Origin of the sequence: Neptunomonas japonica DSM 18939, assembly GCF_000422765.1 — a bacterium.
Lineage (GTDB): Bacteria > Pseudomonadota > Gammaproteobacteria > Pseudomonadales > Balneatricaceae > Neptunomonas > Neptunomonas japonica.
In genome coordinates, this window is the sequence record NZ_KE383915.1 from 181,106 (window position 1) to 296,448 (window position 115,343).

Here is a 115,343-nt window from a genome sequence, read left to right on the forward strand (position 1 = left end):
GCCAAAAGCTCTTTTAGATAGACTTCGCGTTCTTTCCACATTTTAATGACCTCTTCTCGGCTCAGCACGCGCACAGGAGAACCAGCTGCAGACATTTTCTTCGTTGTTTTATTATCTTCAAACATCAAAGGAACACGCTGAGACAAATAACTTAGCACCTCAGGAGGCGTCCCTTTTCTTGCCATAATTCCACGAAAGTTAACACTTGAGTCATCAACATTGACGCCTTTTTCCATAAACGTGGGCACATCCGGCAAGAACTTAGTGTTACGTTGTAAGTCAGCTACAGCAAGAATTTTCACGCTATCTTTATTTCTGAAAGCGTCTGACAGATTATTAAAACCAGCCTTAACCTGGCCACCCATCACACTTTTCATTGCAGGCGTTCCACCTTTGTGCGGGATATACGTCATCTTTAGGCCGCTTTCCTTGGCGAATTGTAAGAAAGCGATATGATGCCCCACATATAAACCAGCACCGGAGAAAGTTACTTTCTTAGGGTTCTCCTTAGCAAAGCTCATTAAGTCTTCCAGTGTATTAAAAGGGCTGTCTTTACCTACCACCAGTACTGCTGGATCTGCTCCCCAATTAGCAATCGGCTCTAAATTGTCGATGTTGTATTTAGTCTTAAAAACAATCGACTGTGCGATAAAATGTGGCACGTTATAGGCCGCTAATTCATAGCCATTTTTCTTCGCTTTAGATGCATAGAAATCCCAACCAATTTTACCACCGGCTCCTGGTTTATTAAGAATAACCATGGGCTGCCCCAAGTAACTCTCATTACCAGCAAGCATGGTGACAATGCGGGCCTGAAAATCAGTTGCTCCACCTGGCGAATATGAAACCACCATGCTGACAGGCCTTTCAGGAAAGGCATCGGCCTGTACCATTTGAGGTAGAGATAATACACTCGCAACACCCAGTGCTGTCAGGGTTTTAGTGGCCAGTTTTCTGGACATTTTAGAACTAAACATAGCTAACTCCTCGTCAAGATTGACGTTAATTATTTTTATTGACGCTAGTTGGTAATTCCATTTTTCTTCTGACTATATGAACCAGGCAGAAGGGGCTTGTAACTGCAATAAAACTGAGAATATAAGGTAGATGACTCCCGTGAAGATTAACGCGATTAAAGCACTTTTGAATAAGGTGCGGCTTCTTGGTCTATGGGGTGTGTAGATAACCGTAATCAGCAAAAAAGTGATGAACGATGTTGTATACAAGCCCACGATATCTGCAAAGTATAAGTAACAGAAAATAGTGATAAACATCGGTATCAGGCGTACCGTGTCAGGCCAGCGTGACGGGTTGCCCTCACCTACAATGCCAAACATCCACCGCCATAAGAAACTTGCTATCTCCTTCAGCCAATTCAGCAGGTCCCCATCAGAGATCAATAAAACAAAGGCAAAAGCTAATAGAAAATACGCCAATAAGTTAGGGAAGAAATACGCCTCTTCGCCATATTCAACATTACTTCCTAGTACAAGAAGAATCAGTGCAAGCAATACACCACCAATAGCCGTTAAACGTTTTGATAACATCATCAGACTCCTTCTTGTTCTGCACGGTAGTCAGCATCATTTTGCTGAGCGGTGCGCTGCTGTTTCTTTTGCTTAAGCTCACTGTAGGCGCTATACACAATAGACATAGCAACAACACCAACAAGAACAATATTAAGCGGACCACCAAAGAAGTAGGTAAACGAGCCTTCCCCTACCTCTGCAATCATTTGCCCCTGAAGGAAGTTACTTTCTGCAATGGGCCCCAAGATAATGCCAAGAACTACTGGTGATGGGCTAAAACCAATTTTAGAAGCAAAGTACATCACAACACCCAGAGTCATCATGACGAAAACATCTGAAAAGCTATTCTGTACACTAAAAGTACCAAATACAGCCAACACGGTAATTGCCGCGGCCATGTAGAACTCTGGAATATCCATAACAAAACGGCTATAACGTGCGATCATAATACCGAACACACACATCAGCAGCTGGCCAACTAACAAAGAGTTGATGAAGGTCCAAACCACAGGAGCGTGCTCTGTAAATAACGCAGGCCCTGGAAATAATCCATGAATCAGCAAACCACCCAACAACACAGCGGCGGTAGGCGAACCGGGAACGCTCAATGTGAGCAACGGAACCAGAGAAGGTCCAACCATGGCGTTATTCGCCGATTCTGCAGCAATCACACCCGCAGGCTCACCTTTACCAAACATCTCCTTATTACGGCTCAATTTTTTGGTTTGATCATAAGCCACAAGCCCTGCTATCTGCCCACCAGCACCCGGAATCAGGCCAACCAAAACACCGATAAAACTCCCTACAACCAAGGCTTTCCAACGCTGTAGAGTTTCTTTAACAGATGTCATAACGCTTTGTGTTTCCATCGCAAATTTCTGTACGCCACCCGGCATCATTTGCGGTGTCAGCATAGAAAGAACCTGGGGAATAGCAAACAGCCCTACTAGCGCTGCAATAATATTAATCCCACCACCTAGGTGCTCACTGTAATTAAAACGCTCTACACCTAGCACAGGGTCATAGCCAATGGTTGAGATCCACAGGCCGACAAATCCCGAGAACAACCCCTTCACAACAGAACCGCTGCCTAAGGTACCGATCACGGTAACACCCAATATAGCAACCCAGAACAAATGAGAAGGACCAAAACCCAGCGCCCATTCAGACAGCGTAGGCGTAAAGAAGATCAGAACGAACACTCCGATCACACCACCAACAAAAGAAGAGATAAAACAGTAATGCAGTGCGGAAGTCGCCTTACCTTGTTTGGCAAGCGGGTTACCATCCAGTGTCGTGGCTATATTAGCTGGGGCTCCCGGAATACTTAACAGGATAGCACTAACTGCCCCCCCTGCTACTGTAGACGTATATGCAGCGCCGAGCAGAATTAAGCCTGTAGCAGGCTCCATATGAAAGGTAAAAGGAATCAACAAGGCGACCGCCATTGTTGGGCTTAAGCCTGGTGTAGCACCTAATATCAGGCCACCTACGGTGCCTAATACAAGAATCATGAAGTTCCAGGGAGTAAATACTTCCGGGAGGTATTGCAGAAACTCTAACATCGTTGATCACCCTTGCGCTTAACTTCTACTCGAATTGAATAGGTTATCGCTGCTATTGTTATTTTCATTTATGGGCATAGGTGATGAGTATTTTTTACGTGGGTAGCAAAAACTCACACTATTAAACTCTTCTTTTTAAACACTCCTGTAAAATAATTAACAATCTCATTGTTAGCTCTGACCACCCTACTTCACTATCAATAAACTAATTTCAGAGATGTCGGTCACCTTACGTGAAATGCTGCCTATCAATGCTCCCTCGAATTTACCGAGTCCTCTCGTACCTAATACGATCAGATCTGCCGACTGCCTTTTAGCTTCTTTCACTATTGAGCTTGCCGGATCACCATTTAAGATAACCGTATCCAGACTTTCTACATCAAAGGTTTTAACAATCTCGACCGCATTAGCAACGATCTCCTGACCAACACCTTCCAGTGCGGCATATCTTACTTTGGCTAGGTCATCTTCTTTAATATAACGCTGTAGTTCTTCGGGTATTTTCATTGGCCGAATAACATGTAGTAACAGCAATTTTGCACCCAATCTACTCACTAGTTCAGCGGCAACTTTCACTGCAGCCAGAGAAGACTCAGACCCATCTACAGCAACACATATCTTTTTATACATTTGTTAAGCCCCTCGTTGTGAGGTGATGATATCGCACCCAATAATCTAACTCATATACATGTGTTATATGACATGAATGATATTAAATAATTTCCTCGTCCTGTCAAGTATAAATATTGAGCAAGCAACACTGACACCGTCATAAATTAAGAGTGCGTATGCCTGCAGATAGTTTCAGCACTTGAAAAAAGTCAACTTAAAAATGATGTTATATCTTTGATTATTAAGACATTGATCTAATAAAAAGCACACATGATAATAGACAAACCTATTATAGAATTAATGCCTAATAACGAATTTTTATGAACTTATTAGGCAGATACTAATTATGAAATGGGGAGGTTTTAGCTAAAAATCTTACTTTTACGAGAGCAAATAGGTTGAAGTTCTTACCGAAGGGGTCATAGGAATACTTTTAGAAAAGTATAAAAAAGGATCTGCATATTCTAAAAAGATAATAAAAACTAAGAATATGCAGATTAAATCTGTGACTAACGTATTTCAGCCTTATAACTAAACTTATCTGCGCGACCCACTGTTTTGCGGTATTCAATCATCTTGTTATGTCGACTATAGGTATGTCTTATCAACACAATAACAGGAGACTTTTCTGGGATACCTAACAGTTGAGCTGTTTGCTTATCTGCAATGTCAGCAGTCAACGTCTCTTCGGCACGCACCACCGGTACTGCATATTTCTCAACCACGAGAGCATACATCAAATCGGGAATATGGACGTCTTCGCTCTCCATACCTGGCACCACTTCAGGACACCACCAGCAATGCTCTATTAAAATAGGTAACTCAAGAACATAACCACAACGCTGAATATAAAGCAGCTCAGAATTCGGCTCATAACCCAGTTGATGGCAGATATTTTTAGGGCCTACTTTCAGCTCACGCTCGCTTACTTCTTTGCGTATACGCACACCTTTACCGGAAGCGTCGCCATAGGAGAAAAATCGAAATAAGCTGTTATTGAAATTGATCGTGGAAACGTATGTTCCTTTACCTTGATGACGATAAAGGCGGTTCTCGCTTACCAAGTTCTCGATCGCCTTTTTCACAGTACCCTGACTCACTCCTAGCAATAAGGCCAATTGGGGCTCTGATGGAATCAAGTCACCAGGAATTAACCGACCTTCATCAATATCATTAAGAATATGACTTTCAACACGTTTGTATAATGGGATATGTCTATTATCAAACTGATTCATTAGAATACTTTTCACTCATATCAATGATATATAGGTTAAAAACTATAAACGAACACATGAACTCCCGCAATTTACTCCGGGTTAACGCTGAGATCATACGGCGTTAACTGGTAGACATAGTAATTTAACCAGTTTGAGAACAATAAATTCCCGTGGCTACGCCATGTGTTAGCAGGCTTATTATCCGGGAGGTTCTCAGGAAAATAATTAACGGGGATTATCGTATCAATTCCCGCATCTATATCTCGCCAATACTCTTGCGCTAAAGTTTCAGCTTCATACTCTGGATGGCCTGTAACATAGACTTGGCGGCGGCACGAACTCGCCATCAGGTAAGCGCCGGCTTTATCCGAAGATGCTAGCAGGTTCAGGTCTGTATGATTAGCGATGAAATTAACAGGAAAGTCTGCATTTCGTGAATGCGGCGCTACAAATTGGTCATCAAAACCACGCGTTAACGGCTCATGCGCCGACAGGATATTATGCTGATACACACCCGATAACTTTTCTGATCGTGTTTGCTTTGGTAGATCATAAAGCACTTTCAGAGCGGCCTGAGCGGCCCAACATAAAAACAGTGTTGAGGTTACATGTTGCTGCGACCACTTAATGACTTCCTGAATTTGATCCCAGTAATGTATATCTTCAAAATCGACCAAGCCTAATGGAGCACCGGTAATAATCAACCCGTCGTAGTTTTTATCTTGAACATCTTCAAAGTCACGATAAAAACTATCTAAATGCTGACGCGGGGTATTCTTACTTTCATGATTGTCGATACGCAACAACTCAACATCCACTTGCAACGGCGTATTGGATAATAACCGGATGAGCTGATTCTCCGTCTCGATCTTTTTAGGCATCAAGTTAAGGATCATCACTTTAAGCGGTCTTACATGCTGATGTGTAGCCCGAGTTTCGGTCATCACAAAGATGTTTTCAGCCCCCAATACATCGACTGCTGGTAACAGATCAGGGATTTTTATGGGCATTACATATTACCTCACAAATTAATCTGTCATTAGAAGTGTTCTTGTCGACAGTAACTTAAGTTTTTTTATAGGGCTGTAAGTGATAATTATAACCCCAAATTGATACATATGAGTTATTTGACACATATCTTTTTTAACATTAACATCCGCTGCAAATCTCCACCAAATAAAAACAAAAATAGTGGTAACAACAACCGTATGAGCGGTTACACACTTTTTTAACATTTATTTATGAGGGGATCCAACATGCAGAGCTCACCTGTACACCTAATTGCCAATGGCATGCGCCAAGATGCTAGTTACAAACTATTTAACACAATAATCAATTTTACCTTTTCGCTATCGAGTAAAATTGCACGCATTTTTTGTCGCAAATCTAAGGTTTAGATCAAACGGCTAGCATAAAAAAACCGGCATTTCTAAGCCGGTTTTATTGTAAGGATGAAAAAGCTATTTAAGAGGCACTACCAACACAGGAATAGTTGAGTCCTGTAGTACTTTTTGTGCGGTTGAGCCCATAAGCAGCTTCCCTATTGAAGAATGCGTTCGTGTACCCATAACAATAAGGTCAGCGTTGATTTCTTTTGCCACTTTTAAGATAACTTTAGAAGGCTTACCTGGTTCAATCTTATGCAGTAGCTCGCCTTGAGGAAGCGTTATACCGACAAGCTCCTCACGAACCACATCCTCGATGCGCTTTGTCATTTTCGTTTTAAGCGACTCGACACCTTTATCACGCAGTGACTCCAAAACATCCTCAGAAAGATAACTCTCAATCATCGTTTCAGTGGACTGATTCATTGGCTCCATTACATGCAAGTATGTTATCTGTGCATTATGTTGAAGCGCCTCACTTACTGCCCTGAAGAATGCTGGCCGCGAGGCCTTTCCCATATCAGAAGCATACAAAATATTGTTAATTTCTGGCAGCATATTCTCACCTGTCTTTAATCAATAAAATAACTATCTCAAGCTTTCACTATTACGCTGTACACCTAAGAAACGGGTGCCGAATACTTTCGGCACCCAAACACTTTAGAAAGAAAGCATGAATAGACTCAACTGCGGTATGAATGCGACCAAAGCCCATGTTGCCATCAAGGCGTATAGGTACGGTAGCACCGCTTTCACTATCTGTAGATAAGGTATACCGGTCATACTGCTAGCGACATATAGATTCAAACCGTATGGCGGTGTGATAAATCCAATAGCATCACCAATCAGGAATAACACAGCAAAGTGAATTGGATCGACACCAATACTCATTGCTATAGGTGCTAAAATGGGGGCTAGTATTATTGTATTAGGTAAGCTTTCTAAAACAGTACCCGCAAGCAATACAATAAGTAAGCAAGCGAACAGTATTGGATAGTAGCCACCCAAAAGCCCAAGCAATTCTGTTAGGAATTCTTTGGCGCCCAATAATGACAATACCTGCTGCATAACAACCGATACCGCAATAAGTGGAGCTAACATTCCTGTGATTTGTCCAGAACGCATCAAGATGGTGGGTATTTGAGAGAACTTAAGCTCACGCGTTACCAACACACCTGCCAACAAGCAGAAACCGGTTGTCATACCCGCCGCTTCAGTCGGCGAGAATGCCCCTGAATAGATACCCCACAGTACGATACCAATGGCCAGAAAACCTAACCAAGCACGCATACCCATTTTAACCGCATGCTTAAAGCGAAACGCCTTAAGTACTCCGTAGCCATTTTTACGGGCAATGAAATAACAAACTAGCTGCATGGCGACAACCATCAATATGCCGGGAATAAGACCCGCCATAAATAGGTCACCAATCGGCAGGTTCATCATGAAGCCATATACGATGAATATGATACTTGGTGGGATGATAATCCCTACCGTACCACCCGCAGCAACTGTTGCAGCAGCAAACTTAGAGTCATAGTTACCCTTCGTCATTTCTGGGTGCATGATGCCACCAATGGTTGCTGTTGTGGCTGAGTTAGACCCAGAGATTGCAGCAAACAAACCACACGCACCCAAAGAAGCCATCCCTAAACCGCCATGAAGCCAGCTTAAGCAAGAGTAAGCAAAATCCGATAACCGCTTAGCAATACCCGCAGCATTGATCAGGTCTCCTGTCAAAATAAACAGCGGTAACGCCAACAAGCCGTAGAAATTAAGCCCTTCATAAAGTGTCACACCCACATTAGCCAGTGTGAAATCAATGACTAAACTAACGCCAATGACCCATAACGAAATGACTAGAAAAATAGGTATTCCCAGAATGAAGAGTCCCGTTACACCGAGGCTGATCAGGGTAATTAATATTCCATCCATCTCAACTCTCCTCAGTCAAACATTTTGGCTTGGGTAGTCAAAGGACGCCCAGCAATAAAGGAACGAATGTCTTGTCTCAGATTCTGTATGACGCGAAACAGCAATAGAATCCACGCAAGCGGCGTAGCCATATAAAACCACCACTGCATCACATTATCGGTACCTTGCACGATGGCAAAGTTGTCATAGGCGATATATACCTGCTCAATTGAGTAATAAATAACAACAACGCCCATAGCGAACCAACATAAAGCGTCCAGCAGTAAACAGTAGAATTGTCCTTTATACGGAAGACGCTCTCTCACCTCAGTAAAGCGCAAGTGAGAACGGCGCATAGTGTTGTAAGAAGCCCCCATCCAAGCAAGCCATAGAAACATGTAAATGGGGATAGTCGTACTCCAAGGAGCTTGCTCATTGAAGAAAAAGCGACGAATAACTTCGACAAAAATAATGCCCGCCATCGAGGCATAAGAAACCAGAATAACGCTCTTCTCTATATTGCGTTCAACCGCACCAAACACAGATCCAATAGTCATCTTGTTAGCCCTCTAACCGAGCGGACGAACGCTGCCCAGTCTTTTTTTGGCTGAAGGTTATCAACCAAAATTGTATTTGAAGTATGTACACCAGCGTTCACAGCAACGCTCCATTCTTATTATTTAGTTTGCAGGGGTTCTCTTATTAGCCTGCTTTGCAGAAGCTAATGAGTATTTCTTGAATAGGAAAAACCCGATCAACAGAAGGTCTGAACGGGCTTATTAAGCGCCAGCTTAACTTTTCCACCAACGGCGAGGCGCAACGTTTTCTGCCAACGTATCGCGAGAGATTTCACGAGCGATCTTATGGATAGAACCATAAGTGTCCTGACCACCAGACCATTTATCCAGACGCTCACGCCATTGTGTCCACGGTTCAGGATTGAACTCTGGTGCACAAATACGCTCTGCTTTAGCACGTTCTTCGTCAGACAAATTAGCCATACGAACGCCATGCTTATGGAATAAAGTACCTGGGAGAGATGGTGAAGTAGCACCAACAGTGTTAACCAATGCAGCTTCTTGAGCCGCCTGAATTTTCACCTGTGTTAAGTATGAAGACTCCATAACGGCATCTTGCAAATCACCGCTGAAGCTATCAAACATGCTAGCACTCATCATGGTTGCTTCAGTACCACAGAAGAAGCGCAGATCAACAGATTGTGAAACAACAGGAGACATGTTGGCGTAACCTACCGCACCAGCCCATGTTTCAGCACCATCAATCAGACCTTGTTTCAGGCCGTCAAGTGTTTCAGACCAAGCAATAGGCACTGGGTTTAATTCCAGAAGCTGCATTGCAATACGTCCTAACTGCGTACCTGTCACACGGTTTTTCGTGCCACGTAGCTGCTCAATAGAAGTGATTAGAGGTTTATCTTTCCAGCCCAGCCCCATCTGCAAACCACGTAATTCACAATGTGAGAACAAGAACTGCAAACCATGCTTTTCGCGTAGAGGATCACGTAATAACTTTTGGCTGTCAGGGTGATACAAGAAGTGATATTGAGAGGCGCGCGTAGGGAACATGTACGCATAATCAAGAACGTTTAAGTACGGTGCGCCGCCCGCTGAGTTCTGCGTAGAGGCGGTAAACATGTCAACAATACCCTGCTGGGTTTTCTTAACACAGTTTAGCTGTCCACAGATCTGATTATCACCAATAAATTCGACACGAATTTCGCCATCAGTACGTTCTTCGATGTCATTAAGGAAGTCGATACAACCTGCTCGTTCAATCAGCAAGTTGTTTTCGTTGAAACCCGACGCACCAAACTTCAGTACATGCTTAGCTTCTTTTTTGTAACGGCGTTTTGCATTGCCTTCAGCAGCCTGAGCTAACTGCGGAAGAGTAAAACTCCCCAGTGCAGTCGCGGCAAGCATAGTTGAACTCATGCCATAGGTGGCGGCAACACGAAAAAAGTCGCGACGTGAAACGCTTCCTTGTTCCGGTTTTGAGGAGGTAATTATTTTGGCCATTTTTAAACACCCTTATTTATTTTTATACAGTTAGGGATTTGCTGATCTGTTTGACACAAGTCAATAACTGATCGTCTGTTCAATAAAACACATAAAAATACTTATTACAAACTTTTTTGATAAATAAAGTCTCATTTAATATATTTATTGTCATAAAATATTCATATTTTTTACTAAAAACAGAATATAAAAGTAGCAACTCAAATAAATTTACAACAAAAATAACTATTAATGAGACTTTTATAATCGTATTATCATTCTACATTATTCGTAATCAAACAGGACAATATCGATGCCAGACTCCCCTTCAAAGGAAAAAGGTTCATCAATACTACGTGCCCTACAAATTCTCGAAATCGTTGCTAATTCAACTCAGCCAATGACACCAACTGAGATAAATCGCACCCTAAAACTCCCTAAACCCAGCATTCATAGGCTATGTAGCCAACTGGAAGAGGAAGGGTTTTTACAACCTCGCTTAGATGGTCGCGGCCTACTGCCAGGGCAAAAGCTCAATACGCTTGCTATTGCCATTCTCAGTAACAATGATTTTTTACGTACACAACGCCACATTATCCTTCAGCGTTTGTCTGATACTCTCGGTGAAACCTGTAACATTTCCATCCCAAACGGTGGAGAAATGGTGTACTTCGACCGCGTTGAAACTCATTGGCCTTTGCGCGTACAGCTGCAAATTAACGACCGCGTACCTCTGCACTGTACTGCCAGTGGCAAGCTCTTCTTGAGCGAACTCAGCAGCATTCAACGCTCTCGGCTACTCGCCAAGATCCCACTCAATAGCTACACACCCAATACTCTTACCAGCGCTGCAGCGCTTAAACCCGAACTAAGTAAAATCAGCAAACAAGGTGTCGGCCTTGATAACGAAGAGTTCTTTCAAGGTATGATCGCTGTGTCTGTTCCCATTCGGGATAAAGAGGGCCGTATGTATGCAGCACTTGCCATGCATGCTCCAACAGCAAGATTGTCAATTGAACAAGCGCTTCAAAGCGTTCCTGATATGCGTAAAGCCGCTGCTGAACTGTCTGCCCTGATGGAAGACGATATGGCAGACTTCCAAACAGAGCCAAATGAAAATGAGTAGCCATAATATTTATGGCTCTGCCCTTCTCTCGCTGCTCTCTACTTTTGCTCATCTTCTTTAATCATGTCAGATGCTTTCTCTGCAATCATGATTGTCGGTGCATTGGTATTACCCGATACAATAATGGGCATAATCGATGCATCGACCACGCGTAAACCGTCAACGCCATAAACCTGCAAACGATCATTAACAACGGCCATTTCATCACTCCCCATTTTGCATGTACCTGTTGGGTGATAAATGGTTGTGGCTCGATTGCGAGCATATTCAAGCAGTTCTTCATCTGTTTGATATTGCAGACCAGGCTCATGCTCTTCTTTAATCAAAGGCGCTAGAGCGGGAGCATAAATAATACGGCGCGTGGTCTTAATGGCTTCAATTGCTGCTTTTTGATCCTCTTCTGTTGCTAGATAGTTCGGATGTATCGCAGGGTATTCTTCAGGGTTAGCGCTCTTAAGCTCAATAGTCCCGGTACTGGTTGGGCGCAACTGGCACACAGAGGCTGTAAATGCAGAAAACCGATGCGTACCATCAGCCGGCTTATCAGCACTGAGCGGCTGCAAATGATATTGAATATCAGGTCGCTCCATCTGCTCATCTGTTTTCGTAAAGATACAGACTTGGCTGGCCGCCATGGTCAAAGGACCGGTGCGAAACAATGCGTATTCCATTCCCATCAACATTTTACGAATAGGATTATTAACTTCGTCGTTTAAGGTAATAGGTTTATTAACCTTATAGATCGTTCTGATCTGCAGGTGATCCTGTAGGTTTTTTCCTACACCAGGAAGATGCTGAACCATAGGGATATTATGTTTGGCTAACTCTTCTTTCTCACCAATGCCCGAAAGCATCAGGATTTGTGGAGAGTTAATAGCGCCTGCCGACAATACCACTTCCTTATTACAGCGAATGGTTTGCTTTTCACCTTTAATAGTAACGGTCACACCAACAGCACGATTACCCTCAAATTCTATGCAGTGCACTAAGGCATTAGTGGCAGCATCAAGATTAGGCCTCTTTAACGCCGGGCGTAAAAAGCCTACCGCAGTGCTACAACGAGTACCGTTTTGATTAATGGTCAGCTGGAAGTAACCAACACCTTCCTGTGTTTCACCATTGCTGTCATCATTGCGAGGAATGCCCACTTGCTCAGCGGCATCAATAAACTTGTCACAAATCTCACGGTGTATACGGATATTAGAAACGGCAAGAGGCCCCCCCACTCCATGGTATTTACTGGCGCCACGTTCCTGATTTTCAGATTTTTTGAAGTAAGGCAGTATCTCATCATAAGACCAGCCACTGTTGCCCAGAGCAGCCCAATCGTCGTAATCTTCTTTTTGGCCACGTACGTATAGCAAACCATTCAATGAACTCGATCCACCTAATACCTTTCCACGGGGCCACTGTAGTTGACGATTATTAATACCTGGATCTGGCTCGGTCACGTAACACCAATCGGTCTTGGGGTTATGCATGATCTTAAAATAGCCAATGGGGACATGTATCCAAGGATTACGATCCTTGTTACCTGCTTCCAAAATTAGTACACGGTGATTTGGGTTTTCAGATAAACGGTTTGCCATCACACACCCGGCAGAGCCCGCACCAATCACGATATAGTCGTAGGCATTCTCTAAAGACATAACTGACACCATCTCTTTTTATTTTTATTTGCTCGATCAGCAACGCAACAAACTCAAAACGAAGCTTATTATCCTTGCCAAACACAGTCACAAACGAACAAAGCAACATTTAAAGCAACATTCGATTCCAAAAGTATCGTTTTTATAAAAACAAAAATCAACAAAAATTAAATATTTTGATATTTAGAGTCTCATTATAATATATAAATGTCATAAATATAGGTTTTCCCAAGTGACATTTATAGAAAATAAAGGTATTACTTACATAAAGAATAAGAGTAGAGCTGTTCTATACGGCTAGTAACCACTAAAGTAAGCGATCTAAAACTATAACAATAAGAAGGCGGCACACATTATGTCTACGCTGTTCCACTTAAAAAGAGACGATAACGCAGCGACCTTACAAAGCCAGATTCGTCAGCAGCTAGTCAATGCTATTCTGGGAGGGTTCCTTCCTATAGATAAGCCACTACCTTCTAGCCGAAGTTTAGCCAAAACACTTAATGTCGCTCGCAACACTATTGTGTTGGTCTATGATGAACTCGCTGCAGACGGCTACCTTACATCAGTAGAGCGTAGCGGCTATTTTGTTGATCATCACTTTTTGCCGGACCATCTAAAAAAGAATCTGGCAAAGACACCAGAAGAGAACAAAGACACGGTTGATTGGACACAAAAACTAAAAGTCAAAGCCGGTTGCCAGTCCAACCCTAGCTTGGCGCATTCATGGCAGTCCTACCCTTATCCATTTGTGTATGGACAACTCGACTCGAAACTCTTCCCTATCGATAACTGGCGAAAATGCTGGCGTGATGCTGTCAGTGTTCAGGCGATCCGTGATTGGACCTCTGACCGCTACGACAGTGACGATCCACTGTTGATAGAGCAGATACAAAAACGCATTCTGCCTAGCCGTGGTATTCAAGCTAATGCAGATCAAATCTTAATCACCGTCGGCTCACAGCAAGCCCTTTACCTGCTCGCACAACTACTCTTGGACAAAACCTCTAACTTTGGTATTGAAGACCCGGGGTATGTAAGTGCGGCGCATATAGCGGATCTGTTTGGTGCTAATGTGATAAGCCTACCTGTCGACCAAGACGGCTTGGTGCTTGATGAGCGCTTAAAAGATTGTGATGCTATCTATATCACGCCAAGTTACCAATGCCCCACAACGGTAACGATGCCACTAGAAAGGCGACAAGCTTTACTGGATAAAGCACGCAATGACGACTTCATCATTTTTGAAGATGACTACGAAATGGAGATGAATTACGACTCCAACCCTATACCGGCACTAAAAAGTCTCGATAAACACGACCGCGTACTTTATATAGGCAGCCTATCCAAAACTCTGGCGCCCGGTTTAAGAATGGGCTTTATGGTAGGCCCCAAAGCACTCATACAAGAAGCCAGAAACCTTCGCCAGTTAATGGTGCGCCACCCCCCTCTTAACAACCAGCGAGCCGTTGCTTTGTTTCTAGCGCAGGGCTATCACGATGCTCTTTTACGCAAACTTGCCCGCAGCTTTCAGCAGCGCAGTGAGATTATGGCAGCCGCTTTAGACCAATATATGCCCGGCAGTTACACGCTCCCCTCTGGCGGCTCTTCTTTTTGGTGCCGCGTTCCCGAGCACATAGACACCGCCGAGTTAAAAGGCATAGCAGCAGAAAAAGGCTTGCTCATTATCTCTGGAGATAGCTATCACTACGGTGATAATTTACCCCATAATTACATTAAACTGGGCTTCTCAGCTATTTCACCGGAAGCCATAGAGTCTGGTATCAAGATACTTTCTGAACTCATACAGGAGATGTCTTGAACTTATGGCACCGAAACTATGACAAAGTAGTTATAAGACAACCTATTAAAAATGCCGATGAAAAGGACTTCAGGCAAGTGTATTAAAACCCGTAATATTCAGCGTAACGCTGACTTGGATAACAAAGTGAAAAGTGTAATCGGTAGCGAATTACTCGAGCAGTATGGAATTGATTATTTTAGAGGAGCATCCACATTAGGAGCGCTTACCCCTGATGCAGTCAGCTATCTATTAGATAATGGAAATATCTTCGAACTAGATAAAGGCGAAAAACTCTTTTCGTACGATGAGCCTGGCGACAGCTTCTTTGTGATTTTAAAAGGTTGTATCCAATTTTTCAAAATACGAAAAAACAAAGCCAAACACATCCGTGATTATCAATTTGGCCAAGAGATAGGATCAGTCGCGATGATCGGCCTTCACGGTCGCGTAGGTGATAGTATTGCCGGTGAAGACAGTATAATCCTTCAAGTCTCATGTAACGTATTCCATGGGCTACACGAGACATTCCCCACCGACTTTGGGATATTACTGCTTAACCTATCTAGAGAGATGGCAAGGCGCCTACGTGAATCAGACGACAAGCTAGCTGATCATAAGACAGATCAGTCATCGGGATAAATCACCAACGTACTCCACTCATTATCGGTATGCTTATCCCAGTAAGCTTGTTGGATGCGCTTACAGATAGGCCCCACTAGGCCATCACCAATATTGTTTTGGTTAACCTTAGTCACAGGCATAACACCACCCGCTGTTGAGGTAATAAAAACCTCATCAGCGTTTGTTAGCTCTTGCGGGCTCAGCGCCCTAGCCGAACACGACAGTGCTAGTTCCTGGCAAAGGTCCATAACGGTTCTGCGGGTTATACCCGGCAACACCGAATAGTCGGGGGTAGCTAACTGCCCATCTTTTACGATAAACACGTTAAACCCCGGCCCCTCAGCAATGCCGCCCTGATCATCTAACAATAAAGCAGTTTCCGCGCGCTTCTCATAAGCGTCATAAAGCCCTGCGACTAAGTCGAGCCAATGGTAGTTTTTAATTGAGGGATCAACCGAAGACGGCGGTATGCGAGTACGCTCAGCTACTGCAACATGCAAACCTCTTTGCAACTGCTCAGGGTTTGCCACAGAACTAAAAGGTACAACAAAGACCATAAATCGATTGATAGCTTCTCTAGGGTCACGGCTAAACGTAGGGGAGCAACCGCGAGTACAGATCAATTCGACATAGGCATTTTTTAATCCAGACAGCGCGACGGCGTTCATCACTATCTCTAGCACTTGCGCTCGATCATAGGGAATAGACATCTTTAGCTTGCCCATTCCTGCAAAAAATCTATCTAGATATAACTCCGGGCGAAATAAGCGCCCCTCCCATGCGTGCATCACATCATAGGTAGCGTCTGAGTGTAAAAACCCCCAGTCCAGTACTGATATTTTGGCTTGAGAAATAGGGACATATTGTGAATCTAGGTAGGCAACACCAGGAGGATATTGGTGAGGATCTTTATAAGTGGGGCTTAGCTCAGGAAAAGCCTTAGCCGTTGCGTTATTTTTATTATCTTGCATAGAGAGCCTATAAAAACAGTTATCTCAAAATTTTCATCATTACCGTACTGTAGTCCATATTTAGCGGCATATATAACTGCAAATATAATTTATGCGATTCACTAAAATAGGCATCTAGTGAATCGCACAATGTAACACCCTGCTCTTTACTTACTAAGGCGCTCTTTATTGACTAGCCAACTCTCGGCCAATCAACTCGCACTGATCTAGCAATACAGAGATATGCTGGCGAGTGACCTCACCATTAGCCAAGATCAAGCGGATACCGTAGCGTCCTTTATACTGCGCATAATCCACATACGGGCCACCATTGCGCATCATGGTTTTGCAGATCTCGATGTTCAGTTTGCGGATCTCCTGCTCATCAGTCATATGCTCAGGGCGATAGCGGAACAACACATTAAGGTACACAGAAGGCGCCAGCATCTCTAATGATTCGCTCTGCTCAACCATCTCAACGCATTCAGTTTTAATAGATTGCAGGTGATCAATCTTAGCGGCAAAGCCTTGGTTGCCGATCGCTTTCCAGCTTAGCCATACTTTTAGCGCATCCGCACGGCGGCCACATTGGATAGAGCGCTCACCTAAGTTATAAGCGGCGTTTTCATCTGCATGGAACAGGTATTCTCCGCCGCCACCAGAACAACAGGCTCTTAATGCGCCATCATGCTTGACCAGAATAACCGCAGCCGTAATCGGCACATTCATAAGCTTATGGGCATCCCACGTGAAGGAGTCTGCCAGATGGCTATCGGCCAACAGATGACGATGCTGATCTGAGAACAGAATAGGGCCGCCCCACGCACCATCAATGTGCAGCCAAATATTGTGCGCACGCGCAATCTTGCTGCAAGCGGCGACTGGGTCATAAGCACCTATTACCGTAGTACCGGCGGTTAGGCCAATATAGAAAGGTATATGCCCCTGCGCTAAGCTTTTATCGATCTCTTGTTGTAATGCCACAGGACAGATGCGCCCTGTTTCATCACTGGCAACCGCTATTAAATTGTCCGTACCTATACCAAGTACATTAGCGGCTTTTTGCCCGGAGTAATGCGCTTGGTCCGATACATAAGCGACCAATGTACGCCCACCCGCGCCCTTTGTTTTGTAGTCTGGGCACACATGGTGACGCGCTAGCATCATCCCTATTAAATTTGCTTGGCTGCCACCCGCAACCATGACGCCTTCGCCCTCATTCGTACCATCGTTAAAGCCCACCAGCTTATTCCACTGGCGAATCAACTCTAGCTCCATCAAGGTAGCAACAGGCCCTACTTGGTAGGTATGCATAGTGGCGTTGCTTAGGCTAGTAATCCAGTCGCCAAGCAATGCATGTTTGTTGCGCCCTGAGTAAAGCAGCTTAAAGAAATCAACCTGTGATGCGTCAGGGTTGTAGTGCAAATACGCTTTGATCGCGTCTTCTAGTGATTGCTGGTCGCACCCTTGCTCACCTAAAGAAACATCTAAGATTTTTTCAAGTTCTGGCGCACTAGGATTCTGAGATACCGGTCTGTTCTTAGGCATCCATTCATTGATAGCACGGGATAATAGTTCGAGGCTTTCTTGCATGTGTAGATCTCCGGTAGCATCGCGAGGTACTTGTTCAGTAACCCATTAATGCTAACCAGTATAGATTTGGCATTAATGCCACGACCAATGCTGATTTACTTTAATGCGATTACTTTTCGGCATGGCGACTAAAACCCGCTGTACTCAGTAGAGCTAATCGCCACCGCTAGTTTGCTTATATAGCTCCTGCAAATACTGCCAAAACTGCTCCGCAGCCGCACTACGCGATTGGCGAAGTCTAAAGAGTTTAATACTCAAATCAACCGTATGCAGCGGCTCTTGTAATAACTGTAATTGGCCAGAGGCAAGCTCACTACTGATCAAGCTTCTTGGCAGCCATGCCATACCATAACCTTTTAAAACCAAGGCTTTAAGTGCTTCTGATAAACCATTCTCACAGGCCAGATTGATATTCAAACCTGCAGGCAAGCGCGACATACATTCACGCTGCAACAAACGCCCAAAAAACGATTCTGCAGGATGGCTTAATAGCTTTAGTGGTTTGCCCTCTTCTAAAGCAAAAAGTGGGTTACCTGTTGCATCTACCGCCGTCACGGGTACTAGCTCATCAACACCTACTTGTAAGCTCTCTACATCATCGCGCTGTAGCTGGCAGAAGATATCGGTAGAGGAGTAACACAATAGAAAATCGCCATTGCCTGATAAAAAAGCCTCGACGTTATCGTGTAGGTTGCCTGTTTCAACTTTAATTAAAGCGCCATCGGCTAAGGCTTCTAGGGTTTGCATCCAAGAGGGAAAGAAAGACACCGCCAAGGCATGCTGGGACATTATCAATAACTGTTCGCGTGCAGCGCTAATATCACGCATTTGATTACGCACCGCATAGGTTTGGCCTATCAGCTGCCGTGCTTGTTCTGCAAACGCCTCACCTGCTGGTGTGAGCGTTGTAGGGTATTGATTACGGTCGACCAAGCTAACACCGAGCCAGTTTTCGAGTGAGCGAATACGCCGGCTAAAAGCGGGCTGTGTCACAAAACGAGACTCAGCCGCCTTCGAAAAACTGCCTTGTTCTAGCAAGGCAACATAGTCTTTCAACCACTTAAGTTCCATCAATAAACCCTTGTAATCATTATAAATAGTGCGCAGACAATCATACAGAAAATCAACCTATACCGAAAAGTAACCGGCCACTTTAAAAATAGCATTGGTCAGCCCCAGCCGACTAACCCTACTATCTAACCATCACGGTAGCGTATGCGCTAGGTCCAGTTATAACAACCTAGCGCCCCATACGAGCCACAACAATAAGAAACGTACGTAACGTACAAAACATATATAGGTGCACCAATGGAATATCTGAAAAAGTCCAATGCTCCGGTTGCTGAGAACGATGAGCGCATTCATGCCACCGTTAAAACGATGCTGGCACGTATCGATTCTGAAGGCGAAACTGCAGTACGCGAATACGCCGCACAGTTTGATAACTGGCAGGGAGACTTTATTCTTTCTGACGAAAAACGTGCAGCACTTATTGCTCAAGTACCTGAGCAAACTCGAAAGGATATTCAATTTGCCTACCAGCAAGTTAAAACATTTGCTCAAGCACAGCGTGCCAGCTTAACCGAGTTTGAAATTGAATCGGCACCGGGTGTTAAGCTTGGCCAGAAAGTTATTCCTGTTAAATGCGCGGGCTGCTACGTACCGGGTGGCCGCTACTCACATGCCGCTTCTGCACTCATGAGTATTGCGACCGCTAAAGTCGCTGGCGTAGAAACCATTGTTGCCTGCTCCCCTCCTAAAGATGGCAACATGCACCCTGCCATTGTATACGCCATGGATTTAGCCGGTGCCGATATCATTCTTGAGATGGGTGGCGTACATGCCGTTGCAACCATGGCAAAAGGCCTGTTCACCGGTGTGTGTGCAGACATTCTCGTAGGCCCGGGTAACGGCTATGTAGCCGAAGCTAAACGCCTACTGTTTGGCGAAGTGGGTATTGATGTATTTGCAGGCCCTACAGAGTCAGCCATCATCGCAGATGACAGTGCCGACCCTATGACCATTGCTGTAGATTTAGTCTCACAGGCTGAACACGGTTACGACTCCCCAGTATGGCTATTTACAACGAGCCGCCGTATCGGCGAGAAAGTGGCTGAGCTAATGCCAAAAGTAGCGGCCGACATGCCAAACCATGATGTAGTGCAATCGGCATGGGATGTACATGGCGAGATCATCTACTGCGAAACACGTGAAGAGTGCGCAAAAGTCAGTGATGAATACGCATCTGAGCATCTTCAGATACTCACAACAGACACCGACTGGTGGCGCGATCATCTTAAAAACTACGGATCACTATTTTTAGGTGAAGGCGCAACCGTCACCCACGGTGACAAATGCTCGGGGACTAACCACATACTACCAACCAAAAGAGTGGCTCGTTACAGTGGCGGTTTGAACGTCCATAAATTCCTTAAGATTCTTACTTACCAAGAGATCAGCGAAGAAGCGAATCTGGACTTTAGTGCTGTCGGCTCTCGTATCTCCCGTGTTGAAGGAATGGAAGGCCACGCGCGTGCTTGTGACTGGCGCTTACGTAAGTACTTCCCAGAAAATGAATGGGACTTCCACGTATACGACCAGAAGCGTTACGACTAAGCGTTGGGATTAAGGGCTACTATTATGGAGTGCAGGAATGAAGCAATTTACTAAATCGTTTACGCAGCAAGAATCAATCCCAGAAAGCGGTATTGATGCAGCCGTAGCGGTCATGCGCACTGGGCGCTTACACCGCTACAACACGCTGCCAGATGAAAAAAGCGAAACTGATCTTTTAGAGATAGAGTTTGCAGAATATATGGGCGTGCCCTTTGCCTTGGCATGCTCCTCTGGTGGCTATGCACTGCATATTGCCATGCGAGCTGCCGGTGTAGAGCCTGGCGACAAAGTACTGTGTAATGCGTTTACGTTAGCACCGGTACCTGGCGCGATTCACAACAGTGGCGCTATTCCCGTACTGGTAGATGTAGCAGAAGATTACTGCATCGACCTAGACGACCTAGATGCCAAAGCTGCGGCCAGTGGTGCCAAGTACTTTATGCTCTCTCATATGCGCGGCCACTTAGCTGATATGGATCGCATTATGGAGATCTGTACACGTTACGGCCTGTTTCTGATTGAAGATTGTGCTCATACCATGGGCGCAAGCTGGAACGGCGTAAAGAGCGGCACCTATGGTGATATCGCCTGCTTTAGCACACAGACGTATAAGCACATCAACTCTGGCGAAGGTGGCTTTTTAACCACCCATCACCCAGATATGATGGCCCGCGCCATTATGCATAGCGGCTCATACATGTTGTATGAACGCCATTTTGCAGCACCGGCTAAAGAGACCTTTGCCAACATCCGCTTTGACACACCCAACTATAGCGGGCGAATGGACAACCTACGTGCGGCCATCCTGCGCCCACAACTGGCTGACCTAGAAAAGCAATGCAACCGTTGGAATGCCCGTTACCGTATTTTGGAACAGACATTTAACCAGTGTGTAAGTATTAACATTCCGGCTCGCCCAGCAGCAGAACACTTTGTTGCCAGCTCGATTCAGTTCTCATTACCGCAGTTCAGCACCGAGCAGATACTAAAAGTGGTAGAGCAATGCGGGCAACAAGGCGTAGTACTTAAATGGTTTGGCGATGCCGACCCTAAAGACTACACCAGCCGCTACGACAGCTGGCGCTATATCGAAGATATGCCACAGCTACCTAAAACCGAAAAGATACTCTCCAAACTGTTAGATATGCGCATTCCCCTCACCTTCAGTGAAGATGATTGCCAGCTCATTGGAGAAGTGATTAACGAAGTGGTTACGGCGGTTCAGGGTTAAAATCATCTAGCTCACCACTAACAGCTTCACTCAACAAAAAGCAGCCCCTAAGTGGCTGCTTTTTTCTGTGCAGAATCAACCACCACTTGCCCTAGCGCAATAGATAAACCTTGCTCATATACGGGTATATAGTTATGTTTAAGTAGTAATACGCCACGCGTAACACCTAACAAGCCGTTAGGCAGGCAAACCTAAGGAATGGGGAGAATAAATCAGTGAACAGTCATCTTTTAAAAACTGCGTACTTACACAACATAGATTTCCTTGTAGCACTTCATTACCTTCCACTTATTAGTGACTGTCCAATCATTATGAATCATATAAGGGTTCTCGATAGTTGTTGTGAAAAACGGCCCAATTTAACAACTCTATAGGCTAACGATAAACCTCTCAAAATTGAATATTTATACCTAATGGATTAAGCAATATATGAATACTAGCTGTGATGATAATTTTGATGGAATGAAAAAACTCATTAGCAATGTTGATAGTAGAGATAGAAATGAAGCTGAAACTAGGCATAAAATCATTGACTTTGTTTTACATGATTTTCTTGCATGGCCTAAGAATAGAGTTACAGTTGAAGAATATGTAAAACCAGGTTTCGCAGATTATATTCTAAAAAAAGAAAATGGTGATGATCAATTATTTATAGAGGCCAAGAAAGAAGGCATATTTTTCGAATTACCTTTACCGTATAAAACAAAGGAAACACATAGTTATATATCTATCAAGAAGCTGTTAAGTGACGATAATATAAAATCAGCCATGCAGCAAGTTAGAACATACTGCTTTGATACTGGTTGTGAATTTGGTTGCATCACAAATGGACATGAATGGATTCTTTTCAAAACTTTTGAAAAAGGGAAACGTTGGGATGATCTAAAAGCATTTGTAATAAGGTCATTATCATTTTTTATTGAAGATTACACCAAAGCAATAAACACTCTATCTTTTCTAGCTATTTTTGAAAACTCATCTCTATCACCGCTACTATCAAGTTCGCAGCCTAAGGATAGAAGTATATTTTATCCAAGAGAAAAGATCCTATCATATTCACATCCAATTACAGCAAATCGCTTAGCCTCTACGTTAAGACCAATTGCAAATCATTATTTTGGGGTTATTTCCGATGATGATACAGATTTCATGGATAAATGTTATGTATCACAACGTGAATACAAGACAACTTTTGATGGCATTCATAGTTTAATACAAGACTCTTTAAGTCCTTATTTTAAGGAATACGGCGTTTTACAATTAGATGATACCGGAAAAGGTGGTAAGTTAGGTGGACGATTAACAAAAAATATAAAAAAGGGTAGAAAAGGTGAAGTTTTAGTACTTTTTGGAGGAAAAGGAGCTGGAAAATCAACATTTATAAAGCGATTATTACATCATACGCCTCCACGTTGGTTAAAGGAATATTCAGTAATTTCAATAGTTGATTTATTAAAGGTTCCTGAAAATAAAGAGGTGATACGAGCTCATATTTGGAAGAAACTAGTTGAAGCATTAGATACTGATAATATCTTAAGTTCGGATCGAAATCTTATAATTGAAAAATTATTTGGTGATCGTTATAAAATAGCACTAAAGCAAGATTTAAGCGGTTTACAGGTAAATTCTGAATCATTTAATTTAAAACTGAATGGCTTAATTTCTAATTGGAAAAGTGATCATTTGTACTGTGCTTCTAGATTAGTAAACTACTGGGCTGATAATAATAAAGGTACTATTGTCGTTGTCGATAATACTGATCAGTATTCTACCGAAATTCAAGATTTTTGCTTCACATCCGCGCAAGAAATATCGAATGAATTATCTTGCGTTTCATTAATTTCAATGCGCGAAGAAAGATTTTATGACTCAAAAATCCACGGCGTTTTAGACGCTTTTCAGAATTCCGGATTTCACATTAGTTCTCCCAGCCCAGCTGAGGTTTTTAAGAAAAGACTTTCATATACCGTTTCGTTATTAACAGATTCAAATAGACGGGAAATGGTAATTGGAGATGTAGAAGATAATTTCATTAATGATTGTAAAGTTTATTTAAATATATTAGGCACTGAGTTTGCCAACCAACAATCACCTTTAACTAACTTCATTAGTGCTTGTGCACACGGCGATATTAGATTATCACTAGACTTATTCAGAAGTTTTTTACTTTCAGGATATACTAATGTGGATGAAATGATTTCTGCAGGGAAATGGAATTTCCAAATACATCAAGTATTAAAACCTGTAATGATACCTACAAGATACTTTTATGATGAATCATTAAGCGATATACCAAATATCTACCAACTACGTTCGAATAGGCATTCATCTCATTTTACTGCTTTACGAATCTTGAGAAAACTATCCAAGGGAAGCAATAGTACATCTCCTTCTTATCATTCAATAGCTTCCCTGAAATCCTATTTTTCTGAAATTTTTAATATGATTGATGATTTCGAAAAAAATGTAGATGTTTTACTGAAGCATGGTTTTATAGAATCAAATAATCGACTAGACAAGTACTCAAATGATGTGGACAGCATTAAAATAACAAGTTACGGAATATATATGAGTAAAGAACTAGCACAATACTTTACTTACTTAGATTTAATATGCACTGACACAGGTGTTTTTTCGCAAAAGACTAGTAATTACCTTTCTGAAGCGGCAAGAAAAGAATATAGCTTATTTAATCGTGGTGAGCGAGTAGATCGCGTAAAAGTTAGATTAGAGCGTGTAGAAGAGTTCATAAACTATTTAGAACAAGAAGAATTAAAAGAAAAATCAGATTTTAACTTGGATATGCCTATTAATGAAATGTTTAGTTATAAAGCAAAACAAGAGTTTGTCATTGAAAAGCAAAGAGTCCTTAAAAGTGCTAAGAAACAACCGAATAAACCAACAAACGGTAGAAAGCGCTTTAAATAGCCCTTAATCTATTATTAATTATTTAAAGTTATCATTAAATTTGGCACGATGGTTTGTCTTCGCCTGTCGACTATAATGCGTACTCACCATGCGCATTATATACTACGTAAAAAACAAAAAAACCATGTTCATACAAGACGAATATAACAGTGATTGAAATCAAACACCCAAAAGACCTAACCCGTTTACGCCGCCTTGCCCTCTCCCCGCAAGGCTTGTTGCAAGCACAACCCTTTGGGCGAGGTTTGGCGGGAGCGCGTGCAGCAGTCAATCACTTAGGGTATGTGCAGCTCGACACCATATCGGTGGTAGAACGTGCGCACCATCATGTTCTTTATTCCAGAGTGCCTAAGTTTGAGCCGGCCATGACAAGCCAATTACTTCTCGATAAAGACGTGTTTGAGTATTGGTCGCACGCAGCGGCTCTTTTACCTATCACTGATTTTCGCTTCTCTTTACCTTATAAGCACACCATTAAAAGCGGCAAAACCCATTGGTATAAAAACCCTGATAAAAAGCTTATGGGTGAGCTGTTAGCGCGTATAAACTCAGATGGCCCTTTACGCTCACGCGATTTAGAAACCAACACCACAAAACCTGTTGGCTGGTGGGATTGGAAACCCGCTAAAAAGGCGCTTGAGCAGCTGTATATGCAAGGCGACCTGATGGTTAGTAACCGTGAGGGTTTTCAAAAAACCTACGACATGACCGAGCGTGTCCTGCCCTCTCATATTGATGAGAGCATGCCCAGCATCGAAGAGTTTGCAGCGCATATGCTTGATCAACAATTACGCTGCCATGGGTTTGCATCACTTAAAGGGCTCACTTACCTGCGCCGCAACCCAGAGCTTCGCAAAGCGGTAAAAACGTTAGTCAATGAAAGGTTAGCGCAAGGTACATTAGAGCAAGTACAAGTTAGCAGTGGTGAGGTGTTTATATTAGAAACAGGAGCGTTAGAGCGCCCTCTTCCGCGCTTAAACAACCGCATGTTGATTCTTTCACCCTTCGACAACAGCGTTATTCAACGCGACCGGCTCAGAGCAATATTTGATTATGACTACCAAATAGAATGCTATGTACCCGCCGCTAAACGCCAGTACGGCTACTTTTGCCTGCCGCTACTTTACCGGGGTGAGTTTATTGGGCGGATGGATTGTAAGGCTCATCGTAAAACCAGCCATTTAGAAATCAAATCGCTGCATTTTGAACAACATCTTTTTGAGCAAACTACTTTTAAACCTTCTATTAAGAAATCAGGCTTTGATGAAGATTCACTCATTGCGGCCTTTATAAACGCTATTACAGAATTCAGCCATTTTCAAAAGTGTGATTCAGTATCGTTAACTCAAGCTTACCCAAAACATCTGGAGCAACGCTTGCACAGCGTATTAGATGCACATTGCCTAGATTGATTATAGAACCATAGTCTTTTGTGAAGTCCCTATTTACCGAAAACACCAAGGTAATTAAGTAATACGAGTAAAGCACCAGATAACCCTGTAAGCGTTATTAACCAGTAAAAAATGAAACCAAGTATTCGATCAAATTTAGTCGTATTTTCAAATAAAACAGTCGCATTGGCATACATGAACGCAAATTTACTATTTTCTACTTTTCTAGTCCAAGATCGAGGAAGTGAAAATGCTTGGGCAACATTAATAATATCCCAACCACTCGCATACTCTAAACCAAGTGCTCCCTTTGTTTTTGGGTTCTTTCTTAACCTCCTAACAGTGACTTGACCAAAAGCGACATATAGTACGCCGCTAAGAATAGATCCAGCTACAATCAAAGCAAAGAATATCTGTTCTATATCCATTAGAAACTAATCCATTTCATGAGCTCATCATATAGGCTTCCGCTATTATTCTTTGCATAATTATTCGCTCCTATTGAGGCTACCGCTGCTGTACCGGCAATGGCTAAACCACCAACGATTAAGCCTACCCAGCCAACAGGAGTTGCTACCATTAAAAACATTAAAGCAGCCCCTCCCGCATTTACAACGCCAATGCCGGTAGCAGCACTAGCAGCAAAACTAGTAGATTCAATAAACATCTCTCGTTCCCAATTCCCACCACCTTGGTAGCTATTATGAATATTACCAACGCGACTACTAAAATCGATAACAGCAAGACCATTACCTAAAAATTTTGCGTGTTTAGCCAACTTAACAATATTGTCGGCTTGAACAGGGTTGACCAAATCCAATTTGGCAATACTGCGACTGCTTCTTGCAATATCAGTACCTCTCTTAAAGCTAGTCATAGGTGTACCACGACTAGACTTAACTTGGCTTGTTGCTTTTTTAACTTCGTGTCTAAAGTTATTTTGCATATTATCAAAAGCAACTTTAGTTTTTTGTCGAGCAACCGCTTTAGATGATGATTTTGTAGTTACTGCTTGACGGTACTCCATTAAAGCCGATTGATAGTTTTTTACCGACCCAACAAAACCGTCAATCCTATGAGCGTAAACGCTGGTTGACGCACCCATTAATCCAACATTGTATTCATGTAGTTGAGCAGAAATTGCTGAAAGTGCTACTAGGTTCGCCCCGCCAAAAGATAAGGATAAATTTGTAAGATTTTTTGTAATTGCAGGGCTTGATAGTTTGGCCAGTGTGGTAGCCCCGAAAGATGAACTGTCATTATTTAATAGATAAGGCTTATTAGCGACAATCGTATCTGGGTTAGCGCAAGTAAGAGATGAAGCCAGCTCAATTCCAATACCACACTCGTTTTTAAATGCACTTGCACTAAAAGTGCGATTACATAAAATTATTTCACTCACTTTTTAAATTCCCTTTTAAAAATTTGAATTATGCTCTAAACATTAACGTCGATGTTTGATGAAGCTTTCAGATGATACACGACTGTATAAAAACACTCATCCCCACGGCCTTCTTTGTTTAAAGCTTACTGCTTATTCGATTTCTTATGACTTGCCTTTTATCAATTCAAACAAGCTTATATTCATGTACACATGATCAAACTCTTCACCGAGCAGACATGAAAAATGGTAGAGCAATGTGGGCACTTATATAGTTTGGCGATGCCGATCCTAAAGACTACGATAGCTGGCACTATATCGAAGATATGCCACAGCTACCCAAAACCGAAAAAATACTCTCCAAGCTTAGATATGCGCATCCCACTCACCTTCAGTGGAGACGACTGCCAGCTCATTGGAGAAGTGATGAACGAAATGGGGCAGTACAAGGTTGATCAACCAACCCTCCACAAAGCAGCTCACCGTTTACAACTTTAATGGGGTCACTTCACTTGGGCTGCTTTTTGTTGTTAAGGCTTCATGAGATTAAAATCGAATAGTTGCCACAACTGACACTTACTCTAGCGCAGCAAATAAATCTTGCTCCTATGCGGGTATATAGCTATCGTCTAGCTACTATACGCCACACGTAAAACCTAACAAGCAGTTGGGCTGGCCAACCGTCCTGATGTAAATCTCGCACGAAACCAATACGTTAAACAGTTGCTTAACAGCGTACCTGTTGTCACAAAACCAACTGATAGCCTCTAAATATTATGATAAAATTGTTCATTATTACTATCATTCCTGTTTTTTTTCTTGCGTGTTCTACAAGTAACAGTGTGATTGAAACTAAGCTATACCAGCAGCATTTTCCTGGCTTTACGTTCGCAAGCCACTCGGACTCCTCCCAACCAGAACTATCCAACTATGAGTACCAACCATTAGATAATGAAAAACTTGTCGTTACTCGTTGCAAACAGGCTAGTGATTTTGATATTTCGAAAATACCTGATTACGACTACTTCCGATTTAAACTTCTTCTGGTCTCATGTAAAGCTACAGACAAGTACTTGAAAGCTAGCAATGCACACTCTACAAACTTCCCGGCCAAACTAGACGTCGAGCTCATCTCCCGATTCCCTGCGGAAGTGACCCCACTGTTGAGTAAAGCGGATCTTCTCGATAAGCAAGGCATGACTTATAAAATCTATGACGCAAGTACGCACATTACACGTGAGAAAAATAATACTTTCAAATTGCTTACAAAGGAGGACGAAGTCTATTTAACATTACTGGCTCGAGGTGATTTCACCAACGATGGTTTTGAAGACTTGCTTATCCAATCTGAATGGCATGCTCGAAACGCTCATGGAAAACATGTAGATCTACTTATTCTAAGCAAGCTAGATAAAGATGGGGAAATAGATATTATTTGGAGATTAAATAATTTGCATGGTAGTTAAATGTTAAATTATGACTACCAAACAGGATGTTATGTTCACGCCAAATGATTTATGTCTATGTTCAAAAAAAACAGTACATATTTCAAACTGTTTTATTATCCATTACACTCAAATTTAGTGGGGAATTTGAAAAATAAAATAGGAAGTTTTACCGTGATAGAGTGGTATTTTTCAACTAATAATATTCAAACGGGTCCATTAACGGACAAGTCGACAATCGCAACTTATGTCCGAGAAAACCCAGGCGCTCATTGTTGGAGCGAAGGGATGGATCAATGGCAGCCTGCCCACAAAGTGACTGCGGTGCGATTGTTAAAAAAAGATGGGGTGACCCCATTCCCTCCTCCAAGCGCTTCTATGATGTCTCCTAAGCCTGACAGCCTACCCGTGTCTCAAAAGATTCAAGAAGCTCCACAAGAAAAGATCAGCCACTCAAATGTCGCTGATGCCTTGTTGGATTCTGATTCCAATCAGAGTGAGGGGTTTGGTGGTGACTTGGTAACTGAGGGTATCGATTTTAAAATTTATGGTCATGAAATGCAGTACCTGGAGTTAGAACTGGATGAAGGAGAAAGTGCCGTCGCAGAAGCCGGTGCTATGATGTATAAAACCGAACATGTGGAAATGAAAACGGTTTTTGGGGATGACTCAAGTGACGGCGTCATGGGCAATCTACTGTCGGCGGGGCGTAGATTATTGACCAGTGAAAGCCTATTTGTAACGGTGTTTACACAGACTGTCCCAAGCAAAGGGGTTGTTGCATTTGCTGCACCGTTTCCAGGTACTATCTTAGCTTTTGATCTCAAGGAATATGATGGTCAGTTGATTTGTCAGAAAGACAGTTTCTTGGCAGGGGCAAAAGGAGTTCAAGTAGGTATCCATTTTCAAAAGAAAATACTAACAGGGCTTTTTGGGGGGGAAGGATTTATCCTGCAAAAGCTGGAAGGAAGCGGTCTGGTTTTCGTTCATATGGGAGGGGCCATCCGAAAAATAGAGCTTGAGAAAGGTGAAACCCTTCATGTAGATACGGGGTGCCTAGCGGCTATGACAAGCACTGTAGATTACGATGTAAAACAAGCGGGCGGCGTTAAAAGTATGTTGTTTGGTGGAGAAGGATTGTTTTTTGCAACGCTAAAGGGACCAGGCACCGTCTGGTTGCAAAGTTTGCCATTTTCCCGATTAGCGGGGCGTATGTTATCTGGACAAAGCCAAGGACAAGGTGAAGGATCTGTTCTAGGCAGCATTGGAGGCCTATTAGGCGGAAGATGAGCATAAGATAATAAAAACCAGGTTTTGATAACATAATTGAGATAGAAAACCCAAGGAAGACTCAATGAATAAGTATCTGTTCCTGCTTATCTGGTTGTACTCTACAGCCGTTTTTAGTGATGATTTTGACTGCGACAAGGCCATGACTACCATTGAGATTAACCATTGCGCGGGCCTTGTATTAGAAAGCGCAGAAAAAGAGATGAGCATCTATTTATTGAAGAGCAAAGCGCATCACCACTATGATCCCGAATTGATTGAGTCAATTGAGAGCGCTCAAAAAGCATGGTTGGCGTACGCAAAAGCACATTGCGATGCTATTTACACAATGTGGCGTGAAGGCTCCATTCGGGGAATGATGTATCTAAGCTGTAAAACAAACATCACCGAGCAACGCACCCATGATATTTGGTCAAGCTTTCTTACCTACATGGATAGTACGCCCCCTGTTTTGCCAGAACCCGAGTAATGTAAAGCATAAGGTATTAACGCGGCAGCCACACTATCATGATGATGCAGAACACTACCAAGACTATAAAATAGCGTATGAACTTTTTTTGTGCCGCGTTAGTTTGCAGCTCTTTTTGGGCGGCCGTTGGCGTTCTGCAATAAGGGCAATAACCCAGTTCATCAGAAAAGTTTTTACCGCAATGGCTACAGCTAATTTCACTCATGATGTTTGTATGCTCATCTACTGACTCAACCAACTTTTTCAGGGCTACTTCTTTAACGCTATTAGGGCACTAATATTCAAGCAAATAGTCCACATTAGGTGTTTCATTTACAATTGTGGATTTTAGCTTATCCGTTACGTTTTATGTAACTGTTGCAGCACTATTACAATGCTACCTGGACACAGGTCAATTTCATCTAAACGCTAGGAACCGTCATCCTATGAGTGATTTGTACACGCAAATGATCACCGTCTTTTTAGGCTTTTTTGCAATCATGAACCCTATCGCCAATACGGCAGCTTTTGCTGGCCTTGTTGGAGATAAAAGCAAAGCAGAACAGATAAAAATCGCGGCAAAAGCCCTCATTATTACCTTCTTTGTTATTCTCGCTTTCTCTTTACTGGGAAAAGCGATCTTTCATCTATTTGGTATTACTATTTCGGCATTAAGAATAACAGGAGGCATTTTGGTGTTCCTTGTCGGATATCATATGCTCAACGGACATACCTCTAAGATGCACACTGCCCAAGGCAGTGAAGAATCCGATATCGCCGTATCGCCTTTAGCCGTTCCTCTGCTTGCGGGCCCAGGCACTATTGCCACCGCAATGAACTTCTCATCTTCAGGTGGAACAACAGGGATAATTATTACCGTTTCGGTATTTGCTATTTTGTGTCTGATAACTTTTATCTGCTTTATTTTTAGCTCGAATATTATCGCGCTTATCGGTAAAAGTGGTATCAGTATTGTGACGCGTTTAATGGGCCTAATTTTAGCTGTTATAGGCACACAAATGGTGATCACCGGAGTAACAGCGGTTGTCAGCAGTATGAGCTAAGCCTAAGGTGAACTATGAATATTTCGATTACTACAGCAACACTCAATGATGTAATAGCCATTACCGCTCTCACGCAAGAGCTGGGTTATTCAGCTAATGAAGCTAAAACCCAGGAGTGGCTAAGTTATATCTTAAACTCGGCTACCCATGCGGTATTGATTGCGGTATCGGGTAAAGCGCTGTGTGGTTGGATAGTTGTCGAAAAACGCATATCACTGGAAGCTGGCTTTAAAGCAGAGATAACTGGTTTAGTTGTAAGTACTCAATACCGCCGTGTCGGAGTGGGTAACAAACTAGTCCACGCGGCACAAGTTTGGGCAACAGATTTGGGCTTAACTCGCTTAGCTGTGCATTCAAACACTACAAGAGATACCTCACATGTGTTTTATCAATCCCTTGGTTTTGGTTTGAAAAAAACATCACACAATTACGAAAAAACGATTTAAAGACTTTAATTGATTTATGCGCATTTACGCTCATAACAATTGTGTTAGTGTTCTGCGTCTTACTACAATTTAGTATCTCCAACACATAAAGGAAGCACCTCAAGCATGTACGGTTTTCTCTTGGCTATCCACATATTGTCTGCCACCATTTGGACAGGCGGTCACATCGTTTTATCGCTGGTGATTCTGCCTCGGGTACTCAAAAACCGTTCTCCTGAGGAGCTGCTTAATTTTGAGTCCGGCTTTGAAAAAATCGGTATGCCGGCGCTTATTATTCAGGTTGTGAGTGGCTTGATGTTGGCATATCAGCTGATTCCCGATGTCTCATTATGGTTTGATTTCAGCAATCCTTTGGCGCATGGCATTGCGGCAAAACTCACCTTGTTAGCGTTAACTGTTATGTTTGCGATTGATGCGCGCTTTCGTGTTATTCCTAAGTTATCAGAAGCCAACCTTGTTGATATGGCGTGGCATATCATCCCTGTTACACTATTCTCGATCCTGTTTGTTTTAGTGGGCGTGTCATTTCGCGCGGGATGGTTATTGTAATTAGGGAGCGATAATGGAGTTTTCATTTACCTTTATTCAGCTGTTTTTTTGGGGTATCTATTTAGCCTCTCCCCTACTGTTGATGCTGTGCAGTGTATTTTTATTGCTAGGGCTTATCGTCGGGCATTTAGAATCATGGAATAAGTTTGATTCTCTCTACTGGGCGTTTATTACGGCCTTTACGGTGGGTTATGGTGATATTAGGCCATTAAAAAGACGCTCTAAAGTGCTGTCTATTATGATTGCGGGCGTTGGTATTATGTTTACCGGCTTGATCGTTGCGATCACTATAGAAACATCGTCTAAAGCGTTTAATATGCATACTGACCCCGCCGTTTTTCAACAGATTGAGCAGTCGTTAAAGTAAATGAAAAAAACCGATAAGAAAACTGAGAACACGATCAGAGTAGCGCTGACCAACGTTTGTAATGTGGCGTTAGAAGAAGTATCTGGTTTTAAATGGATCACCCATTTTGTCAATTACGATAATTTTCCGGGTTCTCTCATCGTTGTTTGCGTCTTTGGCACAAAGAGTGAATTATCCAGCGCTCTTATTGCTCATCACGATGACTTTTTGCGAACACTGATCACAAGCAAGCTGCGTGCAGCTAATATTCAATGTAAAAGTGGCCTGCTGTTTGTACGTTTTGATTCAGAAGAAACCTGGGAACCCCAAAAGTATCGTCTACACTGAACGCTATGATTAAATCCAATCAGCTTTTTCAGATAATTACCGCCACACTCATTACCTTGTTGCTTAGCGGTTGTAGTGATCCAAAGCTTGAGCCTATTAAGTATGGCGGTAGTATTCTCGCCTTTGGCGACAGCCTTACGTTTGGCGTTGGCACCGCGCAAGCTAATAGCTACCCAGCTGTATTGGCTGAGCTAAGCGGGTTCAATGTTATTAATGCAGGTATCTCTGGTGAGACCACCGAAAGTGGCTTAAAAAGGCTACCGCTTGAGTTAGATCGCACCTCCCCCGATCTATTGATTCTTATCGAGGGTGGTAATGATATTTTGCAGAACAAAAGCGAGCCTACCATCAAAGCGAATCTCAAAAAGATGATTGAGCTAGCTCAAAGCAGAGATATACCGGTGGTGCTAATTGGCGTACCACAAAAGCGTTTATTCTCAGATTCTGCGCCACTTTACCAAGAGCTTGCTGAAGATTACCAACTCGTCTTTGATGGTGCCTTGATTGGTAGCTTAATACGCAGCCCATTCTTAAAATCTGACCATGTGCACTTCAACACACAAGGCTACCGTAAAATGGCCGAGTCGATCTATGAGCTATTAAGTGACAACGGCGCTATTCTTTAAACCAGTTTCAAAATTAAATCACTTCTGTGCACTAACACCCATGAGGTGATCTACTTTTTCTACTTTCTTAAAACCTGCCGATTTGAGCCTGCGGATGACACCATCAACAAAGCTGCTACCCTTTCTTAATAAGTGTGGGTTTCCGGTGTAGTGAAAAAGCCGTCCGTTACGGCGCAACACCCGATAAACCTGGCTGTAAAACTCCTCACTGTACAGCTCACCAGCAAGAGAAAAACGCGGGGGATCATGAATCACCGAATCAAAGGAGTTACTCGCCATTGTGCCTATTAGCTCATAGCTGCTGCCCTGCAACTGCGTAATGCCTTCTTTTCCTAAATCATTTGACCAAGGGTTTTGCGCGCGCAATGCCATGACTTCAGGGCTCAGTTCGATGCTTAACACCTCTATTGCACCCAGACGGTGAGCCGCGATAGCCGCATAACCCAAACCACTGCAGCAATCCAGTACCTTGTCGCCGCTGCGCACCGCTTGCTGCGCCATCTCGGATGCACTTTTAAAAGGGTCGGTGCCCTTAGATATGTGCATCTTAACGCCGCTGATCTCAAGCAGTGGTGACCCGGCCGTAGGAACGAGCTTATAGTAGCCAGAACTGCGATCTTCTAGAGGCTCAAACTCCCCATCGCAACACAGAAAGATCCTCTGTTTCTTCTTAGCCATATATTTGAGTTCATCAATAGAGAGCTTATTATCTTCATCGAGTATCAGGCCTTGGTCATTCAAGGAGAAACTCTGTTGTGAAAGATTCAGGTCAATAGAGAGCTCAACGCTGGTAAGCCCCTTAGCTAACGCCGCGAGTGCCTGTTTGGCATTTTCAGCGTGAAGATAGTAGTTGAGCATGTCGATCGCTTATCTTGTTGGATTTTATGGTCTGCACTATACCCTGTTTATACTATTTAGTAGTAGCCGATTAAAAATCGGCGCTGTAAAAAATGGCAGTACAGTCCCTTGGCTAATAAGAAGCGAGAAGCCCCACTTAAGCGAGGGCTTCTAGGCTACTAACCAAGATCTTTAGGCGCTTGCTCTCTGTCGTCCATACCGTAATCACGCAGTACTTCTGCTACCCGTAGCCTGTAGTTATCAAATAAAGAACCACGCCCTTTTGCTTGCGCTTTACGATGCATTACCTGATTGCGCCACGCTTTTACGGCAGCCTCATTCTCCCAAAAAGATAACGAAAGAAAGCGTTTAGAGTTGGCTAAACTTTGGAAGCGTTCGATTGAGATAAAGCCTTCCATTTCGGATAGTATGCTTTTTAGCTCGGCCGCTATTTCGAAGTATTCCTCTTTCCCTTCATCTTTTGGCTCTAGCTCAAAAATCACGGCAATCATATTTCTACCCTCGCTGCTCATATCATAAACATTTTACGCTAGCACAGTAGTTATTTACTGACGCCAAAACGGTTTACTCGCTTCTAACAATGCATCTACACGGCTTACACCAATACCTTCCAAAGCATCTTGATCTAAAGTTGCCAGGTCACGACGTGAACGCTGGCGCTGCCGTAACTTACGTAATCGCTGTGCAATTCTCCTAAATATTTCAATGACAACCATCGTTACACCCTCCTACCGTTGCTGGTAGATATCTTAAGTCACCAACTTATCTATTCAGAATGTATCTTTCTTGTAGCCAATAAAGCATGTTATTTTCATTAGCGACCTCCTTGTATTACAGACATTGTAATCATTGAGAACATCACTGCTTCGATGAGCATCGAAGTATTATCTCGCTATTCGTTTACTATCATTGAACTTGAATAGAGTTCTCATAGAACTGTCATAGAACAAAGGAGGCTTGCTGAAAGTGGAACCCAACATATCATTTGTAGCCAGCTTAATTGGTGATGCAGCACGGGCCAGTATGCTTACCGCCTTAATGGGCGGTAAAGCACTCACAGCTACTGAGTTAGCAATTGAAGCGGGCATTACATCGCAAACCGCCAGTAGCCACTTAAGTAAGCTAGTAGATGGCCAGCTGCTTATCGTTCGTAAGCAAGGTCGGCATAAGTACTTTCAGTTAAAAGGCAGTGATATTGCACAGCTTTTAGAAATGCTTTTAAACGTGACATCTAAAATCACACATAGCAAAACAGTAACAGGGCCGAGCGACCCTAGGCTGCGCCAAGCACGAGTTTGTTACGACCACCTGGCAGGAGAACTCAGCGTTGCGCTGTTTAACTCATTGGTTAAAAACGCATGGATAGAAGATAACGGTATAAATGATAGCGAAGCACGCTTAACGTCCACAGGTAAAGCGTGCTTCACGGAGCTAGGTGTAGATTTCAACATCCTAAATACCAGCAAACGCCCGGTATGTAAGGCTTGTTTAGATTGGAGTGAACGCCGCAGCCATTTAGCTGGTGCTTTGGGCCAGTGGATATTAAACGATCTCTTTAATAAGGGCTGGGCGTCCAAAGACCTGGATTCAAGAGCGGTTCACTTTACCCCTGCAGGGTTAAAGTTATTTGCTAAGAAGTACGACATTCCTCTCTTATTACCTACGCATAGCCATTAAAAGCTATTTATGCAGCATAGGCTCACACTGTTTTACATTAAAAAGAATTCTCAAATACCACTTCTCTTAGCGGCAGCTGCCCTGCTTTAGGCCACGGGTCTTTTATTCCTTTACCAATGGCTATCATCGGCCCCATAACGTGATCATCTGGTAAGTTAACCAGCTTCGCTACTTCATCAATATCGTAACCAATTAGCGGGCAAGACTGATAGCCCAACTCCTGCGCTGCTAGCATCATGGTTTGCATTGCCATACCAATTGAGCGGTGTGCTTCATCGCGTTGCAGCCAATCACGCCCTTCATGAAACGGCCCCATCCAACTCACTAGCATTTCTCCCACTTCTTGTGGTGCATTAGCCCAATAGCGCTCTGGTGTTTTGTTCCAAGCTTTTACATCTGCGGTAAATAACACCAACATAGATGCGTCGGTAATCTGTGCTTGGTCATTAGCGTACTGCTTGCATATCTGCGCACGTAATGCAGGATCACGCAGTATGATAAAACGCCAATGCTGGCAGTTATAGCTAGTGGGTGCCTGTATCGCTGCTTGTAGTAATGTGTTTTCTTCTTCTGCTGTTAAGTGATGTTGCGCGTCAAAATGCTTAACGGCACGACGATTATAGATAGCTTCAAGCGTATTCATGCGTGTTTCTCCACGTTTGGTAAAGGTGTAGGTGATGAGTTAGGTAACTGTGCTGTGTGTTCTTTCGCTCCGCGCTGGAACAGCACAATACCAATGGCAACCAGAACACCTGCCAAGCCAAGATTAGGCGGTGCCACTTCACCCAATACAAATACGGCCAATAGTGTGCCACTGAGCGCTGCAACCGTTCCTATTTGGCTGAGGTAAACAGGCCCGGCAAGCTGCTGAAGCAAAAAATAAAACAGATAAAGAATCGTAAAAACGGCAACTTCTAAGGTGAGCAACACAATCGCTTCGCTTGAAGTAAATAGACTTGCTGCTTGGCCTGTTTCAAGAAACAACACAAACGGTAGTAGCGTAATAGCGCCTCCCAGCAGCATGAGTGCTGCCAAAAACACAGGGGATGCCGCTGTAGGCCAACGTAATGTTCGGTAAATATTTCCGCAGGCAATTACAACCGGCATCGATAACACTAAAAGAATCCAGCCCTGCGCTTCGCCCGTGTCGCCATTCTTAGCGGCCGCAAGCACTATGCCACCGCTGAGCCCTAATAGAACGCCCACAAGACGTAATGCTCGCAGCCGCTCCATTCGTAACACAACCGCTAATAACCATGTAATGAGTATAGGAAAGGCAAAGCTTAATGAGATAAACCCTGCCCCAACATGGCGAATTGCTAAAAACCCCAGCGCATTAGGTAGCGCAAACAACACACCAGAAACCAGCCCGTATTCAAGCATGCGTTTGTTTAATACCACCGGGTGTCGTTTAAGTGCACAGATGAAACAAAGCATGATGCTAGCGCCCAGCATTGCCACCATAAGAAAAGTTAATAACGGAGCCCCCGCCGTAGAAGCAAGCTTACCCACCACTAACGATAACGATAGAAAAACACCCACCAGCAACAAACACGTAAAAGCGTAAAAACCAGTTCTATCAGTTGGTTTAGCTGAACGGTGGTTATTCGACTTTCTGCTAACCGACATCACCCTACTCCTATTGCGTGTTATTATATGCATTAACGGCAAGCTTCTTACTGGAGAGTTTCTTTATAAAAAGCTTCTTGATTAAAAGTATCTTAACATAGAGATAAATTTATAACAATGAATAAAATCAAATTAGTCACGTCTCAATGGCAGCGTGAGATGCCCCAACTCGACCTTTTACCGATGAAAGTGGTTGGAAATTTAGGTAAAGCGACCCGCTTAGTGACACGAGATTACTTAGACCCCTTCTTTAAAAGCCACGGTTTACAGCTAGGTGAGTTTGATGTGCTGGCCACGTTACGCCGCTCAGGCGCACCCTATGAATTAGCGCCCACACAGTTATTTGAAGCATTACTGATTTCATCTGGCGGAATGACTAACCGCTTAGACCGGCTCGAAAAAGCAGGGTTAATTGCACGTGCTCCCAACCCTGAAGACCGCCGCGGTACGCTGGTGCTATTAAGCGAAGAAGGACTCGCGTTAATGAACAGCATCGTCCCACTGCACGTGGAAAACGAAGCACGCTCGCTATCGAATCTCAGCAGAGAAGAGCAAGAAACACTAGATAGGTTGTTAGAAAAACTGATCGATGGACTGGAAGAAGAATAGAACTTCAAAAGGTGCTGTAAAGTTTAGCAGGCCCTTTTAGGGCCTAAAGCATCCGGTTATAAATGCGCTTTCAAATATTCGTGCAAGCACTTTGCTTTGGCATTCAGTAAACGCCCGCCCAATTGTTGTTCAAGCTTTTGTAGCTTTCGTGTCATGGTCGCGCAGGAATATTCAATTGCTGAGCGGCGGCCACTAAGCCACGATGCTGAACAATATGCACAAATAAAGCGATGTCATCATACATGTCTTATTATTCCATATTTGGAATTTAACATTCGAAATATCAGCATATATTCCATAGTTGAAAACATCTAGGATACGTTTACTTTTTGATAATACCGCCAACGTGAGAGTAAAATGAAGCAAAGAATCATATTTGCCGTGCTAATGTCCTTCCTATTATCATTGTTAATGACCTGTTGGGTTACCTGGATTAACTTAGGATGGATTGAGAGCTTTTTCACCCAGTGGTTGCACGCCTTTTCACTTGCTTGGCCTGTAGCAGGACTTATTTCATTCTTTATTGGGCCTGAAATTTATAAAATATCGGAGAAGTTCTCTCAATAATGATATTTAACTGATGCTGTAAAGATTTACCGACCTTTCGCAGCCAACCTTTACAACACCACGATTCGATATAACAGCGCGGGCCTAATTTGTTAATACAGCAAGCATTTTATGTATATTTTTTGTGGTAATTGCCCCCATCAACTCAGGGTTTGCGAGTGCGTAAATATAGCCTTCATTTTTCTCGCAATTGATATCATCTCGACACTCAATAAAGTTGGCCCACTCCTCAAGATCATCTTCTGAGATACAACCAGAGATAAATTTTTGCAATACAGCCGCTAATATTGAATCTGATATCTCAACAAAATCATCGTTGTCATCGGTAAATACAAAACCAAATTTGGCTAATTCTGTAAACGCCTGCTCCCGATACTTACCAAATGTGATGATTTGCGTTAATGACTCAACTCTATTCATTCTCTATATCTCTGGTGTTATAAGGCTCACTGCATAGCCAATACAGATTAGTAGATCATAGAAGAAACTACATTAAGTTAATCATTATTAAAAACTCAGGATAAGTAGATATCCCAGAGCCATATTAACCTTTCATTTTCCATGGTTTTTCTTTTAAAAACATACATCTATATCAAAAAACTTCAACAGAAAACCGCCAATTCTTAAATTGGCTGCTATGCTAATTAAGTCGTCACTCAATAGTAAAATCGTTATCTACATTAAAAACACGGACTTAATATCAGTGCACATAACTAAAACAACAACGATTTGCATTGCAATATTTCTGCTCGTTTCAAGCTTAGGAGCCTATTGGAGCCAAGTAGGACAATCTCTTGATCGTAATGAGCAACGCTTTTATATGAGCGAGCTGGTCAATTCACAAGCTTCTGCCATCGAGCGCCGTTTAGCACGCTCACTATCCGCCACACGAATATTAGCGCAAGGGGTACGCCAACATCATGGCGTTATTGATCAATTTGAAACCTATGCTGAGGAAGTACTAAAAGCCGTTGGCGGTGTTTCTAATCTACAGTTAGCGCCTAATGGCGTTATTAGCCACATCCATCCAATAGCAGGTAATGAGAAAGCTATTGGTCATAATATTTTAAAAGATGACAATCGTCTTAAAGAGGCAATGCTTGCTATCAATGAGCGCCGTCTCACGCTCGCAGGGCCTTTTACATTAATTCAAGGCGGTGTTGCTGTTGTTGGACGAAACCCTGTTTACTTAGCAAGCGGTAAGGGTGAAAAATTCTGGGGGTTTACTTCAGCTCTTATTTACCTGGAAGACTTACTTGAGGTAACTGAATTGGACTCATTACAAGAGCGAGGTTATAGCTATCAACTACGCCGCCCAGACCCTGATACAGGTATAGCAGAAACCTTTGCCAGCTCAGTTAGCCCGCTAACTGAAGACTCCTACTCGGTATCTATTAATGTTCCTAATGCTACTTGGCAACTGGTTATTAGTCGAGCTGAAAAAATATCAAAATGGTATTCATCTATTGGTTACATTGTTAGCATTTTTACTGCACTACTAATTGCCTGGATTACTCGTTATATACTGCTGCAACCAGAAAAATTAAAAAAAGAAGTAAAAGAAAAAACTCAGGAGTTACAGCAACTTGCCTACTATGACCACCTCACAGGGCTCGCTAACCGCCGATACTTAAATGAGCAACTCAATATAGTGTTTAAAGAGTACAGCCGAAATCAAAAACCAGCTGTATTGATGTACCTTGATCTAGATGATTTTAAAAAAATAAATGACTCCATGGGCCACGGTGCTGGTGATGCGTTATTACAGCAAATTGCGATACGTTTAAAAGAGTGTGTGCGCTCCAGCGACCTCGTCACAAGACTAGGAGGTGACGAGTTCAGTATTTTACTTTTAGACACACACTCAACAAGAGACGTGAGCCGCATTGCCGAAAAGCTTATAGCAACCGTTGAGCAGCCAGTCACTTTAGAAGGTAAATCGTTTGCCGTCTCAACCTCTGTCGGCATCACTATGATCCCTGCCGATGGGCACGATGCAAACTCTATTCTTAGAAATGCAGACATGGCTATGTATGCAGCGAAAACAGCTGGCAAAAAAAGATTCAGTTTTTATGATCAATCACTACAAACTATCGCCATGGCTAAGCTACAACTAGAAGATGATCTAGCCATTGCCATTAAAGACCAACAGTTTGTTCTGCACTACCAACCGATTCTTACGCAACTAACCGATGAAGTGGATGGATATGAAGCACTAATACGCTGGAAACATCCTGAGCAAGGGTTGATGTACCCTGACAAGTTTATTGGTATCGCAGAAGAAACGGGAAAAATTATTGATATTGGTTATTGGGTCATTAAAGAGGTATGTAACCAAATAATGCTACGCACATCAAACCGACAACCCCACCATCGGTTTTCAATCAACTTGTCCCCAAAACAGTTTAAAGACTCTAACTTACTAGAAAACATCCGCCATATTATGCAAGAGACAGGTGTAGATGGACGATCATTGGAATTTGAAGTAACCGAGTCATCCATCATGGAAGATATCGAGCATACTAACAGCACTCTCTTACAACTTAAGAAAATGGGAGTATCCATCGCCATTGATGACTTCGGTACGGGATACTCCTCTTTCGCTTTATTAAAGCATCTTCCCGTGGATAAGCTGAAAATTGATAAAAGCTTCGTTACGGATTTAGAAACAGACATTAGTGATCAGAAAATTGTTCAGGGGCTAATCTCAATGGCACACAAACTACATTTAGAAGTAGTCGCTGAGGGCATAGAAACAGAAGAACAGCATCGACTACTCAAACAATATGAATGCGATCTTGGGCAGGGCTACTTATTTAGCAAGCCAGTTCCTATGGACCACCTACAAAACTTTGTATATAAGCCATTGTAAACCCTGCCCTAAACACATCTTTTATAAGGGCTTATAGGACAGAAACTAGCATTTTAATGCTCAAAATAAAGAGCAATAACCCAAAGATTTTCTTTAAGTTGGCGACAGGGATACGGTAAGCCAGCTTAACGCCCAATGGTGCAGTAAAAAAGCTGACAGCTGAAATAAGCAGGACGGCAGGCCAATAGATATAGCCAACAACAAAAGCTTCTTCATGAGTGCTTTCCCAACCGCTGATCAAATAGCCGATGGTACCTGCCATCGAAATGAAAAAACCAACGGCCGAAGATGAACCTATCGCCTGCTTGATATCGACATTGCGCCACACAAAATAAGGCACCATTAGTGAGCCGCCACCAATAGAAACCAATGACGATATACTCCCTATGCCCCCGCCAACAAAAAATAAACGAGCATTACTAGGTAACCCTTTATCAGATTTTGGCTTTTTATTTGAAAACATCTGGATCGAAACAAACAACATAAACGCAGCAAAAAACACTGCAAGAAATGCGGTACTAAGTAAGGATGCTACAAACGCTGCTGCAAATGCACCAAGCAGTACACCAGGCAGCATAGCTTTAACCACACTCCACAACACACCTCGTTTGGCATGATGTGATCGTAAACTCGATAAAGCTGTCACCACCATAGACGCCATCGATGTACCTAGGGCCAAGTGAACTACCATATCGTTACTAACGCCATGATAGATAAAAAGTGACGTTAGTACTGGCACCATAATTCCACCACCGCCAATGCCTAATAAGCCAGCCATAACACCAACAAATCCGCCCAGTAATAGAAAGGCTAATATCATTTCATACGCTAACATCATGATTCCATCTGTTGATCAAAAAACCTATTGTAGATACTTATTGAGAGTCTTATTATCTACAAACTGACAATTTATTAATAGAATATGACATGTTAAAAACCATTCCTCCCTCGGCATTGGGCCAGCAAGCATTACAGCGCCCTATTACTGTTTTAAACCGTAGCCTCTTAGGTAAGAGAGCGGTTAAAAAACACCAGCATGAGTGGGGACAACTAATCTATGCAACTCAAGGTATCTTGTCAGTTATTACTTCATCAGGGCGCTTTATCGTGCCTCCCGAACAAGCCGTTTGGGTACCTCCGCTAACTGACCATGAAATCATCACAGTGAACGATGTCACATTGGCCAGCTTTTATATTAGTGTCGATGAAATCTTACAATTACCGCAACACTGTACGGTGCTTAATATTTCACATCTGCTAAAAGCACTCATAAGTGAAGCAAGTACACTTTCACAAACTTATGACTGGTCAGGAAAAGATGGGCGCTTATTACGGCTTATCAGAGACTATCTCATCGAGGCTGATAATATCGCCTTGCAACTCCCCTACCCCAAGGATCCACGCTTAATCCAAATAACAATGCGCCTACAAGATGAGCCTTGTAATAACAACACACTAGAGGATTGGGGAAAGCAGATCGGTGCATCCTCACGAACGCTCACGCGGCTTTTCATTAAAGAAACAGGTTTATCGTACCGTGAGTGGAAACAACGCTTAAAACTGCAAATTGCGATAAGTATGTTAAGTGAGCAACATGAAATCAGTGCTATTTCTGATCACTTGGGTTACGAATCGGTTTCGGCTTTCACTTACATGTTTCGTAAAGAACTCGGCCTTGCACCCAGTTTTTACGCAGCTCAATACAAGTAGTTTCAAACCCAACTAAGGCAGTGTTTGAACACAGTTAACCGATAAATCAACAGCGTTATTTTGGCTGATAAAACTTATTAAGTCAGGCTTTTTCAAAGGATATGAAAGCAGGTAGCCTTGCACCCAATCACAATCAATTTCTTGTAAGTATTCTAACTGCATCTGGTTTTCTACACCTTTTGCGGCGATTCTAAGGTCGTAAAGTTTTCCAAGATTATTAACAATTTTTACCATCTTAGTTTTATCAGCATGCTCTGAAAAAAGCTCTTTCACAAAAGAGCTATCAATTTTTAAGCAATCAAGTGGGTAGTGATTGAGTTGGCCAAACGCCGTACTCCCTGTACCGAAATCATCTAGGGTAATGGACACACCTAGTGCTTTTATTTTCTCAAACGCTAATGCAATTTTTTCATCACTCAATAAAAGAGCTGTTTCGGAAATTTCTAACTCGACTGTTGAAGGGACCACTCGGTGCTTCTCTAATAATCCTTTAACTGCACGTGAAAACGACTCATTTTGAAGCTCAGCTCCAGATATATTGATGCAGACTTTGCCCGTAAAACCTTGTTTGTGTTGCAACTCAGCTAGGTTAGCTAAGCTATTATCAATGACCCACAAATCTAGCTCTTTTATTAAATTCGTTTTTTCAGCAACCGAAATAAACTGCTCAGGAGTAATACCTTCTTCTGCTAAATTCTGACATCGCAAAAGAGCCTCTATTCCCACAATTTCCAGTGTCCGGCAGCTAAATACCGGCATATATACTAGTGAAAGCTGGTTTTGCTCAAGCGCTATCTTTAATTGCTCTTCTATGTAGTTTCGTTCACGCAATAATTCTGCAATATCTTTTGTATAATACTCAAAACGATTCCGACCATTGCGTTTTGCTTCATACATCGCCAAATCAGCATGGTGTAGTAGTTCATCTGGCGTCGCTGCATCATCAGGGAAAGTGGCTATCCCAATACTGGCAAAAACTGAATGAGTGTTTTCAACTGTTTCAAAGCCATTTTCGAACAGCTTAAGTATGCGCTCGGCAACAACGGCACTACTTATAGGGCTACTAAGGTCGTTTAAAATCACGACAAACTCATCACCGCCTAAACGCGCAAGCTCATCAAATTTATCATCCATAATCATATCGGTTGGACGTACCGTTTCTTTTAGCAAATCGCTAAAGCTACGCAATAATATATCGCCAACCTCATGGCCGTAGTTATCATTCACTTGTTTGAAATTATCAAGATCAATGTACAACAGACCAACACGCTTATCTTCTTTGCCTGCACGACGTAGTAAACGCGTAAGGTTCGACTTAAAGTTTCTTCGATTAGGCAAACCCGTCAACGCATCGTAATACGCTAATTTACGAATATCTTCATCGTGCAATTGAATGATCATCTCATCCGCACGCTCTTTGGAGTGCAGCACAGACAAACAAATAAGACTCAACAGAAAGAGAGTCACTTCAAACCGAATTGACTCGCTAAAAGAATAGCTGGCCATTAATAATTCGGACATCGGAGTAAATAGCAACAAACTACTAATAAATATAAAACTACCGTAGAGAGTAACCGCAGGCCACAAGCGGTTTACAAAAAGACCGACGGCCAGGGTTGGGTAGATCCATAGTATACCGGTATTTTCGTGCCCACCCGTTACGAGGAGAGTTAGAGGAAGTAGGAATAGGTTAATATTTGACAGATTAACCGCTATTTCAATTCTATTAGTACGATACAACAGATAGACAACAACCGTACAAATCAGAGCGCAAACAAAAAGTATTCCTGCCAATACAATCGATTGATTTAGATAGCTTATCCAGCTAAAAACCAGCAAAAAAAACATACCTAGAAGCGCCTGAACCTTGCACAGCCGCAAACGGGTCGCGTATTGCACATCAAGCATTTCTTGCCGGCTTTTATTGTGGTAACTCACTCATTAACCTCCCTTTAATTAAACACCGGCATGAGCGCTTTTTCTCAGAATTAAAATATAAACAAGGCTCTACTGGACTAAAAAAATAGACAACAGAAGTAACAAAAGCCCTGTTAAAAAGTAGTAATAAAGTAGTAACGAACATCAATTTCGTCAAATTATGTCCACAACCGCGACTAAAAACACATAGGATACAGTGTAGTCGAAAAAAACTATTTCCTTAGCGAAATAGCAGAATAATCATACCGATACTGCAATCTTGTATCTGACTGTCATCTTTTGTTAACAAATGACGTTTAGCCTTCCGTCCATTAGCTTTCACCTACGCCATTTTGGCATTACCTTAAAAAGTAACTGGATATATGTAATGAACAAATTCAAACTTCAAGATGACAATGACAGCCTTAACGATGGTGATTCTGATTTTTCAAAAATAGTGGATAGCGGATTAAGCCGCCGCCGTTTCATGCAAGGAGGTGCCGCGGCAATGGGGCTTTTTCTTGCCGCCAACCCATTAGCACAAGCGATTGCAGCCGCCACTCAGCCAGCAAGCCTGTTATTAGGCTTTACTGCGTTACCTATCAGCACATCAGATGAGTTTATTGTTCCTAAGGGCTACATTGCTAAACCGCTTATATCTTGGGGCGACCCTATTTTAAAAGGCGCACCGGCTTTTGATGAATCCGGTACACAAGCCAGCACTGCACAAGCAGGGCAATTTGGTGACAACACCGATGGTATGAGCTTTTTTCCTCTTTCTGCCAACCGCGCACTATTAGCTGTTAATAACGAATACACTAATTACCTACTGTTATTTGCTCATCAGGGAAAAGAGCTTACTGCCGATGACGTAAAAAAGGCCCAGGCAGCACACGGCGTATCTGTCTTTGAAATTGAGCGTAAAGCCGACGGTCATTGGCATTATTTAACAGATTCAGCCTATAACCGCCGAATTACCGCAAATACAGAGATGGAAGTTACAGGTGTGGCTGCTGGACACCCTCTGCTACAGACCAATGCAGACCCTAGTGGTAAAAAAGTATTAGGCACATTTAACAACTGCGCTAACGGTGAAACACCTTGGGGCACATACCTAACGTGTGAAGAAAACTTTAACGGCTACTTTGCAGCACCTGGTACTGAGATGGACAAGCATCAAAAACGTTACGGTCTAAAAGCCGATAAGAATAAGTACCAGTGGTACAAGTTTGATCAACGTTTTGACATGTCTCAAGAGCCTAACGAGCCGCACCGCCATGGCTGGGTAGTAGAAATTGATCCTATGGACCCTACTTCCACACCAAAAAAACGTACTGCCTTAGGCCGTTTCAAGCATGAAAATGCTGCTGTGACTCTGGCGGATAATGGTCACGTTGTTGTCTATCTTGGTGACGATGAGCGCGGTGAGCATCTGTATAAATTTGTTTCTAAAAACCGTTACAACCCAGACAACAAAGCCGCTAACCGTGACCTATTAGAAGAAGGTACTCTTTTTGTTGCTCGCTTTGATGCACAAGATGGTGAATTGAAAGGTAATGGCGAGTGGCTAGAACTTACACACGGAAAAAATGGCCTCACATCCGAAAATGGCTTTTCTGATCAAGCTACCGTTCAAATCTATGCACGTGAAGCTGCAACCATCGTTGGCGCAACAACAATGGACCGCCCAGAATGGGTTGCCGTACACCCGAACAACCAGACGGTATGTTGCACCCTAACCAACAACAAAAACCGTGGTAAAAAAGACAACCAACCGGTTACCGGACCCAATCCACGTGCTGAAAACAAATACGGGCAAATTGTTCGCTGGAAGCCTGAAAATGCAGACCACACAAGCAACACATTCAACTGGGATCTGTTTTTAGTGGCAGGTAACCCAACAGTACACAGTGACCTATACGCAGGCAGTGCTAACATCACAGATGAAAACATGTTTAACAGCCCTGACGGCTTAGGCTTTGATAAAGCGGGTCGCTTATGGGTTCTTACTGATGGGAAGTACTCAAACGAAGGTGATTATGCAGGTATGGGTAATAACCAAATGCTATGTGCTGACCCTGACACCGGTGAAGTACGCCGCTTTGCGACAGGCCCTATCGCTTGTGAGATTACCGGCTTAACATTCTCGCCAGATCAGCGCAGCATGTTTGTTGGAGTACAGCATCCTGGTGAAAAGAACGCTCCCTCCCACTTCCCAGCTGGAGGCAACAGTAAGCCTCGTTCAACAATTATGGTAGTACAGCGCGAAGATGGAGGAGTCATCGGCGCTTAACCAACTCTAGGTTACAGGTCTTGTGCCCCTCTTTGAGGGGCTTTTTTGTCTGCGCTCTGTCTGTTTGCCGTTTTACTAAGCACGCTCAAGCAGTCGTTGAATTGAATGTTTCGGTGTTTTAGCAAGTGTTTGTAGCAATTTGAAAGGCGCTTCTGATATTGCATATTGCTCATGCATAACACCGAGCATAGAAAGCCACAGTTTAGTTGTCATTTCTGAGTCATATAATGCTCTATGAAAAGTACCTTCACTGGGGATATTGGCATGCTTAATTAATGTACCTAACTTATGATCAGGCGCATTTTGGTACAACCTACGTGCCACCAGCATCGAACACACAAACTGCCCAGTATACCCCCTTGAAATCATACCCAGCTCTGCATCTAAAAAACGTTTATCAAATGATGCATTATGAGCAACCAAATTATAACCATTGATAAAGTCAGCAAACTGATGCATCACTTCGCCACATGAAGGAGCATCTTTTAACATGCTATTTGTGATACCTGTATAGTCTTCAATAAAACTACTGACTCGCACTCCGGGGTTCATTAATGCCTGAAAACGCCCTGTTACCTCACCTTGCTCAATACGTACAGCACCAATTTCAATGGCTCTATCTCCCATATCAGGCGATAACCCTGTGGTCTCAAAATCCAATACAACAACGGTATCTGCATTAGGAATAATTACCCTTTCCAATATCCACTCCTTTATAAAGAGGCTCTATTTAAGCCAGCAGTTCAAATCAAAATGAGCCACCTACAAGCACATTCACATCATTATACGATGAGAGCAAAAACTGGGTTAGGTGCTGCACCTATATCAGCCCGCTACTTGCAGGCTGATGTAACCTCAAACTTAATAACTCACTTTATATCTTCAACCGGGCTTATCAAACGCTCTATCATCTGATTAATCGCCTGCATTTGCGGTGCTGTTTTATACGCATAATCAAATGGCGGTAAATTGTTACTGGTATACCCCCAGAAATCCCAACAACCACGTGGGTTAACCGGATTAACATGTGACGCTTTCACCTGCGGGTACAAGACAATTATATTATTACTATCCGCCACTTCCATATATCCGGTTTGCTCAATATACGTGGTATTTATAGCCGATACTCCCTGTCGACACCCATGTAATGCCACGTGTACACGACATTGCTGCGTTTTGCATGACTGTGGAATATACACGTAAGCATCATCATCCATACTCGTTATATCAGATTCAATAAATGCTCTCTGGTTAAATCGTAGTAAATCTCCTTCAGTAATCGCTACAGGCTCATTGAGCTCCCCATAAATATGCTCAAGAATTTTTTGAGCTTGGGGAATATTGCAATTATTTATATAGGGAGTCTGAGTGACATTACAAGCTGAGTCTTCTGCATCGTTTGTAATAAAAGCATGGCCCGCATCAACAGATTTATTATAAATAATTTGATTATTACTAAGCCCAATTGATCGATAAAAATCAGATGTAGAATCCACTACTTTTGTGACAACGGTTTTATCACTTTGGCCAGAAAAGATATAGACCTTGTCGTCCATAAGGTTAGCTGGAGCATCTATTAATTCTGCTGCACCTGACTCTTTTGCTAAGTTAGCCAGTTCATCCCCGTCAGGAAAAAACGCCGAGGGACAAATAAACCAGGTGTACTTACAAGGATCCATGCAGGTAGTAAGAGCATTACTCAGTGGCGACATAAAAGAAAAAGTCGACGCACAGTTCCACGGCCCTCCAGCTACGAAGCCTGCTCCAACAAGTTTTTCTGAATATGCAATATGAAACTGTGCCGCCATATAAGCGCCCGAAGACAAACCAGAAACCGAGGTTTGATCAGCCAGCGCATTCATAGCAGGTAATCTTGCCTCTATTGCATGGGCATGGGTTGTTAGTAGGATTAAAAAACCGGCAAGAATGAGCGGTATTCGAGCTAACATGAGGATGAACTCCAGCATCAAATAATTAATTACGCTGGAGTTTACCTTAGCTCTTGGATTATAAATATTACAGATAGGTCAATTGAGCGGCTTCAAGCGTCTGACTGATGAGTGCATTAATAGTCATAGGACCAACGCCTCCCGGCACCGGCGTAATGGCTGAAACCCGTGTTTCTAAACCTTGCTTTTCAATATCTCCGATACCACCGGCATGGTAACCCGCATCAATAACCACAGCACCATCTTTTATCCATTGAGCTTTTATAAGCTCAGGCTGTCCTACAGCGCCGATAACAATATCAGCTTGTTGCACTTGCTGTTCCAAATCAACTGTGCGGGAATGGCATACAGTAACCGTAGCATTTGCATTTAACAGCATCGCCGCCATCGGCTTGCCTAAAATAGGGCTTCGTCCAACCACTACAGCATGCTTACCTTCCATCTGCACATCATAATGCGTTAACAAGGTCATGATTCCTGCTGGAGTGGCCGATCCAAAAGCTTTCTCCCCCATCGCCATACGACCAAACCCTTGCGTGGTGACGCCATCAACATCTTTTTCAAGTGAAATAGCATCAAAACAAACACGCTCATCGATCTGAACAGGCACAGGATGCTGAAGTAAAATACCATTGACCTCAGGGTCATTATTTAAGCGCGCAATCTCTGCTAGTAACTCTTCAGTCGTGGTCTTCGTTGGTAAGATAATACTTTTCGAACCCAACCCCACTCGCTCGCAAGCATTGATCTTCATTTGTACATAAGTTGCTGAAGAAGGATCATCACCCACAAGAATTGTCGCTAATGCGGGTTTATAGCCCCTTTGAGCAATTAACTGATCCACCGCTACTTTTAACTGCTGCTCGCGGTTTTTAGCTAAAACTTTTCCATCCAACACCTGTGCAGACATCTAAAAACGCTCCTAAATTAACAAACTGATATAGAACTAATGGCCTAACTTATATAAACGATAAGCAGTTCACACTTAATAGCTGGCACCTGCGAGGGTCCAAATAACCACAGCATCTTCATCCGAAGAGGAGTTCAACACCCAATGCGGCTCATCCCCTGTTAAAGAAAAGCTATCACCTGCCTTTAACTGAAAAACTTTGTTACCAATACCCAGCTCAAGTGATCCTGACTGTATAAAACCTGCTTCTTCACCCTTTCGCTCTCTTGACTCTCGACTACCAGCACCAGGAGAAAAACTTGTTAAGATCATCTGCAACTGGCCGCTCAACCGAGGAGAGAGCAACTCCTCACGTATACCTGTTCCCGAGAAATTAAGGCTACGTCGGGCATCATGACGAACAATATGGTTGCGCTCATCAAGTGGTGGATGCTGGTCGGTATGAAAAAACCAGCTGATCTGCACGCCTAAAACTTCACTAATTGCTTGCAGCACAGGAATAGGCAAAGAAGAAACACCCCGCTCAACCTGACTGACATAGCCAACTGAGCGTTTAATCTTTTCTGCCATAGCAATCAGAGTGATGCCCTTCGCTTTGCGTAAATCACGTATCTGACTTCCAATACGCAGGTTTTCACTTTCAGCAGTATCTTTACTTGGCTGGTGTTGCTGGTTCATGCATTACCTATTGAGTGACGTAGCTAAGATGAATAGTAACAAATAACCTTGTTATGAAGTATCGCGCAACGTTAACAATCAAAACCCATAAGGTACAAGACTGCAAGAAAGGCAAACTTCAATCGAAGGTATTAGATTATGTGCGAAATTTTGTCAAATATTTAGATTATTGAATAAAACTACAAACTTAGCTCCTCGCCACAGCCCCCATAATTACTGAACATCAAGACTGGTTCTACTATGTAGGATGAGCTGGCCCTAAAAAAAATCACCGTATAAGTTAACTATTGGGTTATTGTCACTTTAGGATTATGGAACTTATTAGATGAGTCACCAGGTTCAAAAAAATGCTTTTAAAGCGTGATAATGACTGATTAGTATTAATAAAGGGTCCATAGAAGGCCACTACTATTAAGGCTAAGACGTTAGCTTGAGTTTTTCAGGCGACCAAAACTCCCAGCTTATCTTGCAAGCTGGGAGAACATAAAAATCCAGGAGATACTTATGAAACATAAGAATAAGATCGTTAAAGTACTTTCCCTGACAGCTGGTATGGTGTTTTCTGCTAGCTCAATCGCCGCTAGCTGGAACATTGCAGTAGGTGACGGTGGCGGAAGTGCTCAGGAAGCCCTTGGTTTAAAGTTCATTGAAACTTTACAAGAAAAAACTGGTGGCAAGCACACAGCAAAATTATTCCTGAACGGTCAGTTAGGTTCTGAGCAGGACACAGTCAATGATGCTGCACTTGGCACACTAGACTTTTCCATTTTAGCAAGTAACAACCTCGCACCTTTCTCTCCTACCTTGGGTGTTCTTTCGCTTCCTTACATTTTCGAAAACCTTGAACAAGCGCAGCAAACTGTCGAAGGCCCTATCGCAAAAGAATTGATCCAAAATACAATTCGTGATTCTGGTGTTCGCATTGTAGGTTGGACTTACTCTGGTTTCCGCGTTCTTAGTAACTCTAAAAAGCCAATTCAAAAACTGGCTGATTTAGACGGCGTTATTGTCCGTGTTCCTAAAAACGAAATCATGATTGATACTTATAAGTCTTGGGGTAATAACCCAACACCTATGGCTTGGTCAGAAACTTTCACTGCACTACAGCAGGGAGTAGTTGATGGGCAAGACACGCCATACACTACAATCTATGCAATGAAGTTTGGTGAAGTTCAGAAGTACATCACTGATTTACATTACTTGTTCTTGCTTGAGCCACTGATTATTTCTGAATCTCTATACCAAGATCAGAATGCAGACACTCAGAAAGCAATCAATGAGTCAGGTCTTGCAGCAACAGCTTATAGCTTGCAGTGGCTGAAAGATCAGGAAGCGACAATCAAAGATGAGCTTGTTAACAAGTACCAAATGCAAATCGATACTCTAGCTGATGAAGCGGAGTGGGCTAAAAAAGCTCAGATGGCTGTATGGCCTAAGTACTATGAAAGTGTAGGTGGCAAAGACAAAGTTAATGCTCTACTACGCTCTTTGGGACGTGATGAAATCTAATTAAGTTGTAAGATTTCTTTATCACAATAAGTACATGCACCGCGTTTGGTGCATGTACTTTATACCGGAGGTCATATTATGGGCAGTAAAATTGTTCATTTTCTTGATAATATTGAAAGTTACATCTGTCGTACGCTGTTGGTATTATTTGTAACATTACTGTTTGCACAGATTGTATCCCGCCAGCTTTTTGGCTACTCATTCTCATGGAGTGAAGAGCTATCCGTTTACATGTTTGTCTGGTTTGTATTCTTCGGTGCTAGCTATGCCGCCAAATTGGCCGCACACAACCGAGTTACTTTTCAATACAAATTAATGCCTGCAAAGGTACCACCTGTTTTAGAAGTTATTTCTGATCTAATCTGGATTGGCTTTAACTGTTACTTCGTATATCTGTCATATGATTTTGTATTCAACAAAATGAACTTGTTCTGGAAGTCTCAGACACTCGGCATTCCAATGAAATACATCTATATGGTTCTTCCTATCGCTTTCGCTTTGATGACTTTTCGCATTATTCAGGTGAACTACTTTAAGTTAGTGAAAGGTGTTGATATTCGGGATCCAGAATCCCAGGAGCTGGATGAGCTAATCGATGACGCTCATCACATCGACGAAAACAACAATAAATAATTCGATTAATTCGGGAGTCGGCTCATGACCGAAACATCAATTGTCCTTATCTTGTTCGGGTCGTTTCTGGGCTTGCTGATCTTAGGAGCACCTGTGACTGTCTCACTGGGTGTGGCAGCATTAGCATCGTTCCTTTATCTTGACCAGAACCCAATAAAATTTGTCCAAATTGCTTTTACATCAGTAGGGTCTTTCCCGTTGATGGCTCTTCCTGCTTTTATATTGGCAGGTGCGCTCATGGAGGCCGCAGGGATATCCAAAAGGCTAGTCCATCTAGCAGAAAGTTTCGCAGGCCCAGTTACTGGCGGTATGTCTGCTGCTGCAGTGCTTGCTTGTATGTTCTTCGGTGCCATTTCTGGTTCAGGGCCTGCTACTACCGCTGCTGTAGGCATGTTGATGATTCCTGCCATGGTAAAGCGTGGCTATGATAAAGGCTATGCATCTGCTGTTACCGCATCATCAGGCGGTTTAGGCATCGTAATTCCACCTTCTATCCCTATGGTCATCTTTGGTATTTCAGCCATTGGTATGCAGGTACCGGCTGAAGCTATTGCAGTACATGGTGAGTTTCAAAGCGTTTCCATTACTAAATTGTTTGTAGCTGGCTTTATTCCAGGCATGGTACTGGCCGGCGCATTAATGACACTCAACTATTTCCGTTGTAAAAAATTAGGTTATAAAGGTACAGATGAAGGCTGGTCTCTTTCTCAGATAACTGGCGCCTTCCGCACTGGATTTTGGTCTGTAATGGCTCCACTGGTTATTTTAGGAGGCATCTACTCAGGCTTCTTCACACCGACTGAATCAGCAATTGTCGCTATTTTTTACACTCTCTTTGTAGGTTTCTTCATACATAAAGAGTTGAAATGGAAAGACTTAGCTCGTTGCCTAGAAACCACCACATGGTTGTCAGGTCGTGTTCTCTTGATCCTGTTTACAGCGACAGTTTTTGGACGCTTACTGGTTGAGAATCAAATTCCAGCAATGGTTGCTGAGTCAATGCTGAGTGTGACAGATAACCTTTACTTAATCTGGATACTGATCATTGCGTTTTTATTGTTTGTTGGCATGTTTATGGAAACATTGGCAGCCATTATGATTCTCACGCCTGTACTGCTACCTGTTACCTATAACCTAGGGATCGATCCGGTACATTTCGGTATTGTGATGGTATGTAGCTTATCTATCGGCTTCTCTACTCCCCCCTTAGGAGAGAATTTATTTGTTGCCTCGGGTATTTCAAATATTTCACTTGAAGAAGTCACTGCCAAAGCGCTTCCCTTTGCGCTGGTCTCAGCCATGGCTGTGATACTGATCGCTTTTGTACCAGACATATCACTCTTCTTGCCCAGAATGTTCGGTTACTGATATATCCGCCCTCTCACATGAGAGGGCTTTCATTTATTAGAGGGATATCATAATGCTACCTGAAATCCGAAAAATCCTTTATAGCACTGACCTTTCCGCAGGCTCCACGGCAGCATTTGAGCACGCTACCTACATTGCTAAAAAAACGGGTGCTGAAATTCATATATTGCATATTGTTGAAAAACTATCGAGCGAAGCCAAAATAACACTGCAAACTTATGTAATGGATTCATCCAGCCGACATGAACTTTTACAAGAACGTGTTCAGAACGCCAGAAAAAAACTGGACGAGCGCCAAGCAAACTTCTGGGATAACCTTCATAAAGATGATGCAGATGTTCAAAAGCAGATTAAGTCCATCAATGTTATAGAAGCCTACCCTGAAGAAACGATATTAAAGATGGCTAAAGACTTAGATATTGATCTGATCGTTATGGGAACCCATGATAAAGGCTTGCTCCACACCTTTTTAGGTAGCGTGGCAAAAAACGTACTAAGCCATACACGCACACCAGTAATGATTGTTCCTTTATCTAAAAGGTAGGCTAGCCACGAAAGTAAGTGTTTTAACTCCCACATTTCCAATAAAAAAAAGCCCTGACACTTTCGTATCAGGGCTTCATCACATAAGGGGGAACATCTGCGATAAACCAATTATGATTTCATCATTTCCTTATCAAAAACCACTTTCTAAATTTGAAATATTAGTATAAACAGAACAGCACCCCATGCGTAAACAAACATTAAAAACAAAGCTTATAACTGGAAAGAATATAAAAGATAAGCCTTTAATAAAAAAGAAAAATCAAAGAAAGGAACGTTGATAATACTATTACTACCTTGGTATTATTTATAAAAGAAAGCTCTAAAACCTCTTCAAAACCTCACCTTATAAATAATTAAATTTCTATAATCCTCATTAAAATTTAAATTAATCTTTAAGTTTAGTTGACGAATACGAACCAAACAAGCTATAGGTTAAAGGTGATTTTAAGGTTGGCAGAACTAAAAACTGCCTGTTTTAAAACTGTTCGTTTAATAAGGTGAGGACGTAGCTATGATCAACAAAGAGCATACGCAACAAATAAACATCCGAACGAGTATTAATGTCCAAGTTGAAGAACTTTTACGTTGGAGAGACCCCCACTGCCCTGATAGTTTATTGCTACAGGAAGAGTTTAGTCATGTGGATAATGAAAATGATTTTTGGATGGACTCAGAAGAAGAACTAACCCGCCATTAGAAAACTCAACTGGGCTAGCACATACAATGCGCTAGCCTAGTTTTATCACTCATTATTAATAGCGTAAACCCGAGTGTTAGGCTGCGATCTCTTTGCACATCAAGATATGAGCATTCTTAGTCAGTATTGCGTCATCAAGCCCATATAAGGTATCTAACAAATGCATATGCAAGCTACCAGGCCCCTGTGACTGTTGTGCAGCGATTTCTCCTGCGACAGACAGCGTTAGCATTGCCTGAACACTTGCATCAAATGCACGGCGATTGACAGCCAAAAACGTCGCAATGAAAGCCGTTGCTGCGCACCCCATTGCCGACACCCGGGTTTGCATTAAGTCGCCATTAGCGATCATAAGGGCTTTTTTACCATCAGTGATAATATCAGCCTCACCCGTCTGAACTACAACCGAGCCTGTTTGTGCAGCTAATAGCCAAGCAGCTTCAGCCGTATCTTTACCAACAAGCGCTTTAATTTCAGCGCTGTTACCACGAATAACAGTTGGCTTAAACACAAGTAGCTCACGGGCATAATCACAACGTTTTTGTGACGCATGTACCGATACAGGATCAAGCACCCAGGGACGGTGATAATCAAGAGCGGTTTCAATTGCCAAAGGTATGGCAGCTTTACGTGCGCCATCCAAGGTTCCTATATTGATGCTTAGGCTATCAGAACTGGCAACAAACTCCTGGATCTCTTCAACCCCCATTGTTAATGAAGGTCTCGCCCCTACGGAAAGCAAAATATCAGAGGTAAAATCCATGGCGACAGTGTTTGTGATACATTGCACCCGTGGTTTTTGGCGAGCTATAGTAGACAACATTACAGCACTAGAAGATGCATAATCAGTGCTACTTTGTGACTCGATATCAAATACATTAAATACAGAAGACATAGCTTACCTCCAAAAATCACTCAATCAGGAACGCATGTTAGGCCACTGATCTACTTTAATAGTTTGCATCGCAACTACGAGTTGTGTGCGGTTTTCAATTTCAAGCTTACGTAGAATGTTCGACATATGAGTTTTAATAGTGTGCTCAGTCAATGACATTTGATGCGCTATTTGTTTATTCCTTAAGCCGCAGCGAACCCACTTCAAAACATGATTCTCTTGGCCAGATAATCGACAAAGCGCATGCCCTAAACGTGTTTTTTGGCTATCCATTAAGTCATTTGAGACTTCATCATCATAGCGCCAGATGCAACCATCGAGCACCGTTTTGATCGCCTTACCTAACTCATCAAGTGAAGCGGTTTTAGCAATAACACCGTTAACGCCACAAAATAATACTCGGCGCATCCAAGTAATATCTTTATTATCAGTGAGCATAAGAATTTTAGTATCAGGGCGGCGTAGAACACGCTTTACATGCTCTAACTCCTCTAGCCCACTAAGGCGTGCATCAAGAATTACGATGACGGCTTCCTGCCGCTTAGATAACAAGCGAGTCAATTCACAAAAACTATCAACACAAGATGTCCTAGCCATTATGCCAGCGTGATCAAGCGCAACTTGAACGCCTAGGCGGTATAATGGAGATGCATCAGCAATGATGATTTTCATAGCGACACCTATTAGCTCAGCTCACTTTTAAGGCGGGCTCGCTCATCATCTGTATATTGAACATACCCTACTGGAATATGGTCATTAATTGCATCGCGTATTTGTTGTGCATCTTCTGCTGAAAAAGCCCCACAAAGCTCAATAAGCTGCACATCTTTAGTGATCATCTCTTGTGCTACCATTTCTGCCTGAGCAACATCAGAAACACCCGACACCATCATGCTAAAGTTTTCACTATTCAAACGCGCATGATGCTTAAACATTTCTAGGTCATTACTTTTAACAATAAAACCGTATCGTTGTAGTGCCATACCATCCTCCTGAAAAGATCTTATTATGATTGTCAGAGCATTGGCTCCGCTTTCTGAAGCTTATTCAATAAAAGCACGCTGTCGAAATATGCCTTCATCTTTGAGTACCCTCATTTAAGACTGCTTTCAGAAAACTCCTTAGTGCCAGAGCTTTTTGAAATGTGGAACCAGTCATAATCAAATACAAATTTAGTCAAAAAAGGCGTAGCTCGTATTCCCTTCAGACATCAGCAAAAAAAAGCCGCTTCATGAATATCATGAAACGGCCAACTCAGCAGCAAGCTGATAGGGACGAGCATAAAAACTAATGCGCCATAAACGCAAGTCAAACAAATAATTCTTTAAAAACAGTTATATAAAATTTCTTACGCGTGCGCTTGCACAACAGTAATCGCAATAACATTGACCACATCTTTCGCACTACAGCCTCTTGAAAGATCATTGGCGGGTTTGTTTAAACCTTGCAAAATAGGACCAATTGCATCGGCTTTACCAATTCTCTCTGCAAGCTTATAGCCAATATTTCCCGCCTCAAGGTTGGGAAAAATTAGTACATTGGCACGTCCATGCGTGGCAGAATCTGTTACTTTTCGATCAGATATTTCTGCCACAATCGCAGCATCTAACTGCACATCGCCATCAATGGCCAAATCTGGCATTTTCTCTTGTACTAAACGCGTCGCTTCTACCACTTTATCTACAGCAGCATGTTTAGCACTACCACTGGTAGAGAAAGACAACATGGCAACACGTGGCTCCTCTTCCAACAAGGTCCTAGCGCTATTAGACGCAGACATGGCAATCTGTGCGAGCTGTGAAGCGTCTGGATCAATAACCAGACCACAATCGGCAAACAACACTCCGCCTTTGAGCTCGTGAAAAGGCTCGCATAGCATCATAAGGAAAAAGCTCGATATCATCGTGCTAGAAGGCGCCATACCGATAATCTGAATCGCAGAGCGAACGGTATCACCCGTCGTATAAACAGCACCGGCTACTGAGCCATCAGCATCACCTAAACGCACCATCATCTGTGCATAATGCAGAGGGTCTTTCATACTGATAGAAGCCTGCTCAATTGTCATGCCTTTAGCTTGGCGCAACTCGAACAACGCTTGAGCATACCTCCCTGTTGCATCAGACCTCGCTGGATCAATCAGAGCTATCGAGTTAAGATCAAAACCTAATTCAGCCGCTTTACTATTAATTGAGGCCGAATTTCCTAATAGAGTGATGTCGGCGATGCCTTTTTGAGTTGCTATCACTGCCGCTTCAATAATGCGAGGATCTTCCCCTTCTGCAAGTACTACCCTTTTAGGGTCTTCACTTGCACGTTTAAAAATATTATTCAGGGCCTTCATATCTACTTATCCTCAAGGATTGCTCAGAGGGAGCCTCTGAGCAACTCACTATTAAAAATGAGTTATTCGCAGGAGCCTAAAAAGAATCAATATAAAAATGTCTAACGATAACGAAACAGCTGACAGGCATAAGTAAAGTTTAAAAGAACCGAAGGCCGGCTAGCCTTCGGTAAGGTACATCTTAGCCAGTCTACAAAGGCTTACTGGAAGTCTTTGTACTTATCCAAGTGACGAACTGGTTTAGAAAGTGCATCACGACGGAACGGATCGCCTAGCTCACGAGTACACATGATCTCGATAACAGTGGTCTTGCGATTTTCCATCTGGTCGTTAAGAGCAGCTTTCAAAGCAGCACCAACGTCTTCTAGCTTATCAACTACAACACCTTGAGCGCCCATAGAGCGTGCAATATCTGCAAAGCTTGGGTTTTCTAGCTCACCAGCAACGAAGCGGCGGTTGTAGAAATCTACCTGGTTCTTCTTCTCTGCACCCCATTGGCGGTTATGGAAAACGATTGCAGTAACAGGAATATCTTCACGTACGCATGTCATGATTTCCATCATAGACATACCCCATGCGCCGTCACCAGCGTAAGAGATACCTGGACGATCAGGAGCCGCAACTTTAGCACCGATCATTGTAGGCAATGCATAACCACAGTTACCGAAAGCCATTGCCGCGAAGAAAGAACGTGGACGTTCAAAACGCAAGTAGCTGTTAGAAACAGAGTTAATGTTACCGATATCAGTTGATACCATTACGTCAGCAGGCATCGCTTTTTCAAGCTCACGTAGGACCTGGCGTGGGTGTAGGTATTGACCTTCTTCACCATTTTGCTCTGCGATCATCTCCATAGAGTAATCGTCGCGCTCGTGGATCCACTCGTCCAGCTCCTTCTCCCAAGATGCTTTCTCAGCTGCAACTTCAGCTTCACGAGCAGCACGGTTATCAAGACACTTTGCAGGCTTGCCTTCCATAAGAGCCATGATAGATTTAGCGGCTGCTTTAGCATCACCACAAATTGCTACATCAACTTTCTTAACCAAACCTAGCATTTTAGGGTTGCAATCAATCTGGATAATTTTAGCGTTCTTCGGCCAGTAATCTAGACCGTGCTGTGGCAAGGTACCGAATGGACCTAGACGAGTACCAAGCGCTAGTACAACATCCGCTTTAGCAATCAGCTTCATCGCTGCTTTAGAACCCTGGTAACCCAGAGGACCACACCAGTTAGGGTGAGATGCAGGGAAAGAGTCATTGTGTAGGTAGCTGTTTACAACTGGCAGACCAAGCTGCTCAGAGATAGCGATAGCTTCGTTGAAAGCATCACCGATAACCACACCACCACCAGAGATCATTACTGGGAATTCAGCATTAGCTAGTAATTCAGCAGCTGCTTTAAGTGACTCTTCACCACCAGCAGCACGCTCTATACGGATAGGCTGAGGTATCTCACAGTCAATATCTCCGTAGAACAAGTCACGTGGAATGTTCAACTGAGTAGGGCCGTTTTCTAGCATAGCGCGGTCAAAACAACGCGCAGTGTATTCAGCCATACGTGCGTTGTTAGTTACTGTTACCTGGAACTTAGTAATAGTTTCGAAGAACGGTAGCTGTTGAGCTTCCTGGAATCCACCCAACCACTGAGTGTTAGTACCTGTTTCTGGTGTGATACATACAACAGGAGAGTGAGCCCAGTATGCCGCAGCAATTGCTGTAACAAAGTTTGTGATACCCGGACCATTCTGAGCAATACACACACCGTGACGACCTGATACACGAGAGTAACCGTCAGCCATGTGACCACCGCCCTGCTCATGCACTACAGGAATCAAACGAATACCTGCAGGAGTGAAGATATCCATTGCGTCCATAAAAGCTGAACCCATGATACCGAAACAATCAGTTACACCATTTGCAACAAGTGTTTCCACCATTGCTTCACTAGGAGTCATACGAGCCATAGTCATAATTCCTTATTATTAATATTGACAACAATTTCTGCTGTCGGTGAAAAAGTTAAATAATCAAGCACAGTAAGAGATGTATTCACGTCCTAGTGCATCAGCTACTTCTTTGCTAGTAATTTGCCCGTTATGGACATTCAGACCATTCGCTAGATGCTTGTCACGGCGAATTGCTTCCTGCCAGCCAAGATCAGCTAGTGAAACGATAAATGGTAGCGTTGCATTGTTTAGAGCCAATGTTGAGGTACGAGCAACCGCTCCCGGCATATTGGCAACACAATAATGAACAACACCATCCACAATATAAGTAGGGTCCTGGTGTGTTGTTGCATGAGACGTTGCAAAGCAACCTCCCTGATCAATTGCAACATCAACGACGGCTGAACCAGGCTTCATGCGAGAAACCATATCAGCAGTCACCAGTTTTGGCGCTGCAGCGCCAGGAATTAGCACACCACCAATCACTAGATCGGCTGAGAGTACGTGCTCTTCCAGCGTTGCTTTACTTGAATACACAGTTTGAATAGCCGTGCCAAATTCAGATACCAAGCGGCGCAAGACATCAACAGAACGATCTAAGATAACCACTTGGGCACCCATGCCGATAGCCATACGAGCTGCGTTAGAGCCAACGACTCCGCCACCTATAATGGTAACTTTCGCAGGCTCAACACCTGGCACGCCACCAAGAAGCATACCGCAACCTTCTTTGGATTTTTCCAAGCAAGCCGCGCCCGCTTGAATAGACATACGCCCCGCGACTTCAGACATTGGCGCTAATAAAGGCAACCCGCCTCTATCCGATGTGACTGTTTCATAAGCGATACATGTTGCACCACTAGCTTGAAGGTCATCTGTTTGATCAGGATCAGGAGCAAGATGAAGATAGGTAAATAGTAACTGGCCTGGACGAAGCATTTTACGCTCGACAGCCTGAGGCTCTTTTACTTTAACGATCATATCTGCAGCAGCAAAAATCTCTTTTGCTGTTTCAATAATCGTAGCCCCTGCTGCAAGATAATCTGCATCGGTAAAACCAATACCAACACCGCCATTGGCTTCGACCATTACTTGATGACCACGACTGGTTAGCTCCTCAACACTAGCGGGAACCATACCAATACGGTACTCATGATTTTTGATCTCTTTAGGAACGCCTATCAACATAATACCACTCCCGTTTACTATTATTATCATTCAAGGTAGTAGAGTTTTTTTCTGGGTTGGTCTGTTACAAAAACATCATCACCAACACAAATTGCATGGTTAGAAGATTAGGAGTCTGGCCCTAAAGTCAGTAGAACCAGATTTAAAGAATGGGTTGAGCCAGAGAAAGTAAAACCATGCACATATTTATAAGTTATTTAAATACAATAACTTACGGAAACGCAAAAATAAAAAAACCACTTATTAAAGTGGTTTTTTTTGGTGACCCATCAACACGGAATCAAACCATAGAGTGAATCAATTCAGCCAGTTTCTTAATTCCTGGTTCAATCCGGTCAGTAGAAATAGAGGAATATCCTAACCTGAAGTAGTTCGCAGGAGGAGCATCATCAAGAAAATGAATTGCACCTGCCTCGATCAAAATACTTTCATCTTTTGCACGCTCTTGCAAAACAGAAGCATCCAAACCTTCCGGGCCTTTAACCCAGTAACAAGATCCCCCAAATGTGGGTTGATCATGCGACTCTGGTAAGTGAGCCGTTAGGGCCTCATCCATTGCTCTCCAGCGTGTTTGATAATTGCGCATAATATTCATAATCAAAGAGTCGTGATAACCACGCTCTAAAAACAGAGCAACTGAGCGCTGATTATTAGCTGCTGGATGTCGCACCATTAAACGGCGCAAAGCTCTAGCTTCGTGAATAAGCTCAGCAGGCCCCACCAAATAACCCACCCGCAACCCCGGTGCTAATGTCTTTGATAAGCTACCGATGTAAAGCACTCGGTCGTTCTTATCCAAGCTTTTTAAAGCCGGTATTGGGTTGGTTTTAAAGTTAGTTTCACTTTCATAGTCATCTTCGATGATGATGAAATCATCTTCATTTGCGCGACGTAGCAGCTCGTACCTACGCTCGATTGGCATAGTTACGGTTGTCGGACACTGATGACTGGGTGTGGTATACACAAGATCACAGCCTTTGAGTCGGTCATCAACAATCATTCCATCCTTATCGACTGGAATAGTACGCACTTGAGAAGGGTTGAGCTTGGCTATATTGCGAATATCAACATAACCCGGATTCTCTAACCCCATCACGCTAGTCTTATCAAGGAGAAGCTTTGCCAGCATATACAGTGATTGCTGCGCGCCAACGGTAACCAAAATCTGATCAGCAGAAGCCCACACTCCACGCCTCGGCAATAAACGCGTGCGGATTTGCTCTACTAATAAAGGATCGTCATTATCAAAGCGATCCGCCGCCCACTCACTAATCGAGGGACCACTGACAGCATCTCTACAACACTCACGCCAATTCACTGTCGGAAATAGCGATGAATCAAATTGCCCATAAATAAATGGGTAATTGTATTTTTGCCAGTCACGCGGCTTGATGACATTCGTTTGTTGCGATGGTTTTAATTTAAAACGCCCTTCCCAGTACGGGCAATAAGTACCCGCAGATTCATCATCTTGCGAATCACTCGGCGGAGGCGTTTTCACCTGCCCCTGCAAGATATCAGGGTTAACGTAATATCCACTTCTCTCTCTTGCAATCAAATATCCATCATCTAACAAATGCTCATAAGTCAAAACGACCGTATTACGTGCGACATGAAGCTGTTGAGCCAGTTTTCTACTAGAAGGTAATGGAGAGTCAACAGGAATATTGCCATTCAATATAGCCGCTGCGATCTGCTCTCTCAACTGCTGCTGAAGACTACCGCCCTTACCAGGAGTTAAGTGAAAGAGATGAAACATTCATTTAGCCTTTTACAATAAATTCTTGTTTTAATTTTTGCACACTAATCTCCAACCATCAAACTAGCATGAACAGATGGCCTCAAAGCGGCAAACCTATAAGCGATGCATAAAATAAAGCACCATGACACGCAGTATAGTGTATGGCAGTCGATTACTCAGCAGACTTGTATCAAGGATAGAGAAATATAAATTTTTGGTAAGTTTCAACGAAGCAAAGCAGTTTTTGTCGTAAAGACAACTATCCAAGAATGGATAGTTGTCTATTTAACGTAGACTAAGACTTAGATAGTCGTGTCTTATGCATTAGGAGCTATTTCAGCCAATGCATTATCAATAGCATCAACGATTTTATCGATATCAGCTTGTGTAGCAATTAACGCGGGGCTCAAGCAAATAGTATTGTTGTACTCTTTGAATGAACGGTTAGTTCGACCAATAATGACACCATTTTTCATGCAGTGCGCACCAATAGCCATCGCAACACTTTCATCAACAGGCTCTTTAGTCACACGATCTTTAACCATCTCAAAACCAGCAAACAAGCCTTTACCACGTACATCACCGATGACGTCGTATTTTTCCATTAGCTGATTCAAACGGCCTTTCAAGTACTCGCCCTGCTGATTTACATTATCAAGCAGATTCTCATCTTCGATGATTTGCATGTTAACCAATGCCGCTGCAGGACCTGCAGTACAACCACCAAACGTAGAAATATCACGGAAGTAGTCCATACGTGGATCTTCAGGATCTTTAAACTGATCAAATAGATCTTCAGTCATAACGGTGCATGAAATTGCTGCATAACCAGACGCAACACCTTTAGCCATCGTTACCATATCTGGCTTAATACCGTAATGCTGGTAACCAAACCATGTTCCCGTACGGCCTAAGCCACATACAACTTCATCGATATGAAGCAGGATATCGTATTGTTTACAAATTTCTTGAACACGCTCCCAGTAACCATGAGGCGGCTCAATAACACCACCACCTGCTGTGATTGGCTCTAAGCACAATGCTCCAACAGTTTCAGGACCTTCTGCGAGAATAACTTTTTCAATCTCATTAGCAGCCCAAACGCCGTAATTTTCTTTATCTGACTCTTCTTGAGCACGATATTCACAACAATGCGGTACTTCTACGAAACCAGGTGTAAACGGACCGTACTGGTTTTTACGCTCGTACTGACCAGTCGCACTTAGCGCTGTAATAGTCGTGCCGTGATAGTCACGCTCACGGAATAAGATTTTATGCTTTTGTCCGCCATTTTTCTTAGCTGCTAGCTGGCGAACAATTTTAAATGCTTTTTCATTTGCTTCTGAACCTGAGTTTGAATAATAAACACGGCTCATGCCTGGCATTTTAGCAATTAGTTTTTCTGCAAACTGTGCAGCAGGTACGTTACCCGCAGTTTGAGCGAAATAGTTAAGGGTAACCAGCTGGTCACGCACTGCATCAGCGATTTCTGTACGACCGTAGCCAACATTGACTGTCCATACTGCGCCAGATACTGCATCCAGATATTCATTACCTTTCGCATCCCAAACACGCATGCCTTCGCCTTTAACAATAACCATCGGATCAGCTTCTTCGAATGGTTTATGTTGCGTTAGATGATGCCAGATATGTTTACGGTCGTTACCAACCACTTCTTTTGCATCAAATTCGTTAGCGTTGTAAGTCATACTCACTTCCTCTGAAATACTGTTATTTTTATACTGAGGCAGGAGCTCTGCTCCTAACTTCTGTCGTTTTTATAAAGACTGAAGCGCGTCAACGTACTTACACTTAAGGTTTAACACCTATAAAAAAGCACCCCGCTCGGCCTACCAATGACGTTTAAATTACTGTCCAAGCATGAAAGTGAGTTAGAACCAGATCTTTCACAATAATGATACCAGCGTATTAAATACACACTTTCGACCTTCATTCAGGCACAGAGGCAAGGCTCTGGACTCACGATTCAAAACACTTTGGCCCTTCTAGATTAACGGCACTTTTCCGACTATTGCAGCATAAAAATAACTGAACATATCTATTGTTCTGGTGTGAATTAGAAGGAAAATAAAATGATTCGGCTTACGGTTAACGGCGAAACAATGCAGCTCTACAGCACAGATAATTTGAAACAATTACTAGAATCACTTCACCTAGGTGAGAAGCGAGTTGCTGTTGAAGTTAATCGAGAAATCATCCCTCAAAGTTTGCATCAAACCACTCGCATTCGTGAAGGCGATCGAGTAGAAATTGTACGGGCCATCGGTGGAGGCTAGCAAAAAAACATCTTGAATTCATTAGCTTACCGACTTATAGGAAACCTGTATGACACCTGACTTCACTTTAAATGACCCACTTATTATTGCGGACCGCACCTTCACATCACGGCTTATGATTGGTACTGGCAAGTACAAAGATATGGAAGAAACACGCCAAGCAATTGAAACGAGTGGTGCCGAAATAGTTACTCTCGCTGTGCGTCGAACCAATATTGGACAGAATCCGAATGAGCCCAATTTATTAGATGTCATCTCACCAGAAAAATATTGCATACTGCCAAACACTGCCTTTTGCTATACAGCGGAAGAAGCTGTACGCACCTGCCGTTTAGCAAGAGAACTGCTCGGTGGGCACGATCTTGTGAAACTCGAAGTGCTCGGTGATGAAAAAACCTTATACCCCAACGTAACAGAAACACTCAAAGCCGCTGAAATATTAATAAATGATGGCTTCAAGGTCATGGTTTATACAAGTGATGACCCGCTAATAGCGAAGCGATTAGAAGATATGGGCTGCGTTGCTGTTATGCCACTAGGTGCGCCAATTGGCTCAGGACTTGGTATTAGCAACCCTCACAATATAAAGCTGATTCTTGAAAATGCTCAGGTGCCAATTATTGTAGATGCCGGTGTAGGAACACCTTCTGATGCAACGCTCGCCATGGAGCTTGGGTGCGCAGGAGTATTGATGAACAGCGCAGTAGCACATGCCCAACAGCCCGTATTAATGGCCCAGGCTATGCGTAAAGCGGTTGAGTGTGGCCGTGAAGGTTACTTGGCTGGGCGAATGCCTCGTAAAGCATATGCCAGCGCCTCTTCACCTATTGAAGGTACTATTTCGTAATAAAAAACCTATAAAATGACAGCAGCAACTGGCATTTATGCTCTGATGCTAGCTGTCATTTCTTCGTTGTGTACTCTTGATCACACAACTATTCTTCCTCAATCAACAGCTTACTTTTCAGCCTCTACTGTAACAACAGGAGCGCTACGATAACGACGACCTAATAGCCACAGCATCATTGCCGCCCCCATACCACTGGCTCCCAAAATCATAGTCATAATCATAATCTGATAACGCACTGCTATAAGGGGTGATACTCCCGATAAAATCTGCCCTGTCATCATACCCGGTAATGCGACTAAGCCTACCGCAAGCAAACCATTAATTTGTGGGATCATCGCCGCATGAAAGGCACTTAACCTTGCCTGCTTTTCGTCTTTTCCTTCGTGCAGCTCTGCATGATAGCGCTCTGCTGCCAAGCTGATTGCATTCATGGTATTGGCAAAGTACATACCCGCTAGCGGTATCATGACACGAGGTTCATACCAAACATCAACATCTAACACTAGCTTCAATGTTATTAACAAATGCAAAGCAACCGCCAGTCCCAAAGCAATAAAAGCAGGTTTTAAAAAGCCTTTATGGTGCCTAACCGGACGAACCGCAATCCAAGAGGCAGCACAAATCATAACGACTAATACCACTAAGGTAAGCCAAATTGATGGATTACCAAATAGTGCGACTAAAATGTAGCCCACACCTATCAACTGCAATGCCATTCTTGCACTGGATAATAATATTTCAGAGGGCTTACCCTGCCAATACAGATAAATACCGCAAACCATCAACACAGGTAGCGCACACCATGACAGTGATAACCAAGATATAGTGGGCATATTTACAGAGCTCCATTCCTTGAAAAAACAGAAATTTCAGAAAAGCTGATAGAGGTATTATGCGACATAACGTGTCACATTAAGAGGAATATACTAGGTGATAAAAATAGCGGAGATGTTACACAAAAACATGAAGTGATAATAATCACCCGCTCAGCATCACGCTGAGTGAGTGATATATTTAAGATTTTTACTTATTCAGACTATTAGAAAAATCTAACATGCGCTGCAAAGGGCGACGAGCATCCTCAATCAATGACTCATCTACTAATACTTCTCCTTCACCTGTTTCAAGTGCGGAGATAATATTTTCGAGCCCATTCATAGCCATCCAAGGGCAATGAGCACAACTACGACACATTGCACCACTTCCGCCGGTAGGCGCTTCTAAGAAAGTTTTACCGGGGGCTGCTTGACGCATTTTATAAAAAATACCGCGATCAGTTGCCACAATAAACGTTTCATTAGGTAGCTCAGATGCCGCCTTAATTAACTGTGTTGTAGAGCCGACTACATCAGCGATTTCCACAACAGCATCAGGTGATTCCGGGTGCACGAGCACTGCCGCTTCTGGATAAACGCTTTTCAGCTCAAGAATACCCTTAGCTTTAAACTCTTCATGGACAATACATGAGCCATCCCACATCAACATCTCAATGCCGGTTTGCTTTTGCACATATTCACCAAGATGCTTATCAGGCGCCCAGATAATTTTTTTACCCTGCTCTTCCAGATGCTCAGCAACATTAACAGCAATACTAGAAGTCACCACCCAGTCAGCACGCGCTTTTACCGCTGCAGAGGTATTGGCATACACAACTACTTCGTGGTCCGGGTGCTGATCACAAAATGCCGAGAACTCTTCAATTGGGCAACCAATATCCAATGAACAAGTCGCTTCCAGCGTTGGCATCAAAACACGTTTTTCTGGATTAAGAATTTTGGCTGTCTCACCCATAAAACGAACACCAGCTACCACTAATGTTTGTTCAGGGCGCTGCGTACCAAAACGTGCCATTTCAAGTGAATCAGAGATACAACCACCGGTTTCTTCAGTGATTTCCTGAACGATAGCATCGGTATAGTAATGAGCTACCAAACAGGCATTTTTCTCTTTAAGCAGTGTTTTAATACGTGATTTGTAGCGGTCGATTTCAGCCAGTTCCATCTCACTAGGCAGATGTTCCTGCGCAAAGTGTTCCTGAACCAGAATACGATCCGAAATGTCCTTCTTACTCAACATAGTCAGATATCGCCAGTAAAAAATAAATGGGAGGGATAGATTACACTATGACGCAATTATTTTCACGCCACAGTGGACACAAGAAGACTCTCAATCAAGTGAGAGAATGTCAAAATCAGGCACTAATGTAACGTGTAGGATCGATAATACCTGCGTCTTCAAAGCCCTTAGCACGTAAGCGGCAACTATCACAAACACCGCAGGCAAACCCATTATCATCAGCTTGATAACAAGAAATGGTATCTGCGTAGTTAATTCCTAACGCCAAGCCTTCTTCGATAATATCCGACTTAGACATATTCATTAGCGGCGTATTAATTGTTATGCCTTGGCCTGAAACACCGGTTTTAGTTGCCAAGTTAGCCATTTTTTCAAACGCATCAATAAACTCAGGGCGACAATCTGGATAGCCGGAGTAGTCAACAGCATTAACACCAATGAAAATAGCATCGGCTTCTAATACTTCAGCCCAGCCTAGCGCCAGCGACAAGAAAACCGTATTACGTGCAGGCACATAAGTAATAGGAATCCCGCCAGTTTCATGATCAGGCACATCGATATTATGGTCAGTTAGCGCCGAACCACCAAAGTCTTCTAGGTGAAGACGAATAATACGATGCTCAGTAATTTCTAGCTGCTCAACAATACGACGAGCCGCATTTAACTCGGTTAGCGAACGCTGCCCATAGTCAAAGCTCAAAACATAACATTGGAAACCTTGGCTCTTTGCCATGGCTAATGCCGTGGCCGAGTCAAGGCCTCCGGATAACAGCACAACAGCCTTAGGTGCAGGCTTACTCATAACAATTCTATTCCTACTTTTATTGGTTTAACGCACTTTCAGCCAACTGTGCAGCTGAAGTGTCAGGATACTCTGTGACTACTCGCGACATAAACGTCATGGATTTTTTAAGATCACCCTGCTGTTTATAAAGAATACCTAATTTATATAAAGCATCAGGCGCTTTACGAGACTGACTATATTGATCTGCTACACGCAAAAAAGCCTCTTCAGAGAGAAGGTGCTTACCTTGAGCTAGATAGATCTCACCCAACCAATAGTGAGCATTAGGTACGCGCGGGCTATCAAGGTAATCAGTCAAAAAACGAGAGAAGCTTTCTGCAGCACCATTAAAGTTGCGTTCCCGAACCAGCTTAAAAGCCGCCTGATAGTCACCTTGATCATTCAGGTTGGAAGTTTGCTCTAACTGCTTGGATTGATCTTTAACAGCAGGTTTACCCACATCGCCTGTTGCCTTAATGGGTGCTGGAGGCATCTTTTCAGAGCTGCCATCCTCTTGCACACCACCAGTAGCCATGCCAGAAGCATCTTCGTCTTGCATCTGACTTTGTAGAACAAGGCTTAACCTGCGATCAAGATCTCTATAACGTTCTTTTTGAGATGTTTCCAGACGCTTGAAACGATATTCTTGAGACTCTAGCTTACCTCGTAATTCACGTACTTCATCTTGTAACTGCTGAATAGTAATAATCAGCTGGCTATTCTGTGACAAAGCATAATTACTAGAAGATCCACTACCCTGATTGATTTCAATAACAGGGACTACCTGTGCAGCCTGCGTAGCCACCGTAAGCACAGTGGCTAACAAACCAACAGATATTCTTTTTGGGAATATCAATTTCATTAGCGCGCTTCGTATTTCAGTTCAACACGACGATTCTGTGACAACGAGCCTTCGGCAGAACCCATAACAGCCGGCTTCTCTTCACCATAGCTGATAGATTCAACCTGCACGCCATTCACTCCATTAATCGCTAAAAAACGCTCAACAGATTTAGCACGACGTTCCGCGAGCGCCATATTATATTCACGTGTTCCTCGCTCATCTGCATGGCCTTCTAAACGTACAGAAGCTGTCGGATGCGTCGCTAAATACTGAGCATGTGCTTCTAAATCAGCAATACTATCACTACGTACTGATGAAGCATCAAAGTCAAAATAGAAAACAGTTTGTAGGTTGGCTACATCGACAGAGCCACCCACTCCTGAACCATTTACGCCGGAACCTGATCCAGATCCATAAGTAGTCGCAGAACCATTATCCGTTGAAGATGAGCCGCTACCATCAGTTAGGGTACTTGGCGAACTACAACCCACAACCCAGGCAACAGATAAAGCTAAAGATATTGCTTTTGCAGCATTGGAAACGCGCATAGTAACTCCTGAAAAAGTTTAATGGCCCTGATCTGCACCAAGACCCGTAGTTTAATCACTACTAATTTATGGGTAACAAATAATTATTGCAAATAAGGAGACCAAGCAGGCTCTCTCACATCACCACGCGTATTAGGCATAGTAAAACGCACACGTCCATCTAGTGAAACGCCTGCTAACACTCCACGTCCACCTTTTTTCGTTGCATAAAGAATAATGCTTCCGTTAGGTGCAATCGTAGGAGATTCGTCCAACCCTGTGCTGGTTAAAATATCTAATCGACCTGTTTTTAAGTCTTGAACTGCAATATGAAAACCTGATGAATCCTGATGCACCATGGTTAAAAAGCGACCATCCTGTGTTAGGCGACCACGGCTATTATATCTACCCTCAAATGTTAAGCGCTTTAAATCTCTTGTAGGCAAATGCAGCGAATATATTTGAGGCATTCCACCACGGTCAGAAGTAAACAATAAGGACTCACCATCAGGTGCCCAAGTCGGTTCCGTATCAATACCATAATGGCGTGTAATACGATCCAGTTGCCCTGTTGCTAATGTCAGCACATAAACCTCAGGATTACCGTCTTTAGAGAGTACTAACGCAAGCTTATCGCCATTAGGCGACCAAGCAGGTGCTCCATTCAAGCCTTTGAATGACTGAATTCTCTGACGCTGCCCCGTAGCTAAATGCTGTACATAGATAGAAGGACGCGTACTTTCAAACGACACATACGCTAACTTGCTGCCATCTTTAGACCAAGTAGGCGACAGAATAGGTTCTTTAGATTCAAGTATAGTGCGTGGCCGGGCACCATCAGAGTCCGCCATCTGTAAACGGTAGCGATACTTATTCTTACCCAACATTTCTGCGGTTACATATACAACACGTGTTGAAAATGCCCCCTTAATACCCGTTAATTGCTGGAAAATCTGATCGGAAATATAGTGAGCTACATCTCGAAGGTTAGCAGAATTACCGTTAACGGTTTCGGACCACACCTGCTGCTCTTTAAGCACATCGTAAAGCTCAACCGTTGCTGTGATTTGGCCATCAGCTGCAGGTGAAAGGCTACCAACAACAAGGTAGTCGCTTCCTGAAACACGCCAATCACGAAAGAAAATTTGCTCCTTACTACGTGGCGTACTCAGCATGTTTTCGCGCTTCATCATCTTGAAGAAACCACTTCGACCTAAATCATCAGATACGATTTGCGCAATATCATCACCTAATAGCTCACCATCCCAACCAAAAGGAACAACGGCAACAGGTGTTGGTGCATCAACACCTTGCGTCACTTGAATGAGTAATTCTGCACGAACAACTAATGACGATAGCAGTAATACAACACCTAACAGTACTTGTTTAACCATGTTTACCACCTTAATCCTTCTGGTCGAAATTCAATAATAACTCGACGTAATTCTCTATCAAAAAAGAGCGGGTCGACTTCTCTAACACGAGGAAAATTACCGACTCTTAATACCGCTTTTTCAGCCGACTTATCAAAAGCTGCATCACCGCTGCTTTGAAGTACTTCCACACTATCTACCTCACCTGAGGGAAACAAGCGTATTAGCACTTTCGCCTTCATACCATTGCGAGTATTACTCGGATATCTCCAGTTTCGCTCTATCAGTGCTTGAATATACCCACTAATCTCAGCTCGCATTTTATTGGCTCGCTCTGCAGCAGCCGCTTTACGCTTAGCCGTGTTTTCAGCTGCCAAGCGCTCTGCTTCTTGTTGTTTTTTCTCTTCTTGGGCTTTGCGCTTAGCGTCTTCTCGCTTTAACTTATCTACTTTTCGCTTTTTCTCAGCACTGGCTTTTTTCTTGGCCTCTGCTGCTTTTCGCTTTTTCTCGGCATCCAGTTTTTTCTTTGCATCAGCGCGTTTCTTAGCTTCTAATTTTTTCTTATCTTCTTTCTTTTTCAGCTCTTTTTTCTGTTCTTTCTCAGCAGCAATTTTACGCGCAAGTTCATTGGCCTTCTGCTCTTTAAGCTTGGCTAACTTCTTGGCTTGTGTTTCTTTACGCTGCTGCTCAGCGACTGCCTTTTGCTTTTTCTCTTTCTGCAGCTTTTCAGCCTGCTGCTCAAGCTTTTGTTGTCTTTTCTGCTCTAATTCACGCTGCTGCTGTTTGAGCTCTTCTTGTCGCTCTTGCTCAATTTTTTCACGTTTTTTTTCTTGTTCAGCTTTTTTTAGCTGATCTTCTTGAAACTTCTTTTGTAAATTTTCCTGATTACTTAACGCTTTTAAGTCAATCATTTGTGCCTGAATATGGCGAGGCGTTCGATGGTAAGGGTCCTCTTGCTGGAACCAATGAGGGATCAACAGCAGCAGCAACCCACCATGTAGAATCAGCGCAAATAGTATTGGAATAATATAACTGGCTATACCCACGCGATAATCTACTCAGTCACCAAGCCAACACTACTCGCACCTGATTGCTGCATCAGGGACATCAAGGTCACGACCTTGTCGTAGTAGACGTTTTTGTCTCCCCGAACCAGCAGTAGCTGTTTTGGGTTAACACTCATGATTTTTTGAACACGTGACGACACTTCTTCGCTACTAATTGCTTCGGTTTCAGACCCGCCAATATTAATATAATAAAGGCCATCTTTATCAACAGTAACAATGACAGGCTCCTGGTCCTGAGCATCAACAGGCTCGGCCGTTGCTTGAGGGAGTTCAACACTGACACCTTGCGTTAACATAGGCGCTGTCACCATAAAAATCACTAATAGCACCATCATGACATCAATGTAAGGCACTACATTGATGTCGGCATTGAGCTTTCGCTTGTTCTTTTTCCGTCTAATCATCGGACTTAACCATTAAATAGGCGAATGAATACGACGGTGTAAAATACTAGAAAACTCATCTGCAAAGTTTTCGTAGTTATTCATCAACCATTCTGATTTAGCCGAGAAGCGGTTATAAGCAATAACAGCGGGTATCGCGGCAAATAAACCAATCGCTGTTGCGACAAGCGCTTCTGATATACCTGGAGCTACCGAGGCGAGTGTTGCTTGATGCACATTTGCAAGGCCACGAAATGAATTCATGATGCCCCAAACCGTACCAAACAGACCGATATATGGGCTAGTTGAGCCGACAGTCGCCAAAAAGGGTAAGTTCTGATCTAACTTTTCCTCTTCTCGCGCTAACGCAACACGCATACTGCGTTGAACACCGTCCATCACAGCATCAGGGTCGTAATTCTTTTGCTGTGTCATTCTTGTGTACTCTTTAATGCCTGCACAAAAAATAGTTTCAGCACCACTGATCTTAGCGGTTGAGTCCGTTATCTCTCGGTAGAGTTGCCCTAAATCTATTCCAGACCAAAAGCGATCTTCAAAACTACGTAGCGCTGAAGTTGTTTTACGAATGACAGCAAAACGCTGAAAAATCATCACCCAGGATATAAAAGAGGCAAGTACTAGAATAGCCATAACTACCTGCACTACTGTGCTAGCATTGACAACAAGACTCCAGATCGACAACTGTTCGCCCACTACATATTCTCCGAGACAAGCCTATTAACCCTTAGAGGTTAATAGGAATAATAAATGATAATTAATTGTTCAAAACAAAGCCTGATGGAAACTTGTCCATGCTGTGATAGCAGCACGTTTGAAAAGTTCACCCTAACAATCCAACAGATGCATATTAATGCAGCAGCATTGATATTTATCGCAAAAACGCAACAATAGCAGGCACGCAGATTTATACAAGAAGGGCATTCAAAATGATGGTGGTATTTCTTTAATTAAGCTGTTGATTCACACAAAGCAATTCGCGCTTACATAGAGGCAGAATGCCCTTCGTAATGATCTTGCTCTTCTTTTGACTGACAAGATAAGCACCTAGCCGATACAGGATTCGCTTTTAAACGGTTTAATTCTATCTCTTCGCCACAAACCAGGCATAACCCATAACTACCACTCGCTAAACGCTGCAGCGCATCCTGACACTCTTGAATTTCTCCAAGGTGGCGAGACATATTGGTTATATTAATAGTAGCTTCTAACTCTGCTGAGGCCTCGTCTCCCCTATCATGTGCTTCTTTCATAGCCTCATGCACTCTTTCTCCTTGCTGATCCTGCAGTTCATGACCAACATCTTCACGCAAGTGCTCCAATAGCGTTAGCAGTTCAGATTTAATCGCATCGACTTGAAATGAGCTTAATGGGGACGGCATAACGATTACTCTCTTTGTTAGTGTTATCACAGCAATAAACACTGTCGACACACTTATCTAGTTATAGAGAGAGTAAAACACACTATTTTTGTAAGGGTTATTGATCTTCGTCAGGCTTATCAATACCAAAGTGTAAATAGGCGTGATCAGTGACCACTCGTCCTCTTGATGTTCTCATGATGTAGCCTTGCTGAATAAGGTACGGCTCTAGAACATCTTCGATCGTATCCCGCTCCTCACTAATCGCAGCAGCCAGACTATCAATGCCAACAGGGCCACCAGAAAATTTTTCAATCATCACCAACAATAAGCGCCGGTCCATATGATCAAAGCCTCGCTCATCAACACTCAGCATGTTTAGTGCAAGATTTGCCACATCCTGTGTAATAACACCATCACCTTTCACTTCAGCATAATCACGGGCACGACGAAGCAAACGGTTAGCGATACGTGGGGTTCCTCTACTACGCTTGGCAACTTCTTTAGCGCCTTGCTCATCAATTTTTGATCCGGACAATTGCGCAGAACGAAGAATAATTTGCGTTAAGTCTTCAATATTATAAAACTCTAAACGTTGCACAATACCAAAGCGATCACGTAGTGGAGAGGTTAAAGAACCTGCGCGAGTAGTAGCTCCAACCAACGTAAACGGAGGTAAATCCAGCTTAATCGAGCGAGCAGATGGCCCTTCACCAATCATGATATCTAACTGGTAATCCTCCATTGCGGGGTAGAGAATTTCTTCAACATTTGAGCTGAGACGATGAATTTCATCTATAAAAAGAATATCGCCTGCTTCAAGGTTTGTAAGTAAAGCAGCCAAATCACCAGCTTTCTCAATAATAGGACCAGACGTCGTTTTAATGTCTCCGCCCATTTCATGTGCAATGATATTCGCTAGTGTTGTCTTACCAAGTCCTGGCGGGCCAAATATCAAGGTATGGTCCAGAGCCTCTTCACGCTGCCTAGCGGCGTGGATAAAGATCTCCATCTGCTCTTTTACAACGGGCTGCCCAGTGTAGTCAACCAGCGTTTTAGGACGGATTGCTCGATCATGCTGCTCTTCGACCGGAGCACTTACAGAAGAGATAAAACGATCTGCTTCGATCACGACAAACGCCTCATAGGTAGGACAAATAAAGAACAGTACGTATCAACTAACTATTCATTTAATAAAACTAAGAATATTAGCCTGATATCATCGACTTAAGCGCCAAACGAATAAGTTCTTCACTGCTAACATCTGCCCCCAATTTTTGCTCAGCTTGCGCGACCGCTTTCGTTGCTTGCACAGGCTTATACCCAAGAGAAACTAAAGCACTTTCAGCTTCTTCTCTGTAACCTGCCATATGCTGCGCAGTATCAGGCAAATCATTACCCGTAAGTTGAAAGTCAGCAGGCTCAGCTTGTTGAAGGTTTTTAAGTTTATCTTTTAACTCTACAATAAGGCGTTCTGCAGTTTTCTTACCTACGCCAGGTATACGTGTTAACGCAGCGGCGTCTTCACGCTGCAGGCAACCTATAAACTCTTGCGTAGTCATTCCAGAAAGAATAGAGATCGCCATTTTTGGCCCAACACCATTCGCCTTGATTAAAGAGCGAAACAAACTACGCTCTTGTTTATCAATAAAGCCATAAAGCAGCTGGGCATCTTCTCGCACAACAAAGTGCGTATAAAGCACAACCTGCTGCCCCATTTCTGGCAAACGGAAAAAAGTGTTCATGGAAGCTTCTACTTCGTAACCAACACCCTGCACATCAATGAGCAGTTGTGGTGGTTGCTTTTCGATTATTTCACCCTTGAGTCGCCCTATCAAAGCTATTTTCTCATCCAGTTAAAAACATGGATAAATATACAGTACATCTATATAAATACCAATACCGTTAGTCATAGTTTAATAATGAGCGACACTAAGCAAAAAGCCTCTGCTTATTCTTCAAATAGTGCAGCAACAAACTCTTCAGCTACAAAAGGACGTAAATCGTCTATCTGCTCGCCGACACCGATAAAGCGAATAGGCAACTCCAACTGCTTGGCAATAGCAAAAATGATTCCACCTTTTGCCGTCCCATCCAATTTAGTCAGCGTTATACCCGTAACACCCACGGCATCTTTGAATATGCGAGCCTGGCTCATCGCATTTTGCCCAGTCCCTGCATCTAGCACTAACATAACCTCATGCGGGGCCGTTGCATCTTTTTTACGCATAACACGCACAACCTTCTCAAGCTCTTGCATAAGATGGTCTTTATTTTGTAAACGGCCCGCTGTATCAGCAATCAATACGTCAACATTCTTTGTTTGAGCAGACTCTAAAGCATCAAATAGAACTGAAGCCGAATCTGCACCGGTATGCTGTGCAACAACGGGAACATTGTTCCGATCACCCCACACCTGTAACTGCTCAACAGCAGCTGCACGGAACGTATCACCCGCCGCCAACATGACAGACTTCCCTTGTGCTTGAAAACGCTTAGTCAGTTTTCCTATAGTGGTTGTTTTACCTACACCATTAACGCCTACCATCAGGATCACATAAGGCTTACTCTCGGTATCCACTACTAACGGCTGCTCAACCTGCCCCAACAAACCCGCTAGCTCTTGCTTCAAAGATTCATGCAACGCTTGAGCATCCGCTAGCTGGTTACGTGCGACACGCTCCGTTAAACGGCCTATAATTTCAGTGGTCGCTTCAACACCAACATCCGCCGTTAAAAGCAGCGTTTCAATATCTTCTAGTAGCTCATCATCAATCTCTTTCTTACCAAGAAACAAATTGCCTAGTTTTACTGAAAGGTTTGCTTTTGTGCGGCTTAACCCCGCCTTCATCCGAGCAAACATACCCTTTTTAGCGGGCTCTGGTTCTGGTTCTGGTTCTGGTTCTGGTTCTGGTTCTGGTTCTGGTTCTGGTTCTGGTTCTACAGCCACGCTGCTATCTTCAACGACTGGCGCAACGACTTGTTCATCAGCCTGCTGGGGGTCTTTTTGCTCATCCACTAGAGCATCTTTTTCTACTGCCTCTTGTGCAGCAACATCTGATGCCACTTCTAAGTCATCACTGGCAACGGAATCCTGTTGACTCTCAACGGTTTCAGCTACCTCTTTTTGTACCTCTTCGCTGGATGAAAATATAGATCTCAGCTTCTTAAACATGCTTGTTCCTCAAAACACTGGATATGCCAAAAACTAGTGAAAAAATGCAATAATAATATGGCGGATACGACTATGATTTAAAAAGGAATATCTTATCATAGTGCGGCGCTCCACAAACCCATTGATCAAAAAATGTAGGGAACTATGGACTTTATCTGGATTTTGTTTGCTTTTGTTTGCGGTTTAACGGTCAAACTAATCTCTCTCCCCCCTCTTATTGGCTTCCTATTTGCCGGCTTCGTGCTGCATTTTATAGGCGTCGAGCCCACTGACTCGCTTAAGACCCTCGCCGACCTAGGCATTACACTCATGCTATTTACTATAGGCCTTAAACTGCATGTTTCTGACCTATTAAAACGAGAAATATGGGCCAGCACACTCTCTCACATGGGCATTTGGACGTTGCTATTTGGCTCATCATCCCTGCTACTAGCTATTATATCCTTTCCATATTTTTCAGATATGGATTTACAAACCGCTGCAATACTCGGCTTTGCTTTAAGCTTCAGTAGTACTGTCTGCATTATTAAGCTTTTAGAAGAAAGTGGAGAGATGAAAACCCGGCACGGCCAAATCGCTATAGGCGTGCTCGTTATGCAAGATATTGCTGCCGTAATATTCTTGGTTTTCGCTACCGGAAAAACCCCTTCAGTTTGGGCTTTCGGTTTGTTTGGCTTAGTATTCATCCGCCCTTTCTTGGATGCATTACTCAACAGAGCAGGCCATGGAGAAATGCTTCCTCTGACGGGCTTCTTTCTCGCGCTGGGCGGCTATGAGCTGTTCACACTAGTCGGCGTTAAGGGTGATTTAGGTGCCCTATTATTCGGTGTTTTATTAAGCAACCACTCTAAAGCCAGCGAGCTTACAAAATCACTATTAAGCTTCAAAGATCTCTTTTTGATTGGCTTCTTTCTTTCGATTGGCTTCACGGCACTACCAAATTGGTCAATGCTGGGAATGGCGACACTCATTTCGAGTTTAATCCTGATAAAGTTTCTTATGTTTTTCTTTATCTTCTCTCGCTTACAACTGCGCGGCCGCACTTCCTTCTTATCCGCATTGGCATTGAGCAACTTTAGTGAATTTGGTCTCATAGTAGCGGCTCTCAGTGTTGATTCAGGATGGTTAAATAAAGAGTGGCTGGTTATTCTTGCGCTAGCCGTCTCTCTATCATTCATCCTTACCAGTCTGTTTTATCGCCATGCTCATCAGATTTATCGATTGTACAAAGAAACAATTAAACGCTTTGAAAGCAAAACACGTTTACAGGAGGACCTTTTCATCCAACCTCCTAACGCAGAAATTCTAGTGATCGGTTTAGGGCGTGTAGGTAAAAGTGCATTTAAAGCATTGCAGAACATGGTGGATCAACGTGTAGTTGGTATGGATGCCGACCGTAATCGCGTCAAGGAATATCAACTACGCGGAATGAATGTTTTCTTTGGCGACGGTGAAGATGCAGATCTATGGGAAAGTTTTGACACCTCAGCTATTAAATTAATATTATTAGCACTCCCTTCTATTGAAGATGACCGTAACATCACTATCCAACTGCGAAACGCCCATTACCAGGGACAAATTGCAGCCATAGCACGCTACCAAGATGAACGCGAACAACTCATCAAGGCGGGCATTAATAATGTATTCAACTTCTATACTGAGGCCGGTATCGGCTTTGCTGAAGAGAGTTTAATGCTTATTGGAGAGCAGCCTGTCGATAGACAAACTATCACTAAGCTGCTGCCTGGCCCCTCCTCTACAAGTAAAGCAAAATCCTGATCCATAAAAAAAGCCCCGTATGAAACCATACGGGGCCAAAGAAGCAGAAGCAAACCCTTCCTGATAGGCAGTCGGATCTACCACATCCCTACTTCAAACGGTAAATCAATACATACAGTGTCACACTCGTTAACACGCCCCAGCAAAGCATTCACATTAACGAAGTATCAATCTTTATGTTACACACAATGCTTAGAATGAATCTCCTGGAATACGCACCCAACCTTCCATTAATACACGCGCACTACGACTCATAATGGCTTTAGTCGCCGTCCACTCACCATCAACTTGTGCCGCTTCAGCACCCACTTTTAGGGTGCCCGATGGGTGACCAAAGGTAACCGCATTACGCTCACCACCACCCGCCGCCATATTAACTAAGGTTCCAGGAATAGCGGCAGCGGTACCTATAGCAACAGCGGCAGTTCCCATCATCGCATGGTGTAACTTACCCATAGAAAGCGCACGAACAGCTACATCAATATCATCAGTAGTTACTTGCTTACCACTAGAAGAAACATAGTTTTGAGCCGGTGCGCAAAAAGCAACTTTCGGTGTGTGTTGGCGAGCAACCGCTTCTGAAATATCTTTAATGAGGCCCATACGCACAGCACCGTATGCTCGGATAGTTTCAAAACGCTCTAACGCAACAGAGTCACCATTAATCGCTTCTTGAAGCTCAGTTCCGTTATAGCCAATTTCTTCAGCGTTCAGGAAAATAGTAGGGATACCGGCATTAATCATTGTCGCTTTAAACGTGCCAACGCCAGGAACATCCAGATCATCAACTAGGTTACCGGTAGGAAACATAGCGCCATCACCATCGGCGGGGTCCATAAACTCAACTTGAACTTCTGCTGCTGGAAAAGTCACACCATCCAGCTCAAAATCACCTGTCTCCTGGACTTCTCCATTAGTGATAGGCACATGAGCAATAATTGTTTTCTTAATATTGGCCTGCCAGATTCGCACGACACACACGCCATTATAAGGAACACGGCCAGCATCAACTAAACCACCACTGATAGCAAAAGCACCAACGGCGGCTGTTAGGTTACCGCAGTTACCACTCCAGTCCACAAAAGCTCGATCGATTGCAACTTGGCCAAATAGATAATCGACATCGTGGTCGGGCTGGCTACTTTTGTCCAAAATAACGGTTTTACTTGTGCTTGAGGTCGCACCGCCCATGCCATCGGTTTGTTTACCGTATGGGTCTGGGCTGCCAATAACACGCATCAGAATATTGTCGCGAGCAGCACCGGCTACTTGAGCACTTTCAGGAAGGTCTTGGCGACGAAAAAACACACCTTTACTGGTTCCACCGCGGATGTAAGTAGCAGGAATTTTAATCTGTGGTACTTGCGACATAATATAATTATCCTATCTTATCGGGTGCTGATAATCACTCAGCACTACGGTTCAGAAAAATTTTAATAACGTCAGCTAGGATCTAACGGCTATGCAGCCAACCGATCCAGCAGAGGTGATTAAAAACTTTCTCCGGTCTATTTAGAAACTGGTTTGTTAATACGACCGGTTTGCGTTGTCCTTCATGCAGTTGCAGCAATAGCCGCGAACCGCATGAAGCAATAACAACACTTACCGGTCGTGTACAATGCCTAATTAAGCATTAGCTTCTAGGAAGTCCTGAGCAAAACGTTGCAATACACCACCCGCGTTGTAGACATTCACTTCAGCAGCGGTATCCAAACGACAAGTCATAGGCACTTTAACGGTTTCGCCATTGGCACGATTAATAATGACAGTAAGATCAGAGCGCGGAGAAATATCACCCTCTACATCAAATGTCTCTGTGCCATCAATCGCGTAAGTTTTACGTGTTTCGCCATCTTTAAACTGCAGTGGCAATACACCCATACCAACAAGGTTTGTACGGTGAATACGCTCAAAGCCTTCTGCCATAATTGCTTCAACACCGGCTAGACGTACACCTTTCGCAGCCCAGTCACGTGATGAGCCCTGACCATAGTCAGCACCCGCAACAATAATTAACGGCTGCTTACGCTCCATGTAGGTCTCAATTGCTTCCCACATGCGGCTTTCTTGGCCTTCTGGTTCAATACGCGCCAATGATCCCTGCTTAACTTCACCTTTATCATCAAGGCACATTTCGTTGAGCAATTTAGGGTTAGCAAATGTTGCACGCTGTGCCGTTAGGTGATCACCACGGTGCGTTGCGTAAGAGTTATAATCTTCTTCTGGCAAGCCCATTTTGGCGCAATATTCACCGGCCGCACTAGACGCCTGAATTGCGTTTGATGGAGACAAGTGGTCGGTTGTGATGTTATCACCAAGCACCGCCAGTGGACGCATACCTTTCATCGTACGCTCACCTGCTAAAGCACCTTCCCAATACGGTGGACGACGGATGTAGGTAGTCTGTGGTCGCCAGTCGTAAAGAGGGCTTTCAGATTTCTCTACCGCTCCCAGATCAAACATTGGGATGTAAACTTGGCTGAACTGCTCAGGCTTAACCGCCTTAGCAACGATCGCATCGATCTCTTCATCGCTAGGCCAAATATCTTTCAGCGTTATTGGGTTACCGTCTTTATCATTGCCCAGCACATCTTTTTCGATATCAAAGCGCATCGTACCAGCAATTGCATAAGCCACAACCAACGGTGGTGATGCAAGGAATGCTTGCTTAGCATGCGGGTGGATACGACCGTCGAAGTTACGGTTACCAGAAAGCACAGCTGTAGAGTAAAGATCACGATCGATGATCTCTTTCTGAATCACAGGATCTAACGCGCCACTCATGCCATTACACGTCGTACAAGCATAACCAACGATACCGAAACCTAACTGCTCCATTTCAGACAGCAAGCCTGCTTCTTCCAGATACAACTTGGCTACTTTAGAACCTGGTGCAAATGACGACTTAACCCAAGGCTTACGGACAAGACCTAGCTCATTGGCCTTCTTAGCCACTAAACCAGCAGCCACAACGTTACGTGGATTAGAGGTGTTAGTACACGAGGTAATCGCTGCGATAATTACCGCACCATCAGGCATCAAACCTTCAGACTCTTCAGCCTTAGCTGCAGCTAACATGTCGTCGCCAGCAATGCCACGCTCGTTTAGCGCAGACGTTGGTAGACGGCGATGCGGGTTAGACGGGCCAGCCATGTTGCGCACAACAGTGGATAGATCAAACTCAAGAACACGTTCATATTCAACGTTTTCTAGGTCATCAGCCCATAGACCTGTTAACTTGGCATACTGCTCAACAAGAGCAACCTGCTCAGGCTCACGCCCCGTCAACTTCAGATAATCAATGGTCTGCTCATCGATGTAGAACATACCTGCCGATGCACCAAACTCAGGCGTCATGTTGGAGATAGTTGCACGGTCACCGATCGTAAGGTTTTTAGCACCTTCACCGAAAAATTCGAGATAAGAAGAAACAACTTTCTGATTACGCAAGAACTCAGTGATTGCCAGTACGATATCAGTCGCAGTAATACCTGGCTGACGCTTACCAATCAACTTCACACCAATAATATCGGGAAGGCGCATCATAGATGGCAGACCCAGCATAACTGTTTCGGCTTCAAGACCACCGACACCAATCGCGACAACACCTAGCGCATCAACATGCGGCGTGTGAGAGTCAGTACCGACACAGGTATCTGGATAAGCAACACCATCACGTGCTTGGATAACTGGAGACATTTTTTCCAAGTTAATCTGGTGCATAATGCCGTTACCAGCAGGAATCACATCGACATTATCAAATGCGGTCTTACACCACTCGATAAAGTGAAAACGGTCATCGTTTCGACGATCTTCAATGGCACGGTTCTTATCAAATGCGTCAGGGTCAAAACCTGGTGCTTCAACAGCCAAAGAATGGTCAACAATCAGCTGAGTAGGCACAACAGGATTAACTTTAGAAGGATCTCCACCTTGATCAGCAATCGCATCACGCAAACCTGCGAGGTCTACCAGGGCCGTTTGTCCAAGAATATCGTGACAAACAACACGTGCTGGGTACCAAGGAAAGTCGAGCTCGCGCTTAAATTCAATAAGCTGCTTCAATGAGTCAGTCAGCGTTTCAGGCTCACAACGACGCACAAGCTGTTCAGCTAACACGCGAGAGGTATAAGGTAGTTTTGCATAAGAACCGGGCTGAATCGCTTCGATGGCTTCACGCGTATCGAAGTAATCTAGATCAGTGCCTGGTAAGGATTTACGGTATTCAGTATTCATTGCGTCTGAACTCCATTGAGTATGGTTCAGAGAGACGAGGCAGGCGTATGAATGAATCGAAGCCTACTCCACCTTTTCTAAAGCAGAATTAGTTATGGCCAAGCAGATATCTGTTAGCGCATCAAAACTGTAAGGGCTGAATAATCAGCCCTTACTCGATCAATCAACCACGGTTTTCAATAGCTACCCACTGCGCAGATTCAGGACCTGTATAGTCAGCACTTGGACGAATAATACGGTTATTTGCACGCTGCTCCATTACATGAGCTGTCCAACCCGCTGCACGCGAACAAACAAAAATCGGCGTAAATAGCTTGGTAGGAATACCCATGAAGTTGTAAGCAGAGGCATGAAAGAAATCAGCATTACAGAAAAGCTTTTTCTCACGCCACATAATTGCTTCAACACGTTCAGAAACAGCATATAAGCTAGAGTCGCCTACTTGCTCAGACAATTTCTTAGACCATTCTTTAATAATGGCATTACGCGGGTCAGACTCACTGTAGATAGCGTGCCCAAAGCCCATAATTTTGTCTTTACGCTCGAGCATACCCATGATTTCTGCTTCCGCTTCATCAGGAGTTTTCCAGTTCTCGATCATATCCATAGCGGCTTCGTTAGCACCACCGTGAAGCGGCCCACGTAGAGAACCGATCGCGGCTGTTACACAGCTATGAATATCCGACAACGTAGAAGCACACACTCGTGCAGTAAACGTCGATGCATTAAACTCATGCTCAGCATACAAAATCAGAGATGCGTGCATTACATTTACATGCAAAGGCTCTGGTTTTTTATCATGAAGCGTCCACAAGAACTGCTCAGCAATAGAGTCAGCATCGGTATTTTCGTCAATACGCTTGCCGTTATGGCTGAAGTTATACCAGTAATTGATTAAGCCTGGAAATACAGCCAGCATACGATCAATGTGATCAAGCTGATCAGCAAAACTCTGTTCAGTTTCAAGATTACCCAGCATAGAGCAACCAGTACGCATGACATCCATTGGGTGCGCATCAGCAGGAATCTGTTCCAAAACAGTTTTCAGCGCAGCAGGCAATGTGCGCATGCCTTTTAGGCGAGCTTTGTATGCATCAAGTTCTGCCTGTGTTGGCAAAACCCCGTACAATAACAAATATGCGACTTCTTCAAACTGTGCTTTATCAGCCAATTCTTTAATGTCATAACCACGGTAAGTCAGCCCTGCACCGGTTTGACCCACAGTACAGAGTGCAGTTTCACCAGCAGATTGGCCACGCAGACCGGCACCACTTAGTTTTTTCGCTTCTGCCATACGGTTTCTCCTTCTGTCTTTGGGAGGCTATCCTCCCGTACCAGTTTTTCTAATTATTGGATTTAAATCTTGCGGTAAAAACGCTCAACAAGTCTTCGTTGTTAATTACTTATTTTTACCTTCAGCAAAAAGCGCATCTAGCTTCTGCTCAAAATCATGGTAGTTAAGGAAATCATACAGTTCCATACGTGTTTGCATGGTATCAACAACTGCTTTTTGATCTCCATCGCGCAATAGCGCTTCGTATACATTCAATGCAGCTTTGTTTGCAGCACGAAAAGCCGATAGTGGATACAGCACCATAGAAGCGCCATTTGCTACAAGTTCCTCTGTATTAAACAGCGGCGTAGCACCAAACTCTGTAATATTTGCTAGCAAGTGAGCACCGTTGATGCCATCTGCAAACGCTTTGTAATCTTCTAGTGTGTGAACAGCTTCTGCAAAGATACCATCTGCACCGGCTTCAAGGCAGGCTTGAGCACGATCTACAGCAGAGTTTAAACCTTCCATTTGGAAAGCATCAGTACGCGCAATAATGAAGAAGTCATCATCTGTTTTAGCATCAACAGCGGCTTTAACACGATCAACCATTTCCTGAGAAGAAACGATCTCTTTGTTTGGACGGTGTCCACAGCGCTTTTGAGCAATTTGATCTTCGATATGAACGGCGGCAGCTCCCGCTTTAGTCATCTCTTTGATAGTACGAGAAATATTAAACGCACCACCCCAACCTGTATCGATATCAACCAACAAAGGAGTTTCTACAGCGCTACTGATACGACGAACATCTTCCAAAACATCGTTCATAGAAGTCATACCCAGATCAGGCAAACCATAAGACGTATTAGCAACACCACCACCAGAAAGGTAGATAGCTTTATGGCCAACGCGCTCAGCCATCATGGCATGATAAGCGTTAGTTGTACCTACGATCTGTAGTGGTTTTGCTTCTAGTAGCGCTTTGCGGAATCGACCGCCTGCAGTTAGTTTAGCCATGTTTTTCCCCTTTGAGGTCAGTTGCTATGTTCAGCTTCTCTTCAATGTTCTTGCGTGCTGCACTAATATGCCGACGCATTAGAATCTCTGCTAACTCAGGGTCCCTCGCCTCAATAGCATCGACAATCTGACGATGCTCCTTGAGTGCACGCTTAGGACGAGAACTCGATACACTGAATTGATAGCGGTACATACGTACCAGGTGGTACAAGTCACTGCCGAGCAGTTCTAACAATGTTTCGTTTTTACTGCCCTGCACTATTCGGTAATGAAAATCCAAGTCACCTTCTTTCTGAAAGTAAGACTGGCCATCCAGCTGTGTTATAGAACGATCATGCTCATCTAACAAAATTCGTAGACTGGATATCTCGTCATCTGACATAAACTCTGCCGCCATACGACAGGCCATGCCTTCTAATGCTTCGCGTACCCGGTAGATTTCGATCAGTTCTTTTTCGTTAAGCTTTACGACTCTGGCACCAATATGAGGCTTTCGCTCGATCAAGCGTAGCGCTTCAAGTCGTCGCATTGCTTCACGTAATGGTCCTCGGCTAATGCCGTAGATACGTGCTAACTCAGGCTCACTGATCTTCTGCCCAGGAGGAATATCACCCACCACAATGGCATTAATTATTTGCTCACAAACTTTATCAGCTAGCGTTCGACTTTCTACCGGAGCTTCATTCATTATTTTTATATCTGCCATTAACAATCTGTTTTTGGGATTGTCGACAATCTTTAATTAAACTAACAGTACCGTGCGTTTTTGAGCACGTCAACCGTAAAAAAGGATAAAGTTGTCAACACAATACAAAAGTTTAAGAGTTTACCCCTACTTACAAATTTCTATAACGTAAGGTTTCTTCGTTCATTAACTTGGCGATCTGACGAGGCTTCTGAAATGGCAGGGAATGATCCGTACCCGGCACCATAAAATAATGCCAATTCGGCAAACCTTCCGCCATATCTCGATGGTATTGATGCATTAAGTCCACACTTAAGCCACCAATAAGGCTCGTAACATCACCTTGGGCAGCGACTAAGCCCTCTCTGTCTATATTATTAATGGCGTCCGTCACACAATCCAAAGCATATGCAAAACCTAGTGGGCGCCGCCCTAGACGAGAGGCTGTTAGGTCGTCAATCTGTACGGACGTTCTACGATTAGGAGAGATAGTATCCATAAAGTTACGAATACCTGTATCACGATTGTCGCTGCGCAAATGCTCTGCAGCCTCACTATAACGCTGGCGTAGCTGCACCGTAGAGTCCCAACACGGTCTATCCAACAAAGCAGACTCAAGTAGAAACTGTTTACAGACTCTATCTGGATGCTGCTGTTTAAATAGCATACTTACCATTCCACCCAGAGAATAACCGCCTAGATCAAACATCCACCAGCCTAGGTGGTCAACTACTGCATTCAGATCTGCCACTAGCATTTGCGCACTAAAAGGATAATCATACCGGTCTGGATAATGCGTATCACCCATCCCCCTCTGATCAGGTATCAACACCTCCTCCCACTGCGTCAGCATTGAAGCGATTAACACCCAAGTATCTTCACCTGCCACACCAGCCCCATGAAGTAGCACCAGTTTTTTGCCATTATTAACATTGGGGTTTTTAACGATCCGATAGGTAATAACCTGATCGGGTAAGTGCAGCTCTTTTTGACTGATATTTTGGCCGCTTCGCATAAATGACTTTATCTCCTCATAAATTGTCTACAATCCAGTATACGTTATTCACCCTACAGATAAAGATTGGAAAAGAGTAACCCTCGCTATCCATAAGTAGGATGCGTAAAATGTTCTACTTTTGCATAACAGCTATTTAGCAGCCTTCATTTAATAGCTCTCTAACTACAAGGTTTGATCGATTGCTTAAACGCATTACACTTCCGTATCAGGTCAGCACTAGCGACTACTTTGAACGCATCAGAAGCTTAGGCAACGCCATATTGCTTGATAGCGGAAAACCCAGCAGTGAACGGGGACGTTTTGATATTTTAGTTGCCGCCCCACTGTGCCAGCTAAGCTACCGAGAAGGTACACTTTCAGGTGTTAATTTACCTATTAGCATATCGCCTGATACAGACCCATTCGATGCACTCGAAAAACTCTATCAATACTCCTACATAGAGCAGGCTCAACTCCCCGAAGACATTCCTTTTAACGGCGGCTTAGTAGGGCATTTTTGTTATGATTTGGGGCGAGCAATAGAAGCCCTGCCACAGCAAGCAGTCAATGATACCTCGTTACCTGAGATGCTAGTCGGGCTATACGGCTGGGCTATCGTGATTGATCATGAGAAAAAATCAGCGAATCTTCATGGCTCCCACCTTACTAATGAGTCAACGCTAAAAGAAATTGTACTAAAAGCTTCAGCACCCGTCGTGCCGTCACAGCACTGTTTTCAGCTAACCAGTGATTTTTGCAGCAATCTTAATGAACAGGCTTACCATAGCCAGCTCTCGACTATTGACGATTACATACACGCCGGCGACTGCTACCAAGTCAATTTAGCACAGCGGTTCAGCGCTAACTGTAAGGGAGATCCGTGGGAAGCTTACAAGCACCTTCGCAACGCAGCACCGACTCACTATGCAGCCTACTTTGACACTGAGCATGGCGCTGTTTTGTCATTATCACCAGAGCGATTCTTATCAACGGATACGCAAGGTCACGTTATTACCCAACCGATAAAAGGCACGCGCCCAAGAGGGCACAACGCTAAAGCTGACCAGCAACTAGCTAATGAATTAAAGAGTTCAAGTAAAGACCGAGCTGAGAATGTCATGATTGTAGACTTGCTACGCAACGACCTCAGCAAGGTATGCCAACACCACAGCGTTAAAGTCCCTTCACTTTTTTCTATAGAAAGTTATAAAAATGTACACCATTTAGTCAGTACGGTCACCGGCACTCTTGAGCCTTACGCCTCACCTATTAGCTTACTCAAAGAGTGCTTTCCAGGCGGGTCAATCACAGGTGCTCCGAAAATAAGAGCAATGGAAATCATCGAAGAACTGGAGCCCCACCGCCGCAGTATTTATTGCGGAAGCATTGGCTATATAGGCGTCTCTGGCCAGATAGACACCAGCATTACTATTCGCACCCTGTTAGTTGAAAACAACAAGATACATTGTTGGGCAGGAGGAGGAATCGTTGCCGATTCAATAAGCGAAATGGAGTATCAAGAGACCTATGATAAGGTCAATAACTTGCTGTCGACACTAACAGCACTGTAAAAACGGAATACTTAAGCATAAAAGTGATACTTGAGCACAGTACTGTGCTACAACCCTATCGAAGCAACACAGCAAAATAATATCTCTGGTGTTATTTAGCGACCTCTTTATAGGTACTAATTAAAACTCTATACCTAGTAGTTATTCGGGTCTTAGGTTTGTGAACTCACACCTCTGAGCTTTGCGACTCAGAGCTTTCAGCTTTAGCGCGCTCTTCTTTTGAGATATAACGCGGCTTGTTACTAGGGTTGATCTTACTATTGGCTTTTTTCATTCTCTTAATAAGAATACTATTAATCTTTTTCTTTCGATTCATGATGTCACTGCAACTGTATAAATAAATATATGTATGGAGGCTATTGTAAAGCTAACGGCACGAATATGATAATTCTCTTCTATCAATGCTATGAGCTAACAAATGACTGCCACGATAATAACGCCTGCTTAAAGTCAGGCAAGCCACAACCGGCATAAGACTCCACGTCATACAAGTTAGTGTCTTCAGGTAGCTCTTCATCAATATCAAGCCCCAACACCAAAGCAACCACTTCAATTTCATTACGATTTAACCGTAATTGAAACTCTTTCCCCGATTGCTGATAATTACTTATCTCGTCACGCTCCAGTGTTTCAACAAGCTCAATTAATTGATTAATTTGCTGTAAATCATCAGATAACTCTTCAGAAAACCAACGACCTACCGCCTCAGCTCCCATCGAAAACTTGGCCCGAGGACGCCCCAATTCATCAATGCTAAACTCGTAATCCATAGCGCTCTCTGATTATTACTTAACGGACGCGCATTCTACATGACTTTACGTATAAAGCGCGCCATCTAGCTCTAGGTATGTCAGATATAAACGCATCTCGAACTCTAGCTGATGATAATCTGGAAGCATATATTGGCATAATTGATAAAACGCCTTGTTATGTTCTTTCTCTTTCAAATGGGCTAATTCATGCACCACAATCATATTCAAAAACACTTCAGGGGCTTTTTTGAATATTGCACTGATGCGAATCTCATTTTTACTCTTTAACTTAGTGCCTTGCACTCTAGATACATAGCTATGAAGCCCCAGCGCATTATTAACCACATGAATTTTACTGTCATATGCAACCTTACTCAGTGGCGCAGACTTTTTTATATAACGGTTTTTTAACGCCATGACATACTCACGCAGATATTTATCATTACTGACGTCATGCACTTTAGGGTATTTTTTCAGTAAAAAATCAGCCAACTGACGCTTATCTATCATTTGTTGCACTTGTTGCTGCAACTCGGGTGCATAAGCAGTTAAATATTTTAACGTGGACATCAAATTTCTCTTTTGTATTCCATCAGCCTTGCCAACCTATCTGGCCGCTTATCAAGCTGCTTACATGCCTGCTTATAATTACTTTTCAAATGCTTCTTTAGGCAAGAAACAGCATGTGAATCCTCTATACCTTTTAAGCGACAATACAGCGCTAACGCAAATACAATTTCATTTTCAGACAAGCTCGCCACACGATTTGCTTGAGCGTTATAGCAACTGCCACAACCGCCGCGAAATGTATAAGCGGAATTGGCAAACATGACACCAAATCCCATAAAAACCGCTAATACCTCGCTGCCCTCGGTGAGGTAATCTACACCACCTGGCGGAAGCTGATGAGATTGAAGCAACACATGTTGTGCAATCACATGAGCAAAACTGGATGACAGATCTTCTGGCTTCAACGTTTGCTGGGGATTATAGCTAAGCGCTAAAGGGTGCTGATACACAACAGGCGACATACTCACCGTTGAGTTACGCTCTACTTTAGCTAGTTCGATCTGGTGGGCAGGTAAACTTTCAAACAATTCAGGTGATTGCAGCTGAAAAGGCCAATGCGCTAGCCCCGCATACATCAGTGTATGTTTAAATATATTTTCTGCTTTAGCATGAACACTATCAACATTGCCTGGAAAAAACTCATTGGTTGGCTGCACTAACCGACTACGCTTAAAAAACTCTTCATTGTCAAAACTTTGTATCGCCCACTCAAAGGTATCGTATATCCAGTCAGCACTGGATAGATCGATAAGCGGACGAAATTTAAAAATGGATAGCATGAGAAGTATTCTTATTGAGAGGACATTAAATTTAAACAGCTAACTATTAGCATTAACTTTATAGAAACAAGCACACAATTAACACACCCTTCATAGTATATGCACTTGAAAGTCATTCCGTAAAACTAATCGTTTGATAAGTAGCAAACTTTATTGAGCTACTCCAATAGTCATCTGCAAAGCCTGCTTTACGCTTTAAGTGCAATAAAAAGTCTTGCTCTTTTGGCAATGTATTCCAAACCGAAGGTAAAAACGTCGCTCGATGATTCCCCTCTTCTAGTATTAAACCGTCAACTCCTGGCCGGATTTTATTCAACAAGTCTTGCTCGTTATCAACCGTTAACAATAATGCAGGCGTTAGGATCGAAATAGCTATTTGAACATCATCCAGTTCTTCTTGATCTAAAGGAGGAAATCGCGAATCTCTAAACGCTGCATTAAATGCATTTTGCCAGACATCTATTATTAACGGCTGCCTTACTTCAAGTGAACCAATACACCCCCGCAAACTCCCCTGCAAAGTCAGTGTAACAAAACTAGCACCTAGCCCGTTTTTATCCAAGCTAGCGGGTTCTCGCTGCCAGCTCCCCTGCAACCCTTGCTTAATTGATGCCCTAGCACAACTCAACAACTTCTTTTGCTTTTTCGGCTGCACGCTAAAACACACCATAACAAGCATACCCAACTACACGTTCTTTAGCTCCAGCTGTATCACCACTATTACACTGCGCCAATTTTTTGATTGTTAGATTCTGATGCTTAATAGCCAGCAATAAGCCATTTAGAGCATGGCAGCCACATGCCTCTGTTGGTTTGAGGTCATGATCAGCACTCATGATTTTTAGATCAGTATGCGCATCTGTTTTTTTTGCATTTTCGTAACTGTGAAAATGGCTCAAATCAGTACTGACAATGACCAGTTTATTAGAATCCAACAATAAAGGTTCAATGATCTGCGCAACATCAACAGCAGCACACTCACCAACGACAAGAGGAACGATGGGCACGTTAATTTGCAGGTACTGAAGAAAAGGCAATTGAACCTCTAAACAGTGCTCCTGTGCATGGACCTTATCGGCCTCAATCACCAGATCATTCTTGAGCAGTGCATTAATAGCCTTACGGTCGATCTGAATATCGCCCAATGGCGTAGAGAAAAAATCGCTTGTAGGAGCAGCGCAGCCTTGCAAAGGCTCACGGTGATTTGGACCAAACAGATAGATACCATTGAAACCAGTGCAGCCTCTAAGTAAGCCATACCCAAGACCAGCAACAGCGCCTGAATAAATGTAGCCTGCATGCGGAACTATCAGCGCCCTTGGCTTTTTAAGCAGTTTATTGGGTGCATTTTCAGGCACCTTTTCAGGTAATAAGTCGGCAAGCACACCGTATAAATCAGCTTTATCTTCGGGATAAAACAATCCGGCGACAGCGGCAGGTCGAATGCTCATACGCTACCCTCCCCTGCCAATATGTTTTATATTGGCATTAATGGGTACTCTTATAAGTACTCTTAAATACTAAACCTGCAGCGCTTATGAATCCAGATCAAAGAGAGATTCTTTTCTGGCATCCGCTGGGTGACAACCGTATCCAGTGCGACTTATGCCCCCACTATTGCTCATTAAAAGAAGGGCAAAGAGGAGTTTGTTATGTCCGAGGAAATACCAACGGACAAATGCAGTTATACACCTACGGTCGGTCCAGCGGCTTCTGTATAGACCCTATCGAAAAAAAACCTTTAAACCATTACTTTCCGGGCACACCTGTCCTATCTTTTGGTACGGCGGGATGCAACCTTACATGCAAATTTTGCCAAAACTGGGATATCAGCAAAGCAAGAGATATGGATCACCTGTGTAATACCGCGACGCCTGAACAAATCTCTACAACAGCCAAACAATACGCCTGTCGCGCCATCGCGTTTACTTACAATGATCCTGTTATATTTTTTGAGTACGCAGAAGATGTTGCCATCGCATGCAAAGCGGCTGGTATAAAAAGTATTGCGGTAACGGCAGGATACATAAGCGATGCAGCTCGCTCCCGTTTCTTTTCATCTTTTGATGCGGTAAATATTGATTTAAAAGCATTTACTGATCATTTCTACCGACATATTTGCGGTGGAAAACTAGCCACTGTATTAGACACATTGATCTACCTTAAACACGAAACCGCTGTTTGGTTTGAAATTACCACACTCTTAATACCAGAAAGAAATGATTCAGATGCAGAGATTGAAGCGCTCTCTAGCTGGATAAGCAAGAACTTAGGGCAAGATGTTCCACTACATTTTTCAGCATTTCATCCAGACTGGAAAATGCAAAATATTCCAAAAACGCCGCTAACAACATTACTAAGAGCACGCGATATCGCACTCAAAAATGGGGTGCGTTATGTCTACATTGGAAATGCACATCACCCACAAGCAAGCTCGACCTTTTGTCATCACTGTAAAGCATTGCTTATTGAACGCGACGGGTACCAGCTAGGCAGCTGGGATATCCATGATGCTAGATGCGGACAGTGTAATGCCTTAATCCCAGGCTATTTTGAAAACACACCTGGAAACTGGGGGCCTAAGCGCCAACCAGTAAAGATCAACTCGCGCTAAAGCTCCCGCTCCAAGCAAGCACGCAAATCACTAAGGTCATTGATCGTTTTCACGCTAAAGAAGAGCTTTTCAGCTTCTTCGCGCTGAGGCCGCATCATATGTAGCCATTGCTTTATACGCCCATGAACATATTTTGGTGGTAGTTTTTGCTCAACAAAAGAAAAGTATTCCAACAACAGTAAAACAACCTGTGACCATGCTGCACCGTCACCACTTTGGCCAAGCTGATAACTCTTAATCATTAAACCTAATTCTGGTCGGGCAATAAGACCGCGTCCAATCATCACATCATCACACCCACTAAGGTCTTTACAGCGTTGATAGTCTTCACAGTTCCAAACCTCACCATTGGCAACGACATGTAAATCTACACTCTCTTTTATCCGCCCTATCCATTCCCAATGAGCCGGTGGTTTGTACCCCTCAACTTTCGTGCGTGCATGAACTGCCAAACTATCAGCACCGGCCTCTTGGATAGCAACAGCGTTATCAATGGCCAACGATTTATCTAAATTCCCAAGTCGCATTTTAGCGGTAACAGGAATATTATCTGGCACCGCTTGGCGGACCGCTTTTACTATCTGATGAATCAATGCTGGCTCATCAAGTAACACAGCACCACCACGGTGCTTATTAACTGTTTTTGAAGGGCAACCAAAATTCAGATCAATAGCTGGTGCCCCCATTTTCGCAGCACTTATCGCATTCATGGCCAACAACTCAGGCTCACTCCCTAACAACTGTACGACAACCGGAATACCTGCGGGTGTCTTTCCTTGACGAGCTAGCTCAGGGGCTGATTTCAAAAACTCTTTTTCAGGCAAAACATAGCCAGTAATACGTATAAACTCTGTAACACACAGATCAACCCCCCCCAATTTTGTAATTAGGTGGCGCATAGTGGCATCTACAACCCCCTCCATTGGAGCAAGTATTATCTTACCGGCCTGTGTATTCACTTTATCAGCGTTCATGTTTATGCTTTATTCACTATCGTAGTTTAGGAATCTCGGATGCGCCTCTTTATTGCTATAGACATACCCGACACGGTGCAACAGCAAATCGCGCAGCTGTATTGTAACTTTCACGGCATTCAATGGACGCCACCAGAAAGGCTGCATATTACCTTGGCGTTCATAGGTAACGTAAAAAAGAGAAAACTTCCCGCTCTAGACCAACAGCTAGAAAAAATAACCTTTACACCCTTCACATTACATTGTGATCGGTTTGGTAGTTTTCGTAGCAAAGATATTTGGTTAGGAGTTAACCCTGAAGATCCAGTAGTGCAGCTTCATCAAAAAATCACTGATGCGTTACACGAAATAGATATGGGGTTTAAAGGCAGACCTTTTAAACCTCACATTACTCTGGCTTATACCCAAAAAAATGATGAGCATCTAGTCTTGAACCTACTTGAAGGCCGCCGAGTGTTTGAGGCTCTTAGCTTTACAGTAGATCACTTCAATTTAAAAAGCAGCTGGACAAAACCAGTCGGCTCTTTACATCGCATTGAAGCAATCTACAACGCTAAAGCTCAATAATTAAAGTGCATCTAAACCGAGCTGCATATCAGCCCGAATGTCTTCTATATCTTCAAGACCTACTGATAAACGAATCAAATTCGTCTTGATACCAGCGTCAGCCTTAGCTTCATCGGTCATTCGTCCATGAGTCGTTGTTGCAGGATGTGTGATGGTTGATTTTACATCGCCCAAATTACCTGTAATTGACACCATCGTGGTTGAATCAATGAAACGCCATGCAGCCTCTTGCCCACCAGCCACTTCGAATGATAGAACACCACCAAAGCCCGTCTGCTGTTTAATTGCCAACGTATGCTGAGCATGACTCTCGAGCCCGGTGTAATAAACTCGCTCTATACCCCGCTGCTGCTGTAACCAGGTTGCAAGTTCAAGCGCATTTTTTGCATGAGCTTCTAAGCGAATTTTTAAGGTTTCCAAACCTTTATGGAATACCCATGCATTAAACGGGCTCATACATGCCCCGCCCGTGCGGATAAAACCAAAGATCTCTTCCATCAGCGCATCCGAGCCAACTACAACACCACCTACACATCGCCCTTGGCCATCTAAATACTTAGTTGCCGAGTGAATAACAAGATCAGCACCTAACGTTAATGGCTGTTGGAAAACCGGTGTTAAAAAACAATTATCAACAGCGAGCATTGCATCATTCTTATGTGCTATATCAGCTACTGCTCTGATGTCTGTTAACTCACCAAGCGGGTTTGAAGGTGTTTCTAAAAACAGCAAACGCGTATTGGGTTGTATTGCAGATTCCCATGCGTTTAAGTCTTTAGGATCAACAAAGCTAGTTGTGATACCAGCACGAATTAGATACTTTTCGAACAACGAAATCGTCGAACCAAAAACACTCTGCGAACAAACGACATGATCGCCTTGCTGCAAAAGCGACAAGCCAATACTCAAAATAGCAGCCATGCCTGATGAGGTAGCTACTGCACGCTCTGCGCCTTCCAAAGCCGCCATGCGCTTTTCAAAAGCATTCACGGTTGGATTCGTAAAACGTGAGTATATATTACCTTCTTCATCACCACTAAAACGAGCAGCAGCCTCGCGCGCACTCGAATAAACAAAACTAGACGTTGGGAAGATAGCATCGCTATGCTCTCCCTCAGATGTCCGTGTTTGTCCAGCTCTAATAGCTAGCGTTGAAAGACCTGCATCAGTTTGCGTAAACTGAATACGCTCTTCGCGCTCAAAACCTGGTTTAGCCATTATCGAGTTCGCTCTTATGATATTTCAGTGTGAAGATCAGCCGGTGCTTCATCTTCATGATCAATTGTCTCAGGTACTATTTTGGCAGCATCTTTGCGCTTCTGATCCAAGCGGTCCAAGTAAGCAGTATCAATATCACCTGTCACATAATAACCATCAAATACTGATGAATCGAAATCACAGATAGTATCAGCATTACCTTCTGATACTGAGTCTTTAAGATCATCTAGTTCCTGAAAGATCATCCAATCTGCACCAATGGCTTCACCGATCTCATCAACAGAGCGGTTATGTGCGATAAATTCTTCAGGAGAAGGCATATCAATGCCATAAACATTTGGAAAACGTACAGGTGGCGCTGCTGATGCAAAGTATACTTTACGCGCACCGACATCTCTTGCCATCTGTACAATCTGTTTAGACGTAGTACCACGCACAATAGAGTCGTCTACTAACATGACAACCTTATCTTTGAACTCAAGCTCAATAGGGTTCAGCTTACGACGAACCGAGTTTTGACGCTGTGTTTGCCCTGGCATTATAAAGGTACGACCGATATAACGGTTCTTGATAAAGCCTTCGCGAAAAGTAACATTTAAATGCTTAGCCATCTCAAGTGCAGACGTGCGGCTCGTATCAGGTATTGGCATAATCACATCGATATCGTGATCAGGACGTAAACCTTTTACTTTTTCAGCCAGCTTAATACCCATGCGCATACGCGCTTGATGAACATTAACATTATCAATAATAGAGTCTGGACGTGCTAGGTATACAAATTCAAATAAGCAGGGAGTTATCTTAGTGTCTTCTGCGCACTGCTTAGTGAAAACGTTGCCATCCATATCTATGAAGATCGCCTCACCAGGTTCAATATCACGAACACGTGTAAAGCCAGCAATATCCAATGCAACGCTTTCAGAAGCCACCATGCACTCTTCGCCTTCCGGCGTTGAACGCGTTCCATAAATAAGGGGACGAATACCATTAGGGTCACGAAAAGCAACGACACCGTAGCCAGTAATAACGGCAACAACCGCATAACCACCTTTAACACGTTTATGGACCTTGGATACGGCTTCGAAGATATCTTCAGGTTCCGGTTTTAACTTTCTCTGATGCTGCAATTCATGTGCAAAAACATTCAGCAACACTTCTGAATCAGAAGTAGTGTTGATATGACGCAAATCTTCACGGAACATTTGCTCAACAAGCTCTTCAGCGTTAGTTAAATTGCCATTATGTGCTAATGCAATACCGTAAGGAGAATTCACATAAAATGGCTGTGCCTCAGCAGCACTAGAGCTACCAGCAGTTGGATAGCGAACATGCCCGATACCCACATTACCCATTAAACGCTTCATATGACGTGTACGAAACACCTCATTAACCAAGCCGTTATCTTTACGTAGGAAAAACCGATTACCCTCACAGGTCACCATGCCAGCGGCATCCTGTCCGCGGTGTTGAAGCACAGTCAGCGCATCAAAGATTGTCTGATTAACAAGGGATTTGGCTACTAGCCCAACAATACCGCACATTTAAACTACCTCAAGAGGAATCAGAAAAAGCTGTCTGGTCCGAAATCAGACCACTGTCTTACTTAACGTCCCGCGTTCCAAATCAATTGCCCTACTTCAGATGCAACTTCTCTGGACCATGTTTCCATTAAAACAAAATGAGGAATCAATTCAGATTCCTTCCACCAAGCATCAAGCACTGCGGGAGTTCCTCCCAGCAAAGCCACCAGCACGACTACGACCAAGGCGCCACGCGCTAAGCCAAAGCCCATACCTAGAATTCTATCAGTACCGCTTAACCCAGTTGCCTCGACTAACAAGCTAACGAGGTTACTTACCAATGCGCCAACGATAAGCGTTAATATAAACAGTATGCCAAACGCTGACGCGATACGAAATGAAGGGGTCTGAATATAGTCAGACAGCACAGTTGCCAAAGCATCTGTAAAAAGCCGTGCTATTACGAAAGCAGTAACCCACGTCAATAACGATAGCGCTTCTTTTACAAAACCACGCTTGATACTAAAAAGTCCTGATATCCCAACAATCCCAAGAATTGTCCAGTCGGCCCAGTTCATTTTTTCTACCACCTATCCAATTTGCGCGCATTCTAACAGAGCGTTAAGATGAACCCAATCACTGAGTAGTGAATCTGAAAATTATTCCATCCAAACCAAAATCACTTTGTAGCGCCTCTTTTAATTTCTCAAGACGTTGGCGCTTCATATCTGGCCCTACATAGACTTTAAAAAGGTTCGCATTTTTGCGTGTATACACTTTATGCCCCGCTTCAACTAACTGCTTGCGCAGCGCCCGAGCATTAGACTCATCTTTAAAGCTGGCGAGTTGTAATGTCCATGCAACCGGTACGTTTTGCTCATCTAACTGGGGTTTGTCTTTACTGGTACTTACAACGGGCCTTTTTTCTTGAATGACTGCTTTTTTCTCAGGTTTTTTTTCAACCATTACAATAACTTCTTCAGGCACTTTTTGAACAGGCGCGTACTCGGACGTATCTGGAAGTAGTTTTGTTTGCGGCTCAAAGCTTACGACATCAGGCATTGCCGGCGCCTGTGGTATACGACTTTCCAGATGCCTCTCACGATAACCGTCCCCTGTCATAAACAAAGGAAACAGAACAACAGCAGAGATAACAATTACGGACAGGCCTAATAGCCGCCTTTTTACACTATCTTCCATTAAAGCAGCTCTCTGTTAAGAACAGGGTAAGCACCACCCACTGTAAAGAAGGAACCTGCTACTACTATCGTGCCGGTTACAGCAGTATCCGTCGTAACAAGGGAGTTAATAGCATCGGCTACCGTGTCATGACATACAAGATTCGGATTATCGATACCTGATTCAAATACATACGAACTCAATTGTTCAGCAGTCTGCCCCCTAGGTACATCTAATGTTGCAAGATGCCAACACGCAACTGCCGACGATAATGCCTCTATAACAGCTGAGCAATCTTTATCTGCCAACATACCAAGAATCAACTGCACTCCATTAGGCTCAGTTTTCTTTAACTGCTGGGCCAGATAAATAGCTGACTGTGGGTTATGTGCTACATCAAGAATAAAATGGTGCCCTTGATATTCGACAATTTCCATACGTCCCGACACCTGAGCATCACGCAGGCCCTGTGCAATATTGGCAGGAGAACATACTAAATCGGATAGCAAAATTGTCTGAAGCGCAGTCGCTGCATTCTGCAAGGGTAAACGAGGCAATGGAAGACCAGCTAAAACTACGGAGGCGTCATTAAAATCACGCCCCTGCCAGATCCAGTGGGTATCATTTTGTAATCGATACTCAAAAGACTTATTGACTTGTCGTAAGTGACTACCAAGCTCTCGTGAATAGTTTTCAATGGAAACAGGAGGGTTTAGTTCACCGCATACTGCCGGCTTACCTTCCCTGAAAATACCGGCCTTCTCCCAGCCAATTTTTTCCCGATCATCACCAAGCCAGTCAACATGGTCAATATCAATCGTGGTAACCACTGCCACATCAGCATCAACTACATTAATCGCATCTAAACGCCCACCAAGACCCACTTCTAAGAGCGCTACATCAGGCTGCTGATCAGCGACAAGCCATAGCGCAGCAAGCGTTCCCATTTCAAAATAAGTTAACGATGTATCTTCTCGCGCTTGGTCAACTGCATTAAAAGCAGCAACCAAGGAGGCGTCATCAACTAACACACCATTAAGACGAACACGCTCATTGTAAACTTGTAAGTGGGGGGAGGTGTAACAGACTGTTCTATAACCTGAGCGGCGATAGATAGCATCTAAAATGGCAACGGTAGAGCCTTTACCATTCGTGCCAGCCACCGTAATAACATGCACATTGGTAAAATCTAATGACAAGCTGTTGAATACAGTTTGTACCCGCTTAAGACCAAGGTCAATGGCAACCGGATGACTTTGCTCCATCCAACCAAGCCATTGTTCAAGCGTAAATTCTGATCTATTCATTAATACAGTTTACCAAAAGAAAGGCCGGTAATAACCGGCCTCAAACCATCTAGTTTACGAGTCTGAGCTTTTTTCAGCTTGCTGCTCATCAGAGAGCTCTACTTGCTCTTCTGAAGGATCAACGGCATCAGCAGCCAGCTCCTCTTCAACAATAGGCTCTGCAAAGCGGTGCATAAACATTGAAAGTACTGAATGCAAACGCTCACGCATTTCTAAACGCGAAACGATCATATCAACCTGACCATGTTCTAATAAGAACTCAGCCCGCTGAAAGCCTTCCGGTAACTTTTCACGTACTGTTTGCTCAATAACACGGGGACCGGCAAACCCAACTAATGCTTTTGGCTCAGCAATGTTAAGGTCACCTAGCATGGCTAAACTCGCTGATACACCACCATAAACAGGATCAGTCAACACAGAGATATAAGGAATCCCAGCTTGACGCATTTTTTCAAGCGCTGCACTGGTTTTTGCCATCTGCATCAACGAGATCAAAGCTTCCTGCATGCGCGCACCACCTGATGCTGAAAAGCAGATCAGAGGAATGTTCCCTTCTAATGAAACGTTGACAGCACGAACAAAGCGCTCGCCAACGACAGCACCCATTGAGCCGCCCATAAAACGAAAATCAAAAGCCACCGCCGCAACAGGCATATTTAATAAAGTGCCACGCATGGCAACCAGAGCATCTTTTTCGCCAGTAGCTTTCTGTGCTGCTGATAAGCGGTCTTTATATTTTTTCGTATCACGGAATTTCAGGCGATCCACTGGCTCCACTTCAGCGGCCAGTTCCGTAAAGGAATCTTTATCTAAAAAAGATTCCAAACGCTGGCGTGCAGCTAAGCGCATATGATGATCACACTTTGTGCAAACGTTAAGGTTTTTTTCTAATTCTGGAAGATACAGTACTGCCTCACATTTAGGGCATTTTTTCCAGAGACCTTCAGGAACGCTCGCTCTTTTATTTTCAGAACGTACGAGCGAGGGGACAATTTTGTCTAACCAGTTACTCATTCTTATCTAAATCCAGTATGATAATTCGTTATTCTCAGGCGTCCATAGCACTGCGCATTTGTGCAATGATAGCAGCGACATCAATAGAAATCTGTTCTGGTTGAGATACTTTTTCAGCAATCGCATTAACCAAGACACTTCCTACAATTACGCCATCTGCTACTTTAGAAACAGCCGCGGCTGTTTCTCCATCGCGAATACCAAAGCCAACACCCACCGGCATATCTGTATGACGACGTATAACCTCAAGCTTTTCAGCAACTTCATCAACATCTAATGCTGCCGAACCTGTTACACCTTTAACAGAGACGTAGTAAACATAACCTGAACCAAACTCGCAAACTTGCTGAATGCGACTTTCTTCTGTTGTTGGCGCTAACAGATAGATCACATCCAAAGCATATTTTTTCATGATAGCAGCAAACTCAACAGACTCATCCGGCGGAAGGTCTACCGTCAACACGCCATCAACGCCAGCGACACTAGCTTGCTTAGCAAAGCTCTCATACCCAAGTGTTTCTATTGGGTTAAGGTAGCCCATCAAAACAACAGGTGTTTGCTTATCCACTACACGGAACTCTTTGACCATCTCCAAGATATCCAGAAGACGCGTACCGTGACGCAGTGCTCGCTCACATGCCAACTGAATCACCGGCCCATCAGCCATTGGATCCGAAAATGGCACGCCTAGCTCGATAATATCAGCACCAGCATCAACCATAGCGTGCAATAGTGGCACAGTAACTGACGGCTGAGGATCACCCGCAGTCACATACGGAATAAGCGCCTTTCGGCCATCCGCTTTAAGAGATTCGAAACATTGATTAATACGACCCATTCTCAAAATCTCCTTAACTACTAAATTTCAATACCATCAATACCGGCGACGGTATGAATATCTTTATCACCACGACCAGACAGGTTGACCACAACAATCTGGTCTTTATCCATCTCTTTGGCAACTTTAATGGCGTGAGCAACAGCATGACTAGATTCTAGGGCAGGCATAATACCTTCCACTTTTGTCAGCATACGAAATGCATCTAACGCTTCTTCATCAGTGATAGCTGCATATTCAGCACGACCGGAATCTTTTAACCATGCATGCTCCGGACCTACGCCTGGATAATCTAAGCCCGCCGATACAGAGTGCGTACCTAGAATCTGCCCTGCATCATCAGACATCAAATAACTTCTGTTTCCATGCAAGACTCCCGGACGCCCTGCACATAAAGGAGCTGCATGCTGCCCAGTTTCAACACCGTAGCCGCCAGCTTCAACGCCAATCATGCGCACATCTGCATCTTCGATAAACGGATAAAACAAACCAATCGCGTTAGAGCCACCTCCAACACAAGCAACCAAAGCATCCGGCAGACGCCCTTCATGCTCAAGACATTGCTGGCGTGCTTCACGACCAATAACACACTGAAAGTCACGCACAAGTTTAGGGTAAGGGTGCGGGCCTGCTGCCGTGCCTATAATGTAGAAAGTATCATCCACATTAGTCACCCAATCACGCATTGCTTCATTCATTGCATCTTTAAGTGTGCGAGTCCCTGACTTAACAGCAACTACTTCAGCACCTAGCAATTTCATGCGATATACGTTCAATGATTGGCGATGAACATCATCAACGCCCATATAAACTTTACACTCAAGCCCTAAGCGCGCGGCAACCGTGGCAGAAGCAACACCATGCTGCCCAGCACCTGTTTCTGCAATAATGCGAGGTTTACCCATAAACTTAGCTAGTAACGCTTGACCAATGGTATTATTAATTTTATGGGCGCCAGTGTGGTTTAAATCTTCACGCTTCAAGTAAATTTTTGCACCGCCAACTTCTTTAGTTAAGCGCTCAGCAAAATACAACGGCGATGGACGGCCAACATAATGTGCTAAATCATGATCAAATTCTTTTTGGAAGTCCGCATCAGCTGAAAGTCGCTCATAAACCTTTTCAAGGTCCTTCAGAGCTCCCATTAGCGTTTCAGATACAAAACGACCGCCGTAAGGACCAAAGTGCCCTCGCTCATCAGGCAGCTGCATGAGAGCAGCCAGATCAGTTGTTGTTGGCACGTGCCACCTCTTTAAAAAAACAATTAATTTTATTCGCGTCTTTAAGACCCGCAGATTCTTCTACCCCGCCGCTAACATCAACAGCGAAGGGTTTTACTTGTTCAATTGCCTGCGCAACATTCTGTGTAGACAAGCCACCAGCCAGAATAATACTAGAGCGCATAGACTGCGGTATTCGATCCCACTCGAAGGATTCGCCAGTCCCACCCGGCACCCCTGCTTTATATGCATCTAACAACACAGCACGTGACGAAGAGTAACTACTAGCTTCTCGCTCTAAATCAAGACCCGGCTTCATTCGTAACGCTTTAATATAGGGGCGATCAAACTGCATACAATATTCGGGGGATTCTTTACCGTGAAATTGCAGAAGATCAACCTTTGTCAGCGCCAATATCTCTTTAACAGCATCGGGGGATTCATCTACGAACAATGCAGTCGTCGTGATAAAAGGCGGAAGTACTGAGATGATATCCGCAACGATAGAGGGCTCAACGTATCGAGGACTTGGCTTATAAAATACAAAGCCAAGAGAGTGCGCCCCAGCAGCTATAGCTGTAAGCGCATCTTCTACACGAGTGATACCGCAAATTTTTACGCGTACTGCCATGATTAAGTCGATATATGATTAGGCAAAGAGGGAATTCTAACAGAAGTAACGTCTCAACGTTAGCCAGTAATATTAAGGAAATAAGGGCCTAGTTCAGATTTTGGCAACGCGTAACTCTGCGGATACTTCACATCGACAAAATATAAACCTGAAGGTGGTGCAGTTATCCCTCCAGCACAGCGGTTTCTAGCTTCTAATACTTGCTTAGCCCAGATTGGTTCAGCTTCACCTGCACCGATACTCATTAGCACGCCGGCGATATTTCTAATCATATGGTGTAGAAAAGCATTAGCTTGCACATCAATCACAATCAACTCACCCGAGCGATAAATATTTAATGCTTTGACGTCTCGTACAGGGCTTTTAGCCTGACACGCTACCGCGCGATATGAAGAGAAGTCATGCACTCCTACCAAGTGAGCACCCGCCTCACGCATCCGCTCAATATCCAGAGGCTTATAAGTCCAAGTAACGCCCTTAGAAAGTAATGCCGGTTTAATTCTAGTGCTATATATCAAATAACGATAACGACGCTCTTGGGCACTGAAACGCGCATGAAATGTATCATCTACAGGAGTAGCCCAACGTATCGCAATATCATCAGGCAAATTACTATTGCCTCCTAGCACCCATGCACGGTTTTCGCGTTTTGCATGAGTATCGAAGTGAATTATTTGATAAGTGCCATTCACTCCAGTATCGGTTCTACCCGCACATACAACAGTTATCGGCTCATTCGCAACAACTGAGAGTGCTTTATGCATATGCCCTTGAACAGTAGGGACTTCATCATTCTTCTGAATCTGCCAACCGTTATAAGCAGCCCCAGCATACTCAACACAAAGCGCATAACGATAAGAAGGGGCGACCGAAGCCGCCCCTTTCTCACTGTCCAGCTGAGTTATTTCTTGCGTCAAACAAGACCTCCTAACAACTCTGTCGCTTCATCTTTTTGTGAGTCATTACCTTCTTGGGCGATCTCTTCAAGAATATCTCTAGCACCTTCAACATCATCCATATCGATATAAGCTCGAGCAAGGTCAAGCTTAGTTTCAACTTCATCAGCCCCATCCAAGAAACCCAAAGCATCAAGAGAATGCTCCTCTTCTGAAGAAGACTCCTCTAATGCTATATCGTTATCGGTGCTGTTGAGCAGCGCTTCTAATTCATCATCAAGCTCGGCATCTAAATCATGCTCAATATTAGATGTTAGCTCGCGAGTGACTTCTTCATCTGTAGGCGTACCCGGCAATTCATCACCGGGTTCATCAAGGCTCAGGTCATCTAGATCAAAACCAGCCACATCCATTGGTGCTTCTTGCTCAGGCACACCAAGATCAAGCTCTTCAGGATCATCTAACAGCTCAGCCACTTCTGGGTGAAGGTCAGCAGCATCCGAGATGTCCCCACTTTGCTCAGGAAGAGTAACTTCTTCAGCAGTTGAGTCGTCATCATCAAGACCCAAAACATCGTCTAGATCACCAAAGTCATCTAAATCACTGTTACTTCCTAGAGCGTCTTCATCCAAGGAAGCAAGTGAGGCGCTCAGCTCGCTATCACCAAGACCTTCACGTTCAGGCACTTGTGCTTCTTCATTTTCTAGAAGTGAATCGAGATCTGCTATCAAATCCGTTTCAAAATCCAGATCGCTCTCATTAGAACTAGGCTCAACCTCTGCTTCAGGTGCAGAATCAACCATATCAAGGTCATCTAATTCAAAATCGAGTTCATCAAGCTCGTCTTCCAAATCTTTCATCGCTGAACCTGATTCAGCAGGCTCAGGTTCTGCTTCACTCAAATTAAACTCGAGCTCTTCATCATTGCTAACAATTTCATCATCAGCAGTGACAGGCTCATCATCTAACTGATCAAGACCCAAGGATGCCAACGACTCTAAGGAACCCTCTTCGTCAGCAGTGTCAGAAATAGGTTCGACCGCATCCATGCCAGAACGCACATTGCTTTGACGAGACTGCTCTAGAGCATCTAACTCATCATCATCCGCCAGTAACTCGTCTAATGCCGTATCGGCGGCTAATCCACTACCAGGAAGGTCTCCTAACTCAAACTCATCTTCTAAATCTGAAGACTCAGGCGCAGACTCAGCCAAATCTAATTCAGCTGAGTTATCCATATCAGCCAGCTCATCTAAGCCCAAATCAAACTCATCATCAGACTCATCATCTAGAATCGACCCCAACAGGTCGTCATCACCAAGACTATCTGCCACTTCTGTGTCAGGTACTTGTTGCTCAGAATCTGCCACAGCATCATCAACAGCCATAACATCCAGATCATCTTCAAATGAATCATCCAGATCTAAGTCCATATCTAAATTCAGATCATCAAGGTCGTCAAGATCAAACTCGCTAGAAGCAACGTTTTCGCTTCTCTCTTCTGATGCTTCTTCTGCAGCAGCCTCAGCAAGGTCATCAGAAACCTCTTCTAGCTCAACAAGCGAAGCTTCCTCATCAATTGCGCTATCATCTTCAATATCTACCGCATTAAAAAACTCTTCTTCCTCAATGGCTTCTCCAGCTTTTTTCTTGCGACGTAGCATTAACCACAAGCCTACCAACACTGCGATAAGCCCACCGCCAATACCTGCCAAATATTCGGGCGCTTGGAGAATTTTATCTATTAAGCTTTTTTCAGGTGGCGGGGGTGGTGCGATAACAGGCGCTGAAGGCTTGTTCACTTCCGTTTGTAACGCAGCCAACTGCTGATCTTTAAGCTCAATAAGGCGTTGTAATGAATCTAGCTGCTCCTGAATAGCATCTAATTTATCATTAAGATCTACGTTATCTCTTTCCAGACGATCTAGAGATTCCATCGAAACGGCTAACTGGTTTTCTAATGATTCATTCTTTTCAATAAGCTGCTGTTTTTCAAGATCTTTAGTTTGAACACTTTGGTCATCTACAGCCGCTTCATCTTTACCCACTGCTTCTGCAGGCGTGACAACTTTTAATTGCCCACTATTTGCCTCATCAGGCTCTTGAGAATCCGCGGCTTCACTCTTTAAACTTTTTTTTGATCCGTCAATAGGTGCTTTATCAGGCGCAGGAGCTTTGCCCTGCTTCCATAACGCTGTTTGCCTATGAACTTCTGCAGCAGCTTGCTTAGAGCTTATAGCCCGCGCTTCAGCTTCAGTTGGAAGATTAAGAACAACACCCGCTTTCAGATTGTTAATATTTCCATCAGGAAAAGCCAGCGGGTTTTTCTTATGCATTGCGACCATCATCTGATAAGACGATATATCAGGCGCAATTCGGTTATCCAGAGCTAACCCCCACAAGGTATCTTTTACATCGACATACGCTTGTGTCTTTTTATCCATCCGCGTACGAATGTTAGAAGGGTTTTTCTTAGCACGTCTCGGTACAGGCGCTTGTGCTTGAATGTTTGACCGAGTGTCTACTGACGAAGAGACTGCAGGTTCAACAAATTTTTGCGTAGGCGACGGGTCAAAAACAGGGGGATCAAGTAACAGCGTGTACTCGCGAACCAGTCGACCACTTGGCCAATTAACCTCTACTAAGAAATTTATAAAAGGTTCTTTCACGGGCTCTCTGGACGTCAGTAAAATAACACCGCTACCGTTGGGGCTAACTTTTACTTGAAAACGGATATCAGACAGCGCTCTTTGCTGGCTTAAGCCTGCCAGTGCAAACTCGTCTTGGTCTGCCATTCGAGGCCGAATCTGTAAGGGGTTTAAATCCCGTATCTGGTGCAGCTGAATTTCTGCGTTCAGAGGCTCATTTAAAGCCGATTTAATCTTAATATCACCAAGCCCTAACGCGTTCGCCTGTGTTGATACAAGAGCACCTGCAACAGCCAGACTTAAAGCAAGTTTGCGCAGCATTTTATTTTCCTTAAGTTACTTACTGATTATTTCTTGCATAATCAGCAAGTTGCCGATCCGATATGTGATCAAAGTATTGTTAATAAGTGCCAATCGGTCAAGAAACTGAGCAAATAAGAGTGTAATTTGACTAATTACACCCATATTTATCAATCAAGCGGCAGATCTAGCACTTTACAGGTAGTCATTTATAACTAACTCAGCCACCTGCACTGCGTTCAAAGCAGAACCTTTTTTTACGTTATCGGCCGTTATCCATAAACTTATACCTTGATGACCATGTAAATCTTCACGAACACGACTTACATATACAACATCACTGCCGGCAGCATCTGTAACTGGGGTTGTAAAATCCATTTCAGGATTTTTACCAATGACCTCAACACCTTCAACAGCCTGCAATATTTCCGTCACTTCATCAGCACTAATATATGCTTGGGTCTCGATGGAGACTGACTCACTGTGGCCAAAAAATACCGGCACACGAACACAGGTAGGATTAACACGCACAGAAGCATCATCCAAAATTTTCTGCGCACCTAACACCAAGTTCATCTCTTCCTGAGTATAGCCATTTTCAAGAAAGTTACCGGCATGAGGAACAACATTGAAAGCAATTTGCTTACTAAAGACGTGAGACTCGATTTCTTTTGCATTGAGCAGTTGTGTTGTCTGCTTAGCAAGCTCTCCGACACCTTTTCTGCCAACGCCTGATACAGCCTGATACGTTGATACATTAATGCTTTCAATGCCAACAGAGCGATGGATTGGCGCTAACGCCAACAACAACTGCGTGAGAGGAGCATCAGGAATACTGATCATATTTCTAATAGAGAAGTCTGCAACTCTATATGCATTAACTTCTGGGATCACCAAAGGCACATCAGGGTCATTACAAAACGCTGCACTCATATCGATAACTACACATCCAGCGTCTGCTGCGATTGGTGCATACTGAATTGCAACTTCCTCAGTGGCAGAGAAGAAAGCGACTTGTGCTTGACTGAAGTCAAAGTCAACAACACTTTGTACTGTCAACGTCTGGCCTTTAAAAGTAATTTTTGTACCTGTACTGCGCTCACTTGCCAGCAGGTATACATCCCCTACTGGAAAAGCTCTTTCTTCAAGAGCACTTAAAATACTTTCACCAACCAATCCGGTGGCGCCCACAACAACAACATCAAACACTCTATCCATTACACCCTCAAAACAAAACAGCCCGAACAATGTCGGGCTATTGAAAACTAAATGTGAATTTTATCAGGCTTGTTCAAGCAAGATTCGTAGCATACGACGCAACGGCTCAGCCGCACCCCATAACAACTGATCACCAACACTGAAAGCATTTAGGTATTGACCACCCATATTCATCTTACGCAAACGGCCTACAGGAACACTCAATGTGCCAGTAACTTTTGAAGGCGTTAACTCTGCTGCCGTAAGATCACGTGAATTAGGAACAACCTTAACCCAATCATTTGCTTCACCGATCATTGCTTCAATTTCGTCAATCGGAAGATTTTGCTTGAGCTTTATAGTGAATGCTTGGCTATGGCAACGCATAGCACCGATACGCACACACGTTCCATCAATTGGAACAGGGCTCTCAGAACGGCCAAGAATTTTGTTAGTTTCAACAAAGCCTTTCCATTCTTCTTTGCTTTGTCCATTCTCCAATGCGACATCGATCCAAGGAATAAGGCTGCCAGCTAATGGCACACCAAAGTTGTCTACTGGCATGCTTGAACCGCGAATGGTTTCCGCAACACGCTTATCAATATCTAAAATGGCGCCATTAACGTCTACTTGATCTGCAACAGAATTATGAATAACACCCATCTGGCTGATCAATTCACGCATGTGACGCGCCCCACCACCGGAAGCGGCTTGATAGGTCATCGATGTTAACCATTCAATCTGGCCAGACTTAAACAGCCCTCCCAAACCCATTAGCATTAGAGAAACAGTACAGTTACCACCGATAAAGTTCTTAACGCCTGCTGCCAGGCCTTTGTCGATCACCTGACGATTTACTGGATCCAATACAATGATACTGTCATCAGCCATACGCAATGAAGAAGCCGCATCGATCCAGTAACCTTGCCAACCAGACTCACGTAGTTTAGAGAATACCTCTTTCGTATAGTCACCGCCCTGACAGGAAATAATAGCGTCCATCGATTTTAATTCTTCAATATTGGTGGCATCTTTAAGTGCCGGAATCGACTTTCCAATATCCGGGCCAGCTCCGCCAACCTGTGAAGTAGTAAAAAAGACAGGCTCATCGATAAAATCGAAGTCGCGCTCTTCCATCATGCGTTGCATCAGCACGGAACCCACCATTCCGCGCCAACCGACAAAACCTACACGTTTCATTGGTATCCCCAATTAAATAAATTACAAAGTACATAAAAACAAAAGCCGACCTCCGAAAAAGCCGACCAATTACACATTATGCTCTAATTAAAGCTTGATTAAAATTAGCCTTTAAGTGCAGCAACGACAGCATCGCCCATCTGAGCGGTAGTAACCGCTGTCATTCCATCAGACATAATATCAACGGTACGTAAATTCTGATCCAGAACCTGGCTCACAGCAGCTTCAATTTTATCTGCTGTATCACCTTCATCTAGAGAGTAACGTAACATCATAGCGACTGAAAGAATGGTTGCCAATGGGTTTGCCTTGCCCTGACCTGCTATATCTGGTGCAGAACCATGACATGGCTCATACATCCCTTTACCGTTAACATCCAAAGATGCTGAAGGAAGCATGCCGATTGACCCCGTCAGCATTGCTGCGGCATCTGATAATATATCACCAAACATATTACCAGTAACCATAACATCAAACTGTTTTGGCGCACGAACCAGCTGCATTGCGGCATTATCAACGTACATATGACTTAACTCTACGTCTGGGTATTCCTTAGCGAGTTCTTCCATAATTTCACGCCACAGTACTGTTACTTCTAGTACGTTAGCTTTATCAACTGAGCACAGTTTTTTATCGCGCTGGCGTGCCGCTTCAAATGCTACCCGACCAATACGACGGATCTCATTTTCATCATACACATAAGTATTATAACCTTCGCGAACGCCACCCTCTTTAACACGAACACCACGAGGCTGGCCAAAATAGATGCCACCTGTCAGCTCGCGAACAATTAAAATATCTAAACCTGAAACAATTTCAGGCTTCAATGAAGAGGCATGCGCTAGTTGAGGATAAAGAATAGCTGGGCGTAGATTACCGAACAAACCCAAGCTGGAACGAATACCCAACAAGCCCTTCTCTGGGCGAATCTGGAAATCAGGAATAGTATCCCATTTAGGCCCGCCAACAGCACCAAGAAGAATAGCATCTGCTTTTTTAGCAGCTTCTAGCGTTGCTTCAGGTAACGGTACACCATCGGCATCAATGGCCGCACCACCGACTAGCGCCTCTGTAAATTCAAGCCCTAGTGAGTACTGATCATTCACTAGCGTCAAAACACGCTTAGCCTGCTCTACAATTTCGGGACCAATGCCATCACCTGGCAAAATCAGAACATTTTTACTCATTTCAAAACCCTTAACTTATCTACTTCTATTACTTGATGGCGTCAAACAACCATGGAGCTTCTTGGCGACGGCGTGTTTCATAATCTTTTATATCTGCTGAATTTTGAAGCGTCAAACCAATATCATCTAAGCCATTTAACAAGCAATGCTTACGAAAAGAATCTACTTCAAATTCCATTTCAGCTCCACTTGGCGTAACAACAACTTGCTTCTCAAGATCAATTGTTAACTGGTATCCTTCAACAGCTTCAACTTCACAAAATAATTGATCAACCTGTTCATCATTAAGAATGATGGGCAACAAACCATTTTTAAAACAATTGTTATAGAAAATATCAGCAAAGCTAGGCGCTATCACGCAACGAATACCAAAATCATCCAATGCCCATGGCGCATGCTCTCGACTTGAACCACAACCAAAATTCTTGCGTGCTAACAATACGGCAGCACCTTGATAGCGATCTTGATTTAAGACAAATTCAGTATTTAATGGGCGACCCGCACAATCCTGATCAGGCTGACCTTCATCTAAATAGCGCAATTCATCAAACAAGTTAGGACCAAAGCCTGAGCGTTTAATAGACTTCAAGAATTGCTTAGGAATGATCATATCAGTATCAACATTGGCACGATCTAACGGTGCAGCAATACCGGTTACTTTAGTAAAATTTTTCATTATATTCTTCCTTCTCAATAAGCCACGGCGGGCTTAGCTGCTCATCAATTCACGAACATCAACAAAGTGTCCGGTAACAGCTGCCGCTGCGGCCATTGCAGGGCTCACAAGATGTGTACGTCCACCAAAACCTTGACGACCTTCAAAATTACGGTTGCTGGTAGAAGCGCAATGCTCACCACTCCCCAACTTATCAGGGTTCATTGCCAGACACATAGAGCAACCTGGTTCACGCCACTCAAGGCCCGCTTCAACAAATATTTTATCTAGTCCTTCTTTTTCTGCTTGTGCTTTAACTAATCCAGATCCTGGAACGACTAATGCCTGCTTAATTGTCGAAGCAACTTGACGCCCCTTAACCACATCAGCCGCTGCTCGCAAATCCTCGATACGCGAGTTAGTACAAGAACCAATAAATACACGATCCAACTGAATGTCTGTAATCTTCTGATCAGCATTCAACCCCATATACTGCAAGGCACGACGAATACCATCAGCTTTTGTTGGGTCTGATTCTTTCTCAGGGTTAGGCACTGTAGCCGTTACATCTACCACCATTTCAGGAGATGTTCCCCACGTAACCTGAGGAATAATATCTTCAGCCTTAATAACAACAACCGTATCAAACTCAGCATCATCATCTGACACTAGACCTTTCCATGCAGTCGCTGCCGCATCCCACTGAGCTTCTGTTGGTGAGAACGGGCGCCCTTTAAAGTAGTCAATGGTTGTCTGATCAACAGCAACAAGGCCTACTCTAGCACCGGCTTCAATCGCCATATTACAAATCGTCATCCGACCTTCCATTGAGATGCTACGAATTGCTTCGCCACCAAACTCAATAGCACAGCCATTACCACCGGCTGTACCAATTACGCCAATAATATGCAATACAACATCTTTTGCGGTAACGCCAACACCTAGCAGGCCATCGACACGCACCAACATGTTTTTCATTTTCTTAGCAATCAAACACTGAGTTGCCATCACATGCTCAACTTCAGAAGTTCCGATACCATGCGCTAACGCACCAAACGCACCGTGCGTAGAAGTATGAGAGTCACCACAAACAACAGTCGACCCAGGAAGAGTCATTCCCTGCTCTGGGCCCACAACAT

At 43.5% G+C, this 115,343-nt stretch carries 113 protein-coding genes (2 of these 113 running past the window's edge); 34 read left to right on the forward strand and 79 right to left on the reverse strand.

Annotation, left to right across the window (positions count from 1 at the left end; all coding sequences use genetic code 11):
* From G511_RS0118605 to G511_RS0118655, 10 genes are all read right to left on the reverse strand, one after another.
* On the reverse strand, positions 1–977 hold the 5' portion of the coding sequence (locus G511_RS0118605; RefSeq protein WP_211224936.1) for a tripartite tricarboxylate transporter substrate binding protein. 16 nt of this gene lie to the left of the window's left edge; the window shows 977 of its 993 coding nt (coding positions 1–977); it begins with the start codon at positions 975–977; the stop codon falls past the left edge of the window.
* Positions 978–1,049: 72 nt separating this feature from the next.
* The gene (locus G511_RS0118610; RefSeq protein WP_028470979.1) at positions 1,050–1,550 is read right to left on the reverse strand and encodes a tripartite tricarboxylate transporter TctB family protein; all 501 of its coding nucleotides are present in this window, start codon (positions 1,548–1,550) and stop codon (positions 1,050–1,052) included.
* Positions 1,550–3,094: a tripartite tricarboxylate transporter permease gene (locus tag G511_RS0118615; RefSeq protein WP_028470980.1), complete on the reverse strand. Its 1,545-nt coding sequence runs from the start codon at positions 3,092–3,094 to the stop codon at positions 1,550–1,552. Before G511_RS0118615 ends, G511_RS0118610 begins: the two co-directional genes overlap by 1 nt.
* Positions 3,095–3,280: 186 nt before the next feature.
* Complete coding sequence (locus G511_RS0118620; protein WP_028470981.1) at positions 3,281–3,724, reverse strand: universal stress protein; 444 nt, start codon at positions 3,722–3,724, stop codon at positions 3,281–3,283.
* Positions 3,725–4,215: 491 nt separating this feature from the next.
* Complete coding sequence (locus G511_RS0118625; RefSeq protein WP_028470982.1) at positions 4,216–4,941, reverse strand: GntR family transcriptional regulator; 726 nt, start codon at positions 4,939–4,941, stop codon at positions 4,216–4,218.
* A 71-nt stretch (positions 4,942–5,012) separates the two neighbouring features.
* Positions 5,013–5,933: a homoserine O-acetyltransferase MetA gene (gene metA / locus G511_RS0118630; protein WP_028470983.1), complete on the reverse strand. Its 921-nt coding sequence runs from the start codon at positions 5,931–5,933 to the stop codon at positions 5,013–5,015.
* A gap of 450 nt (positions 5,934–6,383) precedes the next feature.
* Positions 6,384–6,866, reverse strand: coding sequence for a universal stress protein (locus G511_RS0118640; RefSeq protein ID WP_028470985.1), 483 nt, complete (start codon positions 6,864–6,866; stop codon positions 6,384–6,386).
* 102 nt (positions 6,867–6,968) lie between these two features.
* Positions 6,969–8,243 carry a TRAP transporter large permease gene (locus tag G511_RS0118645; RefSeq protein WP_028470986.1) on the reverse strand — a complete coding sequence of 425 codons (1,275 nt, stop codon included), beginning with the start codon at positions 8,241–8,243 and terminating at the stop codon, positions 6,969–6,971.
* Between the two features lie 11 nt (positions 8,244–8,254).
* Positions 8,255–8,779: a TRAP transporter small permease gene (locus G511_RS23415; RefSeq protein ID WP_051222233.1), complete on the reverse strand. Its 525-nt coding sequence runs from the start codon at positions 8,777–8,779 to the stop codon at positions 8,255–8,257.
* 234 nt (positions 8,780–9,013) lie between these two features.
* A complete protein-coding gene (locus tag G511_RS0118655; protein WP_036552437.1) occupies positions 9,014–10,258 on the reverse strand; it encodes a TRAP transporter substrate-binding protein in 1,245 nt (414 codons plus the stop codon).
* Between the two features lie 292 nt (positions 10,259–10,550).
* On the opposite strand from G511_RS0118655, the gene G511_RS23420 reads away from it, so the two are divergent.
* Positions 10,551–11,363: an IclR family transcriptional regulator gene (locus G511_RS23420; RefSeq protein WP_036552438.1), complete on the forward strand. Its 813-nt coding sequence runs from the start codon at positions 10,551–10,553 to the stop codon at positions 11,361–11,363.
* Between the two features lie 38 nt (positions 11,364–11,401).
* Here the strand turns inward: G511_RS23420 and G511_RS0118665 are convergent, their stop codons facing one another.
* Positions 11,402–13,012, reverse strand: a complete 1,611-nt coding sequence (locus G511_RS0118665; RefSeq protein ID WP_028470988.1) for a GMC family oxidoreductase — start codon at positions 13,010–13,012, stop codon at positions 11,402–11,404.
* A 355-nt stretch (positions 13,013–13,367) separates the two neighbouring features.
* Here G511_RS0118665 and pdxR (G511_RS0118670) point away from each other — a divergent pair, with 355 nt between their 5' ends.
* On the forward strand, positions 13,368–14,834 hold the full coding sequence (gene pdxR, locus G511_RS0118670) for a MocR-like pyridoxine biosynthesis transcription factor PdxR (RefSeq protein ID WP_028470989.1): 1,467 nt from the start codon (positions 13,368–13,370) through the stop codon (positions 14,832–14,834).
* A 126-nt stretch (positions 14,835–14,960) separates the two neighbouring features.
* Positions 14,961–15,455: a Crp/Fnr family transcriptional regulator gene (locus tag G511_RS0118675; protein WP_028470990.1), complete on the forward strand. Its 495-nt coding sequence runs from the start codon at positions 14,961–14,963 to the stop codon at positions 15,453–15,455.
* Here G511_RS0118675 and G511_RS0118680 read toward each other — a convergent pair.
* From G511_RS0118680 to G511_RS0118690, 3 genes are all read right to left on the reverse strand, one after another.
* A complete protein-coding gene (locus G511_RS0118680) occupies positions 15,440–16,408 on the reverse strand; it encodes an aminotransferase class IV (protein WP_028470991.1) in 969 nt (322 codons plus the stop codon). The two genes, G511_RS0118675 and G511_RS0118680, sit on opposite strands and share 16 nt — an antisense overlap.
* Before the next feature lie 165 nt (positions 16,409–16,573).
* The gene (locus G511_RS0118685) at positions 16,574–17,980 is read right to left on the reverse strand and encodes a pyridoxal phosphate-dependent decarboxylase family protein (protein ID WP_028470992.1); all 1,407 of its coding nucleotides are present in this window, start codon (positions 17,978–17,980) and stop codon (positions 16,574–16,576) included.
* A gap of 153 nt (positions 17,981–18,133) precedes the next feature.
* A complete protein-coding gene (locus tag G511_RS0118690; protein ID WP_028470993.1) occupies positions 18,134–19,051 on the reverse strand; it encodes a LysR substrate-binding domain-containing protein in 918 nt (305 codons plus the stop codon).
* Between the two features lie 237 nt (positions 19,052–19,288).
* Here G511_RS0118690 and hisD point away from each other — a divergent pair, with 237 nt between their 5' ends.
* The 4 genes from hisD to G511_RS0118715 all read left to right on the forward strand — a co-directional run bounded on the left by hisD (position 19,289) and on the right by G511_RS0118715 (position 26,167).
* Positions 19,289–20,596 (forward strand): histidinol dehydrogenase, encoded by a 1,308-nt coding sequence (hisD, locus tag G511_RS0118695; RefSeq protein ID WP_028470994.1) that lies wholly within the window; start codon positions 19,289–19,291, stop codon positions 20,594–20,596.
* Positions 20,597–20,633: 37 nt separating this feature from the next.
* A complete protein-coding gene (locus tag G511_RS0118700; RefSeq protein ID WP_028470995.1) occupies positions 20,634–21,827 on the forward strand; it encodes a DegT/DnrJ/EryC1/StrS family aminotransferase in 1,194 nt (397 codons plus the stop codon).
* A gap of 429 nt (positions 21,828–22,256) precedes the next feature.
* Positions 22,257–24,755 carry a hypothetical protein gene (locus tag G511_RS0118710; protein ID WP_051222237.1) on the forward strand — a complete coding sequence of 833 codons (2,499 nt, stop codon included), beginning with the start codon at positions 22,257–22,259 and terminating at the stop codon, positions 24,753–24,755.
* Positions 24,756–24,904: 149 nt separating this feature from the next.
* Positions 24,905–26,167, forward strand: a complete 1,263-nt coding sequence (locus tag G511_RS0118715; protein WP_028470997.1) for a winged helix-turn-helix domain-containing protein — start codon at positions 24,905–24,907, stop codon at positions 26,165–26,167.
* Positions 26,168–26,196: 29 nt separating this feature from the next.
* Here G511_RS0118715 and G511_RS0118720 read toward each other — a convergent pair whose 3' ends face one another.
* A complete protein-coding gene (locus G511_RS0118720; RefSeq protein ID WP_028470998.1) occupies positions 26,197–26,574 on the reverse strand; it encodes a hypothetical protein in 378 nt (125 codons plus the stop codon).
* The gene (locus G511_RS0118725; RefSeq protein WP_028470999.1) at positions 26,574–27,548 is read right to left on the reverse strand and encodes a hypothetical protein; all 975 of its coding nucleotides are present in this window, start codon (positions 27,546–27,548) and stop codon (positions 26,574–26,576) included. The genes G511_RS0118720 and G511_RS0118725 overlap by 1 nt, the downstream gene beginning before the upstream one ends.
* 225 nt (positions 27,549–27,773) lie before the next feature.
* Between G511_RS0118725 and G511_RS0118730 the strand changes: the two genes are divergently transcribed.
* From G511_RS0118730 to G511_RS0118780, 10 genes are all read left to right on the forward strand, one after another.
* Entirely contained in the window at positions 27,774–28,025 is a 252-nt protein-coding gene (locus tag G511_RS0118730) for a hypothetical protein (protein WP_028471000.1), read from the forward strand.
* 344 nt (positions 28,026–28,369) lie between these two features.
* A complete protein-coding gene (locus G511_RS0118735) occupies positions 28,370–28,993 on the forward strand; it encodes a hypothetical protein (protein ID WP_156905253.1) in 624 nt (207 codons plus the stop codon).
* Positions 28,994–29,146: 153 nt separating this feature from the next.
* Positions 29,147–30,262: a TIGR00266 family protein gene (locus tag G511_RS0118740; protein ID WP_028471002.1), complete on the forward strand. Its 1,116-nt coding sequence runs from the start codon at positions 29,147–29,149 to the stop codon at positions 30,260–30,262.
* A gap of 64 nt (positions 30,263–30,326) precedes the next feature.
* The gene (locus G511_RS0118745) at positions 30,327–30,731 is read left to right on the forward strand and encodes a lysozyme inhibitor LprI family protein (protein ID WP_028471003.1); all 405 of its coding nucleotides are present in this window, start codon (positions 30,327–30,329) and stop codon (positions 30,729–30,731) included.
* Between the two features lie 425 nt (positions 30,732–31,156).
* Positions 31,157–31,774, forward strand: a complete 618-nt coding sequence (locus G511_RS0118755) for a MarC family protein (RefSeq protein ID WP_028471005.1) — start codon at positions 31,157–31,159, stop codon at positions 31,772–31,774.
* Between the two features lie 14 nt (positions 31,775–31,788).
* Positions 31,789–32,220 carry a GNAT family N-acetyltransferase gene (locus tag G511_RS0118760; RefSeq protein WP_028471006.1) on the forward strand — a complete coding sequence of 144 codons (432 nt, stop codon included), beginning with the start codon at positions 31,789–31,791 and terminating at the stop codon, positions 32,218–32,220.
* Positions 32,221–32,325: 105 nt separating this feature from the next.
* Positions 32,326–32,769, forward strand: coding sequence for a CopD family protein (locus tag G511_RS0118765; RefSeq protein WP_028471007.1), 444 nt, complete (start codon positions 32,326–32,328; stop codon positions 32,767–32,769).
* Between the two features lie 13 nt (positions 32,770–32,782).
* On the forward strand, positions 32,783–33,136 hold the full coding sequence (locus tag G511_RS0118770) for a potassium channel family protein (RefSeq protein ID WP_028471008.1): 354 nt from the start codon (positions 32,783–32,785) through the stop codon (positions 33,134–33,136).
* Positions 33,137–33,463: a hypothetical protein gene (locus tag G511_RS0118775; protein ID WP_028471009.1), complete on the forward strand. Its 327-nt coding sequence runs from the start codon at positions 33,137–33,139 to the stop codon at positions 33,461–33,463.
* Between the two features lie 5 nt (positions 33,464–33,468).
* Positions 33,469–34,089 (forward strand): GDSL-type esterase/lipase family protein, encoded by a 621-nt coding sequence (locus G511_RS0118780; RefSeq protein ID WP_036552439.1) that lies wholly within the window; start codon positions 33,469–33,471, stop codon positions 34,087–34,089.
* 18 nt (positions 34,090–34,107) lie between these two features.
* Here the strand turns inward: G511_RS0118780 and G511_RS0118785 are convergent, their stop codons facing one another.
* The 3 genes from G511_RS0118785 to G511_RS24255 all read right to left on the reverse strand — a co-directional run bounded on the left by G511_RS0118785 (position 34,108) and on the right by G511_RS24255 (position 35,663).
* The gene (locus G511_RS0118785) at positions 34,108–34,947 is read right to left on the reverse strand and encodes a class I SAM-dependent methyltransferase (RefSeq protein WP_028471011.1); all 840 of its coding nucleotides are present in this window, start codon (positions 34,945–34,947) and stop codon (positions 34,108–34,110) included.
* 158 nt (positions 34,948–35,105) lie between these two features.
* A complete protein-coding gene (locus tag G511_RS0118790; protein ID WP_028471012.1) occupies positions 35,106–35,438 on the reverse strand; it encodes an antibiotic biosynthesis monooxygenase family protein in 333 nt (110 codons plus the stop codon).
* A gap of 54 nt (positions 35,439–35,492) precedes the next feature.
* A complete protein-coding gene (locus G511_RS24255) occupies positions 35,493–35,663 on the reverse strand; it encodes a DUF1127 domain-containing protein (protein ID WP_084629162.1) in 171 nt (56 codons plus the stop codon).
* A 250-nt stretch (positions 35,664–35,913) separates the two neighbouring features.
* On the opposite strand from G511_RS24255, the gene G511_RS0118800 reads away from it, so the two are divergent.
* Positions 35,914–36,624: an ArsR/SmtB family transcription factor gene (locus G511_RS0118800; RefSeq protein ID WP_028471013.1), complete on the forward strand. Its 711-nt coding sequence runs from the start codon at positions 35,914–35,916 to the stop codon at positions 36,622–36,624.
* A gap of 37 nt (positions 36,625–36,661) precedes the next feature.
* Here the strand turns inward: G511_RS0118800 and G511_RS0118805 are convergent, their stop codons facing one another.
* Positions 36,662–37,267: a nitroreductase family protein gene (locus tag G511_RS0118805; RefSeq protein WP_028471014.1), complete on the reverse strand. Its 606-nt coding sequence runs from the start codon at positions 37,265–37,267 to the stop codon at positions 36,662–36,664.
* Positions 37,264–38,253: a DMT family transporter gene (locus G511_RS23425; RefSeq protein WP_051222238.1), complete on the reverse strand. Its 990-nt coding sequence runs from the start codon at positions 38,251–38,253 to the stop codon at positions 37,264–37,266. The genes G511_RS0118805 and G511_RS23425 overlap by 4 nt, the downstream gene beginning before the upstream one ends.
* A 117-nt stretch (positions 38,254–38,370) precedes the next feature.
* Between G511_RS23425 and G511_RS0118815 the strand changes: the two genes are divergently transcribed.
* Complete coding sequence (locus G511_RS0118815) at positions 38,371–38,862, forward strand: MarR family winged helix-turn-helix transcriptional regulator (protein WP_028471015.1); 492 nt, start codon at positions 38,371–38,373, stop codon at positions 38,860–38,862.
* Between the two features lie 151 nt (positions 38,863–39,013).
* Here G511_RS0118815 and G511_RS24875 read toward each other — a convergent pair whose 3' ends face one another.
* On the reverse strand, positions 39,014–39,106 hold the full coding sequence (locus G511_RS24875; protein WP_169565809.1) for a helix-turn-helix domain-containing protein: 93 nt from the start codon (positions 39,104–39,106) through the stop codon (positions 39,014–39,016).
* A gap of 113 nt (positions 39,107–39,219) precedes the next feature.
* On the opposite strand from G511_RS24875, the gene G511_RS24260 reads away from it, so the two are divergent.
* Positions 39,220–39,429, forward strand: a complete 210-nt coding sequence (locus G511_RS24260; protein WP_084629163.1) for a DUF2798 domain-containing protein — start codon at positions 39,220–39,222, stop codon at positions 39,427–39,429.
* 84 nt (positions 39,430–39,513) lie between these two features.
* Here the strand turns inward: G511_RS24260 and G511_RS0118825 are convergent, their stop codons facing one another.
* The gene (locus G511_RS0118825; protein WP_028471016.1) at positions 39,514–39,849 is read right to left on the reverse strand and encodes a hypothetical protein; all 336 of its coding nucleotides are present in this window, start codon (positions 39,847–39,849) and stop codon (positions 39,514–39,516) included.
* A gap of 283 nt (positions 39,850–40,132) precedes the next feature.
* Between G511_RS0118825 and G511_RS23430 the strand changes: the two genes are divergently transcribed.
* Complete coding sequence (locus G511_RS23430; protein ID WP_051222255.1) at positions 40,133–42,301, forward strand: bifunctional diguanylate cyclase/phosphodiesterase; 2,169 nt, start codon at positions 40,133–40,135, stop codon at positions 42,299–42,301.
* A gap of 31 nt (positions 42,302–42,332) precedes the next feature.
* Here the strand turns inward: G511_RS23430 and G511_RS0118835 are convergent, their stop codons facing one another.
* Positions 42,333–43,139 carry a sulfite exporter TauE/SafE family protein gene (locus tag G511_RS0118835; RefSeq protein WP_245574158.1) on the reverse strand — a complete coding sequence of 269 codons (807 nt, stop codon included), beginning with the start codon at positions 43,137–43,139 and terminating at the stop codon, positions 42,333–42,335.
* Between the two features lie 89 nt (positions 43,140–43,228).
* Between G511_RS0118835 and G511_RS0118840 the strand changes: the two genes are divergently transcribed.
* The gene (locus tag G511_RS0118840) at positions 43,229–44,011 is read left to right on the forward strand and encodes an AraC family transcriptional regulator (protein ID WP_028471018.1); all 783 of its coding nucleotides are present in this window, start codon (positions 43,229–43,231) and stop codon (positions 44,009–44,011) included.
* Between the two features lie 12 nt (positions 44,012–44,023).
* On the opposite strand, the gene G511_RS23435 is transcribed toward G511_RS0118840, so the two are convergent.
* Positions 44,024–45,949 carry a putative bifunctional diguanylate cyclase/phosphodiesterase gene (locus G511_RS23435; RefSeq protein WP_211224937.1) on the reverse strand — a complete coding sequence of 642 codons (1,926 nt, stop codon included), beginning with the start codon at positions 45,947–45,949 and terminating at the stop codon, positions 44,024–44,026.
* A gap of 367 nt (positions 45,950–46,316) precedes the next feature.
* Here G511_RS23435 and G511_RS0118850 point away from each other — a divergent pair, with 367 nt between their 5' ends.
* On the forward strand, positions 46,317–48,221 hold the full coding sequence (locus G511_RS0118850) for a PhoX family protein (protein ID WP_028471019.1): 1,905 nt from the start codon (positions 46,317–46,319) through the stop codon (positions 48,219–48,221).
* A 75-nt stretch (positions 48,222–48,296) separates the two neighbouring features.
* Here G511_RS0118850 and G511_RS0118855 read toward each other — a convergent pair whose 3' ends face one another.
* The 4 genes from G511_RS0118855 to G511_RS0118870 all read right to left on the reverse strand — a co-directional run bounded on the left by G511_RS0118855 (position 48,297) and on the right by G511_RS0118870 (position 51,758).
* Positions 48,297–48,923 (reverse strand): 3'-5' exonuclease, encoded by a 627-nt coding sequence (locus G511_RS0118855; RefSeq protein WP_245574160.1) that lies wholly within the window; start codon positions 48,921–48,923, stop codon positions 48,297–48,299.
* Between the two features lie 167 nt (positions 48,924–49,090).
* Positions 49,091–50,170, reverse strand: coding sequence for an extracellular catalytic domain type 2 short-chain-length polyhydroxyalkanoate depolymerase (locus G511_RS0118860; protein WP_051222240.1), 1,080 nt, complete (start codon positions 50,168–50,170; stop codon positions 49,091–49,093).
* A 67-nt stretch (positions 50,171–50,237) separates the two neighbouring features.
* Positions 50,238–51,080, reverse strand: coding sequence for a tetrahydrofolate dehydrogenase/cyclohydrolase catalytic domain-containing protein (locus G511_RS0118865; protein ID WP_028471022.1), 843 nt, complete (start codon positions 51,078–51,080; stop codon positions 50,238–50,240).
* Between the two features lie 75 nt (positions 51,081–51,155).
* Positions 51,156–51,758, reverse strand: a complete 603-nt coding sequence (locus tag G511_RS0118870; protein WP_028471023.1) for a helix-turn-helix domain-containing protein — start codon at positions 51,756–51,758, stop codon at positions 51,156–51,158.
* 504 nt (positions 51,759–52,262) lie between these two features.
* Between G511_RS0118870 and G511_RS0118875 the strand changes: the two genes are divergently transcribed.
* From G511_RS0118875 to G511_RS0118895, 5 genes are all read left to right on the forward strand, one after another.
* Positions 52,263–53,267 carry a TRAP transporter substrate-binding protein gene (locus tag G511_RS0118875; protein ID WP_028471024.1) on the forward strand — a complete coding sequence of 335 codons (1,005 nt, stop codon included), beginning with the start codon at positions 52,263–52,265 and terminating at the stop codon, positions 53,265–53,267.
* 78 nt (positions 53,268–53,345) lie between these two features.
* Positions 53,346–53,900, forward strand: a complete 555-nt coding sequence (locus tag G511_RS23440) for a TRAP transporter small permease (RefSeq protein WP_036552440.1) — start codon at positions 53,346–53,348, stop codon at positions 53,898–53,900.
* A gap of 24 nt (positions 53,901–53,924) precedes the next feature.
* Complete coding sequence (locus G511_RS0118885; protein ID WP_028471025.1) at positions 53,925–55,268, forward strand: TRAP transporter large permease; 1,344 nt, start codon at positions 53,925–53,927, stop codon at positions 55,266–55,268.
* A gap of 52 nt (positions 55,269–55,320) precedes the next feature.
* The gene (locus tag G511_RS0118890) at positions 55,321–55,812 is read left to right on the forward strand and encodes a universal stress protein (RefSeq protein ID WP_028471026.1); all 492 of its coding nucleotides are present in this window, start codon (positions 55,321–55,323) and stop codon (positions 55,810–55,812) included.
* 513 nt (positions 55,813–56,325) lie between these two features.
* Positions 56,326–56,511: a hypothetical protein gene (locus G511_RS0118895; RefSeq protein ID WP_028471027.1), complete on the forward strand. Its 186-nt coding sequence runs from the start codon at positions 56,326–56,328 to the stop codon at positions 56,509–56,511.
* Between the two features lie 76 nt (positions 56,512–56,587).
* Here the strand turns inward: G511_RS0118895 and thiM are convergent, their stop codons facing one another.
* The 8 genes from thiM to G511_RS0118935 all read right to left on the reverse strand — a co-directional run bounded on the left by thiM (position 56,588) and on the right by G511_RS0118935 (position 66,334).
* Positions 56,588–57,406: a hydroxyethylthiazole kinase gene (gene thiM, locus G511_RS0118900; protein ID WP_051222241.1), complete on the reverse strand. Its 819-nt coding sequence runs from the start codon at positions 57,404–57,406 to the stop codon at positions 56,588–56,590.
* Between the two features lie 24 nt (positions 57,407–57,430).
* The gene (locus tag G511_RS0118905; RefSeq protein ID WP_028471029.1) at positions 57,431–58,078 is read right to left on the reverse strand and encodes a response regulator transcription factor; all 648 of its coding nucleotides are present in this window, start codon (positions 58,076–58,078) and stop codon (positions 57,431–57,433) included.
* Between the two features lie 11 nt (positions 58,079–58,089).
* Positions 58,090–58,389, reverse strand: coding sequence for a DUF6506 family protein (locus G511_RS0118910; protein ID WP_028471030.1), 300 nt, complete (start codon positions 58,387–58,389; stop codon positions 58,090–58,092).
* Positions 58,390–58,754: 365 nt separating this feature from the next.
* Positions 58,755–59,750: a phosphate acetyltransferase gene (gene pta, locus G511_RS0118915; protein WP_028471031.1), complete on the reverse strand. Its 996-nt coding sequence runs from the start codon at positions 59,748–59,750 to the stop codon at positions 58,755–58,757.
* A 200-nt stretch (positions 59,751–59,950) separates the two neighbouring features.
* Complete coding sequence (gene xsc, locus G511_RS0118920) at positions 59,951–61,714, reverse strand: sulfoacetaldehyde acetyltransferase (RefSeq protein WP_051222243.1); 1,764 nt, start codon at positions 61,712–61,714, stop codon at positions 59,951–59,953.
* Between the two features lie 63 nt (positions 61,715–61,777).
* Positions 61,778–62,884: an alanine dehydrogenase gene (gene ald, locus G511_RS0118925; RefSeq protein WP_028471033.1), complete on the reverse strand. Its 1,107-nt coding sequence runs from the start codon at positions 62,882–62,884 to the stop codon at positions 61,778–61,780.
* 280 nt (positions 62,885–63,164) lie between these two features.
* Positions 63,165–64,643 carry a MocR-like pyridoxine biosynthesis transcription factor PdxR gene (gene pdxR / locus G511_RS0118930; RefSeq protein ID WP_028471034.1) on the reverse strand — a complete coding sequence of 493 codons (1,479 nt, stop codon included), beginning with the start codon at positions 64,641–64,643 and terminating at the stop codon, positions 63,165–63,167.
* 299 nt (positions 64,644–64,942) lie between these two features.
* The gene (locus G511_RS0118935) at positions 64,943–66,334 is read right to left on the reverse strand and encodes an aminotransferase family protein (protein ID WP_028471035.1); all 1,392 of its coding nucleotides are present in this window, start codon (positions 66,332–66,334) and stop codon (positions 64,943–64,945) included.
* Between the two features lie 384 nt (positions 66,335–66,718).
* Here G511_RS0118935 and thiS point away from each other — a divergent pair, with 384 nt between their 5' ends.
* Positions 66,719–66,922 (forward strand): sulfur carrier protein ThiS, encoded by a 204-nt coding sequence (gene thiS / locus G511_RS0118940; RefSeq protein ID WP_156905254.1) that lies wholly within the window; start codon positions 66,719–66,721, stop codon positions 66,920–66,922.
* Positions 66,923–66,971: 49 nt separating this feature from the next.
* Positions 66,972–67,769: a thiazole synthase gene (locus G511_RS0118945; protein WP_028471037.1), complete on the forward strand. Its 798-nt coding sequence runs from the start codon at positions 66,972–66,974 to the stop codon at positions 67,767–67,769.
* Positions 67,770–67,879: 110 nt separating this feature from the next.
* On the opposite strand, the gene G511_RS0118950 is transcribed toward G511_RS0118945, so the two are convergent.
* From G511_RS0118950 to ftsY, 13 genes are all read right to left on the reverse strand, one after another.
* Positions 67,880–68,605, reverse strand: a complete 726-nt coding sequence (locus tag G511_RS0118950; RefSeq protein ID WP_028471038.1) for an ABC transporter permease — start codon at positions 68,603–68,605, stop codon at positions 67,880–67,882.
* 190 nt (positions 68,606–68,795) lie between these two features.
* Positions 68,796–69,848, reverse strand: a complete 1,053-nt coding sequence (gene nadA, locus G511_RS0118955) for a quinolinate synthase NadA (RefSeq protein ID WP_028471039.1) — start codon at positions 69,846–69,848, stop codon at positions 68,796–68,798.
* A 115-nt stretch (positions 69,849–69,963) separates the two neighbouring features.
* Entirely contained in the window at positions 69,964–70,650 is a 687-nt protein-coding gene (gene queC, locus G511_RS0118960) for a 7-cyano-7-deazaguanine synthase QueC (RefSeq protein ID WP_028471040.1), read from the reverse strand.
* A 19-nt stretch (positions 70,651–70,669) separates the two neighbouring features.
* Positions 70,670–71,494, reverse strand: coding sequence for a tol-pal system protein YbgF (gene ybgF / locus G511_RS24030; RefSeq protein ID WP_051222245.1), 825 nt, complete (start codon positions 71,492–71,494; stop codon positions 70,670–70,672).
* Complete coding sequence (gene pal / locus G511_RS0118970) at positions 71,494–72,024, reverse strand: peptidoglycan-associated lipoprotein Pal (protein WP_028471041.1); 531 nt, start codon at positions 72,022–72,024, stop codon at positions 71,494–71,496. Before pal ends, ybgF begins: the two co-directional genes overlap by 1 nt.
* Before the next feature lie 83 nt (positions 72,025–72,107).
* Positions 72,108–73,397 (reverse strand): Tol-Pal system beta propeller repeat protein TolB, encoded by a 1,290-nt coding sequence (tolB, locus tag G511_RS0118975; RefSeq protein WP_028471042.1) that lies wholly within the window; start codon positions 73,395–73,397, stop codon positions 72,108–72,110.
* Positions 73,398–73,399: 2 nt separating this feature from the next.
* Positions 73,400–74,422 carry a cell envelope integrity protein TolA gene (gene tolA / locus G511_RS0118980; protein ID WP_028471043.1) on the reverse strand — a complete coding sequence of 341 codons (1,023 nt, stop codon included), beginning with the start codon at positions 74,420–74,422 and terminating at the stop codon, positions 73,400–73,402.
* 8 nt (positions 74,423–74,430) lie between these two features.
* Positions 74,431–74,847 (reverse strand): protein TolR, encoded by a 417-nt coding sequence (gene tolR, locus G511_RS0118985; RefSeq protein WP_028471044.1) that lies wholly within the window; start codon positions 74,845–74,847, stop codon positions 74,431–74,433.
* A 12-nt stretch (positions 74,848–74,859) separates the two neighbouring features.
* Complete coding sequence (tolQ, locus tag G511_RS0118990; protein ID WP_028471045.1) at positions 74,860–75,540, reverse strand: protein TolQ; 681 nt, start codon at positions 75,538–75,540, stop codon at positions 74,860–74,862.
* A 287-nt stretch (positions 75,541–75,827) separates the two neighbouring features.
* On the reverse strand, positions 75,828–76,226 hold the full coding sequence (locus G511_RS0119000) for a TraR/DksA family transcriptional regulator (RefSeq protein ID WP_036552443.1): 399 nt from the start codon (positions 76,224–76,226) through the stop codon (positions 75,828–75,830).
* Positions 76,227–76,323: 97 nt separating this feature from the next.
* Positions 76,324–77,337 (reverse strand): Holliday junction branch migration DNA helicase RuvB, encoded by a 1,014-nt coding sequence (gene ruvB / locus G511_RS0119005; protein WP_028471047.1) that lies wholly within the window; start codon positions 77,335–77,337, stop codon positions 76,324–76,326.
* A 76-nt stretch (positions 77,338–77,413) separates the two neighbouring features.
* Positions 77,414–78,043: a Holliday junction branch migration protein RuvA gene (ruvA, locus tag G511_RS0119010; protein WP_028471048.1), complete on the reverse strand. Its 630-nt coding sequence runs from the start codon at positions 78,041–78,043 to the stop codon at positions 77,414–77,416.
* A gap of 113 nt (positions 78,044–78,156) precedes the next feature.
* On the reverse strand, positions 78,157–79,380 hold the full coding sequence (ftsY, locus tag G511_RS0119015; protein WP_028471049.1) for a signal recognition particle-docking protein FtsY: 1,224 nt from the start codon (positions 79,378–79,380) through the stop codon (positions 78,157–78,159).
* A 144-nt stretch (positions 79,381–79,524) separates the two neighbouring features.
* On the opposite strand from ftsY, the gene G511_RS23450 reads away from it, so the two are divergent.
* On the forward strand, positions 79,525–81,159 hold the full coding sequence (locus G511_RS23450; protein WP_051222247.1) for a cation:proton antiporter family protein: 1,635 nt from the start codon (positions 79,525–79,527) through the stop codon (positions 81,157–81,159).
* Between the two features lie 192 nt (positions 81,160–81,351).
* Here the strand turns inward: G511_RS23450 and prpF are convergent, their stop codons facing one another.
* The 6 genes from prpF to G511_RS0119050 all read right to left on the reverse strand — a co-directional run bounded on the left by prpF (position 81,352) and on the right by G511_RS0119050 (position 89,385).
* Positions 81,352–82,530 carry a 2-methylaconitate cis-trans isomerase PrpF gene (prpF, locus tag G511_RS0119025; RefSeq protein WP_028471050.1) on the reverse strand — a complete coding sequence of 393 codons (1,179 nt, stop codon included), beginning with the start codon at positions 82,528–82,530 and terminating at the stop codon, positions 81,352–81,354.
* Positions 82,531–82,785: 255 nt separating this feature from the next.
* On the reverse strand, positions 82,786–85,395 hold the full coding sequence (acnD, locus tag G511_RS0119030; protein WP_028471051.1) for a Fe/S-dependent 2-methylisocitrate dehydratase AcnD: 2,610 nt from the start codon (positions 85,393–85,395) through the stop codon (positions 82,786–82,788).
* Positions 85,396–85,558: 163 nt separating this feature from the next.
* Positions 85,559–86,689 (reverse strand): bifunctional 2-methylcitrate synthase/citrate synthase, encoded by a 1,131-nt coding sequence (gene prpC / locus G511_RS0119035; protein ID WP_028471052.1) that lies wholly within the window; start codon positions 86,687–86,689, stop codon positions 85,559–85,561.
* A 105-nt stretch (positions 86,690–86,794) separates the two neighbouring features.
* A complete protein-coding gene (prpB, locus tag G511_RS0119040) occupies positions 86,795–87,685 on the reverse strand; it encodes a methylisocitrate lyase (RefSeq protein WP_028471053.1) in 891 nt (296 codons plus the stop codon).
* Positions 87,678–88,391: a GntR family transcriptional regulator gene (locus G511_RS0119045; RefSeq protein WP_084629165.1), complete on the reverse strand. Its 714-nt coding sequence runs from the start codon at positions 88,389–88,391 to the stop codon at positions 87,678–87,680. Before G511_RS0119045 ends, prpB begins: the two co-directional genes overlap by 8 nt.
* A 130-nt stretch (positions 88,392–88,521) precedes the next feature.
* Positions 88,522–89,385, reverse strand: coding sequence for an alpha/beta fold hydrolase (locus G511_RS0119050; RefSeq protein ID WP_028471055.1), 864 nt, complete (start codon positions 89,383–89,385; stop codon positions 88,522–88,524).
* A 182-nt stretch (positions 89,386–89,567) separates the two neighbouring features.
* Between G511_RS0119050 and pabB the strand changes: the two genes are divergently transcribed.
* Entirely contained in the window at positions 89,568–90,938 is a 1,371-nt protein-coding gene (gene pabB / locus G511_RS0119055) for an aminodeoxychorismate synthase component I (RefSeq protein ID WP_028471056.1), read from the forward strand.
* Between the two features lie 166 nt (positions 90,939–91,104).
* On the opposite strand, the gene G511_RS24265 is transcribed toward pabB, so the two are convergent.
* From G511_RS24265 to amrB, 6 genes are all read right to left on the reverse strand, one after another.
* Entirely contained in the window at positions 91,105–91,254 is a 150-nt protein-coding gene (locus tag G511_RS24265) for a DUF2986 domain-containing protein (protein ID WP_084629166.1), read from the reverse strand.
* Positions 91,255–91,342: 88 nt separating this feature from the next.
* Entirely contained in the window at positions 91,343–91,708 is a 366-nt protein-coding gene (locus tag G511_RS0119065) for a YacL family protein (protein ID WP_028471057.1), read from the reverse strand.
* Positions 91,709–91,753: 45 nt separating this feature from the next.
* Entirely contained in the window at positions 91,754–92,260 is a 507-nt protein-coding gene (locus tag G511_RS0119070) for a M48 metallopeptidase family protein (RefSeq protein WP_028471058.1), read from the reverse strand.
* Positions 92,260–93,039: a hypothetical protein gene (locus G511_RS0119075; protein ID WP_028471059.1), complete on the reverse strand. Its 780-nt coding sequence runs from the start codon at positions 93,037–93,039 to the stop codon at positions 92,260–92,262. The genes G511_RS0119070 and G511_RS0119075 overlap by 1 nt, the downstream gene beginning before the upstream one ends.
* A 112-nt stretch (positions 93,040–93,151) precedes the next feature.
* Positions 93,152–93,694 carry an AmmeMemoRadiSam system protein A gene (gene amrA, locus G511_RS0119080; protein WP_245574163.1) on the reverse strand — a complete coding sequence of 181 codons (543 nt, stop codon included), beginning with the start codon at positions 93,692–93,694 and terminating at the stop codon, positions 93,152–93,154.
* A gap of 1 nt (position 93,695) precedes the next feature.
* The gene (amrB, locus tag G511_RS0119085; RefSeq protein ID WP_028471061.1) at positions 93,696–94,490 is read right to left on the reverse strand and encodes an AmmeMemoRadiSam system protein B; all 795 of its coding nucleotides are present in this window, start codon (positions 94,488–94,490) and stop codon (positions 93,696–93,698) included.
* A gap of 86 nt (positions 94,491–94,576) precedes the next feature.
* On the opposite strand from amrB, the gene amrS reads away from it, so the two are divergent.
* Positions 94,577–95,653: an AmmeMemoRadiSam system radical SAM enzyme gene (gene amrS, locus G511_RS0119090; protein ID WP_028471062.1), complete on the forward strand. Its 1,077-nt coding sequence runs from the start codon at positions 94,577–94,579 to the stop codon at positions 95,651–95,653.
* On the opposite strand, the gene G511_RS0119095 is transcribed toward amrS, so the two are convergent.
* Positions 95,650–96,627 carry a tRNA dihydrouridine synthase gene (locus G511_RS0119095; protein ID WP_036552446.1) on the reverse strand — a complete coding sequence of 326 codons (978 nt, stop codon included), beginning with the start codon at positions 96,625–96,627 and terminating at the stop codon, positions 95,650–95,652. The two genes, amrS and G511_RS0119095, sit on opposite strands and share 4 nt — an antisense overlap.
* Before the next feature lie 39 nt (positions 96,628–96,666).
* On the opposite strand from G511_RS0119095, the gene thpR reads away from it, so the two are divergent.
* Positions 96,667–97,194: an RNA 2',3'-cyclic phosphodiesterase gene (gene thpR / locus G511_RS0119100; protein ID WP_028471064.1), complete on the forward strand. Its 528-nt coding sequence runs from the start codon at positions 96,667–96,669 to the stop codon at positions 97,192–97,194.
* Here the strand turns inward: thpR and G511_RS0119105 are convergent, their stop codons facing one another.
* The 16 genes from G511_RS0119105 to leuC all read right to left on the reverse strand — a co-directional run.
* Positions 97,195–98,412, reverse strand: coding sequence for an O-succinylhomoserine sulfhydrylase (locus G511_RS0119105; protein WP_028471065.1), 1,218 nt, complete (start codon positions 98,410–98,412; stop codon positions 97,195–97,197).
* A 14-nt stretch (positions 98,413–98,426) separates the two neighbouring features.
* Positions 98,427–99,953 (reverse strand): amidophosphoribosyltransferase, encoded by a 1,527-nt coding sequence (purF, locus tag G511_RS0119110; protein ID WP_028471066.1) that lies wholly within the window; start codon positions 99,951–99,953, stop codon positions 98,427–98,429.
* Positions 99,954–100,015: 62 nt separating this feature from the next.
* On the reverse strand, positions 100,016–100,510 hold the full coding sequence (locus tag G511_RS0119115) for a CvpA family protein (protein WP_028471067.1): 495 nt from the start codon (positions 100,508–100,510) through the stop codon (positions 100,016–100,018).
* A 58-nt stretch (positions 100,511–100,568) separates the two neighbouring features.
* Positions 100,569–101,132, reverse strand: a complete 564-nt coding sequence (locus G511_RS0119120; RefSeq protein ID WP_028471068.1) for an SPOR domain-containing protein — start codon at positions 101,130–101,132, stop codon at positions 100,569–100,571.
* The gene (gene folC / locus G511_RS0119125) at positions 101,132–102,418 is read right to left on the reverse strand and encodes a bifunctional tetrahydrofolate synthase/dihydrofolate synthase (protein ID WP_028471069.1); all 1,287 of its coding nucleotides are present in this window, start codon (positions 102,416–102,418) and stop codon (positions 101,132–101,134) included. Before folC ends, G511_RS0119120 begins: the two co-directional genes overlap by 1 nt.
* A gap of 54 nt (positions 102,419–102,472) precedes the next feature.
* Positions 102,473–103,432, reverse strand: coding sequence for an acetyl-CoA carboxylase, carboxyltransferase subunit beta (accD, locus tag G511_RS0119130; protein ID WP_028471070.1), 960 nt, complete (start codon positions 103,430–103,432; stop codon positions 102,473–102,475).
* Positions 103,433–103,466: 34 nt separating this feature from the next.
* Positions 103,467–104,270, reverse strand: coding sequence for a tryptophan synthase subunit alpha (gene trpA, locus G511_RS0119135; protein ID WP_028471071.1), 804 nt, complete (start codon positions 104,268–104,270; stop codon positions 103,467–103,469).
* 20 nt (positions 104,271–104,290) lie between these two features.
* Positions 104,291–105,481, reverse strand: coding sequence for a tryptophan synthase subunit beta (gene trpB / locus G511_RS0119140; RefSeq protein WP_036552497.1), 1,191 nt, complete (start codon positions 105,479–105,481; stop codon positions 104,291–104,293).
* Positions 105,482–105,494: 13 nt separating this feature from the next.
* The gene (locus G511_RS0119145; RefSeq protein WP_028471073.1) at positions 105,495–106,121 is read right to left on the reverse strand and encodes a phosphoribosylanthranilate isomerase; all 627 of its coding nucleotides are present in this window, start codon (positions 106,119–106,121) and stop codon (positions 105,495–105,497) included.
* A 59-nt stretch (positions 106,122–106,180) separates the two neighbouring features.
* The gene (gene truA, locus G511_RS0119150) at positions 106,181–107,038 is read right to left on the reverse strand and encodes a tRNA pseudouridine(38-40) synthase TruA (RefSeq protein WP_028471074.1); all 858 of its coding nucleotides are present in this window, start codon (positions 107,036–107,038) and stop codon (positions 106,181–106,183) included.
* Entirely contained in the window at positions 107,035–109,986 is a 2,952-nt protein-coding gene (locus tag G511_RS0119155; protein WP_028471075.1) for a FimV/HubP family polar landmark protein, read from the reverse strand. Before G511_RS0119155 ends, truA begins: the two co-directional genes overlap by 4 nt.
* A 174-nt stretch (positions 109,987–110,160) precedes the next feature.
* Positions 110,161–111,183 (reverse strand): aspartate-semialdehyde dehydrogenase, encoded by a 1,023-nt coding sequence (locus tag G511_RS0119160; protein ID WP_028471076.1) that lies wholly within the window; start codon positions 111,181–111,183, stop codon positions 110,161–110,163.
* Between the two features lie 63 nt (positions 111,184–111,246).
* Positions 111,247–112,362 carry an aspartate-semialdehyde dehydrogenase gene (gene asd, locus G511_RS0119165; protein ID WP_028471077.1) on the reverse strand — a complete coding sequence of 372 codons (1,116 nt, stop codon included), beginning with the start codon at positions 112,360–112,362 and terminating at the stop codon, positions 111,247–111,249.
* A gap of 104 nt (positions 112,363–112,466) precedes the next feature.
* Positions 112,467–113,549 carry a 3-isopropylmalate dehydrogenase gene (gene leuB / locus G511_RS0119170; RefSeq protein ID WP_028471078.1) on the reverse strand — a complete coding sequence of 361 codons (1,083 nt, stop codon included), beginning with the start codon at positions 113,547–113,549 and terminating at the stop codon, positions 112,467–112,469.
* A gap of 28 nt (positions 113,550–113,577) precedes the next feature.
* Positions 113,578–114,225, reverse strand: coding sequence for a 3-isopropylmalate dehydratase small subunit (leuD, locus tag G511_RS0119175; RefSeq protein ID WP_028471079.1), 648 nt, complete (start codon positions 114,223–114,225; stop codon positions 113,578–113,580).
* 33 nt (positions 114,226–114,258) lie between these two features.
* Positions 114,259–115,343 carry the 3' portion of a 3-isopropylmalate dehydratase large subunit gene (gene leuC / locus G511_RS0119180; RefSeq protein WP_028471080.1) on the reverse strand. It continues 337 nt past the right edge of the window, so the window shows 1,085 of its 1,422 coding nt (coding positions 338–1,422); its start codon lies off the right edge, out of view; the stop codon is at positions 114,259–114,261.

Bases quoted from the DNA above. Each gene is read 5' to 3' on its own strand.
- G511_RS0118875 (WP_028471024.1), top strand. From the start codon at position 52,263: ATGAAACATAAGAATAAGATCGTTAAAGTACTTTCCCTGACAGCTGGT.
- G511_RS0119115 (WP_028471067.1), bottom strand. From the start codon at position 100,510: ATGAACTGGGCCGACTGGACAATTCTTGGGATTGTTGGGATATCAGGA.
- G511_RS0118640 (WP_028470985.1), bottom strand. From the start codon at position 6,866: ATGCTGCCAGAAATTAACAATATTTTGTATGCTTCTGATATGGGAAAG.
- G511_RS0118690 (WP_028470993.1), bottom strand. From the start codon at position 19,051: ATGGAACTTAAGTGGTTGAAAGACTATGTTGCCTTGCTAGAACAAGGC.
- G511_RS0118850 (WP_028471019.1), top strand. From the start codon at position 46,317: ATGAACAAATTCAAACTTCAAGATGACAATGACAGCCTTAACGATGGT.
- G511_RS0118685 (WP_028470992.1), bottom strand. From the start codon at position 17,980: ATGCAAGAAAGCCTCGAACTATTATCCCGTGCTATCAATGAATGGATG.
- G511_RS0118785 (WP_028471011.1), bottom strand. From the start codon at position 34,947: ATGCTCAACTACTATCTTCACGCTGAAAATGCCAAACAGGCACTCGCG.
- G511_RS0118840 (WP_028471018.1), top strand. From the start codon at position 43,229: ATGTTAAAAACCATTCCTCCCTCGGCATTGGGCCAGCAAGCATTACAG.
- xsc (WP_051222243.1), bottom strand. From the start codon at position 61,714: ATGGCTCGTATGACTCCTAGTGAAGCAATGGTGGAAACACTTGTTGCA.
- G511_RS0118910 (WP_028471030.1), bottom strand. From the start codon at position 58,389: ATGGCACTACAACGATACGGTTTTATTGTTAAAAGTAATGACCTAGAA.
- G511_RS23440 (WP_036552440.1), top strand. From the start codon at position 53,346: ATGGGCAGTAAAATTGTTCATTTTCTTGATAATATTGAAAGTTACATC.
- thiS (WP_156905254.1), top strand. From the start codon at position 66,719: ATGATTCGGCTTACGGTTAACGGCGAAACAATGCAGCTCTACAGCACA.
- G511_RS0118765 (WP_028471007.1), top strand. From the start codon at position 32,326: ATGTACGGTTTTCTCTTGGCTATCCACATATTGTCTGCCACCATTTGG.
- G511_RS0119095 (WP_036552446.1), bottom strand. From the start codon at position 96,627: ATGAACGCTGATAAAGTGAATACACAGGCCGGTAAGATAATACTTGCT.
- G511_RS0119065 (WP_028471057.1), bottom strand. From the start codon at position 91,708: ATGGATTACGAGTTTAGCATTGATGAATTGGGGCGTCCTCGGGCCAAG.
- ftsY (WP_028471049.1), bottom strand. From the start codon at position 79,380: ATGTTTAAGAAGCTGAGATCTATATTTTCATCCAGCGAAGAGGTACAA.
- pdxR (WP_028471034.1), bottom strand. From the start codon at position 64,643: ATGTTTCATCTCTTTCACTTAACTCCTGGTAAGGGCGGTAGTCTTCAG.
- G511_RS0118885 (WP_028471025.1), top strand. From the start codon at position 53,925: ATGACCGAAACATCAATTGTCCTTATCTTGTTCGGGTCGTTTCTGGGC.
- G511_RS0118615 (WP_028470980.1), bottom strand. From the start codon at position 3,094: ATGTTAGAGTTTCTGCAATACCTCCCGGAAGTATTTACTCCCTGGAAC.
- G511_RS0118755 (WP_028471005.1), top strand. From the start codon at position 31,157: ATGAGTGATTTGTACACGCAAATGATCACCGTCTTTTTAGGCTTTTTT.
- G511_RS0118790 (WP_028471012.1), bottom strand. From the start codon at position 35,438: ATGATTGCCGTGATTTTTGAGCTAGAGCCAAAAGATGAAGGGAAAGAG.
- G511_RS0118950 (WP_028471038.1), bottom strand. From the start codon at position 68,605: ATGCCCACTATATCTTGGTTATCACTGTCATGGTGTGCGCTACCTGTG.
- G511_RS0118825 (WP_028471016.1), bottom strand. From the start codon at position 39,849: ATGAATAGAGTTGAGTCATTAACGCAAATCATCACATTTGGTAAGTAT.
- G511_RS0119075 (WP_028471059.1), bottom strand. From the start codon at position 93,039: ATGCTATCCATTTTTAAATTTCGTCCGCTTATCGATCTATCCAGTGCT.
- G511_RS0119155 (WP_028471075.1), bottom strand. From the start codon at position 109,986: ATGCTGCGCAAACTTGCTTTAAGTCTGGCTGTTGCAGGTGCTCTTGTA.
- G511_RS0118720 (WP_028470998.1), bottom strand. From the start codon at position 26,574: ATGGATATAGAACAGATATTCTTTGCTTTGATTGTAGCTGGATCTATT.
- prpF (WP_028471050.1), bottom strand. From the start codon at position 82,530: ATGTCGCAAGTACCACAGATTAAAATTCCTGCTACTTACATCCGCGGT.
- tolB (WP_028471042.1), bottom strand. From the start codon at position 73,397: ATGGTTAAACAAGTACTGTTAGGTGTTGTATTACTGCTATCGTCATTA.
- G511_RS0119045 (WP_084629165.1), bottom strand. From the start codon at position 88,391: ATGGCAGATATAAAAATAATGAATGAAGCTCCGGTAGAAAGTCGAACG.
- G511_RS23415 (WP_051222233.1), bottom strand. From the start codon at position 8,779: ATGACTATTGGATCTGTGTTTGGTGCGGTTGAACGCAATATAGAGAAG.
- leuD (WP_028471079.1), bottom strand. From the start codon at position 114,225: ATGAAAAATTTTACTAAAGTAACCGGTATTGCTGCACCGTTAGATCGT.
- G511_RS0118745 (WP_028471003.1), top strand. From the start codon at position 30,327: ATGAATAAGTATCTGTTCCTGCTTATCTGGTTGTACTCTACAGCCGTT.
- G511_RS0118610 (WP_028470979.1), bottom strand. From the start codon at position 1,550: ATGATGTTATCAAAACGTTTAACGGCTATTGGTGGTGTATTGCTTGCA.
- trpA (WP_028471071.1), bottom strand. From the start codon at position 104,270: ATGGGTCGTATTAATCAATGTTTCGAATCTCTTAAAGCGGATGGCCGA.
- G511_RS23450 (WP_051222247.1), top strand. From the start codon at position 79,525: ATGGACTTTATCTGGATTTTGTTTGCTTTTGTTTGCGGTTTAACGGTC.
- G511_RS0118805 (WP_028471014.1), bottom strand. From the start codon at position 37,267: ATGAATACGCTTGAAGCTATCTATAATCGTCGTGCCGTTAAGCATTTT.
- G511_RS0118815 (WP_028471015.1), top strand. From the start codon at position 38,371: ATGAATAAAATCAAATTAGTCACGTCTCAATGGCAGCGTGAGATGCCC.
- folC (WP_028471069.1), bottom strand. From the start codon at position 102,418: ATGAATAGATCAGAATTTACGCTTGAACAATGGCTTGGTTGGATGGAG.
- G511_RS0119050 (WP_028471055.1), bottom strand. From the start codon at position 89,385: ATGCGAAGCGGCCAAAATATCAGTCAAAAAGAGCTGCACTTACCCGAT.
- thpR (WP_028471064.1), top strand. From the start codon at position 96,667: ATGCGCCTCTTTATTGCTATAGACATACCCGACACGGTGCAACAGCAA.
- pta (WP_028471031.1), bottom strand. From the start codon at position 59,750: ATGAAGGCCCTGAATAATATTTTTAAACGTGCAAGTGAAGACCCTAAA.
- G511_RS0118700 (WP_028470995.1), top strand. From the start codon at position 20,634: ATGAAGCAATTTACTAAATCGTTTACGCAGCAAGAATCAATCCCAGAA.
- G511_RS0118770 (WP_028471008.1), top strand. From the start codon at position 32,783: ATGGAGTTTTCATTTACCTTTATTCAGCTGTTTTTTTGGGGTATCTAT.
- leuB (WP_028471078.1), bottom strand. From the start codon at position 113,549: ATGAGTAAAAATGTTCTGATTTTGCCAGGTGATGGCATTGGTCCCGAA.
- G511_RS23425 (WP_051222238.1), bottom strand. From the start codon at position 38,253: ATGTCGGTTAGCAGAAAGTCGAATAACCACCGTTCAGCTAAACCAACT.
- prpC (WP_028471052.1), bottom strand. From the start codon at position 86,689: ATGGCAGAAGCGAAAAAACTAAGTGGTGCCGGTCTGCGTGGCCAATCT.
- G511_RS0118680 (WP_028470991.1), bottom strand. From the start codon at position 16,408: ATGCAAGATAATAAAAATAACGCAACGGCTAAGGCTTTTCCTGAGCTA.
- thiM (WP_051222241.1), bottom strand. From the start codon at position 57,406: ATGTCTTCTGTATTTAATGTATTTGATATCGAGTCACAAAGTAGCACT.
- pal (WP_028471041.1), bottom strand. From the start codon at position 72,024: ATGCGCGTTTCCAATGCTGCAAAAGCAATATCTTTAGCTTTATCTGTT.
- G511_RS24875 (WP_169565809.1), bottom strand. From the start codon at position 39,106: ATGTATGATGACATCGCTTTATTTGTGCATATTGTTCAGCATCGTGGC.
- G511_RS24260 (WP_084629163.1), top strand. From the start codon at position 39,220: ATGAAGCAAAGAATCATATTTGCCGTGCTAATGTCCTTCCTATTATCA.
- G511_RS0118905 (WP_028471029.1), bottom strand. From the start codon at position 58,078: ATGAAAATCATCATTGCTGATGCATCTCCATTATACCGCCTAGGCGTT.
- queC (WP_028471040.1), bottom strand. From the start codon at position 70,650: ATGAGTAAGCCTGCACCTAAGGCTGTTGTGCTGTTATCCGGAGGCCTT.
- ybgF (WP_051222245.1), bottom strand. From the start codon at position 71,494: ATGAAATTGATATTCCCAAAAAGAATATCTGTTGGTTTGTTAGCCACT.
- tolR (WP_028471044.1), bottom strand. From the start codon at position 74,847: ATGATTAGACGGAAAAAGAACAAGCGAAAGCTCAATGCCGACATCAAT.
- G511_RS0119160 (WP_028471076.1), bottom strand. From the start codon at position 111,183: ATGGATAGAGTGTTTGATGTTGTTGTTGTGGGCGCCACCGGATTGGTT.
- metA (WP_028470983.1), bottom strand. From the start codon at position 5,933: ATGCCCATAAAAATCCCTGATCTGTTACCAGCAGTCGATGTATTGGGG.
- G511_RS0118655 (WP_036552437.1), bottom strand. From the start codon at position 10,258: ATGGCCAAAATAATTACCTCCTCAAAACCGGAACAAGGAAGCGTTTCA.
- G511_RS0118865 (WP_028471022.1), bottom strand. From the start codon at position 51,080: ATGTCTGCACAGGTGTTGGATGGAAAAGTTTTAGCTAAAAACCGCGAG.
- amrB (WP_028471061.1), bottom strand. From the start codon at position 94,490: ATGAGCATTCGACCTGCCGCTGTCGCCGGATTGTTTTATCCCGAAGAT.
- G511_RS0118895 (WP_028471027.1), top strand. From the start codon at position 56,326: ATGATCAACAAAGAGCATACGCAACAAATAAACATCCGAACGAGTATT.
- G511_RS0118870 (WP_028471023.1), bottom strand. From the start codon at position 51,758: ATGAACCAGCAACACCAGCCAAGTAAAGATACTGCTGAAAGTGAAAAC.
- accD (WP_028471070.1), bottom strand. From the start codon at position 103,432: ATGAGTAACTGGTTAGACAAAATTGTCCCCTCGCTCGTACGTTCTGAA.
- amrS (WP_028471062.1), top strand. From the start codon at position 94,577: ATGAATCCAGATCAAAGAGAGATTCTTTTCTGGCATCCGCTGGGTGAC.
- G511_RS0118730 (WP_028471000.1), top strand. From the start codon at position 27,774: ATGGTAGAGCAATGTGGGCACTTATATAGTTTGGCGATGCCGATCCTA.
- ald (WP_028471033.1), bottom strand. From the start codon at position 62,884: ATGTTGATAGGCGTTCCTAAAGAGATCAAAAATCATGAGTACCGTATT.
- G511_RS0118775 (WP_028471009.1), top strand. From the start codon at position 33,137: ATGAAAAAAACCGATAAGAAAACTGAGAACACGATCAGAGTAGCGCTG.
- G511_RS0118835 (WP_245574158.1), bottom strand. From the start codon at position 43,139: ATGATGTTAGCGTATGAAATGATATTAGCCTTTCTATTACTGGGCGGA.
- purF (WP_028471066.1), bottom strand. From the start codon at position 99,953: ATGTGCGGTATTGTTGGGCTAGTAGCCAAATCCCTTGTTAATCAGACA.
- G511_RS0119120 (WP_028471068.1), bottom strand. From the start codon at position 101,132: ATGGAAGATAGTGTAAAAAGGCGGCTATTAGGCCTGTCCGTAATTGTT.
- G511_RS0118710 (WP_051222237.1), top strand. From the start codon at position 22,257: ATGAATACTAGCTGTGATGATAATTTTGATGGAATGAAAAAACTCATT.
- G511_RS0118945 (WP_028471037.1), top strand. From the start codon at position 66,972: ATGACACCTGACTTCACTTTAAATGACCCACTTATTATTGCGGACCGC.
- hisD (WP_028470994.1), top strand. From the start codon at position 19,289: ATGGAATATCTGAAAAAGTCCAATGCTCCGGTTGCTGAGAACGATGAG.
- G511_RS24255 (WP_084629162.1), bottom strand. From the start codon at position 35,663: ATGGTTGTCATTGAAATATTTAGGAGAATTGCACAGCGATTACGTAAG.
- G511_RS0118645 (WP_028470986.1), bottom strand. From the start codon at position 8,243: ATGGATGGAATATTAATTACCCTGATCAGCCTCGGTGTAACGGGACTC.
- prpB (WP_028471053.1), bottom strand. From the start codon at position 87,685: ATGGCTAAACTAACTGCAGGCGGTCGATTCCGCAAAGCGCTACTAGAA.
- G511_RS0119000 (WP_036552443.1), bottom strand. From the start codon at position 76,226: ATGCCGTCCCCATTAAGCTCATTTCAAGTCGATGCGATTAAATCTGAA.
- G511_RS0118860 (WP_051222240.1), bottom strand. From the start codon at position 50,170: ATGTTAGCTCGAATACCGCTCATTCTTGCCGGTTTTTTAATCCTACTA.
- G511_RS0118665 (WP_028470988.1), bottom strand. From the start codon at position 13,012: ATGTCTTTAGAGAATGCCTACGACTATATCGTGATTGGTGCGGGCTCT.
- G511_RS0118625 (WP_028470982.1), bottom strand. From the start codon at position 4,941: ATGAATCAGTTTGATAATAGACATATCCCATTATACAAACGTGTTGAA.
- nadA (WP_028471039.1), bottom strand. From the start codon at position 69,848: ATGTTGAGTAAGAAGGACATTTCGGATCGTATTCTGGTTCAGGAACAC.
- G511_RS0118620 (WP_028470981.1), bottom strand. From the start codon at position 3,724: ATGTATAAAAAGATATGTGTTGCTGTAGATGGGTCTGAGTCTTCTCTG.
- G511_RS0119105 (WP_028471065.1), bottom strand. From the start codon at position 98,412: ATGGCTAAACCAGGTTTTGAGCGCGAAGAGCGTATTCAGTTTACGCAA.
- G511_RS0118780 (WP_036552439.1), top strand. From the start codon at position 33,469: ATGATTAAATCCAATCAGCTTTTTCAGATAATTACCGCCACACTCATT.
- G511_RS0119145 (WP_028471073.1), bottom strand. From the start codon at position 106,121: ATGGCAGTACGCGTAAAAATTTGCGGTATCACTCGTGTAGAAGATGCG.
- G511_RS23420 (WP_036552438.1), top strand. From the start codon at position 10,551: ATGCCAGACTCCCCTTCAAAGGAAAAAGGTTCATCAATACTACGTGCC.
- G511_RS0118890 (WP_028471026.1), top strand. From the start codon at position 55,321: ATGCTACCTGAAATCCGAAAAATCCTTTATAGCACTGACCTTTCCGCA.
- asd (WP_028471077.1), bottom strand. From the start codon at position 112,362: ATGAAACGTGTAGGTTTTGTCGGTTGGCGCGGAATGGTGGGTTCCGTG.
- G511_RS0119070 (WP_028471058.1), bottom strand. From the start codon at position 92,260: ATGTCCACGTTAAAATATTTAACTGCTTATGCACCCGAGTTGCAGCAA.
- G511_RS0118760 (WP_028471006.1), top strand. From the start codon at position 31,789: ATGAATATTTCGATTACTACAGCAACACTCAATGATGTAATAGCCATT.
- pdxR (WP_028470989.1), top strand. From the start codon at position 13,368: ATGTCTACGCTGTTCCACTTAAAAAGAGACGATAACGCAGCGACCTTA.
- G511_RS0118935 (WP_028471035.1), bottom strand. From the start codon at position 66,334: ATGACTTACAACGCTAACGAATTTGATGCAAAAGAAGTGGTTGGTAAC.
- G511_RS24265 (WP_084629166.1), bottom strand. From the start codon at position 91,254: ATGAATCGAAAGAAAAAGATTAATAGTATTCTTATTAAGAGAATGAAA.
- trpB (WP_036552497.1), bottom strand. From the start codon at position 105,481: ATGCAGCTGCCTGATGAGCGAGGGCACTTTGGTCCTTACGGCGGTCGT.
- acnD (WP_028471051.1), bottom strand. From the start codon at position 85,395: ATGAATACTGAATACCGTAAATCCTTACCAGGCACTGATCTAGATTAC.